The 115,343-nt window shown below is 50.8% G+C and carries 98 protein-coding genes, 4 tRNA genes and 1 other RNA gene (1 of these 103 only partly in view); 56 read left to right on the top strand and 47 right to left on the bottom strand.

Annotated elements, in window-relative coordinates:
* The first annotated feature begins 94 nt into the window (after window positions 1-94).
* The 4 genes from LPB67_RS07240 to LPB67_RS07225 all read left to right on the top strand — a co-directional run bounded on the left by LPB67_RS07240 (window position 95) and on the right by LPB67_RS07225 (window position 5,825).
* The gene (locus tag LPB67_RS07240; RefSeq protein WP_262836451.1) at window positions 95-2,365 is read left to right on the top strand and encodes an ABC transporter ATP-binding protein; all 2,271 of its coding nucleotides are present in this window, start codon (window positions 95-97) and stop codon (window positions 2,363-2,365) included.
* Window position 2,366: 1 nt separating this feature from the next.
* Complete coding sequence (locus LPB67_RS07235; protein ID WP_262836450.1) at window positions 2,367-2,834, top strand: DUF1854 domain-containing protein; 468 nt, start codon at window positions 2,367-2,369, stop codon at window positions 2,832-2,834.
* Window positions 2,835-3,090: 256 nt separating this feature from the next.
* Window positions 3,091-5,601 (top strand): putative bifunctional diguanylate cyclase/phosphodiesterase, encoded by a 2,511-nt coding sequence (locus tag LPB67_RS07230; RefSeq protein ID WP_262836449.1) that lies wholly within the window; start codon window positions 3,091-3,093, stop codon window positions 5,599-5,601.
* The gene (locus LPB67_RS07225) at window positions 5,598-5,825 is read left to right on the top strand and encodes a hypothetical protein (protein WP_262836448.1); all 228 of its coding nucleotides are present in this window, start codon (window positions 5,598-5,600) and stop codon (window positions 5,823-5,825) included. Before LPB67_RS07230 ends, LPB67_RS07225 begins: the two co-directional genes overlap by 4 nt.
* A 54-nt stretch (window positions 5,826-5,879) precedes the next feature.
* Here LPB67_RS07225 and LPB67_RS07220 read toward each other — a convergent pair whose 3' ends face one another.
* Complete coding sequence (locus LPB67_RS07220; RefSeq protein WP_262836447.1) at window positions 5,880-6,398, bottom strand: GNAT family N-acetyltransferase; 519 nt, start codon at window positions 6,396-6,398, stop codon at window positions 5,880-5,882.
* 144 nt (window positions 6,399-6,542) lie between these two features.
* Between LPB67_RS07220 and pcaF the strand changes: the two genes are divergently transcribed.
* Entirely contained in the window at window positions 6,543-7,742 is a 1,200-nt protein-coding gene (pcaF, locus tag LPB67_RS07215; RefSeq protein WP_262836439.1) for a 3-oxoadipyl-CoA thiolase, read from the top strand.
* 298 nt (window positions 7,743-8,040) lie between these two features.
* Complete coding sequence (locus LPB67_RS19095; RefSeq protein ID WP_316685140.1) at window positions 8,041-9,921, top strand: methyl-accepting chemotaxis protein; 1,881 nt, start codon at window positions 8,041-8,043, stop codon at window positions 9,919-9,921.
* Window positions 9,922-10,035: 114 nt separating this feature from the next.
* Here the strand turns inward: LPB67_RS19095 and LPB67_RS07200 are convergent, their stop codons facing one another.
* The 4 genes from LPB67_RS07200 to LPB67_RS07185 all read right to left on the bottom strand — a co-directional run bounded on the left by LPB67_RS07200 (window position 10,036) and on the right by LPB67_RS07185 (window position 16,562).
* Entirely contained in the window at window positions 10,036-11,232 is a 1,197-nt protein-coding gene (locus LPB67_RS07200) for a PepSY-associated TM helix domain-containing protein (RefSeq protein ID WP_262836438.1), read from the bottom strand.
* Between the two features lie 72 nt (window positions 11,233-11,304).
* Window positions 11,305-13,428, bottom strand: coding sequence for a TonB-dependent receptor (locus LPB67_RS07195; RefSeq protein WP_262836437.1), 2,124 nt, complete (start codon window positions 13,426-13,428; stop codon window positions 11,305-11,307).
* A gap of 27 nt (window positions 13,429-13,455) precedes the next feature.
* Entirely contained in the window at window positions 13,456-14,691 is a 1,236-nt protein-coding gene (locus LPB67_RS07190; protein ID WP_262836436.1) for an MFS transporter, read from the bottom strand.
* Window positions 14,688-16,562 carry an IucA/IucC family protein gene (locus LPB67_RS07185; protein ID WP_262836435.1) on the bottom strand — a complete coding sequence of 625 codons (1,875 nt, stop codon included), beginning with the start codon at window positions 16,560-16,562 and terminating at the stop codon, window positions 14,688-14,690. Before LPB67_RS07185 ends, LPB67_RS07190 begins: the two co-directional genes overlap by 4 nt.
* 438 nt (window positions 16,563-17,000) lie before the next feature.
* On the opposite strand from LPB67_RS07185, the gene LPB67_RS07180 reads away from it, so the two are divergent.
* The gene (locus LPB67_RS07180) at window positions 17,001-17,987 is read left to right on the top strand and encodes a fumarylacetoacetate hydrolase family protein (protein WP_262836434.1); all 987 of its coding nucleotides are present in this window, start codon (window positions 17,001-17,003) and stop codon (window positions 17,985-17,987) included.
* A gap of 193 nt (window positions 17,988-18,180) precedes the next feature.
* On the opposite strand, the gene LPB67_RS07175 is transcribed toward LPB67_RS07180, so the two are convergent.
* Entirely contained in the window at window positions 18,181-20,445 is a 2,265-nt protein-coding gene (locus tag LPB67_RS07175) for a patatin-like phospholipase family protein (protein ID WP_262836433.1), read from the bottom strand.
* Window positions 20,446-20,744: 299 nt separating this feature from the next.
* Here LPB67_RS07175 and LPB67_RS07170 point away from each other — a divergent pair, with 299 nt between their 5' ends.
* The 4 genes from LPB67_RS07170 (at window position 20,745) to LPB67_RS07155 (ending at window position 23,562) form a co-directional block, all read left to right on the top strand.
* Window positions 20,745-21,686 (top strand): CysB family HTH-type transcriptional regulator, encoded by a 942-nt coding sequence (locus LPB67_RS07170; RefSeq protein ID WP_262836432.1) that lies wholly within the window; start codon window positions 20,745-20,747, stop codon window positions 21,684-21,686.
* Window positions 21,683-22,483, top strand: coding sequence for an HAD family hydrolase (locus tag LPB67_RS07165; protein ID WP_262836431.1), 801 nt, complete (start codon window positions 21,683-21,685; stop codon window positions 22,481-22,483). The genes LPB67_RS07170 and LPB67_RS07165 overlap by 4 nt, the downstream gene beginning before the upstream one ends.
* A gap of 52 nt (window positions 22,484-22,535) precedes the next feature.
* Complete coding sequence (locus LPB67_RS07160) at window positions 22,536-23,165, top strand: class I SAM-dependent methyltransferase (protein ID WP_262836430.1); 630 nt, start codon at window positions 22,536-22,538, stop codon at window positions 23,163-23,165.
* Between the two features lie 100 nt (window positions 23,166-23,265).
* Complete coding sequence (locus LPB67_RS07155) at window positions 23,266-23,562, top strand: SCP2 sterol-binding domain-containing protein (RefSeq protein ID WP_262836429.1); 297 nt, start codon at window positions 23,266-23,268, stop codon at window positions 23,560-23,562.
* Window positions 23,563-23,665: 103 nt separating this feature from the next.
* Here LPB67_RS07155 and LPB67_RS07150 read toward each other — a convergent pair whose 3' ends face one another.
* Entirely contained in the window at window positions 23,666-23,974 is a 309-nt protein-coding gene (locus LPB67_RS07150) for a 2Fe-2S iron-sulfur cluster-binding protein (protein WP_410482714.1), read from the bottom strand.
* Window positions 23,975-24,194: 220 nt separating this feature from the next.
* On the opposite strand from LPB67_RS07150, the gene LPB67_RS07145 reads away from it, so the two are divergent.
* Window positions 24,195-24,533 carry a hypothetical protein gene (locus LPB67_RS07145; RefSeq protein WP_262836427.1) on the top strand — a complete coding sequence of 113 codons (339 nt, stop codon included), beginning with the start codon at window positions 24,195-24,197 and terminating at the stop codon, window positions 24,531-24,533.
* 263 nt (window positions 24,534-24,796) lie between these two features.
* On the opposite strand, the gene LPB67_RS07140 is transcribed toward LPB67_RS07145, so the two are convergent.
* The 4 genes from LPB67_RS07140 to LPB67_RS07125 form a co-directional block, all read right to left on the bottom strand.
* Window positions 24,797-25,381, bottom strand: coding sequence for a LysE family translocator (locus tag LPB67_RS07140; RefSeq protein WP_262836834.1), 585 nt, complete (start codon window positions 25,379-25,381; stop codon window positions 24,797-24,799).
* 198 nt (window positions 25,382-25,579) lie between these two features.
* Window positions 25,580-26,500, bottom strand: a complete 921-nt coding sequence (locus LPB67_RS07135) for a M1 family aminopeptidase (RefSeq protein WP_262836833.1) — start codon at window positions 26,498-26,500, stop codon at window positions 25,580-25,582.
* 761 nt (window positions 26,501-27,261) lie between these two features.
* Window positions 27,262-29,148 carry an ABC transporter permease gene (locus tag LPB67_RS07130; protein WP_262836426.1) on the bottom strand — a complete coding sequence of 629 codons (1,887 nt, stop codon included), beginning with the start codon at window positions 29,146-29,148 and terminating at the stop codon, window positions 27,262-27,264.
* A gap of 9 nt (window positions 29,149-29,157) precedes the next feature.
* A complete protein-coding gene (locus tag LPB67_RS07125; RefSeq protein WP_262836425.1) occupies window positions 29,158-30,063 on the bottom strand; it encodes an ABC transporter ATP-binding protein in 906 nt (301 codons plus the stop codon).
* Between the two features lie 344 nt (window positions 30,064-30,407).
* Here LPB67_RS07125 and ffs point away from each other — a divergent pair.
* Together ffs and LPB67_RS07115 are read left to right on the top strand one after the other, a co-directional pair.
* Window positions 30,408-30,506, top strand: an RNA gene (gene ffs / locus LPB67_RS07120) — signal recognition particle sRNA small type.
* 210 nt (window positions 30,507-30,716) lie between these two features.
* Window positions 30,717-31,178, top strand: a complete 462-nt coding sequence (locus LPB67_RS07115; protein ID WP_262836424.1) for a cache domain-containing protein — start codon at window positions 30,717-30,719, stop codon at window positions 31,176-31,178.
* A gap of 128 nt (window positions 31,179-31,306) precedes the next feature.
* On the opposite strand, the gene LPB67_RS07110 is transcribed toward LPB67_RS07115, so the two are convergent.
* The 5 genes from LPB67_RS07110 to LPB67_RS07090 form a co-directional block, all read right to left on the bottom strand.
* Complete coding sequence (locus LPB67_RS07110; protein ID WP_262836423.1) at window positions 31,307-31,942, bottom strand: MarC family protein; 636 nt, start codon at window positions 31,940-31,942, stop codon at window positions 31,307-31,309.
* Between the two features lie 358 nt (window positions 31,943-32,300).
* Entirely contained in the window at window positions 32,301-33,281 is a 981-nt protein-coding gene (locus LPB67_RS07105) for a YfdX family protein (RefSeq protein ID WP_262836422.1), read from the bottom strand.
* 248 nt (window positions 33,282-33,529) lie between these two features.
* Complete coding sequence (locus LPB67_RS07100) at window positions 33,530-34,051, bottom strand: Hsp20/alpha crystallin family protein (protein ID WP_262836421.1); 522 nt, start codon at window positions 34,049-34,051, stop codon at window positions 33,530-33,532.
* Between the two features lie 30 nt (window positions 34,052-34,081).
* Window positions 34,082-34,462, bottom strand: a complete 381-nt coding sequence (locus LPB67_RS07095) for an Hsp20/alpha crystallin family protein (RefSeq protein ID WP_262836420.1) — start codon at window positions 34,460-34,462, stop codon at window positions 34,082-34,084.
* Between the two features lie 28 nt (window positions 34,463-34,490).
* The gene (locus LPB67_RS07090) at window positions 34,491-34,943 is read right to left on the bottom strand and encodes an Hsp20/alpha crystallin family protein (RefSeq protein ID WP_262836419.1); all 453 of its coding nucleotides are present in this window, start codon (window positions 34,941-34,943) and stop codon (window positions 34,491-34,493) included.
* A gap of 481 nt (window positions 34,944-35,424) precedes the next feature.
* Here LPB67_RS07090 and LPB67_RS07085 point away from each other — a divergent pair, with 481 nt between their 5' ends.
* From LPB67_RS07085 to LPB67_RS07075, 3 genes are all read left to right on the top strand, one after another.
* Entirely contained in the window at window positions 35,425-35,904 is a 480-nt protein-coding gene (locus tag LPB67_RS07085) for a thioesterase family protein (protein WP_262836417.1), read from the top strand.
* A 92-nt stretch (window positions 35,905-35,996) separates the two neighbouring features.
* Entirely contained in the window at window positions 35,997-36,608 is a 612-nt protein-coding gene (locus LPB67_RS07080) for a TetR/AcrR family transcriptional regulator (RefSeq protein ID WP_262836416.1), read from the top strand.
* Window positions 36,609-36,803: 195 nt separating this feature from the next.
* Complete coding sequence (locus tag LPB67_RS07075) at window positions 36,804-37,007, top strand: cold-shock protein (protein ID WP_262836415.1); 204 nt, start codon at window positions 36,804-36,806, stop codon at window positions 37,005-37,007.
* Between the two features lie 93 nt (window positions 37,008-37,100).
* On the opposite strand, the gene LPB67_RS07070 is transcribed toward LPB67_RS07075, so the two are convergent.
* A complete protein-coding gene (locus tag LPB67_RS07070) occupies window positions 37,101-38,006 on the bottom strand; it encodes a LysR family transcriptional regulator (protein WP_262836414.1) in 906 nt (301 codons plus the stop codon).
* Between the two features lie 232 nt (window positions 38,007-38,238).
* On the opposite strand from LPB67_RS07070, the gene LPB67_RS07065 reads away from it, so the two are divergent.
* From LPB67_RS07065 to LPB67_RS07005, 13 genes are all read left to right on the top strand, one after another.
* Complete coding sequence (locus LPB67_RS07065; RefSeq protein ID WP_262836413.1) at window positions 38,239-38,916, top strand: haloacid dehalogenase type II; 678 nt, start codon at window positions 38,239-38,241, stop codon at window positions 38,914-38,916.
* Between the two features lie 34 nt (window positions 38,917-38,950).
* Window positions 38,951-40,537 carry a malate synthase A gene (gene aceB, locus LPB67_RS07060; protein WP_262836412.1) on the top strand — a complete coding sequence of 529 codons (1,587 nt, stop codon included), beginning with the start codon at window positions 38,951-38,953 and terminating at the stop codon, window positions 40,535-40,537.
* A 311-nt stretch (window positions 40,538-40,848) separates the two neighbouring features.
* Window positions 40,849-41,538: an aquaporin Z gene (gene aqpZ, locus LPB67_RS07055; protein ID WP_262836410.1), complete on the top strand. Its 690-nt coding sequence runs from the start codon at window positions 40,849-40,851 to the stop codon at window positions 41,536-41,538.
* 216 nt (window positions 41,539-41,754) lie between these two features.
* Window positions 41,755-42,321, top strand: coding sequence for a DUF1415 domain-containing protein (locus LPB67_RS07050; RefSeq protein ID WP_262836409.1), 567 nt, complete (start codon window positions 41,755-41,757; stop codon window positions 42,319-42,321).
* A 474-nt stretch (window positions 42,322-42,795) separates the two neighbouring features.
* Window positions 42,796-44,055, top strand: a complete 1,260-nt coding sequence (locus tag LPB67_RS07045; protein WP_262836408.1) for an aspartate kinase — start codon at window positions 42,796-42,798, stop codon at window positions 44,053-44,055.
* Between the two features lie 91 nt (window positions 44,056-44,146).
* A tRNA-Ser gene (locus LPB67_RS07040) sits at window positions 44,147-44,240 on the top strand.
* A 430-nt stretch (window positions 44,241-44,670) separates the two neighbouring features.
* A complete protein-coding gene (gene kdpF, locus LPB67_RS07035; protein WP_262836407.1) occupies window positions 44,671-44,760 on the top strand; it encodes a K(+)-transporting ATPase subunit F in 90 nt (29 codons plus the stop codon).
* Entirely contained in the window at window positions 44,760-46,541 is a 1,782-nt protein-coding gene (gene kdpA / locus LPB67_RS07030) for a potassium-transporting ATPase subunit KdpA (protein WP_262836405.1), read from the top strand. The genes kdpF and kdpA overlap by 1 nt, the downstream gene beginning before the upstream one ends.
* 68 nt (window positions 46,542-46,609) lie before the next feature.
* Window positions 46,610-48,784, top strand: a complete 2,175-nt coding sequence (gene kdpB / locus LPB67_RS07025; RefSeq protein ID WP_262836404.1) for a potassium-transporting ATPase subunit KdpB — start codon at window positions 46,610-46,612, stop codon at window positions 48,782-48,784.
* A gap of 18 nt (window positions 48,785-48,802) precedes the next feature.
* Complete coding sequence (gene kdpC / locus LPB67_RS07020) at window positions 48,803-49,372, top strand: potassium-transporting ATPase subunit KdpC (protein ID WP_410482718.1); 570 nt, start codon at window positions 48,803-48,805, stop codon at window positions 49,370-49,372.
* Window positions 49,373-49,688: 316 nt separating this feature from the next.
* Window positions 49,689-52,463 carry a two-component system sensor histidine kinase KdpD gene (kdpD, locus tag LPB67_RS07015; protein WP_262836402.1) on the top strand — a complete coding sequence of 925 codons (2,775 nt, stop codon included), beginning with the start codon at window positions 49,689-49,691 and terminating at the stop codon, window positions 52,461-52,463.
* Between the two features lie 55 nt (window positions 52,464-52,518).
* The gene (gene kdpE, locus LPB67_RS07010; protein ID WP_262836401.1) at window positions 52,519-53,220 is read left to right on the top strand and encodes a two-component system response regulator KdpE; all 702 of its coding nucleotides are present in this window, start codon (window positions 52,519-52,521) and stop codon (window positions 53,218-53,220) included.
* A 230-nt stretch (window positions 53,221-53,450) separates the two neighbouring features.
* The gene (locus LPB67_RS07005; protein WP_262836400.1) at window positions 53,451-54,197 is read left to right on the top strand and encodes a TorF family putative porin; all 747 of its coding nucleotides are present in this window, start codon (window positions 53,451-53,453) and stop codon (window positions 54,195-54,197) included.
* A 157-nt stretch (window positions 54,198-54,354) separates the two neighbouring features.
* On the opposite strand, the gene LPB67_RS07000 is transcribed toward LPB67_RS07005, so the two are convergent.
* From LPB67_RS07000 to LPB67_RS06970, 7 genes are all read right to left on the bottom strand, one after another.
* Window positions 54,355-54,909: a response regulator gene (locus LPB67_RS07000; protein WP_262836399.1), complete on the bottom strand. Its 555-nt coding sequence runs from the start codon at window positions 54,907-54,909 to the stop codon at window positions 54,355-54,357.
* A complete protein-coding gene (locus tag LPB67_RS06995) occupies window positions 54,909-56,312 on the bottom strand; it encodes an HD domain-containing phosphohydrolase (RefSeq protein WP_262836398.1) in 1,404 nt (467 codons plus the stop codon). The genes LPB67_RS07000 and LPB67_RS06995 overlap by 1 nt, the downstream gene beginning before the upstream one ends.
* Entirely contained in the window at window positions 56,309-57,880 is a 1,572-nt protein-coding gene (locus LPB67_RS06990; protein WP_262836397.1) for an ATP-binding protein, read from the bottom strand. Before LPB67_RS06990 ends, LPB67_RS06995 begins: the two co-directional genes overlap by 4 nt.
* Before the next feature lie 12 nt (window positions 57,881-57,892).
* Complete coding sequence (locus LPB67_RS06985) at window positions 57,893-58,744, bottom strand: HDOD domain-containing protein (RefSeq protein WP_262836396.1); 852 nt, start codon at window positions 58,742-58,744, stop codon at window positions 57,893-57,895.
* A complete protein-coding gene (locus tag LPB67_RS06980; RefSeq protein ID WP_262836395.1) occupies window positions 58,737-59,051 on the bottom strand; it encodes a hypothetical protein in 315 nt (104 codons plus the stop codon). The genes LPB67_RS06985 and LPB67_RS06980 overlap by 8 nt, the downstream gene beginning before the upstream one ends.
* A gap of 1 nt (window position 59,052) precedes the next feature.
* Window positions 59,053-61,752: an EAL domain-containing protein gene (locus LPB67_RS06975; RefSeq protein WP_262836394.1), complete on the bottom strand. Its 2,700-nt coding sequence runs from the start codon at window positions 61,750-61,752 to the stop codon at window positions 59,053-59,055.
* A gap of 139 nt (window positions 61,753-61,891) precedes the next feature.
* The gene (locus tag LPB67_RS06970) at window positions 61,892-63,229 is read right to left on the bottom strand and encodes an ATP-binding protein (RefSeq protein ID WP_262836393.1); all 1,338 of its coding nucleotides are present in this window, start codon (window positions 63,227-63,229) and stop codon (window positions 61,892-61,894) included.
* A gap of 426 nt (window positions 63,230-63,655) precedes the next feature.
* On the opposite strand from LPB67_RS06970, the gene LPB67_RS06965 reads away from it, so the two are divergent.
* The 3 genes from LPB67_RS06965 to LPB67_RS06955 all read left to right on the top strand — a co-directional run bounded on the left by LPB67_RS06965 (window position 63,656) and on the right by LPB67_RS06955 (window position 65,896).
* A complete protein-coding gene (locus LPB67_RS06965) occupies window positions 63,656-65,533 on the top strand; it encodes a potassium transporter Kup (protein WP_262836392.1) in 1,878 nt (625 codons plus the stop codon).
* A gap of 66 nt (window positions 65,534-65,599) precedes the next feature.
* Window positions 65,600-65,676: transfer RNA gene (locus LPB67_RS06960), tRNA-Arg, on the top strand.
* A gap of 143 nt (window positions 65,677-65,819) precedes the next feature.
* A tRNA-Arg gene (locus LPB67_RS06955) sits at window positions 65,820-65,896 on the top strand.
* A 105-nt stretch (window positions 65,897-66,001) separates the two neighbouring features.
* On the opposite strand, the gene LPB67_RS06950 is transcribed toward LPB67_RS06955, so the two are convergent.
* Window positions 66,002-66,430 carry a thioredoxin family protein gene (locus tag LPB67_RS06950; RefSeq protein WP_262836391.1) on the bottom strand — a complete coding sequence of 143 codons (429 nt, stop codon included), beginning with the start codon at window positions 66,428-66,430 and terminating at the stop codon, window positions 66,002-66,004.
* 88 nt (window positions 66,431-66,518) lie between these two features.
* Here LPB67_RS06950 and tsaB point away from each other — a divergent pair, with 88 nt between their 5' ends.
* Genes tsaB through LPB67_RS06930 form a run of 4 tightly spaced genes read left to right on the top strand, consistent with a single transcriptional unit; the run spans window position 66,519 to window position 69,395 of the window.
* Entirely contained in the window at window positions 66,519-67,208 is a 690-nt protein-coding gene (tsaB, locus tag LPB67_RS06945) for a tRNA (adenosine(37)-N6)-threonylcarbamoyltransferase complex dimerization subunit type 1 TsaB (protein ID WP_262836390.1), read from the top strand.
* Window positions 67,208-67,663, top strand: a complete 456-nt coding sequence (gene rimI, locus LPB67_RS06940; RefSeq protein ID WP_262836389.1) for a ribosomal protein S18-alanine N-acetyltransferase — start codon at window positions 67,208-67,210, stop codon at window positions 67,661-67,663. Before tsaB ends, rimI begins: the two co-directional genes overlap by 1 nt.
* 15 nt (window positions 67,664-67,678) lie before the next feature.
* Window positions 67,679-68,428 carry a uracil-DNA glycosylase family protein gene (locus tag LPB67_RS06935; protein ID WP_410482713.1) on the top strand — a complete coding sequence of 250 codons (750 nt, stop codon included), beginning with the start codon at window positions 67,679-67,681 and terminating at the stop codon, window positions 68,426-68,428.
* Window positions 68,429-68,432: 4 nt separating this feature from the next.
* Window positions 68,433-69,395, top strand: coding sequence for a DUF1853 family protein (locus tag LPB67_RS06930; RefSeq protein WP_262836387.1), 963 nt, complete (start codon window positions 68,433-68,435; stop codon window positions 69,393-69,395).
* 17 nt (window positions 69,396-69,412) lie between these two features.
* Here LPB67_RS06930 and lplT read toward each other — a convergent pair whose 3' ends face one another.
* On the bottom strand, window positions 69,413-70,675 hold the full coding sequence (gene lplT / locus LPB67_RS06925; protein ID WP_262836386.1) for a lysophospholipid transporter LplT: 1,263 nt from the start codon (window positions 70,673-70,675) through the stop codon (window positions 69,413-69,415).
* A 496-nt stretch (window positions 70,676-71,171) separates the two neighbouring features.
* Here lplT and radA point away from each other — a divergent pair, with 496 nt between their 5' ends.
* Window positions 71,172-72,557, top strand: a complete 1,386-nt coding sequence (radA, locus tag LPB67_RS06920) for a DNA repair protein RadA (RefSeq protein WP_262836385.1) — start codon at window positions 71,172-71,174, stop codon at window positions 72,555-72,557.
* A gap of 248 nt (window positions 72,558-72,805) precedes the next feature.
* On the opposite strand, the gene hpnE is transcribed toward radA, so the two are convergent.
* Window positions 72,806-74,167 carry a hydroxysqualene dehydroxylase HpnE gene (gene hpnE / locus LPB67_RS06915; RefSeq protein WP_262836384.1) on the bottom strand — a complete coding sequence of 454 codons (1,362 nt, stop codon included), beginning with the start codon at window positions 74,165-74,167 and terminating at the stop codon, window positions 72,806-72,808.
* The gene (gene hpnD / locus LPB67_RS06910) at window positions 74,160-74,993 is read right to left on the bottom strand and encodes a presqualene diphosphate synthase HpnD (RefSeq protein ID WP_262836383.1); all 834 of its coding nucleotides are present in this window, start codon (window positions 74,991-74,993) and stop codon (window positions 74,160-74,162) included. The genes hpnE and hpnD overlap by 8 nt, the downstream gene beginning before the upstream one ends.
* A 407-nt stretch (window positions 74,994-75,400) precedes the next feature.
* Here hpnD and LPB67_RS06905 point away from each other — a divergent pair, with 407 nt between their 5' ends.
* Window positions 75,401-76,273: a hypothetical protein gene (locus LPB67_RS06905; protein WP_262836382.1), complete on the top strand. Its 873-nt coding sequence runs from the start codon at window positions 75,401-75,403 to the stop codon at window positions 76,271-76,273.
* A 107-nt stretch (window positions 76,274-76,380) separates the two neighbouring features.
* On the opposite strand, the gene LPB67_RS06900 is transcribed toward LPB67_RS06905, so the two are convergent.
* The 4 genes from LPB67_RS06900 to LPB67_RS06885 all read right to left on the bottom strand — a co-directional run bounded on the left by LPB67_RS06900 (window position 76,381) and on the right by LPB67_RS06885 (window position 78,766).
* Entirely contained in the window at window positions 76,381-77,085 is a 705-nt protein-coding gene (locus LPB67_RS06900; protein WP_262836381.1) for a M24 family metallopeptidase, read from the bottom strand.
* A 61-nt stretch (window positions 77,086-77,146) separates the two neighbouring features.
* Complete coding sequence (locus LPB67_RS06895) at window positions 77,147-77,335, bottom strand: hypothetical protein (RefSeq protein ID WP_262836380.1); 189 nt, start codon at window positions 77,333-77,335, stop codon at window positions 77,147-77,149.
* Window positions 77,336-77,523: 188 nt separating this feature from the next.
* Window positions 77,524-78,333: a squalene synthase HpnC gene (hpnC, locus tag LPB67_RS06890; protein WP_262836379.1), complete on the bottom strand. Its 810-nt coding sequence runs from the start codon at window positions 78,331-78,333 to the stop codon at window positions 77,524-77,526.
* A gap of 100 nt (window positions 78,334-78,433) precedes the next feature.
* Entirely contained in the window at window positions 78,434-78,766 is a 333-nt protein-coding gene (locus LPB67_RS06885) for a hypothetical protein (RefSeq protein ID WP_262836378.1), read from the bottom strand.
* On the opposite strand from LPB67_RS06885, the gene LPB67_RS06880 reads away from it, so the two are divergent.
* The 7 genes from LPB67_RS06880 (at window position 78,753) to lon (ending at window position 89,314) form a co-directional block, all read left to right on the top strand.
* Window positions 78,753-79,817, top strand: coding sequence for an efflux RND transporter periplasmic adaptor subunit (locus tag LPB67_RS06880; protein ID WP_262836377.1), 1,065 nt, complete (start codon window positions 78,753-78,755; stop codon window positions 79,815-79,817). The genes LPB67_RS06885 and LPB67_RS06880 overlap by 14 nt on opposite strands.
* Entirely contained in the window at window positions 79,814-82,906 is a 3,093-nt protein-coding gene (locus LPB67_RS06875; RefSeq protein WP_262836376.1) for an efflux RND transporter permease subunit, read from the top strand. The genes LPB67_RS06880 and LPB67_RS06875 overlap by 4 nt, the downstream gene beginning before the upstream one ends.
* A 224-nt stretch (window positions 82,907-83,130) precedes the next feature.
* Window positions 83,131-83,217, top strand: a tRNA-Leu gene (locus tag LPB67_RS06870).
* Between the two features lie 29 nt (window positions 83,218-83,246).
* Entirely contained in the window at window positions 83,247-84,590 is a 1,344-nt protein-coding gene (tig, locus tag LPB67_RS06865) for a trigger factor (protein ID WP_262836375.1), read from the top strand.
* A gap of 14 nt (window positions 84,591-84,604) precedes the next feature.
* Window positions 84,605-85,231 (top strand): ATP-dependent Clp endopeptidase proteolytic subunit ClpP, encoded by a 627-nt coding sequence (gene clpP / locus LPB67_RS06860; RefSeq protein ID WP_316685129.1) that lies wholly within the window; start codon window positions 84,605-84,607, stop codon window positions 85,229-85,231.
* A gap of 196 nt (window positions 85,232-85,427) precedes the next feature.
* The gene (gene clpX / locus LPB67_RS06855) at window positions 85,428-86,699 is read left to right on the top strand and encodes an ATP-dependent Clp protease ATP-binding subunit ClpX (protein ID WP_262836374.1); all 1,272 of its coding nucleotides are present in this window, start codon (window positions 85,428-85,430) and stop codon (window positions 86,697-86,699) included.
* 206 nt (window positions 86,700-86,905) lie between these two features.
* A complete protein-coding gene (gene lon / locus LPB67_RS06850; protein WP_262836373.1) occupies window positions 86,906-89,314 on the top strand; it encodes an endopeptidase La in 2,409 nt (802 codons plus the stop codon).
* Window positions 89,315-89,677: 363 nt separating this feature from the next.
* Here the strand turns inward: lon and LPB67_RS06845 are convergent, their stop codons facing one another.
* The 9 genes from LPB67_RS06845 to LPB67_RS06800 all read right to left on the bottom strand — a co-directional run bounded on the left by LPB67_RS06845 (window position 89,678) and on the right by LPB67_RS06800 (window position 99,786).
* Window positions 89,678-92,734: a pilus assembly protein gene (locus tag LPB67_RS06845; protein ID WP_262836372.1), complete on the bottom strand. Its 3,057-nt coding sequence runs from the start codon at window positions 92,732-92,734 to the stop codon at window positions 89,678-89,680.
* A gap of 19 nt (window positions 92,735-92,753) precedes the next feature.
* On the bottom strand, window positions 92,754-93,317 hold the full coding sequence (locus LPB67_RS06840) for a PilX N-terminal domain-containing pilus assembly protein (RefSeq protein ID WP_262836371.1): 564 nt from the start codon (window positions 93,315-93,317) through the stop codon (window positions 92,754-92,756).
* A complete protein-coding gene (locus tag LPB67_RS06835) occupies window positions 93,314-94,438 on the bottom strand; it encodes a PilW family protein (RefSeq protein WP_262836370.1) in 1,125 nt (374 codons plus the stop codon). Before LPB67_RS06835 ends, LPB67_RS06840 begins: the two co-directional genes overlap by 4 nt.
* Window positions 94,429-95,013, bottom strand: a complete 585-nt coding sequence (pilV, locus tag LPB67_RS06830) for a type IV pilus modification protein PilV (protein ID WP_262836369.1) — start codon at window positions 95,011-95,013, stop codon at window positions 94,429-94,431. The genes LPB67_RS06835 and pilV overlap by 10 nt, the downstream gene beginning before the upstream one ends.
* Window positions 95,007-95,498 carry a GspH/FimT family pseudopilin gene (locus tag LPB67_RS06825; protein ID WP_262836368.1) on the bottom strand — a complete coding sequence of 164 codons (492 nt, stop codon included), beginning with the start codon at window positions 95,496-95,498 and terminating at the stop codon, window positions 95,007-95,009. The genes pilV and LPB67_RS06825 overlap by 7 nt, the downstream gene beginning before the upstream one ends.
* 8 nt (window positions 95,499-95,506) lie before the next feature.
* Window positions 95,507-95,950 carry a type IV pilin protein gene (locus tag LPB67_RS06820; protein ID WP_316685126.1) on the bottom strand — a complete coding sequence of 148 codons (444 nt, stop codon included), beginning with the start codon at window positions 95,948-95,950 and terminating at the stop codon, window positions 95,507-95,509.
* 613 nt (window positions 95,951-96,563) lie between these two features.
* Entirely contained in the window at window positions 96,564-98,369 is a 1,806-nt protein-coding gene (locus LPB67_RS06810; RefSeq protein ID WP_262836367.1) for a chemotaxis protein CheA, read from the bottom strand.
* Window positions 98,369-99,118, bottom strand: coding sequence for a protein phosphatase CheZ (locus LPB67_RS06805; protein WP_262836366.1), 750 nt, complete (start codon window positions 99,116-99,118; stop codon window positions 98,369-98,371). Before LPB67_RS06805 ends, LPB67_RS06810 begins: the two co-directional genes overlap by 1 nt.
* A gap of 221 nt (window positions 99,119-99,339) precedes the next feature.
* On the bottom strand, window positions 99,340-99,786 hold the full coding sequence (locus tag LPB67_RS06800; RefSeq protein ID WP_262836365.1) for a putative toxin-antitoxin system toxin component, PIN family: 447 nt from the start codon (window positions 99,784-99,786) through the stop codon (window positions 99,340-99,342).
* 28 nt (window positions 99,787-99,814) lie between these two features.
* Between LPB67_RS06800 and yaaA the strand changes: the two genes are divergently transcribed.
* The gene (yaaA, locus tag LPB67_RS06795) at window positions 99,815-100,591 is read left to right on the top strand and encodes a peroxide stress protein YaaA (RefSeq protein ID WP_262836363.1); all 777 of its coding nucleotides are present in this window, start codon (window positions 99,815-99,817) and stop codon (window positions 100,589-100,591) included.
* Window positions 100,592-100,663: 72 nt separating this feature from the next.
* Here the strand turns inward: yaaA and LPB67_RS06790 are convergent, their stop codons facing one another.
* Window positions 100,664-101,461, bottom strand: a complete 798-nt coding sequence (locus LPB67_RS06790) for an outer membrane protein assembly factor BamD (RefSeq protein WP_262836362.1) — start codon at window positions 101,459-101,461, stop codon at window positions 100,664-100,666.
* A 43-nt stretch (window positions 101,462-101,504) separates the two neighbouring features.
* Here LPB67_RS06790 and LPB67_RS06785 point away from each other — a divergent pair, with 43 nt between their 5' ends.
* Both LPB67_RS06785 and pgeF read left to right on the top strand, forming a co-directional pair.
* Window positions 101,505-102,551: an RluA family pseudouridine synthase gene (locus tag LPB67_RS06785; RefSeq protein ID WP_410482712.1), complete on the top strand. Its 1,047-nt coding sequence runs from the start codon at window positions 101,505-101,507 to the stop codon at window positions 102,549-102,551.
* On the top strand, window positions 102,548-103,339 hold the full coding sequence (gene pgeF / locus LPB67_RS06780; protein WP_262836360.1) for a peptidoglycan editing factor PgeF: 792 nt from the start codon (window positions 102,548-102,550) through the stop codon (window positions 103,337-103,339). The genes LPB67_RS06785 and pgeF overlap by 4 nt, the downstream gene beginning before the upstream one ends.
* 11 nt (window positions 103,340-103,350) lie before the next feature.
* Here the strand turns inward: pgeF and LPB67_RS06775 are convergent, their stop codons facing one another.
* Window positions 103,351-103,602, bottom strand: a complete 252-nt coding sequence (locus LPB67_RS06775) for a hypothetical protein (RefSeq protein ID WP_262836358.1) — start codon at window positions 103,600-103,602, stop codon at window positions 103,351-103,353.
* 133 nt (window positions 103,603-103,735) lie between these two features.
* Here LPB67_RS06775 and phaC point away from each other — a divergent pair, with 133 nt between their 5' ends.
* The 7 genes from phaC (at window position 103,736) to LPB67_RS06740 (ending at window position 111,049) form a co-directional block, all read left to right on the top strand.
* Window positions 103,736-105,454 carry a class I poly(R)-hydroxyalkanoic acid synthase gene (gene phaC, locus LPB67_RS06770; protein ID WP_262836357.1) on the top strand — a complete coding sequence of 573 codons (1,719 nt, stop codon included), beginning with the start codon at window positions 103,736-103,738 and terminating at the stop codon, window positions 105,452-105,454.
* Window positions 105,455-105,491: 37 nt separating this feature from the next.
* Window positions 105,492-106,232 (top strand): 3-ketoacyl-ACP reductase, encoded by a 741-nt coding sequence (locus tag LPB67_RS06765; protein ID WP_262836356.1) that lies wholly within the window; start codon window positions 105,492-105,494, stop codon window positions 106,230-106,232.
* 242 nt (window positions 106,233-106,474) lie between these two features.
* Entirely contained in the window at window positions 106,475-107,029 is a 555-nt protein-coding gene (gene phaR, locus LPB67_RS06760) for a polyhydroxyalkanoate synthesis repressor PhaR (protein ID WP_262836355.1), read from the top strand.
* 70 nt (window positions 107,030-107,099) lie between these two features.
* Window positions 107,100-108,488 carry a 30S ribosomal protein S12 methylthiotransferase RimO gene (gene rimO / locus LPB67_RS06755; protein WP_262836354.1) on the top strand — a complete coding sequence of 463 codons (1,389 nt, stop codon included), beginning with the start codon at window positions 107,100-107,102 and terminating at the stop codon, window positions 108,486-108,488.
* A gap of 4 nt (window positions 108,489-108,492) precedes the next feature.
* Complete coding sequence (locus LPB67_RS06750) at window positions 108,493-108,969, top strand: hypothetical protein (protein ID WP_262836353.1); 477 nt, start codon at window positions 108,493-108,495, stop codon at window positions 108,967-108,969.
* A gap of 364 nt (window positions 108,970-109,333) precedes the next feature.
* Window positions 109,334-110,512, top strand: coding sequence for a cystathionine beta-lyase (locus LPB67_RS06745; protein WP_262836352.1), 1,179 nt, complete (start codon window positions 109,334-109,336; stop codon window positions 110,510-110,512).
* A 51-nt stretch (window positions 110,513-110,563) separates the two neighbouring features.
* Window positions 110,564-111,049, top strand: coding sequence for a TonB C-terminal domain-containing protein (locus LPB67_RS06740; protein WP_262836350.1), 486 nt, complete (start codon window positions 110,564-110,566; stop codon window positions 111,047-111,049).
* 237 nt (window positions 111,050-111,286) lie between these two features.
* On the opposite strand, the gene LPB67_RS06735 is transcribed toward LPB67_RS06740, so the two are convergent.
* From LPB67_RS06735 to LPB67_RS06720, 4 genes are all read right to left on the bottom strand, one after another.
* Entirely contained in the window at window positions 111,287-111,523 is a 237-nt protein-coding gene (locus LPB67_RS06735; RefSeq protein WP_262836348.1) for a hypothetical protein, read from the bottom strand.
* A gap of 237 nt (window positions 111,524-111,760) precedes the next feature.
* Window positions 111,761-114,496, bottom strand: a complete 2,736-nt coding sequence (gene acnA / locus LPB67_RS06730; RefSeq protein WP_262836346.1) for an aconitate hydratase AcnA — start codon at window positions 114,494-114,496, stop codon at window positions 111,761-111,763.
* A gap of 122 nt (window positions 114,497-114,618) precedes the next feature.
* The gene (locus LPB67_RS06725; RefSeq protein WP_262836345.1) at window positions 114,619-115,116 is read right to left on the bottom strand and encodes a hypothetical protein; all 498 of its coding nucleotides are present in this window, start codon (window positions 115,114-115,116) and stop codon (window positions 114,619-114,621) included.
* Between the two features lie 37 nt (window positions 115,117-115,153).
* On the bottom strand, window positions 115,154-115,343 hold the final stretch of the coding sequence (locus LPB67_RS06720; protein WP_262836344.1) for an HpcH/HpaI aldolase/citrate lyase family protein. 782 nt of this gene lie beyond the right edge of the window; only the last 190 of its 972 coding nucleotides appear in the window; its start codon lies off the right edge, out of view; its stop codon occupies window positions 115,154-115,156.

Raw genomic sequence — 115,343 nt, 5'->3', positions numbered from 1 at the left:
GGCCTATGAACGGTCGCATGAAGACTGCATCACGATGCCAACGATTTATTTTTTAACACTCCATTTCTTGCCATGAATCCGGGCCAGTCAAACGATGACAACACAACAATTAAGCTCTGATCCGCAAGTCGAAAATTCGCTTGCTTTGCTACCAAATTACTGGCGATCAGAGATCAAGCAGCAAGTTTCCACAGACGAGAACGTTTTAAGTGCAGTCGAGGTTGACCTTGATGCACGCCTGCATTTCGTTAAAGGGATTCTGGTCGTCACCAGTCAGCGTTTATTGGCGCGCGCGCCCGGCGCGACTGCCTGGCAAGCCTGGCATTATCAAAAGGGCTTAAAACTCCAGCATCATGATCATGCCGGCGTCGGTCATTTGGAGTTGTTCGACGACAGCGGGCGGCTGGCGAGCTGGTGTTTCACCCTCGGACAAAATCTGCTGATGATCCGCTTGATGGATCAGTTTAAAGAGCAATTGCATAGCCACGTAACAGGCATGCCGGTAGAGAAGGCCGAACAACATATTTGCCCGACCTGCAAAGCGCCGCTGGAGCCGGATCAGGACGAGTGTCCGATCTGCACCAAGGTGATTTATACCCCGCCATCGACCTGGACCTTGTTCCGCCTGTGGCGTTTTGCCCATCCGTACCGCTGGCAATTGCTGGCTGGCTTTAGTCTGATGTTGCTCGGCACGGGCGCACATATGATTCCGCGCTACCTGACCAAGCCGCTGACGGATGAAGTGCTGATCCCGTATCAAAACGGCCAGCATGTCGATCCGCATCTGGTGACTTTGTATATCGGTGGTTTGCTGGGGTCTGCGGTGCTCGCCTGGCTGCTGAGCTGGGGCAAGACGTATATCCTGGCCCTGGTGTCCGAACGTATCGGTGCCGATCTGCGCACTACGACCTATCAGCATTTGCTAAAACTATCGCTGGAGTATTTTGGTGGTAAACGCACCGGCGATCTGATGTCGCGCATCGGTAGCGAGAGCGACCGGATTTGCGTGTATCTGTCCTTGCATTTACTTGACTTCGCCACCGACGTATTGATGTTCGTGATGACCGTGGTCGCCTTATTGCAAATCAATACCAAGCTGGCCTTGGTAACGCTGCTGCCGCTGCCGATTATTGCCTGGATGATTCATCTGGTACGCGACAAGTTGCGTACCGGTTTCGAAAAAATCGACCGGGTCTGGGGCGAGGTCACGAATGTGCTGGCCGACACGATCCCCGGCATCCGCGTGGTCAAAGCCTTTGCGCAGGAAAAACGTGAAGCGCTGCGTTTCCGCGAAGCGAATAAACATAATCTGGCCGTCAACGATAAGCTGAATAAGATCTGGTCCCTGTTTTCGCCAACCGTCTCATTCTTGACCGATCTCGGGATTCTGGTGGTCTGGGCCTTCGGTATCTGGCAGGTCTCGCATAACGAAATTACGGTCGGTGCACTGGTGGCTGCAGTTGCTTTCATCAGTAATTTTTACGGTCGCATCGATTCCATGAGTCGTATCGTCTCGGTAACGCAAAAATCGGCGTCTGCAGCGAAACGTATTTTCGATATTCTCGATCATGTATCCAGCGTGCCTGATCCGCAGCAGCCGGTCAAAGTCAAGGAAGTCAAAGGTCAGATCGAATTGCGCGAAGTCGGTTTCCGTTACGGTAATCGCGCGGTGAATCGCGGCATTAATCTGTCGATACAACCTGGAGAAATGATCGGCCTGGTTGGCCATAGCGGGTCCGGCAAAAGTACGCTGGTGAATCTGATTTGCCGTTTTTATGATGTATCAGAGGGTGCGATTTTGCTCGATGGCGTGGATATCCGGTCGTTTGCGGTTTCCGATTATCGTCAGAATATTGGACTGGTATTGCAAGAGCCTTTTCTGTTTTTTGGCACGATTGCGGACAATATCGCGTATGGCAAGCCAAATGCGAGTCGGGAAGATATCGTGGCCGCCGCGCGTGCTGCCCATGCGCATGAATTCATTTTACGTTTGCCGCAAGGCTATGATTCTATGGTCGGCGAACGCGGGCAAGGACTCTCCGGTGGTGAGCGTCAGCGTATCTCGATTGCCCGTGCCTTGCTGATCGATCCGCGCATCCTGATCATGGATGAGGCCACGTCGTCGGTTGACTCCGAGACCGAAAAAGAAATCCAGAAAGCGCTCGATAACCTGGTCAAAGGCCGCACCACGATTGCGATTGCGCATCGCTTGTCGACCTTGCACAAAGCCGACAGATTGGTGGTGCTGGATCGCGGTGTGGTGGTCGAAGTCGGCAGCCATGATGATCTGATGGCGCGCGAAGGAGCGTATTTCCGTTTGTATCAGGCACAGGCCCGCAATGCCAATCTCGGTGGTGGAGAATAAGATGAGTGATCATTTTCAACTGAGCCGTAACAACTTCGGCCATCTGGTATTGGTTACCGCAACTGGCGACATCCATGACCACGTCAGTCCGGTACGTGCCTTCCCGATCCAGACGCCGCACGAAGGTATTTCCATGGTCTTGCAGGATGGACAGGAAGTCGCATGGATCGCCAGGCTCAGCGATTTGCCGGAGTCAGTGCGGATGCTGGTGAACGAGGAGCTTGAAGGGCGTGAATTCATGCCGGAGATACGGCAAATTCTCAGTGTCACGAGCTATGCCACTCCATGTACCTGGAGCGTCAAGACCGATCGCGGCGATACTGCTTTTGTATTGAAAGGGGAGGAGGATATTCGCCGTATTGGCAGAAGCTCTTTGCTGATTGCCGATAATCACGGTATTCATTTCCTGATACGAGACATGTTTGAGATAGATAAGCATAGCCGCAAAATCCTGGATCGTTTTTTGTAAATTCGTTCAAGCCAAAGCAGCAGTAGTCTCCATGAAAATTCCGCTTTCATTGAGACCACATCATTTTGGGGACAGGCAATCCCCTGCAGGAATTGCTTGAGCCATGCGATTTATTGCTATTTCCGGTATCAGTCGTTTTTATGCGGCATCGGCTCTGTCCATCTCATATTTGGTTGCTTAAATAGTCTTAGCGGAGTATAAAAACAATCACGACAAATCCTGACGAGATTCATTTTCCATCTTTAGGAAGCTCATTGTGGCTCAAGAACGCTCAATAACACTGGATGCCGAATCACAGCGCCTCGAGCGATGGTTCTTGTTGTTGGGCGAATTATCCGATTGCTTGTGGCATGCGCAGGACGTGCAATCGATACTGCACGGTTTTTGTCAGTTACTAGTCGATAAAGCCGCCTATCTTTCGGCCGATGTAACAGTCAATTTCAGTGGCGTGAACGAACAATTTTCTGCCTCCTTGGCACAAATCCCTTCTACCCAAGCGCCTTCAGCACCGGTGAGCGAACTGACGGTGGCGCTGCAATATGCCGATCAGGCAATCGGTGAATTACGCGTGCGCTCGTTCCATGACCTGACCATCGGTAGCGAGGCTTTTTCAATACTGATCCGACTGGCGGAAGAGTTATCTATCGCACTCGCCGAATTTACTCATGCAGAAGATCATCAGAATTTGCAAGAGAGCGTCGATGTATTCGCGCTGGCATTGGAGCAAAGTCCGTTCGGCGTCGTCATCACCGATGCCGCTGGCCTGTTTGAATACTGCAACGCGAGTTTTACCGCGATGTCCGGCTATACCCGGCAAGAGTTAATGCATCTTCCCGTGCTTTGGGCCAATCCAGATATCGGCGGCGCAGCAAACAAGGACGAATTGCTCGCATTACAAATCGGCCAGCACTGGCAGGGCGAAATTCTGTCTCATCATAAAGACGGTAAACCCTATTGGGAGCGGCAGATTGTCTCGCCTTTGCATGACCCTGAAGGCAGGATCACGCATCTGATCGCCGTCAAACAAGACATCAGCGACTATCGATTGCAACTGGAAAATGTAGAGCAGGCCTTGTTGCTGCGTGAGCAGGCGCTGGTATCGAGTAGCAACGGCATCATGATCACCCGCAGCGATGTCTATGATCATTCTATTGTGTATGTGAATCCGGCATTTGAACGCATCACGGGGTATGCATCCGAAGAAGTGATCGGCCGCGAAGGACGCTTCCTGGTGCGTGATGATTTGGCGCAGCCCGATCTGGAAGAAATTCGTACGGCCTTGAGAGAAAAGCGTGCAGGTAAAGCTTTACTGCGTAATTATCGTAAAAACGGTTCTCTGTTCTGGAACGAATTGCACATCGCGCCGGTGCATGATGCGGGCGGTGCGGCGACCACCCATTTTGTCAGCGTGATCAATGATGTCAGCGACCGGGTAACCTATCAGAACGAACTCGAGTATCAGGCTACCCATGACAGCCTGACCGGATTGGCGAATCGTAATTTGCTGAACGACCGGATCCAGCATGCGATCGCCTGGGCCAATCGCGAGAATCAGATAATCGCCGTCATGCTGCTCGATCTCGATCACTTTAAACTGATTAATGATGCCTCGGGCCACGGGGCGGGCGATGCCATGCTGAAAGAGGTGGCCAGGCGTCTCATGCAATGCGTGCGCGATACGGACACGGTCGCTCGTTTGGGCGGTGATGAGTTTGTCCTGATTCTGACGGACTTGCGAGAACCCGGCGACGTCGATCTGGTGGCCGAGAAAGTACTTGCCGCCCTATCTAAACCCTTCGACGTGATCGGTCAGGATGTCGTTGTTACTGCCAGTATCGGTATTTCTTTTTATCCCAGGGATGGTGATCACGGCGAAATTCTATTACGCTACGCCGACATCGCCATGTACCGGGTTAAAGAACATGGACGCAATAGCGTGCGGCAGTTTGTACCCGAAATGGGCGTCACCGCGATCAGTCGCCTGAATATGGAGGCGGCATTGCGCCGTGGCCTGGAGCGCAATGAGTTTGTCCTGCATTACCAGCCAAAAATATCCCTGGCCGAGCAAAAAATCATCGGCGCTGAAGCACTGGTACGCTGGCAGCACCCGCAAATTGGCATGATACATCCGGTCGAATTTATTCCCCTGGCGGAGCAATCCGGTTTGATTCTGCCTTTGGGGGAATGGGTGCTGGCGGAAGCCTGCCGGCAGCAGGTGCTATGGGCAAAACAAGGGCTGGCAGGCTTAAAGATCGCGATCAATATGTCCTCGCGCCAATTCAGGCAAGAGGAGCTGGCGACGAGAGTCGCATCGATATTCACCGCAACCGGTGCCGACCCGCAATTGCTGATACTGGAGCTGACCGAGAGCATGGTGATGCAGGATGTAGAGAGTACTTTGCGGACCCTGCGGGCCTTAAAAAAATTAGGCGTTTCAATTTCACTGGATGATTTTGGCACGGGTTATTCGAGCCTGTCTTATTTACGCCGTTTTCCCATCGATGAACTCAAAATCGATAAATCCTTTATTAACGATATTCACACTAACCCCGATGACGCTGCAATCGCCAGTGCGATTATTGCGATGGCGGTCAGTCTGGGATTGAACGTCGTGGCAGAAGGCGTGGAGAGAAAGGAACAGTCAGTGATGCTGACCAATATGGGATGTCATCAGGTGCAGGGTTATTATTTTGGCCGGCCAGTCGATGCCGCCAGCTTTACTAAACGCTGCCGCGAACCACTACCTCACATCGGTTCTGCATCATGAGCAAGCTTCATTGGCAGACCTGTTCTGCAACAGAATTGGCGGCATTACTGCAACAGTCGACCATGGAAAAATCCAGCGCAGTTGGTAAAACAACGGTGTATCAGGTCACGCACGAAGGCAATGAAAAATTGATTCTTTCCCTGGTCGACGGACATGTCTTGGTGGTCAAGCTAAACCAGATCAAACATCCCGGACGGCGGCTTATCGACAACGCCAAAAAATAATCTGGCGGCGCCTTTTCCCGATTTGGATAGCCTGATCGTCGCGGTCAACGCAGATTATTCAAATTCATGGATGTAAAATTTATTGACTTCCTCTTTGCCGTTTCGCATCAAGCGGATAATTTTCTCAAAACGGAAGCCGATTTTTTCCAGCAAACGAGAGGACCGTGCATTCTCCGGCGCGGTAATGGCAACCAGACGTTGCATCCCTAAAGTATGGCGTGCGTACTGCAGCACGGCGCCGGCGGCTTCGCTAGCCAAACCCTGTCCGGTATAGGTCGGTAAAAATCCGTAGCCGAGATCCACATTCGCCAAGCCGTCTCGTTTGATCAAGCCACAAATGCCGATCGGTCGTGCGTCCGGTTTCAATTCCACCAGATACAAACTAAAACCCAGACGCTCCTGCATATCCACAGGGCCCTGCACAATCGATTCTTTTGCCGCATCGATTGTGCGTATGCCTTTATCGCCAATGTTCTCGATATACGAGGGATCGTTGATCAGTTCGAGATAGAATTGGGCGTCATCGGTAGTGATGGTCCGTAAATTGAGTCGTGCGCTGGAAAGAATATGCATAGCTTGGTGCGATATCAAGTTGTTCAGTTAGCGGCATTATTTCATGCGGCGTAAATAGTAGTGAAATATTTTCGATTGTAGCAATCAATTTGATCCGGCATGATGTTGTCGAAGCCTCTCTTATTTTTATTTGGAAGATAGTCAATGAATGCCTATATTTGCGATGCAATCCGGACGCCGATCGGTCGTTATGCCGGTATCTTCAAAGAGATACGCGCCGATGATTTGGGTGCGATCCCACTGCGCGCATTGATGCAAAGACAGCCGCAGCTCGATTGGTCAAGCCTGGATGAAATCATTTTTGGATGTGCGAATCAGGCCGGCGAAGATAATCGGAATGTTGCACGTATGTCGGCTTTATTGGCCGGGCTGCCAATTACCGCCGCTGCGGCGACCATCAATCGTCTTTGCGGTTCCGGCATGGACGCGGTCGGCAGCGCTGCACGGGCGATCAAGGCTGGCGAGATTGACCTGGCGATTGCGGGCGGTGTCGAGTCGATGACGCGCGCCCCTTTCGTGATGGGTAAATCGGAGTCCGCCTTTTCCCGCACCGCGAACATCTTTGATACCACCATAGGCTGGCGGTTTATTAATCCGCATATGCGTAGCTTGTATGGCGTCGATGCGATGCCGGAGACGGCAGAAAACGTGGCGACCGATTATCGGATCAGCCGCGCCGATCAGGATGCCTTTGCCCTGGCCAGCCAGAATAAAGCGATGATCGCGCAAGCGAATGGCGTACTCGCAGAAGAAATTACTGCAGTCAGCTTGCCGCAGAAAAAAGGCGACCCGATTGTATTGACCCAAGACGAACATCCGCGTGCTACCAGCATGGAATCCTTGAGCAAACTCAAGGGCGTTGTGCGACCCGACGGCAGCGTCACGGCAGGTAATGCGTCTGGTATCAACGACGGCGCATGCGCCTTGCTGCTGGCATCCGGACGTGCCGTGCAGCAGCATGGATTGACGCCCAAAGCCCGCATCCTGGGTATGGCAACCGCCGGTGTTGCGCCGCGTGTCATGGGTATCGGTCCGGTTCCCGCGGTGCAGAAAGTATTAGCCCTGACCGGGCTGGGCCTGCCACAAATGGACTGGATAGAGCTCAATGAAGCCTTTGCGGCGCAAGGCTTGGCGGTATTGCGTCAGCTAGGCTTGCAGGACAACGATGCGCGGGTTAATCCGAATGGCGGTGCGATTGCTCTGGGGCACCCGCTGGGCATGAGCGGTGCGCGTCTGGTCACTACCGCCATGCATCAATTGCAGCGTTCAGGCGGCCGATATGCCCTGTGCACCATGTGTATTGGCGTTGGTCAAGGGATTGCCATCGTCATCGAGCGGGTGTGACGGCGACTGGCTGTGCCAGATGACGTAGTTCTCGTCCTGATTGTCTTATTTTTGCACGGATATCCCAGTTTGAATCGCGAAACAGAGAACGAATTTGTCAGAAGATGCTGACGAAATACCGGTAGCGGCGTAGTATAAAATGAAATTTCCAGAATCATTCCGCCTCGCCCCGGATAATCGTAGTTGATCGACATAGGTTCAAATTTACAATGAGTTTGCTTGCCCTGACAGAGCTGATTTTTGCAGTCATTACTTTCATTGCCGCTATCACTACCCCTAACGCATTAAGGAATCCAAGATGAACTCTTTGAAGAGCAGATTAATCGTCGTGATCGGTGTGCTGGTCACCGTGTGCACGATCCTGTTGACGATCGGCAGTTACGTCAAGATGAAGGCGCAGATCGAGAACGATCTGAATAATGAAATCCGTGGCGTAGCTTCAGGTTATAACGCGGTCTTGAGCAACTGGATACAAACTAATCTGGCGATGGTCGATAGTCTGGCGCAGGGCCTGGGCAATGGCGCTGACTTGCAGGCCAGCCTGACCATGATGCGTGCTGGCGGCAGCTTCCTGAGCGTCTATCAGGGCAAGCCCGACAAAGAATTTACCAATATTCCGCCCGACCCACCGCCAGCTGGCTACGATCCTACAGTGCGTCCCTGGTATAAAGGTGCCTTAGACGCCAAGAAGCCGATTGTTACTTCACCGTACATGGGTGTCGCGCCGCCGGGTCTGATGATCACCTTCGCTGCGCCGGTCAAAGGCGGCGAGGGCGGTGTGGTCGGTGCCGATGTGTTCCTGACTAAGATCGTTGAACAAATCCTGACCATCAAACTTGCAGGCGGCGGCTATGCGTTTTTACTCGATAAGAGCGGTCAGGTGCTGGCGCACGCAGATCAGACCAAGGTCATGAAGCCTGCCAAAGATATTTCGCCTGACCTGGCGCTTGATAATCTCGGCAACCTGAGCAAGCAAAAAGATCCTATCGTCACCCAGATCGGCGGCAAAGCCCACTTCCTGTTTTTGCAGCAAATTACCGGTTCGGATATTTATCTGGCTCTGGTGATCGATAAAAACAAGGCGCTCGAAGCACTCGATCAATTGTTCTTGATTTCAGGCATTGTGCTGTTGGTGATTTTGGCCGTGGTGTTGCCGTTATCAACCTGGCTGGTCGGTCATATGCTGAGTGGGCTGCGGCGGGTGCGCGACGCGATGTCCGAGATTGCTGCCGGCGGCGGCGACCTGAGCCGCAAGATTGAAGTCGACGGCCAGGATGAAGTCGCCCAGACGGCGCAAGCGTTTAATCAATTCATTGAGCAATTGCGGGTCATGGTGGTCGATGTGCGCAGGGCGACGGATTCTATCAGTGTCGGCGCATCGGAGATTGCGACCGGCAATATGGATTTGTCCGGACGCACCGAGCAGCAAGCCTCGTCATTGGAAGAAACTGCAGCCAGCATGGAGGAACTGACCAGTGCGGTCAGGAACAATGCCGACAATGCCCGCGAAGCGAATAAGATGGCACTGAATGCCTCGGATGTCGCGACCCAGGGCGGCGATGTGGTGGGCAAAGTGGTGAATACCATGCAGGGTATTACCGATAGCTCGAAGAAGATCGTGGACATCATCAGCGTGATTGAAGGGATCGCGTTCCAGACCAATATTCTGGCCTTGAATGCGGCGGTAGAAGCTGCCCGTGCGGGTGAGCAGGGACGCGGTTTTGCGGTGGTGGCGAGCGAGGTGCGCACGCTGGCGCAGCGCAGTGCAGCGGCTGCGCAGGAGATCAAAACCCTGATTGAGGATTCGGTCAGCAAGGTCACCGAAGGCTCGATCCTGGTGGATAAAGCCGGTACTTCGATGACGAATATCGTGGATGCGGTCAAGCAGGTTGCCGCCGTCATCAATGAAATCACGTCGGCATCGGCAGAGCAGAGCGATGGCATTCAGCAAGTCAATCTTGCGCTTGCCCATATGGACGAGGCAACCCAGCAGAATGCCGCTTTGGTCGAAGAGGCGGCGGCAGCGGCGGGTTCATTGGAGGAGCAGGTAAATCTGCTGAAAACCGCGATGTCGGCTTTCCGCATGGAGCAAGATGCTGCACCTGTTCGTAAGACACCCAGTCCTGTGAAAAAGGCCGCGAGCAAGAGCAATAAAGCGATTGCGTACGAAGAGGAATGAGTTGTCGATATTGGCGATGGCTTATGCAGTATTTAATCAAACCCGGGCTGGTCCCGGGTTTTTTATGGTCGTTATGCTTTCGGTTATGACTGATTGAGCTTCATCTTCTCTGCATTAGCGTGCGAAATATCTAAAATCGCGCTTAATCCAGATTGCCAGTCCCGTCACAAAAAACAGCAAAGGCAAGATGCCAAAACAAGTGATGAAAATGCGTCCTGCCAAACCGAAGGCTGCGCCGCTATGAAGCGGGAACAGCCAGTTCAACAGCGTGTCTCCGGCCTGCGCCCGCAGCGGATCTTGGACCCGCAAGACTCTGCCGTCGCCGGAATCGATGCTGATACGCGTCGCGCCGTCTCCGTCACGAATTTCACCAAACTGGCGCAATCTCACTTCATAGGGCGCAGATGGCAGGGTGGGCAATGCAAGACGCGATACCCGCGCCTGCGGAAATATAGACAGGGCTGACGATACCGCTTGTGCCGGAGAAATCTGTGATTGCTGTACGCTGCTGCGGTTAAGTGTTTTAACTGCAGGTGTAACGCTGGCCACTGCATTGACTGCAGGAACTATCCATGTCGGCAGGTTAAAGTAACATCCGGAAAAACCCAGCACCAACAGCACCGGTGCGGCAAAAAAACCGGCGGCCCTGTGCAGGCGAAAATGAAAGCGCGGCCAGGAGCCGCCATGCGAGACGGTAATCGCCTGCCAGATGGCTTTTCGACGCATTTTGGGCCACCACAAGATAATTCCGCTCATCGCCGTCAATACCAAGATCAGGCCCGACACACCGATGACAGTCTTGCCGACTTCGCCTGCAACCAGATAACGGTGCAAGTGGAATATGGTCGGCATCAACAGCCGCCGCGACAGGCCAAGTTCACCCCAGTTGCGCTCTCCGGTCACGGCCAGCGTGACCGGATCAAGCATCACCTGGCGCATGACTTCCTGCGTCAACGGAGCAGTGGTCGACGCCGTCTTGGGCCGGTACCAGGCGACAACGACGCTGCCTGCATGTTCGGGAAAAACCAGCATGGATGGTCGGCCATAACGAGGATTGGCGCTTAACGTATCCGACATAGTCTGAATGTCGGTGGGGCTGAATCTGATTGGCGCGCCAACAGCCAGACCCGATGGCGACGACGCCTGCAACAGATCGGGGTTTAGCATATGGTCCAGTTCGTGCCGCCAGGCGATGGCGCTGCCGGTCAGGCCGAGTATGACAAACACCATCCCGAACAGCAAACCTATCCATAGATGCAGCTTGCGACTAATAAATTTGATACGTGGTATGCGAGCGAGATGTTTGATCATTAGAAAGCAGGAAGGTGAATGGTGGGGGCAGCGACAACACTGCGCCCACCACTAATTAGCCAGATGCGGTGATTAGAAACGGTAGCGCGCCGTCACCAGTACCGAACGCGGTTCTCCCGGCATGTTGTAGTCGTTGGCGCCGCTATGGGCGGCCACATAGTATTTCCGGTTCAGCAGGTTTTTCAGCATCACGCTGACGTCGAATTTTTTCGCGGCATAACCGGCGCCGACGTGGATCACGCCGTAACCGGGCAGTACCGTCAAGTCATCCGGCGAGGCAAAACGCGCCGATTCGGCCCGTCCGCCGGCGGCGACATAATAGCCGTCGTAAGCGCCGCTGAACTTGCGCTTGAGCCACAGATTGAAACTATGCTTGGGCGTCAGCGCCGCGGTTTTCCCACGGAAGGGCGAGCCGGTAGACGTGCGTTCGGTCGATTCGACGATCTTGCCGTCCATGTAGGCGTAACCGCTGATCAGTTCCCACTGCGGCGCGATTTCGCCGGTAAAGCTCAGTTCCACGCCGCGGGTGCGCTGCTTGCCGACCGGCAGCGAGTAGCTGCTATTGGCCGGATCGGCTACCTGGATGTTAGTTTGCGACATCTCGAATAGGGCAGCCGTCAGGCTGGCCTTGGCGGCAACATCCAGCTTGACGCCGACTTCATGATTGACGGTCTGGGTCGGCTTCATCTGGTCGCTGTTGGCGCGGAAGCTGAAAGAATCGGCCAGCGGCTGGAAGGACTTGCTGTACGCCGCATACAGCGAAAACTGCTCGGTGGGCTGGTAGATCAGGCCGACCCGCGGCGCCAGGGTATTGTCGGTGCGCTGCAGATCCAGGTTGCGCGCGGTCCTGTCGTCCCTTTGCTGCTTCAGGTGGTCGTAGCGCAGGCCGCCCAATACTTTCCAGTTAGAATCGAGGGTGGCCAGGTCTTGCAGATACACTGCGGCGATGTCGACCCGGTTCTTGTTGTCGTTGCCGGCCGTCAGGCTGGCCGGCAACGGCGGCAGCTTGACCAGGACCGGGTTGAGCAGATTGTAGGTGGCGACATTGCTGCGCGACCACAGCAATTCGCTCTTGTCCTGCTGACCGAGTTCCACGCCGTACAGTATCTGGTGGCGGGTAGCGCCCCACTGCAGTTTCTGGCTCAACTCGTTTTGCAGGTAGACGCCGCGCTCGTCACGCAAGCGGCGCGCCTGGGCGATGCTGACCGTCGGTATCGCGCCGCTGGAGACGCTGCCTATGGTCGTATAGTTTCGGTCCAGCGAATAGTCGTAGGCACGCAGCACGCTGTGCAGGCTCAGCGTATCGCTGAACGCATGGTCCAGCGTGGCGGTGCCGCTGCTGACTTCAGACTGCACATAGGCACGGTCGCGTCCGTTGGCGGCGCCGAAATAGGTTTCTATGGGCACGTCGACCGGACGTCCCTTGTAGCTGGGCACACCCTGATCGGCCAGCCGTTTGTCTTTCAGGTAATCCGCCTGCACGGTCAGCCTGGTTCCCGGCTGCAGCAGGAATGAGGCGGACGGTGCAACAGCTTGTCTTTCCAGGAAATACTGGTTGCGGAAGTTGCGGGAGTCTTCCAGCGCGCCGGTCAGGCGGAACTGCATCTGCTTATCCTGGCTGGCTGTGCCGATATCGAACTCACCGCGTTTCTGGCCTTCGGAACCGAGTGTGGCGGCTACTTCCGCCACCGGGTTGGCGTTCGGTTTCTTGCTGACGCGATTAATCAGGCCGCCGGCAGAACCGCGTCCGTACAGCACCGAACCCGGCCCCTTCAACACCTCGATACGGTCGATATTGGACAGGTCGCGGAAATACAAGGCGTCGTCGCGGACGCCGTCGATAAATTGATCGCTGATCGCGGTAAAGCCGCGGATGGCGACCTGGTCGCGCTGGCCGTCGCCCACGCTGAAACTCAGGCCCGCAACGTTTTGCAGCACATCCTGAACCGACAGCGCATTCTGGTCGCGCATCACCACCTTCGGCACCACGTTGACGATCTGCGGCACATTGCGCAATTGCGTCGCCACCTTGGTCGCGGTAGCCGATTCCGTCACCTCATACTTGTCTGCCGGCTGGGCGCTCTCTTTGATCACGACTTCCGGCAAGGCGGTCTGGGCTTGCACACTGTGCGCCAGCAGTGCAGTAGCGGCGGCGCCACCCGCCAGGCAGGCCATTTTCTTCAGTTTCAACTTCATGATTTCTCTCTTTTGGTTTTAAAATTTTTATGACATTGGATTCAGCATGGAATCCAACACCAAGTTGCGACGTAATTTGCGACGTATTAAGCGCAGCGCAATTGCCGTGACGGCATACGCCGCGACCACCGGCCAGAACAGGTAAGGCGCAGGCAGGCAGGCAAGCGCCAGAGCGCCTGCGGCTATGCCAAGCAAGGCGCCGGCTTTGGCTGCGCTATTGCCGGCGGCCAGCACCAAGCCCTGATGCCGGGCGTCGGCCTGGCGCGACAGCAGTCCATAGAAGACCGGCAGCAGGGCGGCAAGGCAAACGCCCCATAGCAGCCGGGCCAGCACAAACAAGACGACATCCCGACTGATCGCCTGTATCGCAACGACGCCGACACACAGCCAGCAAATCCACTCCACTTCGCGCAATATGTCGTTGCGGGTCCGGTCCCCAAAGCGCTTGGCCCATAGCGGAGCAGCCATGCATAAACCCAGCGCCGTGGCGCCATAGCACAGACCGGTCATCCAGGAAGGCGCCGACAACACTTGCTCGGCGAACAAGCCGAAGAAAGCCTGCGGCATCATCTTGCCGGTCTGGATCAGCACGATCGCAAGCAGCAGCCCGTACAGCGGCGACAACACCGGGGGAACCCGATTGCCTTCTTGCCGTTGCAGCGTTCGAGGCACCGCCGTGATCGTAGGCAACCCCAGCCAGGCAACAAACGCGCAGGCGACACAAATCGCAGCAGCAATCAAATTGACCACGCTAAAACCCTGCGTGTCATACCACCAGCCCCCGAGCATGGGGCCGAGCACCGAGCCAATCGCCGTAGCAACCTGCAGGCGCGCCATTAAAGCGCCGCGTTGCGGAGCAGCGACCAGGTTGGCACCGTAAGCCTGGGCGCTGGCAATGAAACCGGCCAGTGCTCCCTGCGTCAGCCGCGCCGCCAGAATGGCGGCGGTATCTTCGGTACAGCCTATCCAAAGCTGGGTCAGCGCCAGCGCCACCAAGGCGCGCAGCAGCATGGGCTTGTGGCCGACCCGATCGCCGAGCCGGCCCCACAGCGGCGTAAAAATCATTGCCATTACCACAGGGCCGGCATATGCGACGCTACTGGCCCAGGCCAGCGTTGTGGGCGTGAGCTGCCCCAACTGGCGCAAATGCAGCGGCCAGAACGGTGCGCTCATTTCCATTGCGCCCATGGACAACAGCTGGATCAGGAACAGCCTGTGCAAGGCTCCGTCATTCCGACGATGGGCAGCGGAACCGTCACTCACTTTGCCGGATCTGCCAGCGGATTAGGCATGCAGCCGTGCACGTCATCGGACGTATCCGATAAACGCATCTTCAGGAAAGCCTTTGCCGGCCAGGCAGATTCCAGCACAGCCCGGCGTTCCGTTTCCCAACGCTGTGCGTCGGTACGGTCGCGGAGGAGTTCAAAAACCTTGACTGTGGACTGTCGCAGCACGTCCCAGAAACCGGCCTCGGGACAGCGGTAACTGCATGCCAGCAGTAAGCCAAGTTCGGCAAGATGACATAGCATGGTTGCATGCAATAGCTTGTCGCGAACCGGTTCATCGGCTTCAAATACACTGTGGCCGGGCCGATAGGCATCCAAAGTTAAGCCCGCTCGGCGCAGGCTGGGACCGTGGATACGCAAGTCGCCAAAATCGCGCACCAACAGTTTTACAGGTTCATAGCTGGAGTTCAGCATGATGAAACTATTTTGCTGGTGTGCTTCAAACGCGATGCCGTACAAAAGATAGGCGCTCAGGGCGGCGGTCAGCACCGTGTCTACATAACACTGATAAAACTGCAATGCGCCGTGGCCATGGTCACCGTAGCGCAGCGCAACCAGTTCCGTTACCAGGGCGCGCCCATCGACAGGCGAGTCGGCAAACAGAGATCCTGCAGGTATCGGAAAGAGCGTGGCGCTGCGCTTCTGCATCGGATTGCTGCGAAACAGCACGGATAAGTGCCGGGCGCGATCATCGTCCGGGTCGGCATAGTAGAGGCCGATATCTTCACCCACGATATCCAGCGTACTATCGAATCCGCCCTCGGCGGCGATGATGCTGTTTAACATGCTGGTCAGGCGCGGCCCCATCACGGCCGACTTGGGCGATACGGTGCGCTGTACGCTGGTCAGCCGCAACGATACCGGCAATTTAAAATGCGGCAATAGCGGTGAGCCGTCCGGCACGACGGTTCGGAAGGACATGGTGGGCGAAGCGCTGAGCGCGACTTCAGCCAACAGAAATAGATCGCCTTGGACGATTTCTGCGGCGAATTTTTCCGGAATCAGACGGGATGCCTGGTAAGGGTGGACCGGCAGCGGCAGCCAGTCTTCCGGGTCCTGTTGGCGCTGGCGCAGCGCATGCTCCCAAGCCTGCATTGCTTGCGGAAAGATGGCTGCAAACCAGGAACGATAGTCGCAGCCTTCCTGCGCCACGGCAATATGCGCCTTGCTAGCCCGGATCGCCGCTAACGACACTGCTACTACCGGCTTGAATTCGGGCGACATTGCCATCACTTCCTGGGTGCTCAAGCCCAGTTTGGTTTTGTAACCGGGGTGCCAGGGATGGCCAAGCGTGCCCCATTGCTCCAGCAACAGCGCAGGATTGGCATATTGCTCCGGCGATGCATGCATCAGCATCGCAATCAGGCCGGACTGGCCGCTGGCTTTGATGGACTCGCTGAGTTCCTGCGCCCATTGATCGCGATAGCTCAGGCAAAGCGCGTCATTCTCAGTGCTGTTGTCCAGTTCACGTATCAGGCGCTGAATAGCATCGGGGGAGGCGGCGCATGGCAGCGCATCGGCCACGAACGCGATCAGTGCGGAAGAGGTCGAGAGCGCGCGCGGGCGTTCGCCGCTTTTGTGACATGAGACTGGCCCAGCCAAATCGCAATTGCCGATTCGGCCCAGATGCAAGCCCTCAAAGCGCAACATCGATTGCTGCGACCATAACGGCAGCCAGGAAATTGCCCCTTCGCTGATCAAATGTTCCGCGTTCAACAGCTTTTCCCGGAACAGTGCTTGTAGCGTTCTCTGCAAGCCGCGTTTGCGCGCTGCCGTTGTGCAAAATGCCGCAGCCAAGGGAGGTTGTGGGTAATCCGTCGCTTCCAGAGATTTCAAGATCGCATTCATGTTTTACCTTTTCAACAATGGGAATTAATTTTACTGTAAACGATAATGATTCGCAATACGATTTGCGAATAAAAATTTACAAATAGTTGATGCCAATACTGGAGTTGATGAGCGGGAGAAAGAAATTGGTATCAAGACACAGGTCTTGTGGGCGACCTGTCGGGTGTGCAAGTGGCTCTCTATGGCGAGCAAGGATTGGTCGGCAACTCACTGGCAACCATTTGGCAGTTGCAGCGATTGGTACTCCTCCCAATTTTACAAATCTTGATAGCGATGATCGATATCTACTTGTTGATGGCGGAACGTTTCCTTCGATTAGCTGGTTGTATTTATTGACAACCGCTGGCATGAAGAATTCAAACTAATTTCCCAAGTGTAATCAGCCATGACTACAAGGTAAAATGCTCACAAATTAACAAACCCTAAGTAAAACACCCTATGAAACTCGCTACCCTGAAAGATGGTTCCCGTGACGGTCAACTGATGATCGTTTCGCGCGATTTAAAAACCGCCATGATGGCCGACGCGATGGCGCCGACTTTGCAGCGCGCACTGGATGACTGGAATTTTATCGGACCGCAATTGCAACAGGCGTATGAGCGCCTGAATACAGGCAGGGCAAGCAATGCCTTTGACTTCGACCCGGCCAAATGCATGGCGCCGTTGCCCCGGGCTTTTCAATGGGCCGACGGTTCCTCGTATGTGAATCATGTGGAACTGGTGCGCAAGGCGCGCAATGCCGATATGCCGGACAGTTTCTGGCATGATCCGCTGATGTATCAGGGTGGCAGCGATGATTTTATCGGGCCGCGAGACGATATCGAATTGGGCTCGGAAGAGTGGGGCATCGACTTCGAAAGCGAGATCGCCGTCATCACCGGCGACGTGCCGATGGGCGTCAAGGTACAGCATGCCGCTGAGTATATTCGCCTGTTGATGCTGGTGAATGATGTGTCCTTGCGCAATCTGATCCCGGCGGAGCTGGCTAAAGGCTTTGGCTTTTTTCAATCCAAACCGGCATCGAGTTTTTCGCCGGTTGCAGTGACGCCGGATGAACTGGGCGATGCCTGGAAGGATGGCAAAGTCCATCTGCCGTTGCGCTCGACCTGGAACGGCAATCTGGTCGGCCAGCCCAATGCGGGTGTCGATATGGTGTTCTCATTCCCGCAATTGATCACGCATTTATGCAAGACCCGCAACGCCCGCGCCGGCACGATTATCGGTTCGGGTACGGTGTCGAACAAGGATGCGGCCAAAGGCTATAGCTGCATCGCTGAACAACGTGCGCTGGAGATGATCGCACATGGCGAAGCGACCACTTCCTTCATGAAATTCGGCGATAACATCAAGATCGAGATGCTGGATAAAAACGGCAAATCGATTTTTGGCGCGATTGACCAGAGCGTGGTTGAGATTGCCAGATAGTCGTTTTGGGCGAATGCGCAGCGCGTGTTATTGAGGTGATGAAGTGATGCAACGATGAAGTGGAATAATACGCTGAAACAGATAAGGGGAAATATACTCCCCTTATTTTTTTATAAAACAGGCTTTATCCGCGCTTTTCTGTTGTGTAGCAAAAATATACTGCGTCCCAGTATATAAATTGCTCAAGATAATTCTATTGTCGTCCCAGCTGGAAGAACACGTTTCTGGCACCTGCCGGTCCGGCTGCAACACCTAAATAAATCGGTCCCAGGAAACTATTGAATCCGGCAAACAAACTGGCACTCTTGCGCAGGGATGACAGCGAGATTTCATTCTTGGTGTTCCAGACATTGCCTGCTTCCAGCGAAGTGCCGAGGAACAGACTTTGTCCCGCCAGATCGAATTTCACTGCACGCAGCAGATAGGTCGCGCTGCCGTACAGCATGTAATTGCCGGCAAACTGATCTGGCTGATAGGCCGATAGCTGTTGAAATCCGCCCAGAGTGGCGCCTATGCCACGGATCTCGGTGTCATTTTGAAACAGACCGGAACCGCTGAATTTCAAGTTGATACTGTGATTGTCGATACTTTGCGCCCACACGCTGTTGAACGACAATTCTTGAAAATTGGTACGCGTCTTATCGACGCCGGCAAACAGGTTGCTGCCCAATTTATAGCCGTAACGGGGGAAGGCCGGATCGCTTAACTGATCGATGACGAAGGAGGTTTTAAGCCCGACCTGCTGCAGATCCGCACTTGGCAAGGCGGTCGGGATAAGCGTGCCATTGTCGCCTGCCAGCAATAAACCGCCGAGTTTCGGTCGCACGCGATAATGATTGACAGCCAGCCCCACCCGCGCTTCTCCCAAGCTACTTTGCTCGCCTAAGGGGAACGCCAGATCGATGCCGGCCTGGTCGGAGCGGAAATTATATTCGGCAATCCGGGTATCGCCATTGTAAAAATTCCGGGTATTTTGCCCCAGTTCCAGATACGGCGCGACGAACATGCCTTCGCGTTCGAACAAGGGCTGGCGCAGCTCAGTGCGCAGGCGAATCACATTGCCGAATTCGACATCGTTACGCCATTCCAGGCCGCTGTCAGTCAACCAGGGACGGCGATGACCCACCTGCAGGCGGAATCCGCCGGTACCTTCAAAGCCACTGGATAAAGCCAGTCCAAAGCGTAAAAAATGCGGTCCCCAATTTCGCCCTTTGGCATTGATGCGCACGCCGTATTCGCCATCGCGCTGGATCAGTTCATGATTGATGCTGTCGTACTCGCGTGAGATATTCATGACGGCGAGTTTGCGATTGATTTCTTCAGCATCGTATTTACTGCCTTTTTGTATCGAAATCTGGCGTCGGATATCGCTCTCAGGAATCAGGCCATTGCTTTCTATATCGATAAAACCGATGTCAATACTCGGCAGTTGCGGACGCAGGCGGGCTTGCTGTCTGGCGACATACAGATGCGGCGGCAGGCTGAGCGCGATCAATTTGTCTTGTATGCCTTGCGCTGCTACCTGGCCGATCGCCGATGCTTCAGAGGCGCGTCCAAAATCCATAAAACTGATGGTGCCGAGATCCGGTTCGATCAGAATATCGGGCGGATGCAACGACGCTTTTTGCGCTTCGACGTTTTGTTCGGTGAGAATATTCACCATTTGCTGACTGACATTAAACAGCGATTGCAATTTGTCGCGCGGTAGCAGCGGCGTGCCGATATTCACGGCAATCACGATGTCGGCACCCATGCTGCGCGCGATATCGACGGGCAGGTTGCGCACCAGGCCGCCATCGGTCAACAGACGGCCATTCACCTCGATTGGTGCAAACACTCCCGGCGCCGCCATGCTGGCACGGATCGCAGTATGCAAAGGGCCTTGATCGAACACCACCATTTTGCCATTCTCCAGATCGGTGGCGACCGCACGGAACGGAATCGGCAGACGGTCGAATTTGATGTCGGGCTGAATATGAATCGTCCAGTTTTGCAGCAGTTCCAGAAATTGCGTGGCCTGCACCGCGCCGGTGGGAAGCCGCACCCCGCTGGCGCTCAGCCCCAGGGTTGCGCCCAGCGGATACTGGGTATCCTCCTCGCGTATCGCTTGCGGCAGCATGCGGCGCTCGACCCGATCCAGCGCGACGTCATTGAGTTTGAGAGCTTCTAATTTTTGCTCAATTTCTGTGGCCGATAAACCCGCCGCGTATAAGCCGCCAACTACCGCACCCATGCTAGTGCCGGCGATGCAGTCAACCGGCACATTCAGTGCTTCCAGGGTTTTTAAAATACCGACATGGGCAAAGCCGCGCGCGCCGCCGCCGGACAAGGCCAGGCAAATCTTAGGTGCTCTGCCGTCGGGCTTGTGCACCGTCAGGCGTTCCGCCTGGGCGCTGCCCGTGAATACAGCAGAGAGACCGACGAAGAGGCTGAGCAGCAGAGGGGAATATTGGTGCATTAGACGCATAACGATAAGGGGATCTATCTAAGAATGAGACTGAATTCTGGAAAGTGGTCGCGGTGGCCGTTATAACACGATATGCACGATAAACATGATAAGCGAGCTTCGCAGGTCTTTCCTCAGGGGGAAATCTGCATTAATGCCGAACCGCCGTGATTAGAATGTATACTAGGGGCAGTTGGCAAGTTTGTAAAAATCAAAGCAAGCTGTTGTCTGCAAAATGATTCAACCGACCCAAGTACCAGGATTTTTGCCAGATTGCGCAAAAAATTAATCCGATACACCAAGGCTAATCCATGAACCTACACCAATTGCGCTTTGTTCGCGAAGCTGTGCGGCAAAATTTTAACCTCACCGAGGCTGCCAAAGCGCTGTTCACTTCTCAACCCGGCGTGTCTAAAGCGATTATCGAGCTGGAAGAAGAATTGGGCGTCGATATCTTCACTCGCCACGGCAAGCGCATACGCGGCCTGACCGAACCGGGCCGTGCGGTGTTGAAATCGGTCGAACTGATTATGCAAGAGATCGAGGGACTCAAACGCATAGGCAAAGAATATGCCGCCCAGGATACCGGCAGTTTCACCATTGCGACTACCCACACGCAAGCGCGTTATGCCTTGCCAAAAGTGGTGCAGGCTTTCATGCAAAAATATCCGAAAGTCAGGCTTTCGCTATTGCAAGGCAATCCGAAACAAATCGCCGAGATGGTGATGCGCGATCAGGCCGATCTGGCGATTGCGACCGAGGCGATTGCCGGCATCGATGGCTTGATTTCCCTGCCATGCTATCAATGGGAGCATGTGGTCGTGGTACCGCCCGATCATCCTCTGCTGAAGAGCAAGAGCATTACTCTCGAAGAGATTGCGCATTATCCGCTGATCACTTACGACAGCGCATTTGCCGGGCGTACCAAGATCGACCATGCATTTGAGATCCGTAATTTAAAGCCGGATATATTGCTGGAAGCGATCGACGCCGACGTGATTAAAACCTATGTGGAGCTGGGCATGGGCGTCGGCATCATTGCAGGCATGGCGTTTGATGCCGAGCGCGATAAGGATTTACGCTCTATTCCGGTCGGTCATTTATTCGGTATGAATGTATCGCGCGTGGCAGTCAAGCAGGGCGCCTATTTGCGCAGCTATATTTACACTTTCATAGAGTTGATGACGCCGACGCTGAACCGCAAGCTCATCGATCAGGTCATGCAGGGCGGTAAGGATACCTACGATTTATGAGCATGCAGCCGCTGGCAGATTGGCCGCTGGCAGAGCGTCGCCAGATAGGCGGCATATTGACCGATATCGACGATACTTTGACGACGCATGGCAGGCTCAGTGCTGAAGTGCTCGATGCAGTGCAGCGGGCACAGCAGAACGGATTGAAGATCATTGCAGTGACCGGCAGGCCGACTTACTGGACTTTGCCTTTGCTGCGCTTGTGCGGCTTTGATGCAGTCATTGCGGAGAACGGCGCGAGTGCATTTTGGCTGGATCAACAAGGACAATTACAGTCGATGTGGTATGCCGATGCCACAACTCGCCAGGAACATCGACAGCAGTTGCAGGCATTTGCCGGCGTGATGAGCGAGCATTTTCCGCAGGTACAAGTGGCAGACGATGCAGCTATGCGGGTCGGCGATCTGGCATTCGATATCGCTGAACATATTCCCCCTTTGTCGGCCGGAGAATTGGCTCAGGTGGCTGATCTGATCCGGGATTATGGATTCTTTGCCACGACCAGCAGTATCCACGCACATGCATCGGTGACTTACTTTTCCAAACAAAGTATGAGTCAGCGCGTATTGCAAGAGGTGTTCGGGATTGCGGATGAACAGGCGCGCCGGAGCTATGTCTTTGTCGGCGACTCTGCTAACGACGCGAGCATGTTTGCGCATTATCCTTATTCAGTCGGCGTGGCGAATATACGCTTATTTCTGGATCGCTTTGATGCGCATCCCCGATATGTTACCCGGCAGAGTTACGGAGCCGGTTTTGTAGAATTAGTGGCTACGCTGATCGCGTATCCTGGTTAAAAACGCAGCGAATCATCAGCTTCGCTGCGATAGATTGAAAAGAAAGAACATCATGCGCGACTATTACGCACAAAGAGCGAAAACTTACGAAAGCATTTATGCCAAACCGGAACGTCAGGGCGATCTGGCAGAATTGAGCGAACGCATCAGCGAAGCATTGACAGGTCGCAAGGTACTGGAGGTCGCCTGCGGCACCGCTTATTGGACCGAGCGCTTTGCTGAGGATGCCGAGTCGGTTTTGGCAACCGATATCAATCAAAACATGCTGGACATCGCGAACGCCAAACGGATCGCGCCAGGTAAAGTGAGTTTTGCGATTGCCGATGCCTTTGATTTGCCGAAAGGCGATTACAACGCCTGCTTCGCTGGCTTCTGGTGGTCGCATGTCAAGAAAGAAGAGCAAGCCGATTTTTTAAAAAAACTACAGTCGCGCGTCGGTAAGGATTGCGTGCTGGTGTTGATCGACAATAATCATGTCGAAGGCAGCAGCCTGCCGATTGCCCGTACCGATAGCGAGGGCAACACCTACCAGTTGCGTTTGCAAGAAGACGGCAGTCGTGTCGAGATCGTGAAAAATTTTCCAACCGATAGTTTTATGCGTAAAAAATTCGCCACGTTTGCACGCGATATCCGCATCCACAGAAACGAGTATTTTTGGATGTTGACTTGCGTATTACGCTGATCATTCACTTAGCGGATTTATTCTAAAGCGTAGATAACGGCGATTGAACATGATAAATTGCGGCTGGTTTTTTATACTCAATAACGACAGGAGATGATTGATGGATTTGCAAGCATGCACAACTGCAATACGCGCCAAGGTGGGGGAAGACAGCGGTCTCAACGCTTCATTGAAATTTGATTGCGGCGATGATGGCGTAGTCTTCGTCAATGCGCTGGCAGTGCCGAATACCGTGAGCAATGAGCAACTCGACGCAGCTTGCACGGTGACTCTGGCATTGACTGATCTGGGCGCCTTACTGTCAGGTCAATTGAATCCGGTCAATGGCTTTATGATGGGTAAGCTCAAAGTCGCAGGCGACATGAGCGTCGCGATGCGTTTGCAAAAAGTGGTTTAAGCCTGGTCCAGGTTGATCGTGCGGGATGACGCTTGAAAAGCGGCTTGATGTGCTGACAGCATAGTTCATGACATATGCGGGATGTTCCAGCCAGGCAAGCAGATCAGGCAATCCGTTCGTCGTTGGCATAAAGTAAATTCAACACCAAATCAGAGCGCGCCTGCGCCACACAAGGCAAGATCGCGCCTTCTGCCTTTTCTTCCAAAGACAAGCCTGGCCACTCGACGATGTAGTCCACTACGCCGCTCTCCATCTGGCACAGGCAGGTTCTGCAAGTACCATTTCTGCAAGAGCTTGGCAACTGGAGTCCGGCCAATTGCGCGGCTTCCAGGATGGTAATCGAGGCCGTGGTCGGAAACGACCAGCCCTGCCTGACTAAAGTCACCTGGAAATACGTCTCTGTTTTATTCATCGTCATCTGCTTAGTCTTGAGCTGGCATGCTGCTGATCTTAAATGGTGCTATAGCAATGCCCTCACGATGGGATTTATTGCTGTTTAATGTTATTGAGCTTGAGTTATGCATCAGTTTTGACTAGATTAAAAGTCCCATCAGAATCTTTTGCTATACAGTTGGGATGCTCCGCTTAAGTTTAGCAGTGGATTCACAGTTTTGTTGGTACAGGAGTAAAAAATGACCAGCGCAACATCGTCTAATTACTATGAAAATGACTCAGCCTATAGTGAACGTCGCGGCACCAGAGCCCCCCAATTTACCCTCATCGAACTCGACCCGCGCGACGTGATCGACGGTGTGATGCTGGAGCAAGGATATCTTTCTGATGATGCGCAATCTTCAGGAAAAATGCGCGAAATTTGTCCGCATTGTAGTGGAGTGCAGTTGCAATTAATTCTGCGATTCCGGCATGTTAAACGCGCCCACCTATTTTGCGATTGTTGCACACGATGCTATGACGCGCTTTATCCCGATGGCAGTTCGGCGCTCGCCCTAGGTGCGGTTTCCCTAGTATGATTACATTCCTGTGAATAAGGAATTTCAAAAAAGAACACACAGCATTGATGCGCCTTTCAGCACCGAATTGTCACGAAAGGCCGACCAATCAAGCGGATTCACTTGTGGTAGCTTCTAAAAAACCCTACCCGAGCGCATCGCGTCGTTTTGTTGCAAAATCTAAAACCTCGCAATGCCGACGTAGTGCTGCGTCGGTAGTTGGTAACTCTCCTGGCACTGCACCTCGATTAAAGGGTTTTTAGAAGTTACCTTTTAAGTTCATCTCAACGACTTATTATCAACCGCAATCCCAAAGCCACAAAAATCGTGCCGGCGGTGCGATCCAGCCACAGGCCTGCGCGTGGATTGCGGTTCAGCCATAAGCCTGCCGCGCCGGAGAAATAACCGAGTAAGCCGAATAGCAGGGCGGCCTGGGCGGTAAAGACCAGGCCGAGTTGGGTGGTTTGCCAACTGACCATCCCGCGTTCGGCGATCACGAATTGCGGTAAAAACGAGAGGAAGAACAGCACGACTTTGGGATTGATGCTGTTCGCGAACAAGCCTTTGGCGAACAACTTGCCCAGCGATTCATCCGGTACCCCAGTACTCGCGACTTGCGCACCGCCGCGGCTGCGCAACGCCTGGATGCCGAGATAAATCAGGTAGAGTCCGCCAACGATTTTGAGTGCGCTGAAAGCGGGCGGGGAGGCAGCGATCAGGGCACTGATGCCTAGGCTGGCGAGAATGGTGTGGCTGATGCAGCCGAGTGCGCAGCCCAGGCCGAATACCATGCCTTGCTTGCGGCCGCGTGAGATGCCGACGCCGAGCACCATCAGATTGTCGGGGCCGGGCGATGCAGTGATCAGCATCGCCGCTAACAAAAAGCCAAAAAATTGTTCAGGACTGAGTAACACAGGGCACCTTGATTGTTCAGACGGAGGCTATATGTTACCCCAGCAGTGCGGCGGCATAAATAAAAAATGAGGCCCGACTTTGCGCCGTGGCCTCATTTCCTATTTTGCTGCGCGTCTTGCTGAGCGACGCGACTTGAGTGACACAAGACGTTGCTATTTGATTGGCATCTCAACCTTGATCAAATTATCTTCCGGCTTGCGGTCGATATATTTGTTATCGGGATCGATCCCGGCTTTGGCGGGTTCGCCTTTGACTAGCATTGTGAACGTCAAATCCTTGCGGTCGATGAGTTTACGCTCTCTGAACAAAGGTTTGCCGTCTTTGTCATCGACGCCGATATCGATCCAGTCATGCAGCGGCAATTCTTTTTCTGCACCGAGTTCATCGGCCTTGAGTTTGTTGCTGCTCGCGGTCAGGGTGACTTCATATTGACCGTTGCCGACGGATTTGGCATTCGCGCTCAAGGCACGATTCTCGAACAGGACAATCGATTCAAACAGGTCGGCGATCAGCGCCTGCTTGTCTTTAGGCGTCACTTTGCGCAAGGCATCGACCAGCACTTTGCTGCTCGGATACGGCGCGCCCTGATTCGCATGCTGCGCGATGACAGCGCGCAGGGCTTGATTGACTTTGTCCTGACCAATCTGATCCTGCAACAAGTACATTACTAGGCTGCCCTTGGCATAATGGATGTAACCCTGATTTTCATTGAAGGCGATCGGCAATTCCTTCTTGCGCTCCTGACCACGCCCCATCAGATATCGATCCAGTTCGTACTTGAGGAACTTGCGCATCTTATCTTTGCCGTAGGTTTTTTCCATGACCATCAGCGCTGAATATTGCGCCAGGGTTTCGACCAGGATCGTTGCGCCTTTGGTATCGCCAGAGACCACCTGATGCCCCCACCATTGATGCGCAACCTCATGTGCCGTCACATAAAACGGATAGTCCAGATCTTTGGGATCCTGATCATCAACCCTGGCAATGAAGCCGATGCTTTCGGAAAACGGAATCGTATTTGGGAACGCTTGCGCAAAACTCGCATAGCGTGGGAACTCGATGATGCGTACCATTTTGTGCTGATAAGGGCCGAAATTTTGGGTGTAGTAGGTGAGTGACTCCTGTACCCCTTTGATCATGCGATCCAGATTGTATTCATGACCTTTTTGGTAGTCGATCTCGATCGCGACATCATTCCATTGTGCTTTCTTCACACTGTAACGCGCCGATAGGAAAGCGAAGAAATTCAGGATAGGTTTATCCATTGTGTAGTGGAAATAACGTCTACCCTTATCTGTCCATTCCTTGTCAAGCAGGCCAGGGGCAATACCGATCTGATCTGCGCTGGTGGAGACGGTCGCATCAAAGCGTATCCAGTCGGCGTCATGGGCGATATAACTGTTTGACAGACCTTTAGGATCATCGCGTTCTGCCATTCGCTCTTTATCGGCTAAACCGTGTTTCTTGCGCTCTTTTTCATCGCTCAGCTCCATAATGGGTTGGTAGCCGATGTGCGGAAAGCTGCCGCTATTGAGAAAGGTGCCGTTGTACAGGATATGACTATCGCTGCCCATGCCTGCGACACCTTTCGGTGCAAACTCGAGTTCAAAATCGAGAGCGATTTTGTCGCCCGCTTCGAGGACAGGACTGAGCTTGTAACTGTAAAAGCCCTTTTTGTCCTGAATCGCCGGCGTTGCAATCCTGTTGAAATGCACTTGCTTCATGCCGACATTTTCTTCCTGCGAGATAAAGATTTCGCTGATCGGTGCCACTCCATTGTTGACTAACTGATAACTTGTTTTTGCATGTGCGGTTCTCTGATCCGGGAAAATGTCTATCGCAACCTTGATATCGGTAATGCGCGGTTGTGGTACGGCTTCATATTTTTTGTATTGCTTCTCATAATTCGCTTTAATTTCCTGGAGGTCAAAACTGCTTTGATAGTGATTGACGATATTGGTGTAGTAGAACAACAGGCTGCCGACGCCGGCAAATAGCAGCGAGCCAACGCCAGCGTTGATGTGATCGCCGGCGTGATGGCGCGCCGCGCTAGCCGAATGCGATTGCGCCACTCGATCGTCGTGCCGCGCACCCACATCAGCATCGCCAGGCTTAGCAAAATCAACGCCGCGCCAGTCCAGTACATCTGGTACCAAAATACTTGCGGCAAGTTGTAGCCAAAGCCATCCATGTCGGAATAATGTGGAGTGGGGCCGCCACCGTACATGACCATAGGATGTTCGATCCCCAGGGCGGGCAAGGCAATTGTTGCGATGTAATACGCGATCATCAAAAAATAACCGACATACTTATTATTCAGTATCACCTGTATCGAGATTGCCAGTACCGCGATCAGTGCATAGGCGGGCCATTGCATCAGGAACAGATGTTGCAGGTATTGGCCTAGCTCGTAATGAGTATACCCCTTGAAAGTCTGGATCACGAGTCCGCACAGCATCAGCACGAATAACAGGATGCCTTGCAAGCTGATCAGTGCGACCAGTTTAGACATCAATGGCAGCCAGTTAGGGACCGGTAAGGTATCGAGCAATTGTGCAATCCGCGCATCGCGTTCGCGCCAGACCAGTTCGCCCGCATAAAAAGTCGTGATGATCAGCATGAACAAACTGAAGCTACCGCCGAGCAAATCCAGCACCGCATAAGTGACAGGATAGGTGGTAGTACCGTACATTTTGCCGAGTGCATTGGACAGCGAAAACATGAACATCACGCCGGTCAGGGCGATCACGACGAAGTACACGTTTTTGACGGTCTCGCGCAGGTTCAGCCAGCATTGGCTGACAAACAGCGACAGTAAGTTGGAACTGCCGTAATTCGGAGTAACGGCCGGAATCTGGATGGTTGTTGGTGCGATCTCTTTGGCGACTTCTTTCTTTTGCTTGCCACTGGCACTGATCGTCGCGAAATCGAAACGCCAATAGCACAACACCATGGCGATGATGCCGACCGTACCCCAGATCAGGCGGTTGTACAGCAGCAGACCCTGCATAGGTACGATCCGGCTATTTTTATCGACAACGCTCCAATATTCGGTAATCCGGCTGATCGCACGCGAGCCAAACGGATCAAGCAGGGCTGCCAGGGTTCGGTCATCGACATCACGCGCTAAGGTGCTAGCCACCATATAACCGATCAATAAGACTACGCTTGATACATACACCGGCAACATGCGGCGATACAAGGCCCCCAGCGTGAAGAATAGTGCACCGAAGATCATCAGGTTCGGTATCAGCGATGTAAGGTAGGGTGCAACATAGGCCGCCGGGATCATCGTTCCGAGAAAGTTTTTGCCCACCCCCGGCAAGTAGCAGCCTAGCCATGCACCCAGGCTGATGCTGGAAAAAATCAGGATCAAGGTCAGCAGCGCACCAAGATAACGGCCACCCAGATACTGGAACTTACTGATCGGTGAGCTGTAAAAGAAATGCCAGATATTGTGTTCAGTATCTTGCTGGATCGCCCGGCCCATCATCGCCGCGACAATCACGACACCGAGATAGCCGAGGAAGGTCACGGTCTGCGAAATCGCCATCGGTGAATTGATATGCACCTTGCCGCCGAAATCGATGACAGCACCATCGAACACGCCACCCGCCGCCGCGATCCACAACATCGCCAACGAGAAGAACATCAGGAAATACACGTAAGTGGAAATGCTGCGGGATTTTTGCCGCAGCTCAAACAGGATGATTGGGAGCATGATTGTTCCTTATGCCGCGCGCGCAGTCGTTGCGGTTTGCTGCGATAGCAGTGTCGCCATCGCGGAGAAATACACATCTTCCAGATTAGCTTGGGCTTGGGTGAAGCCATCGCCAGGATGGCTGTCGGCATACACGTTGATCAGTGTGCGACCGGAGGTCAGGCGACTCGAGATCACTTGATATTGCGTCTGGAATATTGCGAGATCGCTCTTTTCAATAAAGCGCTTCCAGATTTTGCCTTGTATCTGGTCGATGAGCTGCAATGGCTGTCCGGTCAGGATGACGGAGCCTTGATTAATGACCGCCATGTGATTGCACAGATCAGCAACATCCTCAACGATGTGCGTAGACAGGATCACGATCTTGTCGTTGCCGATGTCGGACAGCAGATTATGAAAGCGTACGCGCTCCTCCGGATCGAGACCGGCAGTCGGTTCATCGACGATGATCAACTTAGGATCGCCTAACAAGGCTTGCGCAATCCCGAAGCGCTGACGCATACCGCCGGAGAAACCGCCGACGTGTTTGCTTTTGACATTGAATAAATTGGTCTGGTGCAGCAAGCCTTCAACGATTTCTTTGCGTTGTTTACGATTGTCCAGACCTTTCAGTAGCGCGAAATGATCGAGCAGATCATAGGCGCTGACTTTAGGATATAAGCCAAAATCCTGTGGCAGATAACCAAGCATGCGACGCACGTCATCTTTATGTGTCTTGATGTCAATCGCATCCAGATGAGCAGTGCCGGAATCGGCATCCTGCAAGGTAGCCAGAGTACGCATCAGCGTCGATTTGCCGGCACCATTCGGTCCAAGCAAGCCGAACATGCCGGCCGGTATCGTCAGCGTAATATTATTCAGGGCTTGTACACCGTTGCTGTACTGCTTGGATAAATTCTGTATGCGTAATTCCATGACGATTCCTTATGGGAGTGTGGTTACTTCAAAAGTTAAATAAGCGCGATCGCTTTTAGTGTGCTGAGCATAATAGCAATAATGTTCAAATAGGCAATGTATTTCGTTGTTGCAATGATATTCTGACTACAGGATGGGAGAGCGACCTATATTGCCCGATGGTGACAATAGCCTTCAGGATTTGCTTGTCTCATTGTCAAATGACGAGACCGTATTTATTGAGGATGAAATGCAAAAACCAGAGGATGAAGTTTGATACCCGCCGGTTTGATTTCCAGCTTCTTGGACGGCAGGGCGCAGAAAATGCCAGCACGAACCGGGCTTGATCAGTTATAATGCGATCTGGCGGGCCCCTGCGCATTGCGGCATGGCCAATCTGGTCAGGTCGGGAACGAAGCAGCCACAGTCATTTCCCGCAAGTGCCGCAGACCAGGCTCGCCTCTTTCTTTCAGGTCTTGTACTTTCTTGTTTCTCCTTGTCGTTGTTCTGACAATTTCTCCTCCCCCCAAAAAAACGTCGTAATGCAATAGCCCGTCGTCGTGGCTTTGTATCCACAGATAGCGTATCTGCTTGCATTAGGGATTCTTTGTATCTACTCTGAATTGGCAGGTCGAATTCACGATTTTTTATAAAAACGATTAGAGGAGATACAGATGAAAATTTTAAACAGATTTGTCATGTGCTGCGCTTTAAGTTTGGGTCTGTTGTCCGGTACTTCTGCTGCGGAGGATCGCGGCACGACCGATCAAGCCATCGCAATGGTAAAAAAAGCGATAGCAACCATTAAATCGCAGGGCAAAGACAAAGCATTTGCCGAATTCGCGAATACTTCGAATAAAGAGTTTCATGATCGCGATCTCTACATCATCGTTTATGACTTGAATGGACTCAATTTATCTCATGGCAATAATCCTAAGATGATGGGCAAAAATTTGATCGATTTAAAAGCCGGCGACAAATTTGTCATCAGAGAAATGATCGCAATTATCAAAACTAAGGGGAGCGGCTGGGTCGATTATCAATGGCCAAATCCGATGACCAAGGTGTTGGAGAATAAATCGACTTATGTAGAAAAAGTAGATGATTATTTTGTCGGCTGCGGCATCTATAAATGAGCGTGAAATAAGATCTTTGTTCAGTCGTAGGCCAGTCCTTTCAGACTGTATTTCAGTGTGTTTCTTCACTTATCTTTGCACCAAGAGGGCGCTTGGTGCAAATGATTTTTTTTACCTTTGACGAATGGTCAGGAAATAAGGCCAGGTAGCTGATTACGCAGTCCCGTCATGATGAAGTGAATTCCGATGGCGGCCACGAACAGCGCCATCACGCGCGTCGCCACATTGATTCCTGTTCTACCAAGCAACCGGTTGATTGGCAAGGCCAGACACAAGGTAGCCCCCACGAGGGCGGAGGTCGTGATCGCGGAGCCGACCAGTGCGGCTTTTCCCTGCCAATTCGCTGTGTCGTTCGCCAAGGTGATCATTACGCCGATTTCTGCCGGGCCGACCAGAAGCGGGAAAGCCAGAGGCGTAATAGCAATAGCTCGAATGTCGGACTGGGCTTCGCGGCGCTCATCTGAGGTTTGCATAAAACCACCATAGTGCGCCTGAAACATTTCAAACGCGATGAAAAGTGCGAACAGGCCGCCAGCGATACGGAAATCGTCGAGCCCGACATAAAAGAATGCCAAAATATCACGGCCGAACAGCGCCGAAGCCGACAAGAAAGCTGCTACAGCAAGGCTGGCTATAACAATGGTTTTTTGTCGTGCGCGCGCCATCACGCCGCGAGTCAGGCTCAGAAAGATTGGAATCACTCCGATCGGATTCGCCAGTGCGTAAAGCAGCGTTGTAGTACCAATGAATTCGTTCTGATGCATATTATGGTTCTCCGTTGAAGTTGGTTCGGTAAGCCGCCCGCCGACCTTAGCTGCCAGACTCTTACTTGAAAGGTCCGGCTGTTTTCAGACGATTTTTCGTGTGGGGCCGGGCCTCAATATCACCGCTTCTTTGATCAATGCGGGGGCAAGACAGGCCGCCGAGGTAGTGCTTGCTGGTTGCCTGCGCCATCATTTGGAACATTAATGGGCGCCCATCCGTGAAGAAATACGTTACCAACAACCAATTCTGAATTAGAAAATGTACCCAGTAACAGATGTGTGTGCTGAAAAGCTCGACGCCGAGGGCCGTAGAAGTGCCCATCAAGTAGCACGGCAGCCGCTGCTGCCATGCTGCAGATCAGAACGCCTCAGAGATTTGCTTGCGTATCTTGTCAAACCAGTTGGTGCCACTCTTACCACCTGCAGAGGATTTCTCGATGGATTCCAATTGAGCGTACATCGGTTGGAAGTCACGCTTCTTTCCGTAACCCAGCAACTCGGCCATCTGCAACTGCTCGCGTATAGTCTTGAGTTCGTTTGCAAGTTTGTCGTTGTCGTCTTTGCTGCGATCTTTTTTCTCGGTCAAAGCCTGTGCGTCCTTTAGCAGGTTCTCTACACGCAGTTTAGGCAGCGGTATCACGTCCGTGGTAACGACCAGAGTATTCAGTGCTGTTTGCAGCTGTGTCTTAGCCTCGTCTATCTTTCCCGCATCGATCAGGGGCGTGATGGCCTTGATTGCCGTCGGGTAAGTTGCCAGCGGAATGTTCGTGGTTCGGATCTGAGTTTCACTCGCGAGCGCTTCAACAAGAGATCGCGCTCTGGGAATGTCACCGTCCGAGAGCGCCTTTTTCGCGTCGGCGATCGCAAGTTTGACCGTCTCCGGGTCGGCGAACAAGTCGAAAGTCACAACCTGAGTGGCAACAGGCGCCATCTTCAGAGAAGGATCCCGCGCCACAATAAGTTCAAGTTTGCCGGTGGCTTCGGTAAGCGCTTTGAGCGCGACATCGGTCTTCTTATCTTCCAGTGCCTTGAGTGCCTGCTGCGTCTGGGCGATCGCTGCCGCAGCATCGCTCAAGAGCTGCTTGCGCTTTTCCGCAGCCGCATCCGCAGTCTGCTTGTCGACCTGAGACTGAACCGCCTTGCTGGATGCGGACTGCAACTGTGGCTTGCTCGCTGGCGACGAAGTCGCGGCAAGGCCCGGCGTCGCCGTCGTCATCCCGATGCTCAGCAGCGCTACCGTCAGCCCTTTTAGCGCCAACGCGCGTGGTTGATCTGCACGATCAGTATCTTTCGATGAACCGAACCCAATGTTCGGATGGTTCAGCATGAATGTCTTCATAATGATTCGTCCTTTCGATTCAGTAGATTCGTGTCGGTCAGCACCTCCGCTGCCGACTCAGTAAGTGACGTAGCTCTTGGCCTGACACTTTCAATTGGCGATGCAGTCAGCGAACCCAAGCTCGCGAGTTCGCTATGAGGCCCCAATGAAGCCGGCAAGAGAACATCATTCCGTTCATGGCCGGGTGTTCCTGCCCGGCCGTGATGCAACCCGCTGTAACCCGGGTAGCATCACGCCCTTTTTAAAGCTCAGACTGCCTTGACAGCAATATGGATAGCGCGGGCTCCGTCAGCCTTGGGAAGTTCGACGCGCAGCACCCCGTCGCGGTAGTTGGCTTTGGTTTCTTCGGCCTTGACTGGCGCAGGTAATGCCACATCGCGGCGGAAGCTGCCATAAGCACATTGCACGACACTGTAGCGGCCACGGCTGACTTCGCGATCGGACCGCTTTTCTCCCCAAACGGTGAGAGTATTTCCTTGCAATTCGATATTGAAGTCTTCGCGCCGCATGCCGGGTGCTTCAATGCGTACAATCACTTTGTCGTCGTCATCGAACACGTCGGATGCCATAAAGGCCCACCCGCCGAACGGCAGCGGGTCTTCGTTTCGAGGGGGCGGCGTATCCGAATGTGACACTGGTCCCGATGAGGGTGCCGGCCAGAAACGGGTCAGCGCACCGCTGGCGCGGGCGCTGAGCTCACGCCAGCCCTCTGCCAGCGACTCCCAGGCCTGATCCGCGCCTTGCTTGAGTTGTTCTGCAAGCTTGGTCATGGTTCATTCCTCCCACAGTTGGTATCAGGTTTAACTTGCCGACACGGCGATCCGGCGAGGCTGAGCCTGCGGCTGCTTGGGGATGCGCAGACTCAGAACACCGTCTTTCAGGTTGGCCTCGATGTGCGCCGTGTCGAGTTCGCGACTCAACGTGAAGCTGCGGCGGTAACGCGGCACACGTACTTCGGCGTACACCGCCTCCAGACCTTCTGGCGTGAGCGGCTGCGCACTGCCTTCGATCAGGAGAGCATCGCCCTCGATCTTCAGCTCCAGTTGGTCCTTATGTACGCCGGGCATGTCGGCGATCAACGTGATGCCGCTTGCATCCTCAAATACGTCAACAGCGGGCAGCACGGCGCGTTGCTGCTCTTGATCGGCGTCGTGGCGCGCCACTTGATTGTTATCGCTCATGATGAATTCTCCTTGGTTGTCAGACGCGTCACTGCACGGTGATGCGCTTAGGTTGGGCCGATTCGTGACGTGCGATGCTCACATGCAACACCCCGTCGCGGTAATTTGCATTGACCTGCGAGGAATCGACGTCCTCCGGCAATGAAATGGCACGCGTGAAGCTGCCTGTTGCGCGTTCGCGGGTGTACACCTGAACTTTGGGATCATTCGCAGGAATGCCGGAAGCGCGTTCGCCAGAAATACGCAACACGCCGCGATCAAGCGTCACCCCGATCTTAGAGGCGTCCAGGCCAGGAGCGAACGCATAGATTTCCACACTGGAAGGTGTGCGGCCGACATTGACCGCAGGCACCGTTCCCGGCGCGACAGAGCGGATGCTGCTAGGCAAACCAGAGACGCCAAACAAATCATCGATTTCACGACGCAGGCGCTCGAACTGACCGAACAGGCTATTTGGATGGTTCAAAATCGATTCGTACATGGTGTGTGTCCTCCGATTCAAAGGTTGACACCGGCAGGAGACCAGGACCAGCCGGCTCGATTTCTAATATAGGGATAGTAAAAAACGATTTCAAGTGGTCGAATAATGACTACAGATGGTTCGTGTGATCAACCCGAAAATCAATCCGAACCGATCGCGTTTATTGGTGGTTTTTTATTTGTATCCGTAAATGTAGTCGTGGGCGCACATCAAATTGGTGTCTGCAACCCAGCTTGAGGATTCGTTTTTATACCGACACTCTATAGAGTCGGTTCCTCCTGCTTTTTCTCTGTGTCTCTGTGTCTCAGTGGTGAGATGTTTGGGTTTTTGCGTAAGCCCTATGATTAATAGGTGACTGATGGCGAAGAAATAGATTCGAATTGGACATTATCTTTACAAAGCAATTGCTTGCTTAGTAAAATGAACAAATCATTATAAATATCGCTTCTCGGATTTGATGCATCGATATCAATAGGCATATATGACACAACACATTATCGATAATCCCGAATTTCAACAATTACTGCGCATGGTGATGGAGGAGAAAATCCCGTTTTGCCAACTGCTGGGAGTGAAGCTTGGCAACTTTGACCCCGAGCATCCCATGGTGCATTTTGATATGCGTGAAGAATTGCTGGGCAATTTTGCCCAGGGCATGCTACATGGCGGAGTGATTGCCTCAGTGCTGGATAGCGTGGCAGGTTTTGCGATTCTTCTGAAAATGGCGAAACAAAGTCCCAAAGACGATCCGCTATCGCAATTAAAAGAGTTTGGCAATATGAGTACGATCGATTTGCGGATTGATTATCTACAGCCCGGCAAAGGCAAGAGGTTCACTGCGACAGCGGAGGTGACCCGGTTAGGCAGACGTGTTGCCAATGTCTTGATGGATTTGCGCAATGAGAAAAATGAACGCATTGCGACTGGTGCTGCTGCATTCATGCTGCATGGCCGGGCTTGAAAATAAACGTTCGTGCGTATTGTTGAGCGGCTTTTATAATTTGTGCCTGTGTATTCAACAGACAATCTTCAGCAGACTATCCTCGATTCAATATGATTAAACATCGCCCGCTCGCAACAGTTGTTGATGAGGAGAAAAATCGTCGCGCCGATCTGGTCCGGGTTTCGGCCCGGCTATTTCGCGAGAAAGGCTATGACGCAACTACGGTACGCGACATTGCCAATGCCGTAGGCATGCGATCCGGCAGTCCCTTTTATCACTTTAAAAGCAAACAAGAGATCCTGGCTGCCGTGATGGAGGAGGGGCTGGTTGCAGGGCTGGAAGAAGTCGAGCGCATCGTTGCCAGCGATATGTCTGCTTTAGATAAATTCGGGAAATTATTGCGCGCGCACTTAGAAACGGTGCTTGGCGAAGGGCATGATTTTATTCCGGTTTTATTGTATGACTGGCATGCACTCAGCCCGGAATTGCAGGGAAAAATTATCGATCTCAAGGATCGCTATGATCAGCTTTGGCAAAAATCGCTTTCTGAATTAAAGCAAGCGGGATTGATTAAGTCGGATAGCAAGATCGTCCGTTTGCTGCTGCTTGGTGCGATTAATTACAGTGTCCAATGGTATAAGCCGGGCAAGGGGCTGAATCTCGATCAGTTGGCCGAGCAGATTTTGGAATTCTTCCTGACAGGTGTTGCACCATCTGAATGAAAAATCTGAGTTTTGTCGTGGAAAATGAAACGAAATACACAAGACTTCTTTTTATTTTACTTTGTCTTGGATTTATGAGTATAATCGAACAATCGTTGAGATTCTAGGTGGTAGTGCAGTATCAGTCTGTCATTTCTTCTTGGTTGAAACGATCTATCGGGCACTTGCCCACATTAACTGAAATAGGAAATAGTAATGGCAACAGGTATTGTTAAGTGGTTCAATGATTCTAAAGGTTTTGGTTTCATTACTCCAGATGAAGGCGGCGAAGATTTGTTTGCTCACTTCTCTGCAATCGTATCCTCCGGCTTCAAATCTTTGAAAGAAAACCAACGCGTTTCTTTCGACGTAACAACTGGCCCAAAAGGCAAGCAAGCTTCTAACATTCAAGCGATCTAATTCTCATATTGAGACGCAGAATGTGACTTGTTTAAGTTGCTAAGCAAAAATCCCTGACATGTCAGGGATTTTTTTTGTCTGTCTATGGCAGATTTAAGACTTATGCCAGTAGTTTGGCTTGCTATACGCGTGGCGTAAAAAATCCACGAAGGCGCGTATCCTTAAAGGCAAATGGCGGCGCTGTGCAAAAATCGCATAAATATCATTGCCCGGTGCGGTAAAGTCATCGAGCACGGTGACCAGCTTGCCTGATTCGATTTCTGTGCCGACTTCCCACATCGATCGCCAGGCGAGACCTTTGCCTGCAATCGCCCAATCATGCAACACCTCGCCATCATTGCAGACCATATTGCCTTCAACCTTCAGTACGACATTCTTGCCGTTCTGGCGGAAGGTCCAGCCGCGCTGACTGCCGTCGCTGCTAAATGCCAGGCAATTATGATTGCTTAATTCATCGAGAGTCGCAGGCGCACCGTGACGTTTGATATACGCAGGGGAGGCGACGACCACGCGTTTGTTATCTGCCAGTTTCACGCCGATCAGATTGGAGTCGCTCAGCGAGGCGATACGGATTGCCACATCAACCCCCTCGCCAATCAGGTCAACCACGCGATCATTCAGGCTGAGCGTGAGTTTGACGTCCCGGTGTTCGCTTAAAAAAGACGGTACCAGTGGCGCTACATGCTGACGACCAAAACCCGCCGGCGCCGAGATCGTCAATTGACCGCTGGCACGCGCACTGCGTTCTGAAACTGAAGTCTCCGCTTCTTCAAGTTCCGCCAGGATGCGCTGGCAGTCTTCCAGAAATGCAGCGCCTTCGTTGGTAAGGGCGATTTTACGTGTGGTTCTCTGTAATAATTTCACGCTCAATCGTTCTTCAAGCGCATCTAGCCGACGGCCTATCATGGCCGGTGCAACGCCTTCAGCGCGGGCCGCGGCAGACAGGCTGCCGCGGGCGGCGACTTCGGCAAAAGTAGAAATTTGTTTGAATTGATCCATATTATTGTCGTAAGTTAAAACAGGAAAAATGGCGTTACATTTGATAAATATAAATGATATTGGTCAAGCATACGATTTATCTTTAACTAAAACGCAAAGATAAAGTGATAAAACGTCGTATTTATAATTATTTCTAGTGAATATACTGCGTATCACTCACTTGATGTTTTCTTTATCAATGGCGGATTTTTTGATTATTTAAAAATACCGTCCTATTTTGATTGTTTCACTCATGTCCATTCAGGCAATTGCTTTTGATGCTTACGGTACGCTGTTTGATGTGTACTCGATAGGCGAACTGGGGGAGAAAATTTTCCCGGGTAATGGTCTGGCTTTAGCTGGGCTGTGGCGCGACAAGCAAATCGAATATACGCGTTTGCGCACCATGTGCAGTATGTATAAACCGTTTTGGGAAGTAACCCAGGATGCGTTGGTTTATGCATGTAATAAATTGCGCTTGCAGTTGAGTCTGGATGCGCAAAATGCCCTCATGGGGCAGTACGCACGCTTGCAAGCTTTTCCAGAAAATCTCGCCGTGCTGAAGCAATTGCGCGAGCGCGGATTGAAGCTGGCGATCCTCTCGAATGGCAATCAGCATATGCTGCAGTCGGCTGTTGATGCTGCCGATATGCAAGGTATTTTTCATCACTTGTTGTCGGTCGATGCAGTAAAAAAATTTAAGACCGCGCCTGAGGCTTATCAAATGGCACCGGATATGTTTGACCTGCCCGTCAAAAATATTTTATTCGTGTCGAGTAATTGCTGGGATGCCTGTTGTGCGACCTGGTTTGGCTATACGACTTTTTGGGTCAACCGAAACGATGCGCCTTTGGAGGAGCTCGGCGTGGTGCCGCACGGTCAGGGTAAGTCGCTCACAGACGTCATTCAGTTTTTAGATACACAGGTTTAATTTTTATATTTTTATTTTAATAGCGGAGAATCTTATGACACACATCACTTTGCCAGCAGGCATGCAAATTACGGGTGAAATCAAACCGGGCTTTGAACAAATCCTGACTCCGGAAGCACTCGAATTAGTCGCTAAACTGAGCCGCGCTTTTGAGCCGCGTCGTCAGGAATTATTGGCTGCCCGGGTAGCCCGCGCAGCACGTCTGGATGCGGGTGAATTGCCAGATTTTTTGCCGGAGACTAAACATATCCGCGAAGGCGATTGGAAAATCGCGCCGATTCCCAAAGCACTCGAATGCCGTCGCGTCGAGATTACCGGTCCGGTAGAGCGCAAGATGGTGATCAATGCCCTGAACTCCGGTGCCGATAGTTACATGACCGATTTTGAAGATTCCAACACGCCAAATTGGGATAATCAATTGACAGGTCAGCTGAATATGCGCGATGCCGTGCGTCGCACGATCAGCCTGGAACAAAACGGTAAAAGCTATCAACTCAATGATACGGTTGCGACGCTGGTAGTGCGTCCGCGCGGCTGGCATCTTGATGAAAAACATGTACTGGTCGATGGCAAGCGTATCTCCGGCGGTATTTTTGATTTTGCGCTGTTCCTGTTCCATAACGCCAAAGAGCAACTGGCGCGCGGCGCCGGTCCTTATTTCTATCTGCCAAAGATGGAGTCGCATCTGGAAGCGCGTCTGTGGAATGATATCTTCGTGATGGCGCAAAATGAAATCGGCTTGCCGCAAGGCACCGTCAAAGCCACCGTGCTGATTGAAACGATCGTCGCCGCATTTGAAATGGATGAAATCCTGTATGAATTGCGTGAACACAGCTCAGGCTTGAATGCGGGGCGCTGGGATTATATTTTCTCTTGCATCAAAAAATTCAAGAACAATAAAGACTTCTGCCTGGCAGACCGTGCCAAGGTCACGATGACGGCGCCTTTCATGCGTTCGTATGCCTTATTGCTGTTGAAAACCTGCCACAAGCGTAATGCGCCGGCGATCGGCGGTATGGCCGCCCTGATCCCGATCAAAAACGATCCGGCAAAGAATGATGTCGCAATGGGGGGCGTGCGTGTTGATAAAGCGCGCGATGCGACCGACGGCTACGATGGCGGCTGGGTGGCGCATCCGGGCTTGGTAGAACTGGCGATGACGGAATTCAAAAAAGTATTGGGCGACGCGCCGAATCAAATTTCCAAGCAACGTCCCGATGTCGAAGTTACTGCAAAAGATTTGCTGAACTTCCAACCGGAAACACCGATTACCGAAGCCGGTCTGCGTTACAACATCAACGTCGGCATCCATTACCTGGGCGCATGGCTGGCCGGTAATGGCTGTGTGCCGATTCACAATTTGATGGAAGATGCAGCGACGGCAGAAATCAGCCGTTCCCAGGTATGGCAATGGATACGTTCGAGCAAAGGCTTGCTGGAAGACGGCACTAAGATCACCGCAGATTTAGTGCGCGCCATGATCCCGCAGGAACTTGCCAAGGTGAAAGAATTGGTCGGTTCAGGTGCGACTTATGATCGTGCTGCTGTGATTTTTGAAGAGATGTCGACTTCGGATTCCTTCGCTGAATTCTTGACTTTGCCTTTATATGAAGAAATTTAATTTATTCGACGCATATCGTTAAGATAGGTAATGAATTGATAAAAAGCGATCTGGCAACGGATCGCTTTTTTTATGGATAAGCGCTCAGGAACGCCTGACGCATATCCGCATTCTGTGGGCGAATTTGATCAAGATATTCAAATCATAGACTGCAATTTGCTATTTGCATCAACGTCACCATTTTCATAAATTTTTCAATATGGCAATATTAATTTGTTATATTAATGCTCATCGGTGCGACAGCTACATCAGGGCAATTATCGTATCGTAAAAAATGAATCTATCCTTCTTTCAGGAAAGTGAGTGAGCAAATGAAACAATACGGCGCTGAATTTTTTGGGACTTTTTGGTTGGTTCTGGGCGGTTGCGGCAGTGCCGTGCTGGCCGCCGCTTTTCCCGGTGTGGGGATTGGTTTGCACGGCGTCTCTCTGGCTTTTGGCCTGACGGTATTGACGATGGCATATGCCATTGGCCACATTTCCGGTTGTCATTTAAATCCAGCGGTATCTATCGGTTTGTGGGTCGGCGGACGCTTTCCTGCGAATCAATTATTACCTTATATCGTGGCGCAAGTTCTGGGCGGGATTGTGGCCGGCGGTATTTTGTTCATGATCGCCAGCGGCAAGCCGGGCTTTGATGTAGCGGCAGGTTTTGCTTCAAATGGGTATGGCGAACATTCGCCCGGCGGTTATTCCTTGCAGGCGGCATGGCTGACTGAGGCTGTGATGACGATGTTTTTTCTGGTGATTATTCTCGGCGCTACCGATGCCAGAGCGCCGAAAGGTTTTGCACCCATTGCAATTGGCCTGGGTCTGACCTTGATCCACCTGATCAGCATTCCTGTGACTAACACCTCGGTAAATCCGGCACGCAGCACCGGTGTTGCTTTATACGTCGGTGGTTGGGCGGTGCAGCAGCTATGGTTGTTCTGGGCTGCACCGATTGCCGGTGCAGCAATCGGTGCAGTTACCTACAAAATGATTGCCGGTGACGGCAAATAAGTCATTGATCAGGATGCCGGTATGTCGTCATCCAGGCTCTTGCTCAGCTCCTTATACTGGTTCCCGGTCGGATTGTTACCATGATGTCGAAGTGATGTAATGGAACCAAGGCTGAGCTTGTAAGGCGCAAGAGGGGGTAATTTATTTTTGCCGCACTGCGGTATGAAATAATTGCATGCTATTCTTGCGTCTTCTTTTCATTGGAAGACTGTTGTTATGCCCGCCAATTTGATCAATGCTACCGAAGCGATTGCCGCGACCGAACTTTGGCTGGAAAAAGCCGTGATCGGTTTGAATTTATGTCCGTTCGCTAAAGCCGTTCAGGTCAAGCAGCAGATTCGGTTTACTGTCAGTGAAGCGAAAACACCGGATGAGCTGCTGCAGGACCTGGTAAAAGAGCTGGAACTATTAGCCGAAGCCAATCCCGAGAAAATCGAAACCAGTATCCTGATTCACCCTTATGTACTGAGGGATTTTTTGGATTACAACGATTTTCTGGATGTGGCAGATGCGGCTTTGCAAGAACTCGATCTGGAGGGAATTTTACAAATTGCCAGTTTTCACCCGGATTACCAATTTGCCGGTACCGATCCTGACGATATCGAAAACTTTACCAATCGTTCACCCTACCCATGTCTGCATTTGATCCGCGAAGAAAGCATCGACAAGGCAATTGCGGCTTTTCCAGATGCCGATATGATCTATGAAAAAAACATCCAGACCATGCGCGACCTGGGGTTGGATGGCTGGCGTAAATTATTCCCATCAGCACGTAAAAAGTAATTTGTTATTTTCATCCGGTCTTCATTCAAGACAAAATGATGTAGTGCCTGCAATCATTTTTTTATATCCTTATGCAAATAAGTAATTTACCGATTTTCATTTTTAGCACTCCCGTATTTAATTCTGGGATCTGATTGATTTTAGATACTGGGTAGATGTATCAATGTATTACTCAAGGAAACGTATGCTGGATAAGCGGAAATATGATGATTTATCCTATACTCCCTTTATTTTTCTTAATTCTTAGATTCCGGCTGCAACTTGGTGCTGGTAGCCATCAGCTGGTAGCCGTGCAAACCTGGCAATTCCATAAGCAAACTGTTCAGACTTCTGACGGCGAACTCGCTATAAGTGATTTTTTTCAAGCAAGGTCTGCCTAAAAAACAGGCAGGCTTCACTTGTTATTTTGCGTAGCAGCATGTAGAGTAAAGGGTTGATTTTCCGCATTTTTTACCCTTTAGGTTTTCTACATCTATGGCTCTAATCGTCCACAAATACGGCGGCACTTCGATGGGTTCGACTGAACGCATCAAGAACGTCGCAAAGCGCGTTGCCAAATGGCATGATGCAGGTCACCAGATTGTTGTGGTGCCGTCCGCCATGTCCGGCGAAACCAATCGTCTGCTCGGTCTGGCCAAAGAAATTATGGCGCAGCCTGATCCTCGCGAACTAGACATGATTGCCTCTACCGGCGAACAGGTTTCCTCCGCGCTATTGTCGATGGCGCTGCATGCGGTCGGCAAGGAAGCCGTGTCTTACGCCGGCTGGCAGGTTGCAATTAAAACCGATTCCGCACATACCAAGGCAAGGATCGCCTCGATTGATGATGCTAAAGTCCGTGCCGACCTGGATGCCGGCAAGATCGTGATTATTACGGGCTTCCAGGGGGTTGACGAGCTGGGCAATATCACGACCCTGGGTCGTGGCGGTTCTGATACCTCAGCCGTGGCCGTGGCCGCTGCAATGAAGGCGCAAGAATGCCTGATCTACACTGACGTTGATGGCGTCTATACAACCGATCCGCGCGTGGTGTCCGATGCCCGTCGCCTGAAGACGGTGACCTTTGAAGAGATGCTGGAAATGGCTTCGCTGGGCTCAAAAGTCCTGCAGATCCGCTCGGTCGAATTTGCCGGCAACTACCGCATGCCGACCCGTGTCTTGTCCTCGTTGACAGACCCATTAATTCCGCTGGAAGAAGAAATGAATTCCGGCACCCTGATTTCGTTTGAGGAAGATACACATATGGAACAAGCTACCATCACCGGCATCGCGTTTAACCGTGATGAAGCAAAAATCACCGTCTTCGGCGTCCCGGACAAGCCAGGCATTGCCTACCAGATCCTGGGTCCTATTGCCGATGCGAATATCGAAGTCGACATGATCATCCAGAACCAGTCTGTGGACGGCAAAACCGACTTCACGTTTACGGTACCGCGCGGCGAGTACGCTAAGGCCATGCAAGTGCTGGAAGGCAGCGTCAAGGAACACATCAGCACCGGCAGCATCATTGGCGACCCCAAGGTCTCCAAGGTTTCCGTGGTCGGTGTCGGCATGCGCAGCCACGTCGGTATCGCATCGCAGATGTTCCGTACCCTGTCGGAAGAGAGCATTAATATCCAGATGATCTCGACCTCAGAAATCAAGATCTCAGTGCTGATCGATGAGAAATACATGGAATTAGCCGTACGTTCCCTGCACAAAGCCTTCGGCCTGGAATCCACCGAAGGAAATTAGCAGATTGTTCTGGCTTGGTTGTTGACCAATTCCGAACAAGCAGCTATTATCTCGGTCTCGATTGTGATTGAGTAATCAGTCGCAAACGTGTGGAGGCGTGGCCGAGTGGCCGAAGGCACTTCCCTGCTAAGGAAGCATATGGGCTTAAACCTGTATCGTGAGTTCGAATCTCACCGCCTCCGCCAAAGAATATCTGCCCGCTTAACGAAAGTTAAGCGGGCATTTTTCTTTGGTGGACGATATTAATTCCTGTGCCTGTTCTGTGCGCATGAATGATCTGGTGCGACTGCTGCGCGTATGCCTCAGCTCCTTGCCGGTTTTGACGCTTGGCGTCACTCTATTCTTGTATTGTTCAAGCTTTCCAATCATGTTCAATCCGGTTCGATCGTCGCCGCCCGATTTTTACATTCCGATTTTTACATTCTGTTTACACCCATCCCCCCAGTCTTTACAAAATCTTTAGATACATCCCGCTATTCTTATCCTCGTTAAAACAACACCCCTGAGGGCAGTGATGACGGATTTTATGGATCTGGTTTTTGTTGGAGGAATCATTGGATTCTTCCTGTTGGTTTGGGCGTTTACGCTGGTTTGTCATGCATTGGGAGAAGCGCAATGACGATCGTTCATCTGGTTGCCGCGATAGTGGCGGCGGGTTTGCTGATCTACCTGGTGGTAGCTCTATTGAAAGCGGAGGAATTGTGATGACAACGCAAGCGATTGTTTTACTGCTGGTTTTTTTTGCGCTGTTATTGGCGATGGCGTATCCGCTAGGTCATTTTATTGCCAGACTCGCAGCCGCCGGACGTGTGCCGGGTTGGGGCTGGCTGGGTCGTGTTGAAAACATGTTATACCGCACGGCGGGTGTCGATGCGCAGCAGGGTATGGGCTGGAAAGTCTATGCAATTGCCTTGCTGGTTTTTAATACCCTCGGTGCTTTAGTCGTCTATGTGCTGCAACGGGTGCAGCAATGGCTGCCGCTGAATCCGCAAGGCATGGCGAATGTCAGTCCCGATTCCGCTTTTAACACGGCCGTGAGTTTTGTCAGTAACACCAACTGGCAGGGTTACTCTGGCGAGTCCACCATGAGTTATCTGACCCAAATGCTGGCACTGGTCGGGCAAAATTTCTTTTCCGCCGCGACCGGCATCGCAGTGGTGTTCGCGCTGATCCGTGGTTTCTCCCGTCATTCTTCTCAGTCGCTCGGCAATTTTTGGGTCGATATCACGCGCGCCACTTTGTACTTGCTATTGCCTTTGTCGCTGATCTTTGCGGTGTTTTTGATGGGGCAAGGCGTGATCCAGAATTTCGATGGTTATAAAGAAGTGTCCTTGCTCGACCCGATTACCTATAGTCAGCCAATCAAAGATGCGCAAGGCAATCCCATTACCGAGACCTTGACTGCCAAGACCCAAACTATTGCGATGGGCCCTGTGGCTTCGCAAGAGGCGATCAAGATGATCGGTACCAACGGCGGCGGCTTCTTCAATGCGAACTCTGCGCATCCTTATGAAAATCCGAATTATCTGACGAACTTTGCACAGATGCTGAGTATTTTCCTGATCCCCGCGGCCTTATGTTTTGCCTTTGGTCGCATGGTTGGTGATATTCGTCAGGGTTGGGCTGTGCTCGGTGCCATGACCATTTTATTTATCGTGCTGACACTGGGCGTGTTTGCGGCAGAACAGCAGGCGCATCCTGTGCTGCATTCCTTGGGAGTGGATCAGGTTACCAGCGCGTTGCAATCCGGCGGCAACATGGAAGGTAAAGAGACCCGCTTCGGTATCAGTGCCTCGGCGCTGTTTGCCGCGATCACGACGGCAGCGTCCTGCGGCGCCGTCAATGCGATGCACGATTCGCTGATGCCCCTGGGCGGCCTGGTGCCTATTGTTTTCATGCAGTTTGGCGAAGTGGTGTTTGGCGGTGTCGGTTCCGGGTTGTACGGCATGCTGATTTTCGCCATTCTTGCCGTGTTTATCGCGGGCCTGATGATAGGCCGCACACCGGAATACCTGGGTAAAAAAATCCAGGCTTACGAAATGAAAATGACCGCCATCGTGATCCTGGTCACGCCTGCACTGGTGCTGATCGGTACCGCGATTGCGGTGATGGCAGCCGATGGTAAAGCCGGGATTGCCAATCCGGGTGCGCATGGCTTTTCTGAGATTTTGTATGCCTTCACATCGGCGGCCAATAACAATGGCAGCGCCTTTGCCGGTTTGTCTGCGAACACGCCGTTCTACAACGTGCTGCTGGCGATTGCGATGTGGTTCGGCCGCTTTGCCACGATCGTTCCTATCCTCGCGATCGCAGGTTCCCTGGCAGCCAAGAAGCGACTGGAAGCCAACGCCGGCACCATGCCGACACATGGCTGGATGTTCATCTCTTTGCTGGTTGGTACCGTGGTCCTGATCAGCGTATTGAACTACATCCCGGCACTGGCTCTGGGTCCTGTCGTCGAACACCTGCAATTGTTTGCTCACTAAACTTGATTTGTCGACTCATTTGCAATCAAGTTTGCTGATTATCCAGTACCTCATTAAGGAACAAGCACATGTCACATGCTCATTCACCAGTAACTTCAAAGGTAAGTTTACAAAGCCATTCCGGTAGGACGCCAGGCAGCGCAACGCCTTTGCAAGACGAGTTACGTAGTGCCAAATCACTGAGTTTGTTCGATAGCAAATTAATCGTGCCGGCGATCATTGACTCGCTTAAAAAGCTCAGTCCGGCAACGCAATTGCGCAGCCCCGTCATGTTCGTCGTGTATGTCGGTAGTATTTTGACGACGCTGTTATGGTTGCAAGCCTTATTTGCTCAAGGCGAAGCGAAGCCCGGCTTTATTTTGACGATTGCAGTCTGGCTCTGGTTCACCGTGTTATTTGCCAATTTTGCCGAGGCACTGGCCGAGGGCAGGAGCAAGGCCCAGGCCGCATCCCTGCGTGCGCTGAAGCAAACCGTGATCGCCAAAAAACTCGCCACGCCAAAGCATGGCACGAGCTGGTTGCCAGCCAATGCCGGCGATTTGCGCAAAGGCGACGTCGTCCTGCTTGAAGCGGGCGATGTGATCCCGATTGACGGTGAGGTCATTGAAGGTGTGGCGACCGTCGATGAAAGCGCAATCACAGGTGAATCGGCGCCGGTGATCCGCGAATCCGGCGGTGATTTTTCGGCAGTGACAGGCGGCACCCGCGTGCTGTCGGACTGGCTGGTCATGCGTGTGACCTCGAATCCCGGAGAAGCATTTATTGATCGCATGATTGCAATGGTGGAAGGGGCCAAGCGACAAAAGACGCCGAATGAAATCGCCTTGACGATCTTGCTGGTCGCGCTGACGATCATCTTCTTGCTGGTCACTGTCACCTTGCTGCCATATTCCTTGTTCAGCGTAGAGGCCGCGCAGGCAGCGGGTCTGGCTTCGACGCCGATTACGATCACCGTACTGATTGCTTTGCTGGTCTGCCTGATCCCGACCACGATTGGCGGCCTGTTGTCGGCAATTGGGGTGGCCGGTATGAGCCGCATGATGCAAGCGAATGTGATCGCGACCTCGGGGCGCGCGGTAGAGGCGGCAGGGGATGTCGATGTGTTGATGCTGGACAAAACCGGCACCATCACTTTGGGCAATCGCCAGGCCTCGGAATTTTATCCGGCACCCGGCGTGATTCTTGCGCAATTGGCCGATGCCGCGCAGCTGGCATCACTCGCCGATGAAACGCCGGAAGGCCGCAGCATCGTCGTCTTGTCCAAGCAAAAATGCAATTTACGTGAACGCGAGATGGCCGGCCTGAATGCGCATTTTGTCCAGTTCACCGCACAGACCAGGATGAGCGGTGTCGATATCGGCGCCCGCGCGATACGTAAGGGGGCGGCAGAGTCGGTGAAGAAATTTGTCGAAGAATTGGGACGTCCCTTCCCGGCGGAAGTCAGCGCCATTGTCGATGATATTTCACGGCGCGGCAGCACGCCCCTAGTGGTGGTCGATGATGGCAAAGTGATGGGGGCAATCGAACTCAAAGACATCGTCAAGGGCGGCATCAAAGAGCGCTTCGCAGAACTGCGTCGCATGGGCATCAAGACCATCATGATCACCGGCGACAATAAGCTGACGGCGGCCGCGATCGCGGCAGAGGCGGGCGTCGATGACTTTTTGGCGGAAGCGACGCCGGAGGATAAATTGAAACTGATCCGTAGCCACCAATCGGAAGGTCGCCTGGTGGCGATGACCGGTGATGGCACCAACGACGCCCCGGCACTGGCGCAGGCGGATGTGGCTGTGGCGATGAGCTCCGGCACGCAGGCGGCGAAAGAGGCTGGCAATATGGTCGATCTGGATTCCAATCCGACCAAGTTATTGGAGATCGTCGAGATCGGCAAGCAAATGCTGATGACACGCGGCTCGTTGACGACGTTTTCGATTGCGAATGACGTGGCGAAATACTTTGCGATTATTCCAGCGGCATTCGTAGGTACTTATCCGCAACTCAAGGCATTGGACATCATGCATCTCACCAGCCCTGCGTCGGCGATCATGGCGGCGGTGATCTTCAATGCGCTGATTATCGTGTTCCTGATTCCGCTGGCGTTAAAGGGCGTGAAGTACCGTGCGATTGGTGCTGCCCGTTTATTGCGGCGTAATTTATTGATCTACGGTGTCGGTGGTTTGTTGTTACCGTTTGCCGGTATCAAACTGATCGACATGGTGTTGGCATTATTTAATTTCATTTGAGGACGCATCATGACATCTATTTTTTCTCAATTACGTCCGGCAGTCGTCGTGTTCGCGGGTTTAAGTTTGCTGGTCGGCGTGGTTTATCCGTTTGCCGTGACGGGAATAGGCAAACTGGCATTTTCACAGCAGGCTGAGGGTAGCCTCGTCAAGCTCGGAGACAAAACCGTAGGATCGAGTCTGATCGGTCAGTCCTTCAGTTCGCCGCAATATTTCTGGGGCCGCCCATCGGCAACGGCACCGATGCCGAATAATGCCGTTGGTTCCAGCGGATCGAATCTTGGTCCGGTAAATCCGGCGCAGATCGATGCGGTCAAAACACGCATCGCCAGCTTGCAGGCTGCCGACCCGGGTAACACGGCAAACATCCCGGTCGATCTGGTAACGGCATCGGCGAGTGGACTCGACCCTGAAATCAGCATCGCTGCAGCCCAATACCAGGCGCCCCGAATTGCCCGCGAGCGTAAAATGAGTGTCGAACAGGTGAATCAATTGATCGAACGAGCCGCGCAGCGACCCGTGTTCGGCGTATTCGGTGAGCCGCGCGTGAATGTATTGGCGTTGAATCTGGCATTGATCAGACATTAAGTCAGGCTTTAACTGTGACGAAATAAATTGGTGAAATAAGTAGCGACCTAAGCCAAATGACAACAAGATGGGTGCGCATTCCTGATGCCCGATTTCAGCGGATGACTCAGTTGATACTGCTTGCGTAGTAGGATGGGCTGGATAGTGATACTCCTATAGGTATTTTTATTCGACGCATATAAATAAAGCGGAGAATGTATTGTTTTTAGGCATACTCCCTTGTTTTTTTAATTTGACTACTAACCGGTGATAATTTGACTGGCTTTGCCGGTCATCAGGCGAGCCTACCATATGTCTCAAAAATATCTTTTAAAAAATGGCTAATCTGAACGACCAACGCCCTGATCCTGATGTATTGCTCGCACATGTGCAAATGCAGGAGCGTCGCGCCTCGCGTGGCAAGTTGCGTATCTATTTCGGCGCCTCCGCCGGTGTGGGCAAAACCTACGCCATGCTCAGCGCTGCACGCAAATTGCAATCGGAAGGGCAGCAGGTATTGATCGGCGTGGCCGAGACCCATGGTCGTCGCGAGACTTTGGCTTTGCTCGATGGTTTGCTGGTATTGCCGCCAAAGGCGATCGAGTATCGCGGCAAAACCTTGAACGAATTCGACATCGATAGCGCATTGGCGCGCAAGCCGCCTTTGATATTGATGGACGAGTTGGCGCATTCGAATGCGCCCGGCTCACGCCACCCTAAGCGCTGGCAGGATATTGAGGAATTACTCGATGCCGGGATTGATGTGTACACCACGGTCAATGTGCAGCATCTTGATAGTCTGAACGACGTCGTGGGCGGTATCACTGGCATCCGCGTCGCTGAGACGGTGCCGGATACGGTATTTGATGATGCCGATGAGGTGGTGCTGGTCGATGTGCCTGCCGATGAATTATTGGCGCGCTTGCAAACCGGACGGGTTTATCAGGCGCAGCAGGCCGAGCGGGCGGCGAAGAATTTTTTTCGCAAAGGAAATCTGATCGCATTGCGCGAACTCGCATTGCGCCGCACCGCCGATCGGGTCGAAGAAGATGTGCAAGCCTATCGTATCGAAAAGTCGATAGGCAAAGTCTGGAAGACCGATGCCGCTTTGCTGGCTTGTGTCGGCAGCGAACCCGGTGCCGATCATTTGATACGCAGCGCTGCACGCCTGGCGAGCCAGCTCAGTGCCGAATGGCATGCGGTCTATGTCGAAACGCCGCAACTGCAACGTTTGCCTGCCAGCCAGCGCGAGCGGATTTTAAAAAGCCTGAAGTTGGCCCAGGATCTCGGTGCCAAGACCGCCGTGCTGAGCGGTCAGGATGTCGCGCATGAAGTCGTGGAATACGCGCATAGCCATAATTTTTCCAAGATCATACTGGGCCGTCATCGTCCGCGATGGATGCAGACATCCTTGCACAGAAAAATGGCGGAGCTGGCACCGGATCTGGATTTGATCGAGATGGGACGTGCGAGCACGGATGATGCCAGCGGCCAGTCGGATCAGCAATATCGCCGCAGCCGCAATCAGGCCTTCGACACCACTGCCGAAAATATCGCATGGAGCGCTGCGGAGCAATCGATCAATCCAACCCGCTGGGCGGCCAAACGCTTACGTTATCTGTATGCCCTGCTGGCGATTGTCGGTGCGGCGGTCGTCTGCACACCGCTGCTGGGCGTTTTGCATCTGGTGAATATCGCGATGCTGTTCATGCTGGTGGTGGTGCTGGTGGCGTTTCGTCTGGGGCGTGGGCCATCGGTATTGGCAACGGTAGTCGGCGTTGCGGTATTCGATTTTTTCTTTGTGCCGCCGCGTTTTACTTTTGCCGTCAGTGATTTGCAATATCTGGTGACATTTGCAGTGATGCTGGCGGTGGGATTGTTGACCGGGTATTTGACGGCGGGTTTGCGCTATCAGGCAAGAGTTGCCTCTCACCGCGAATCGCGGGCGCGGGCCTTGTATGAGTTTGCCCGCGACCTGTCTGGCGTCTTGCAAGATGAACAGATTTCTGAGAGTACGCAGGTAATTATTCAGCGGGCTTTTCGCGCCAGGGCGATTTTGTTATTGCCCGATGCCGCGGGCAAATTGCAAGCGCCTGCCACGCGGACAGAGGGACTGGATTTGGGTATAGCGCAATGGGCTTTTGATAAAGTCGAAGCCGCGGGAATAGGTACGGATACGCTGCCCGGAAGTAATTTCTTTTATCTGCCTCTGGTGGCACCGATGCGAACCCGCGGCTTATTGGCGATACAGCCGGATAACCGGCGCTGGATATTAATACCGGAGCAGCGCCAGCAACTCGATACATTTGCCGCACTCGCTGCCATTGCGCTGGAGCGCGTGCATTACATCGAGGTGGCGCAAGAGGCTTTGATTCATATGGAGTCGGAGCGCTTGCGCAATTCCTTGCTGGCCGCCTTGTCGCATGATCTGAGAACGCCGTTGACATCCTTGGTAGGCATATCCGAATCCCTGACCATGTCCAAACCGGCGCTGAGCGATTTGCAGCAGCAGATGGCGCACAATCTGCATGCCGAATCCTTGCGCATGAGTGCGCTGGTCGCGAATCTGCTGGATATGGCGCGCATACAAAGTGGCGAAGTGAAATTGAATTTGCAATGGCAAACTTTGGAAGAGGTCGTTGGCAGTGCCTTGCGCGCCAGCACGGCGGCGCTGGCACGGGTCAAGGTGCAGACCAATTTACCGGCAAATCTGCCTTTGCTGCATTTCGATGCGGTGCTGATAGAACGGGTGCTCTGCAATTTGATGGAGAATGCGGCGAAATATTCGAGCGGTAATGCGGCCATCTCGATAGGGGCAGAAATCGACGATATCCATCAAACGATCAAGGTCATGGTCGATGATAATGGCCCCGGATTGCCGCCTGGACGAGAAGATATTATTTTTGAAAAATTTACCCGCGGCGAACGCGAGTCGGCAACGCCCGGCGTCGGCTTGGGGCTGGCGATTTGCCGTGCGATTGTAGAGGCGCATAACGGTCGTATTGCCCCTGCCAAATCGCTACTGGGTGGCGCTTGCATTTGCTTTACCTTGCCGCTCGGCACGCCGCCGGCATTGCCGGATTTTGATGCCGGCATTGAGACTGATCTGTAAATGCTGTAATAAACTCAATAAAATTCAATACAACTCAATAAATACTGATTGACTGATGAAAACAGAATCTACGCCTACCGCGCTATTGGTTGAGGACGAGCCGCAAATCCGTCGTTTTGTGCGCAGCGCCCTGGAGGACGAGGGCTGGCAGGTCGAAGAGGCGGGCGGATTTCAGCGCGGTTTAATTGATGCCGGCACCCGCCAGCCTGACTTGATTATTCTCGACCTTGGTTTGCCGGATGGCGATGGCATCGCCTTCATTAAAGATTTACGCAAGTGGTCCGGCGTGCCTGTCATCGTGTTATCCGCGCGGGTAAATGAGGCCGATAAAATCAAGGCGCTCGATGCCGGTGCCGATGATTTTCTGGGTAAGCCGTTCGGCGTCGGCGAATTGTTGGCACGCGTACGGGCAACCTTGCGACGCCAGCGCCAGCCAGGCGCTGCGGCCGACGGCATCGTTCAATTCGGCGATATCCGGGTCGATCAGCAAGCGCGCCTGGTCACCAAGGCAGGCAATATGGTGCATCTGACGCCTACGGAATTTCGTCTGCTCAGTATCCTGGTCAAGAATGCGGGGCGGGTCGTGACCAATCTGCAATTGCTGCGCGAGGTATGGGGTCCATCTCATGCAGAGGATGGACATTATCTGCGAATTTACATGGGACATTTGCGGCAGAAACTCGAAGATGATCCGACTCAACCGCGTTATCTGTTGACCGAAACAGCGGTGGGTTATCGACTGCTGCTACCGGCCTGACGCTCCACAATCCCTAGTTCGCTGGCACGCAGCTAAGTTCAGCGAACTCCATTAAATTCATCAATTACTCTCAGCTCGCCAGGCTGAGAGGCAGGTTTCTGCACGCCTGTTTTTTGTACATTGGCAGTTAGTGGCGCTGTTGGCATTGCTCTGGTGTTGTGGATTTGCCGGATGTCAATCTCGGCAGTTTTATTTTGTCCGTAGTCTCTTCATTCGAATGTGAAAATACTGTGAAAAACAATCTCCAAAAAACTCTCCTGATTAGCGCGCTTTCCAGCTTATTTTGCGGCACCTTAGCTCATGCGGAAGATGCCAGGCCAGATAATGAATTCAGCTTTAACGCGGCAGCGACATCCGATTATCGCTATCGCGGCATTTCGCAAACCCGCTTACAGCCTGCCTTGCAGGGCGGTGTCGATTACACGCATAATCCTGACGGTCTTTACGCAGGTGCGTGGGCATCGACGATTAAATGGATAAAAGACGCAGGTGGCAGCAGCGACCTTGAGCTGGATTTATATGCGGGAAAGCGTGGTGAGATCGTCAAAAATATCTCCTATGATGTCGGCGTTTTGACTTATGTTTATCCATCGAATGGCTTGGCGGTGAATGCCAATACAACCGAGATCTACGGACAAATCGGTTATGGCCCTGGCTACGCAAAGTACTCACATGCCGTGACGAATTTATTTGCTTATGCCGACAGTAAAAATAGCGGCTATCTGGATCTCGGCGCAAACCTGGATATCGATACAGGGTTGGTGCTGAATTTGCATGTGGGTCGGCAAAATGTGAAGAGCAATCCTGCCGCGACTTACACCGACTGGAAAGTCGGCGCAACGAAAGAGATCTGGGCAGTCAATTGGGCCATTGCCATCATTGGCACTAATGCCGATCGGCTCACCTATGCCTCGCCTGTGAATGCTAAATTCATGGGTAAAACTGCGGTGGTTGTGTCAATTAGTAAAATTTTTTAAGCCGGTTATTCAGATTGGCAAGGAGCTGGCGAGCGAATCAGGGGGCGGCGTAAGCTTGCATCATTAAAGGCCTGTTGATCTGACAGCCTCTCCGGAGATTGGGTTGTTGTCAGATCGGCAGAGTGCCATGAAATTCATGATCTTGACTATGCCAGTATTATTTGCCGGAAAGATCATCCGTGTTATCGAGAAGCACGCCACCGCGTGCGTCCCAGATGACATTGGTAATGCCCGGCTCGCTTTCTTCCAGGCGTTTTTTTTCCAGTTCTTCGGGGGTAAGTCGTTCACGTTCCGCTTGTGCCTGATCAAGCACTTGTTTGTCGTATTGCAATTGCTCTCTGAGTTCCAGGGCCAGGCGAACGTTTTCTTCCAGGTCGGCGGTTTCCCAGGGTTTAGTGATGTACCGGAACACCTCCGCTTCATTGACGGCACCCATGATGGTCTTAAAGTCAGCCGAGGCACTCAGCATCATGCGGATGGCATCTCCCTGAATTTCTTTCGCAATCCTGAAAAAATCGACGCCATTCATCGACGGCATATGGTAGTCCGAAATAATAAAATCGTATTGAGCGGCCGCCAGTTTTTGAATGGCAAGCCTGGGGTCATTGCATAGCTCAATATCAAAATTCAATTTTTGTGCGATGGGGCGAAGGCTGCGCTGTAAGGCATGCAGTACATTGATTTCATCATCCACTAGTAAAGCGCGACGCATTATGTTCTCCTTATGATGCTGGCGTATGAGTTTCCCTGCAGGCTTGCCGCGGCACTCAGCGGGGCGGTACGGACTCTGACGGTCATTTTTCCACCGTTAGACGCATCATACAGACGTATTTTTTCAATAATACGATCAGTCAATATATGATCTGCCGGTAACAGCATGACGCCATCACGCGATATCATTTCTGTCGATAAGATCATGCCGGCTTGCAGATCGCGGATAGCGATCTCTTTATCGGCGACTGGCTCACCCAGATGGCCGCTCATGACTTGATTGAATGCATTGACGACGTTTTCGTCATAGCGACTTTTTAAGCCACGCTGCACCACCCTTTGTGCTTCATCTGCGGGTAAGCGGCGTTGTACTAAGCTACCCGTTTGCAGACTATCGTAATCGCTGGCCAGAGCCAGTATGCGTGCGCCTAACGGGATAGCATCCCCTGGTAGTCCATCCGGGAAGCCGGTGCCGTCAAATCGTTCGTGTTGTGACCTGAGTATTTTGGCCGTTCCTTGCAAATCCTCTAGCGGTAATAGCAATTGTTCCGCCCTTACCGTATGTTTATGGTATTCCCCCAGTTCATCTCCGCTCATATTATTCACAGGTGTATTCAGCATCTCGTCCGAGAAACCGATTTTGCCAATATCGACCAATAAACCTGCGACAAAAATTTCTTGAGAGTCTTTGTTGTTGCAACCCATTCTGACGGCGATTTTTCGGGCCAGATCTGCGACTCGCCGGGAGCGGCCAGCCAGTTTGCCGCCTCGCATTTCTATCAAATTGGAAAAAACTTTTATCGAAGTCAAAAAGCTGGATTTAAGTTTGTCGTTGACCTGGACCAGGGAATCATGCGCTGTTTTGAGTTCAGCCGTCCTGGCTTCGACTTTTGCTTCCAGGCTATGATTTAATTCTTTGAGCTCATCATTCTGGCGTAGAGTCAATGCTTCCAATCTTCGTTTTTCGCTCTCCAGCGCCTTGCGTTCCAATGCCTGCCTTACCACCAGCATGATGTCGTTATCATCCCATGGCTTGGTAATATAACGATAAATTTCACCGCGATTGATCGCATCGATGATGGCTTGAACATCCGCATATCCAGTCAATAAGAGGCGCAGGGTATCGGGCCAACGACTTCTGACTTTTTCTAAAAATTGAGCGCCATCCATTTCTGGCATGCGCATGTCGGAGATGACCAGATCAACCGCTTCGGTTTCCATCACTGCCAGGCCTTCTTGTCCGCTATTGGCAATTAAAACCTTATAACCTTTGGCACGAAAAAGACGGCGTAACGACGATAGAATATTCGGCTCGTCATCGACACATAAAATTTTTGCAGACTGGACAAACTGCTCCATTCGCTCCGCTTCTGATTGCTGATCGGGGAGGAGGGATTCACTCACGATGCGCTTTCCTCGTCTGGATTAATCGGTTCAACGTGTTTAATCGGTAGCCTGATACGGAAGCAACTACCTTTGCCTACTTCTGAACTAATGCTAATTCGTCCATGATGTTTTTGAATCACACCATAAGCTAGCGAGAGGCCTAATCCAGTCCCTTTGCCTATCGGTTTTGTCGTAAAGAACGGGTCAAAAATTCTTGAGGTAATTTCTTTAGGAATGCCCGATCCGTTGTCTTCAACTTCGATGATCACAAATTCATCTTCGAATTCAGGCTCACGGAAGGTTCGTACCGTAATCTTACCGCGCTCTTCACCTATGGCATGACTGGCATTGACAACCAAATTCATGATGACCTGATTGATTTCTGTTGGCAAGCACTCAACGTCGGGGATATTTCCATATTCCTTAATCACATCTGCTTTATATTTGATCTCATTGTTGACGATATTCAGTGTTGAATCTATCCCTCTGTGCAGGTCAGCCCATTGCCATACATGATTAGTATCGGTTCTGGAAAAGTCCTTGAGGTCTTGGACAATCTTGCGGACGCGCGCAATTCCCTCTTTAGATTGCGCCATTAATTCCGGGATATCGTCCTTCAGAAATTCCAGTTCGATCCGGTTTTTGATTTCTGTAAGTTCCAGGCGAACGGCGGACGTGCTGATGTGCTGCTCCGCCGATTCGTAGGCGCTCAATATCTCGAACAGATCGGTAATGTATTTTTCTAGCGAACTGAAATTTGAAAAAATATATCCTACGGGATTATTGATTTCATGCGCTACGCCTGCGGCCAATTGTCCTATCGACGCTAATTTTTCCGACTGCAGTAATTGTTCCTGCGCTTTGGAAAGCTGGATATTGAGTTGGGTTAATTCGCCATTCCGTCGAATTAACTCAAACTCAATAGTGGCCCGCTGTTCCAGATCTGCTTCCAGTTTCCGGTTGGCTTCTGCCAATTGGACTGTTCTTTTTTTGACCAGCATGTCGAGATCGTCATAGGCTTTACGCAGAGCCTCTTCAGCGTCGTGGCGTTCAGTGATGTCCTCCAGTGTTTCGATTGCACCAATTACTTCAGCGCGATTATTATAGATGGGAGCAGCGGTAAAATGCAGCCAGAGCCCGCTCTGTCCAAGATGAGGAAAAAAATCATCGACTTCATAAGCGCCCTTAATTAAGGTTGAAGCCTTAAATTTTTTGTCGTAGAAGGTATTGATACTTTTTTCTACCTGCTCTGCGATGACGACATCGGCCAAAACAGGCCGTTTATGGCGGTAAAACGGTTGCCATTGTTTTTGAGTGGAAACCATCATGCCGGCAGAGTAACCCAGCAAGCGTTCCGTAGCTTTATTCCAATGGGTAATAACGTGCTCTTTATTGATGACGAAGGTTGGTACCGGATTGCTATCCAAGAATTGAAACAAGTCTAAATCCATCAAATTTAACGCTAATTCGTCGGGTTTTTCTTGTAACAACAGACTTGCTGGTCTGGACCGGACCGTTAAATTGCCTTCCGAGTCTGGACTGGCATCGTTTGTTTGACTTTGTTTATTGGAATGGGGATTTATCACTATATCTCCGGATCAAGCTATAAGTATCTGGCAGATTTCTTCAAACTGCGTCTCGGTATTATTAAATATTTTTTTGCACGCTTCATAGCTTAATCCTAATCGTTCCCATGCCAATACATTGATTTCGGGTACATCATCCTCTTCTATTTTTGTCAGATCCAGAGCATGTGCAATCACGTCCGCAATATGCACTATCATCGCTAACTTGCTATCGTTATCTGGTGGAATTTCGTGATGATAAGCGATGGCTTTTTGTATTTCTTCCGGAAATTGCCAATAGGCTGCCAGCGCATTGCCAACAGCAGCATGGTCAATGCCGAGCATACTTCTTTCCAGCAAGAACAGATAGGTATTAGATTCCTTTTGCGATGCAAGAACCTGAGCATATTGTTCCCGGTAAGTAGTGGCTAATACCAGTTTTCCGATATCGTGCAACAAACTTGCCGTAAATGCCTTATCGGGACTTGCGTTGACAAAATGGGCTATTTCCCGGGCGCAGATTGCGCTGGCGATAGCGTGTCTCCAAAACGAGGTGATATTAAAAACGGCGGATTGGTTTTCTGTAAAGTTACCGATAATAGCGCTGGTAGTAACGAGTGTCTGTACGCTACGAAAACCTAATAAAGTGATGGCTTCCTGGATAGTTTTTATTTTATATTGCATGCCATAAAACGATGAATTGGCGAGACGCAATGCCTTGGCAGTCAAAGTTTGGTCATGTGAAATTTTTGTCGCGATCGAGCCGATATCGACATCATCTGTCTCCATGCTATGCAGTAACTCCATCACGATGGATGATAGGGCAGGAAGTTGCTGAAGTTTTGCGGCAAGTTCCGCCATTGATACTTTATTTGCTTCACTCATTCGTCTTCTCCTCACGATATTGCATGACATAGCTCTTGAGGAGAGAATTGATTGGGAAATGGGATGTCTTATGAAATAGTTGATCGAGACGTTCTCGCTGGCGTAACAAATCGGCGCTATGATCAATTGCCGTTGCCTCAGTCAATTGAATGCAAATTTGAGTAATGCCGCGTTTTATTAAGGACTGGATATGGGTGGAGGTGAGTACGGTACCTTCCGGCAGTAAGACATGCTCATTTTGGTCAACAACATCTTTGGCGATGACCATGTCGGGCAGGGCATTTTGAATCGGAATATAGTCGTCCATACTAATCCGCGATTCGTAAGGTAATTAATTTTCCGCTCGATTGTGATCGTTCTCCCATCATTTTCCAGTTCACGATGAAATCGTGTCCTTCTATCGAGATTTGAAAATCTTCACCGGCAGCATATGTTTTGAGGGAGACACTGAAATCTTCTGATAACAGCCGTATATCCTCACCTAGCATCGGGGGTGATTTTTCCAATAAAACTTCGGCGGCTTGATTGATGAATGCGATCATGTCATTGTCGTCTATGCCGACAAGCGGTACCGGGATATATTGCAGTACTTCCCGGACAATTTCTAAGCTTGTTTCATCGCGTTTAATCTGCAATTGTTTTTGTTTTAATACATCTGCTAAATAACGATTGGCGGTAGCTAACTCTTGATTAGTTGTCTGGATTTGGATATGGAGACGACGATTCTCATCGGCCATTTCTTTGTGGCGAAATGCCTCTGCGATCTGTTCTCTGAGTTGCTCATCTTCCCAAGGTTTAGTCAGGAATTTATAGATGGCTCCTTCGTTGATGGCATCCGTAATTGATTGTAATTCGGTATATCCGGATAAAACGATACGGATCGTGTCCGGGTAAAGTTTTTTTGCGTTCCGTAAAAACTCAACTCCCGTCATTTCTGGCATCCTTTGATCAGATACGATGACGTCTACTTTATTTTCGCTGAGTAATTTGAGTCCTTCTTGACCGCTATTGGCGGTATATATCTGATACCCATCGCGTCTTAAAAGTCGTTTTACCGATGACAAAATATTGGGTTCATCGTCGACTAATAGTAATGATCTTTGCGGTTTTTCTAAACGCAACAGGTGATTTTTCAAGCAGATTTCGCTTTGAAGAAATTCCTTGGCCTGATCTGCTGGCATGGGCCTGGACAGTAAATACCCCTGGATTTGATCGCACATATTCAGGCTTAAGAATTCACATTGCGCTTCCGTCTCAACGCCTTCCGCAATGACTTTAATACCCAGGCTATGCGCCATCGCAATGACTGCTTTTGAAATGGAAGCATCTCCGGTATTTTCAATTACATCTCGAACGAATGATTGATCTATTTTTACGTAATCGAAGGGGAAGTGCTTGAGGTAGCTGAGCGCTGAATAGCCGGTGCCAAAATCGTCTAAGGCTAAGGCAATACCATGTTCTTTGAATCCTTTCAGGGTATTGCCAACTGGGCTGCTGTGATCCATCAGCACGCTTTCTGTAACCTCCAGAGAAATCATATCGTGCCCGATTTGCATGTCTTTCAGGATGTTGAGTAACTTGGTCGTGAAGAATGGATTCTGCAATTGTCTTGGAGAGACATTGATGGCGATGCACGGCGCAATAACGCCATCTTTTGTCCATGCGGCAATGTCGCGACAAACCTGTTTTATGACCCAGTCGCCCAGTTTTTCGATCAGGCCTGATTCTTCTGCAATAGGAATGAAGTAGGTGGGCGGAATCATGCCTCTGTTGGGATGATCCCAGCGCAGTAGCGCTTCCATACCGACGATTTTTCCAGTTTGCAGGTCTGCCTTGGGTTGGTAATGCAGCGAGAGTTCTTCCGCGATAATCGCTTTGTGAAGGTCGTTCGATATTTCAACTCTGTCCTTGGTGATTTCATTCATTTTTGCTGAATAAAATTGGAAATTGCTGCGCCCCAGATGTTTGGCGCGATTAAGCGCCAGATCAGCAAAAGTAAACAGATCATCATCATTGCTGCTGTCTTGCGGGTAAAGTGCAATACCGATACTGCAGGAGAGATGCAATTCTATGTTGTTCGCTAAATAGGGTTCGGCGATGACGCAAGAAATTCTTTCGCAGACATTGATGATATTTTCTGTTTTTTCAAAGTCTTTTAGAATTAATACGAATTCATCGCCGCCATAATAAGAGACGGTATCTGCTTCATGTACGCACTGATGAAGACGCTCCGCAATGTTTTTGAGAAGCTGATCGCCCGTACCATATCCAACCCCATCGTTCACAAGCTTGAAGTGATCCAGACCTAAATGGAGTAGAGCGACGGTAGTCGCTTTTCTGTCGGCTGAGTAAATGGCTTGTTTGGTGCGATCTTTCAGTAAACTGCGGTTCGGAAGCCCCGTGAGTTCATCGTGTTTTTGTTGAAATAAAAATTCTTTCTGTAATTGTTCCTGCGCTTTTTTTGCCTCTTCTAATTTACATTTTTCCGTATAAAAGTAGACGTCGAGAGTCAAGCCGATATCAAAGAAGGCCAGTTTGATTAATGCTTCGATATAACTGCTAAATAGCGAAAAATCATGCTCACTTATTTCCCACGCTAATGATGTCGCTTCGGATAAATATTTTCTGTAGATACCTAAATACCACTCGTGGCTTAGATGTAAATTTTGTTGTTTAACTGCCGAATTCAGTCGGTTATGTAAATAAGTTTTGTCGTAATTTCCTTCAGTTAAAAGAGAAAAATAGAGACGATGACATTCATCTAATTCTTCATAATCAGAGGGTGCAAGTAACTGGTTTAATTGAGGTGCGCTCTTGATGTGTTCTGACAATATACGCAATAGTTTTTCTCTATATGGAGAGATTTTTTTCCCCAAGTCTGCGAGCGACTCGGCATCTCTCTGTTCAAATTCAAGAAAACTTAATCGCTTCAGTAATGTGGTTTCATTACTTTTGTGTGATTCAAGTATGTCCTTTATTTTTGCGTTGTAATCTATTTGGTTTGCCATATAGTTCTTTAAGAATTAAGAGAGTCAAAATTCAGCCAAAAATAGTTAAGCGTATGTTGGGTGATATTTGTAACCGCATCTCCAGGGCGCTGCATAATCTCTAGGTCGCTCGTGATAATTTATTACGTTATTTCTCGCGTTAAGTTTCCGGTGCATTCTCAGGATGTATGGGTAGGCGTATGGTAAAACTGGTTCCTTTGCCTAATTCACTTTCAACTTCGATTTTTCCACGATGCTTCTTAATAATGCCGTAGGCTAAAGAAAGCCCTAAACCGGTGCCGCTGCCTATCGGTTTTGTGGTGAAAAACGGCTCAAAGATATGTTTTAGATTTTCGGGTGAAATACCGGAGCCGGTGTCGCTCACTTTGATCCAAACCCAATCGTTTTGAACCCCCGTGCTGACGTGGATAACACCGCTGTCTTTGATCGCATACGATGCATTGACAAAGAGATTCATGAAAACTTGATTGAGTTGTGAAATGAGGCATTTCACTGGCGGTAATTTTCCGTATTCCTTGACGATATTGGCTTTATATTTGATTTCATTTTTGACGATGTTTAAAGTGCTTTCCAGCCCTTGATGGATATCTGCTTCTTGCCAGTCCGCTTCGCCAACATGGGAAAAATCCTTTAAGGATTGCACAATGTCCTTGACGCGCTTTAAACCATCCATCGACTCCCGTACGAGATCTTCTATATCGTCTTTTAAAAAAACCAGATCAGCCTTTTCCCTAATGGCGGCTAATCGTTGATGAAATTCGGAAGCGGGTGGGATATGTTGAAATAATTTATCGTACTGCTCGATGACGTTAAACAGGGTTCCTACATAATTTTGTAAAGAACCCATATTCGAATTCACAAAGCCAACGGGGTTGTTGATTTCATGCGCGATACCAGCGGCAAGTTGGCCGACGGAGGCCATTTTTTCCGATTGCAGCAACTGCTCTTGAGCTTCTTGTAATTTTTGGATCAGAGCTTGTTGTTCTTCCCCTTTTTTTTGCAAGGCTTCTTCCATCTGTTTGCGTTGCGTGATATCCGTGAGCGACCCCACCACTTCTATCGGATTCCCCTCGGCATCGCGTATCAGACGGAGCATGTCGTGCATCCAGATGTATTGGTCATTACTGCTTTTAAAGCGGTATTCGTAGGTTCTGCTACCCTCGGTAAATAGCATTGCAATACTGGAGAATATTTGCGGTATGTCTTCCGGATGAATATGGTCAAACCAGAAATTAGGATCGGCTACCATTTCTTCCGGATGATAACCAAGCACCCGCAGCGCATTGCTACTCACGAAGGTCATCTTGAAATCGCCTGTTGGTACGCTGCTGTAAATGATTGCGGGGGTATTTTCTATCAGGTATTGGAGGCGGGCTGTTGTAGTTGGTGTAGCAGGCGTTAAACTTCCGTTGCCATGCGAAACCGTCGTTTCGTGGAGCTGTGATAATGAGCTGAATTCGTCAAATTGATCGTTCATCAGTGTAGTTACACCATGAGTAAATCGGAATTGCGCGCTTTATAATTGACAACTGCCAGGCATCTCGTGTTGCACTTATGTTAAACCAAAATAATACGACTGCAATAAGAGAAATATGACATGTTGCTTTCTATCAACTAGGATTTAAATCTTTCATTGAATGATTTTTTACATAATTTAACATTTATTGGATTTTATTATTCATGAAAATTGGATGGAACAATTTTTTGTTGAATAATTGAGTTTTGAGTTGGTATTGCGCTACCTATCCGTCACTTGTTTTTATTGACACCACCCTCAAAACTTTGCAAAGTGTCGATAGTTGTTGCACAAATACATATGCTTAGCTGATTCCTGAATTTCTCTCTTGAAATTCCCTGCGGGATCACCTATTGTGCAATGCACCAATAATAACAAGGTACACAATTGGCTAATCAACACTCAAAAAGCAGCTTGACGGCTCTAACGTTAGCTGCCATCGGCATCGTCTATGGCGATATCGGCACCAGTCCTCTTTACACGATGAAAGAGGTTTTTTCAAAAGAACATGGTCTACCGCTCACGGAAGCAAATATTTTCGGTATTGTTTCACTGATCCTGTGGGGCTTGTTCATTATCGTTGCAGTCAAATATGTCACCTTGATTTTGCGAGCGGACAACCGGGGTGAGGGCGGTATCATGGCGCTGACCGCGATGGCTCTTGAGTCGGTCGGCAAGTCTTCGAAGTGGCATTTTTTATTATTCGTGCTTGGTCTGTTTGGTGCTGCGCTGTTTTATGGCGATGGCGTGATCACGCCAGCGATCTCGGTGTTGTCGGCGATTGAGGGACTCGAGGTCGCGACACCCGCATTTTCTCCGTATGTGGTTCCGATTACTTTGATGGTACTGATTGGCTTGTACTCGGTACAGCATAAAGGCTCGGCAGGTATCGGCAAATGGTTTGGGCCAATTATGGTGGTCTGGTTTATCGCATTGGCGATTATGGGTGTTTACAACATCATTAAAATGCCAATTATTTTAGGTGCTTTGAATCCATGGCATGCAGTCCATTTTTTGACGGAAAACCGCTCGCTGGCTTTCCTTGCTCTGGGTGCAGTTGTGTTGGCGTTCACTGGTGCCGAAGCCTTGTACGCCGATATGGGGCATTTCGGTCGTAAGCCTATCCGCATGGCGTGGTTTATTATTGTATTCCCCGCGCTGGGCTTGAATTATCTGGGGCAGGGCGCGCTGTTGATCTCCAATCCAGAAGCAGTCGCCAATCCTTTTTATTCGCAACTGGGCACCTGGAGTATTTATCCTCTCGTCGCCTTATCGGCGATTGCCACGGTGATTGCGTCTCAGGCGACGATTTCCGGCACCTTCTCAATGACAAAGCAGGCGATCTCGCTGGGATTCTTGCCGCGCATGAAGATTATTCACACCTCGTCTAAAGAGATCGGTCAGATCTATATTCCTGTAGTCAACTGGTTGCAATTGATCGTGGTGGTGGCTGCCGTCGTGGGTTTTGGTTCCTCGTCAAACCTGGCCTCCGCTTACGGTATTGCTGTTACGGGTACGATGCTGGTGACTTCCTTGCTGACGTTCTTCGTGATTCGTTATGGCTGGAAATATAATCCCTTCCTGTGTTTTATGGCGACCGGTTTTTTCCTGGTGATTGATTTCGCTTTCTTCTCTGCGAACGTGTTGAAGTTTTTCCACGGTGGCTGGTTCCCCGTGGTGCTGGGTATCATCATGTTCACGGTCATGGTGACCTGGAAGCGAGGTCGTGAACTGGTATTTGAGAACTTGAAGAAGCACGCGATTCCTCTGGAAGATTTCTTATCTTCTCTGTTCGTCTCGCCACCGATCCGGGTCTACGGTACCGCAATATTTTTGCGTGGTGAGGCGGATGGCGTGCCGCATGCGCTCTTGCATAATTTATCGCATAACAAAATATTGCATGAACGCGTGATCTTCCTGACTCTGCACAATAAGGAAATCCCATGGGTGCCTTATGCCGACCGTATCAAGGTCGTCGATCTGGGACATAACTGTTTTCAGATTGATGTTAACTACGGCTTTAAAAACGAACCGGATATTCCGAAGGCACTTGAACTATGCGAAGCCCACGGTTTGATTTTCGAACCGATGGAAACTTCATATTTCATTGCCCGTCAAACGATTGTTTCTCGTCCGGGCAGCGGCATGGCGTTGTGGCGCGAGTGGCTGTTCGTCGCAATGTCGCGTAATGCCCGCGATGCAGCGGATTACTATCAGGTGCCAACGAATCGGGTGATTGAAGTCGGTTCGCAGGTTGAGATTTGAGATATAAAGAAAAATAAGCGAGGGGCTTATCAACTGAAAATTGCTATGCTATAATCTTGGTCTTTCGCGGCTGTAGCTCAGCTGGATAGAGTACTTGGCTACGAACCAAGGGGTCGTGGGTTCGATTCCTGCCAGCCGCACCAGATTCAAGGGACTAGATGCAAATCTAGTCCCTTTTTTCTTTTCATGGATTGAATTTGCCAGCACTATTTGCCGCGTAGTTCGTCGCTCATTTCAGGCCAGGTATTCCTAATTTAATATTGCTATGCTATAATTTTGTTTTTTCGCGGCTGTAGCTCAGCTGGATAGAGTACTTGGCTACGAACCAAGGGGTCGTGGGTTCGATTCCTGCCAGCCGCACCAGATTCAAGGGACTAGATGCAAATCTAGTCCCTTTTTTCTTTTCTACCCGATATTTTGAGAGGTGATGAGATCAAAAGTCCCATGCCAAAATCGAGGTAACACCGATTAAGTCGCGCAATTAAGTAGGAGTTGACGCAAGCTCCATCCGGCGGGGGCACCCTGATTCATGCCAGAGCTGGTTTTGCTGGGTGGTTCGCTTGAATCCTTGCTGGCGTCGATTAAGGCAGCCAGCAGGCGATCTAGTTGTTTAGTGTCTGGCAGCATAGTGCCAAAAAATTGTATTGTATCTTTGTGCTGAATTAACAGCGTAGGGAAGTTTTCAATCTCTACCTCATCGACCAGATGTGCCTGATCTTCTATGTCTATCCAGGCAAAACACAAGTTAGGGTGTTGCTCTGCCAATTCATCAAATTGACGGCGATAGCTCGTGCAGGTATCGCACCACGCAGCGCACAGGCAGGCGACTAGCCATGGCTTACTCTGCAACTGACTTTTGATGCTGTTCAAATCTTCGGTATTGGTCGCTAATTTCATGCGCTCTATTTTAACCTAAAGCTTTTCTTCTCCATGCTAGTCAAAGATCCGGGTTTTGGTTTATGGCTGCGCCCTGTAAAATACGCGTATGACAACGCTACTTGCAATTGAAACTTCTACCGAGCTGGCTTCGGTCGCCTTGATGACGGGTGACTCTATGATCAGTCGCGAACTATCCGGGGTGCAGACGCATTCCCAGGGAATTTTACCCGCTATCCAGGCATTATTGCTGGATGCAGGCATCACCTTGCAGCAATGTGATGCGATTGCTTTTGGTTGTGGCCCCGGTGCCTTTACCGGCGTCCGTACTGCTTGCGGCATCGTGCAGGGATTGGCATTTGGTGCTGAGCTACCTGTTTTGCCTATCATTAGTCTGTACGCAATGGCGGAGGCCGCCAGACAGTTATCTGACGCGACCGATTTCGTCTGCGTATTAGACGCCCGCATGGAGGAGGTATATTGGGCGCAATACCGCTATGCAGACGGTAAATGGTCAGAGCTCGTGGCACCGGTCTTGTCGAAAGCTGCGGATATTGACGTTGTGCCGCAGACGGATAACTTGGTGTATGCACTGGGTCATGGCGTAGTGCTAGGCCAACTTGATAAAACCCATCGCCAGGTTTTGTGCATGCCGCACGCCAGGCAAGTTGCAACACTGGCGATCAGGAATTTTGATGCAGGATTATGCCTGGATGCCGCGCAAGCGCAGCCACTTTACTTACGCAATAAAATCGCATTGACGACCGCAGAGCGCCAGCAATTGAAAGAAGCGGTTTGATGGTGGCAGGAATGCATTTTTGCCGGCTCGGTTTTGAAGATGTCGATGCTATTCTGGCCATCGAAGAAAGGGTCTATACCCATCCCTGGACACGGGGAAATTTTTTAGATTCTTTATACAGCGCTTATCATTTCACCGGTTTGCGTGACGCCGATCAGGTATTGATCGGTTATTTCATTCTGATGCCAGTGGTTGATGAAATGCATTTGTTGAATCTGGCAGTGGATGCCGCCCATCAAGGAAAAGGCTATGCCAGAATCTTGCTGGAGCGGATGATCGTATTCTGTCGAGAAAAAGAATGCCAGACAATTTTGCTCGAAGTCCGTATCAGTAATCAGCGCGCAGTCGATGTGTACCGGCAATTTGGATTTAAGGAGATCGGTCGTCGCAAGGGATATTACCCGGCGGCCGATCAAACGCGGGAAGATGCCATTGTAATGCGATTCGAATTGTGAACCCATGTGACCCTTATGAATGATGCTGAACAACACGCTGCTTTTTTGACTGAATTGGGCATTGGCCCGGTCTGGAAATTACGCGATAACGCTGAGTCTGTGATCCCGGCTGCCAACCCCAATACTCAGCCTGAGGTTTTATCGGAGATTCCCGTATCCGATGCCGGCCCGGTAATGCAGGTTGCCTCCACCGCAATAGCCGATCTCGACTGGGGTAGTTTGGAAAATACGGTATCGGGGTGTCGCGCTTGCCAGTTGTGCGAAGGCCGCGCGAATACTGTATTCGGCGTCGGTGATCGACATGCGAAATGGTTGTTCGTCGGCGAAGGACCGGGTTATCAGGAAAATCTGCAAGGGAAACCCTTTGTCGGGCCTGCCGGGCATTTGCTGGATAATATTTTGCGTGCCTTGGGCATGCAGCGTGGCGAGAATACCTATATTGCGAATATAGTGAAATGCCGTCCAACGGATGCACAGGGCAAAGACAGGGCGCCATTGCCTGAAGAGGTGGCGGCATGCTTGCCGTATTTAAAGCGACAGATCGCTTTGATACAGCCGGAAGTCATTATTGCACTGGGTAAAACCGCGGCGATTTCTTTGCTCGATTTAAATCCCGAAACGCCAGTAGGTCAATTGCGCGGCAAATTGCACCGTTATCAGAATGTGCCTCTGGTCGTGACTTATCACCCGGCTTACTTGCTGCGCAAGCCAACGGAGAAGAGCAAAACCTGGGAAGATCTCTGTCTCGCATTGCGTTCGATGTGAGGTCATGACGACTTATCAGAACCAGTTTCATCGGCAGTGGCAGCATCTGCATGACCGGCATGTACGTGCCTTGGTATGGTTGCTTACCTCGCCGTCTTTATTGGCCGCGAATCTGCCGCATTGGCAAGACAAGATCGCTGATATTGTGATTGCTGACGAGACTCAATTCGCTGCATGGATCGCCGACCTTGACCGTCATCCTCAACCTTTATATACCGCTTTAGCGCGTCACCAGCAACGCCGCCTGGGGCGTTATGCCGAAAATTTGCTGGCGTTTTATTTGCAGCATCAGCATATTTTGTATGCGCAAAATGTCCAGATACAAAATACTAAACAAACCTTGGGTGAATTCGATTTTCTCTTGCATCACGCAAAGGGATTGCTGCATTGGGAACTGGCGACGAAGTTTTATGTGCATGTGGCCGATCAGGGGGCGAGCACCGATGTGATCCACCTGCGCGATTATCTTGGTCCAAACCTGGTCGATACCTTATCCGGGAAATTGCACAAAGTTTTTGATCAGCAATTGCAGTTATCCCTGAATCCTGCTGCAACATCCGTATTGCCACTGCCGGTAGTCAAGGCGCAAGCCCTCATCAAGGGCTGGCTGTTTTACAGGACTGGATGGCTCTCCTCAATGACGCAGTTTCCGCCCGAAATCGCTCCCGCTCATTGCAATGGCTATTGGTGGACTATAGCTGAGGTAGAGCAACTCGATATAGCTGCCGGATTGCTGCCCGACAGATTGGACTGGTTTGCGCCGGCCCAGGCGGAGGAATCGGCTGTGCTGCACAAAGCCGCACTGTGTGAGCAGATCAGGCAGCGATCGGAACGCGAGAAATCGCCTGTTTTATTGACAATCATGTCTAAAAACGGCGGCTTATGGCAGGAAAGCTGCCGCGGCATGGTAGTGCCGGATCATTGGCTGGCAAGCGCCAGGCAGCGGCGCTCAGAGAATAATGAATAGAGTTCTGGAGACTGGACTTAATGTTTCTGTTCGCCGATTAAAGCCAGCGAGTTGAATTCAAGTTGATTCGCCGCGTGTTTGCGCATTACCAGATAAGTGGTGCCCGACACAAACAGGCCGAACATGATGATCACGACATGAATATTCAAATTGAGGGACACCATCAAGGCGTACAAGGCCAGCATGGTCAGCACGGACAGATTTTCATTAAAATTCTGCACCGCAATCGAGTGCCCGGCACTCATCAGCACATGGCCGCGATGCTGGAGCAAAGCATTCATCGGCACTACAAAAAATCCCGCCAGCGCGCCGATTAATATCAATAAGGGATAAGCGACCCAGACGTTGGTCACCATGGTCATCGTGATCACCACCAAGCCCATCGCGACACCCATAGGCATCACGGACAAAGATTTTTTCAGCGGAACGAAGCGCGCGGCGGCCACCGCACCCAGAGCAATACCGACCGCTGTCACACCTTGCAATGCTGCCGCCTTATCCAGAGGCATTTGCAAAGATTTCTCCGCCCATTTCAATACAATGAATTGCAGGGTCGCACCAGCGCCCCAAAACAAGGTAGTGATCGCGAGTGAAATCTGACCCAGCTTATCTTTCCACAGGATCGTAAAGCAACCAGCAAAATCAGCGATGAGTTTGACGGGATTATGTTGCTGACGTGCATATTTGGCACCGGTGTCGGGTATCCTGAGATTGAATAAGGCAGCTAAAGCATACAAGCTGATGATCACGGACAGAGCAGCCTCATTCGGCGTGTTGATGGCGAAATCCAGGACCGGAAAGTCGAAATTCAGCAACATTGCCGAAATATGCGGATTGACCAGCAAACCGCCCAATACCGTACCCAGAATGATCGAGGTTACTGTCAGACCTTCGATCCAGCCGTTCGCGGCGACCAGTTTTTCAGGCGGCAGCAGCTCTGTGAGGATGCCATATTTTGCGGGTGAATAGGCGGCGGCTCCAAAGCCTACGACGCCATAGGCGATTAAGGGATGCACGCGAAAGAACATCAGGGCGCAGCCGCCTACTTTAATCAAGTTGGTGATAAACATGACCTTGCCTTTAGGCAGAGAGTCAGCAAATGCGCCGACAAAGGCCGCCAGCAATACATAAGATAAAACGAAAAAAAGCTTTAACAGAGGCGTCATCCAGGCGGGCGATTGCATGGAAATGAGCAAAGACATAGAAGCAATCAATAGAGCATTGTCAGCGAGCGAAGAAAAAAACTGCGCCGCCATGATTGTGTAAAAACCGCGTTTCATTCTTTATTGTGCCTGTTACAAAATGTCACCGACTCGCTTTATACCATGAAAAGTAAAGAATATTCGTGATTTAGACCAAGTCATGCGCTCAATACTGAGTAAAATACCAGTAGTTTTTATTTGTAGGGCTTACGCAAAAAACAAAACCACTCACCATCGAGACACCGAGGCCCAGACAAAAGCAAGGGGAATTGCTTCCATGGCATGTGGATGTCAAGGGAACTTCTAAAAACCCCATACTCGAGCGCATCGCGTCGTTACAAAGCCTCGCAATACCGACGTATTGCTGCGTTTTGTGCCTAGCGTTGCATCTCGATTAAAGGGTTTTTAGAAGTTCCCTCAAACGAATCCGCAAGCCGGGTGCGGCTGTTGGCGCGAAATGCCTCGGAAAGCCGCATCCAGCCTGCGGGTTAATGTACATGGTGCTAAGCAATTTGTCGTTTTGCATAAGTCGTAATTACGTATTTTTTAGAAAACCTGTTTTCCCTATCGAGCGATGGCCAAACCAAAAACCAATTACACCTGTACCGAGTGCGGTGGCATAGTCAATAAATGGGCGGGGCAATGTCCTGCATGCCAGCAATGGAATACCCTGGTAGAAACCATTATCGAGACGGCTGGCAATCGCTTCTCCGCCAAACATCAAGGCATTGCGCAAACTGCGCCGGTGCTCAATCTTGCGGAGATCGAGGCGGAAGAGGTGCCGCGCTTCGGTACCGGCATCGATGAGTTTGACCGGGTGTTGGGCGGCGGTCTGGTCGCTGGCGGCGTGGTCTTGATCGGGGGCGATCCGGGAATCGGCAAATCGACCTTGTTGCTGCAAGCCCTGTCGAGCCTGTCGAAGATCAAGAAAGTCCTGTATGTCAGCGGCGAGGAGTCGGGTTCGCAGATTGCCTTGCGGGCAAAGCGCCTGGCGGTGGATGCCAGGGATTTGCAGCTTCAGGCGGAAATCCAGCTTGAAAAAATCCTGAATACCTTGGCCGATCACAAGCCGCAAGTCGTCGTCATTGATTCCATTCAAACCATGTATTCCGATGCGCTGAGTTCTGCACCCGGCTCGGTGGCCCAAGTCCGGGAATGTGCCGCCCAGTTGACGCGTGTCGCCAAGACCATGAATATCACGATGATACTGGTAGGGCATGTGACCAAGGAGGGCGCGCTGGCCGGTCCTCGCGTACTCGAGCATATTGTAGATACGGTGCTGTATTTTGAGGGGGATACCCATTCGAGTTTCCGCCTGGTGCGGGCGATCAAAAATCGTTTTGGCGCGGTCAACGAGCTGGGTGTGTTTGCCATGACCGAGCGTGGCTTGAAAGGCGTCTCCAATCCTTCCGCCCTGTTTTTGTCGCAGCACGATACCCAGGTCGCCGGCTCCTGCGTGATGGTGACGCAAGAGGGCACCCGGCCTTTGCTGGTCGAGATACAGGCCCTGGTGGATAGCTCGCATGCGCCTAATGCCAAACGTCTTTCGGTGGGTTTGGAGCAAAACCGCTTGGCGATGCTGCTGGCGGTCTTGCACCGGCATGCCGGGGTTGCGGCATTTGACCAGGATGTCTTTATCAATGCCGTGGGCGGCGTCAAAATTACCGAACCGGCCGCCGATCTTGCGGTGATGCTGGCAATCAATTCCTCAATGCGCAATAAGCCGCTGCCAAAGGGGCTGGTGGTGTTTGGTGAAGTTGGTCTGGCAGGTGAGATACGACCGGCGCCGCGTGGCCAGGAGCGGCTGCGCGAAGCTGCCAAGCTCGGTTTTTCGATTGCCATGATTCCCAAATCGAATGCGCCCAAGCTAGCGATTGAGGGATTGACGCTGATACCCGTGGACCGGATTGAGGAGGCCTTGAATAAGATCCGGGATGTCGATAGTTATGTGAAAGACTAGAAGACTAGAGCTAAGCGGTGCTCAAGAAGGCGGCGCAGCGCGTTCTTGCTAATCTGCGCAATACCGGCGCATTGCCCCGGTTGGTGCCTGATTGCATCCCGACCGAATAGCTTTAGAATTTTCAAAAGTCATTCCGCAATAACGGTGCGGCTTACAGCCCGAAATGTGCTGGAAAGCCGCGCTGCTATTGCGGGTAGTGATTTAAAACTCAGTCCTTGTAAATTCAGCACAATTTCAGCTCAATTGCTCTAGCTCAGGCAAAGCGTGGCAGCGGCGATGCCGCTGCGGATGGCGGCTTCCAGCGTAGCCGGATAATCACATCTGGTGTAGTCGCCCGCGATGAAGCAATTCTCCAGGCCAAGCTGATTATCCGGTCGTTGCAGTGAGGGCGTGCAGGAAAATGTTGCCCGCTTTTCTGAAATGATTTGCTGCCATACAGGCTGTGCCAGCTCCGGCATCTCAAACATGGCCGCCAGTTGTAAGGCTAGTGCCTTGGCCAGCGCTTCATTGCCCAGATCGGTCGCCTGATGCGATGCGCTGACCACCACGGCCAGCAATCCCGCCTGATCTGGGTTGAGCTGACCCCGATCAAATACAAATTGTCCCCAGTGGCCTTGTTCCGGCTGATCTCTTAATGCAAAAAACGGACGACGCAGGTGCACAGAGGGAGGATATTGCAGATAGCACGTGGTGATCGATTCGTACTCAAACGACGGCAGCGGTGCAGCCTTTTGAGCCGCCACCATGTCATTCAGCAGGCGACTCGCTTGTTCCGCGCCAGTCGCAATAATGATGGCGTCAAATTCTTGCGTGCTGATCGCGTCGTCGACATGGCATTCCAGATGCCATGTATTAAAACCGTTTTGCCGATCTGGTATCAGGCGCTTCACGCTTATCCCCGATTTGACTATTCCCCCCGCGCGCTGAATAAACTGCTGCGCCTGCTCAGGGAAGAGTGCGGATAAATCTTGCCTGGGGATCAGCATGTCGGATGCCGTCCGCCTTGCTCCCAGGCTGTCTCTCAATACATTCAAAAATACCTGGGCCGAGGCGCGCTCCGGCGGCGTATTGAGTGCTGCGATACATAGCGGCACCCACATTAATTGACATAATCGCGGGGTCTGGTCAAAGCGTTCCAGCAATTCGCTGACGCTGCAATCCTGATTCAATTGCCAATCCATCCAGCGCGCGGTACTGGAAAAACGTGCCAGCGCCATTTTGTCTGGCCTGCTCAAGCCTTTGGCACGCAACAGCGCGACCAGCAGGTGCAGCGGTGCAGGGAGCTTAGGCGCAATAAATTCCATGCCCTCATCGATTGAGGGATACACCATCTGCAAAGGCAGGCGTAGAAACGCCTGATCCATTTGAATCCCGAGCTTATGCATCAATGCCAGCGTCGCGCTGTATGCGCCGAGCAGGATATGCTGGCCGTTATCGAGCGTATGCTGTTTGACTGCGACTTTGCGGGCCCGGCCGCCGAGGGTACGCGCCGCCTCCAGCAAGCTCACCTGCGCGCCGCGGCTGCTCAGTTCGACCGCAGCCGCGCAGCCGGCCCAGCCTGCACCGATCACGGCTATCCGCTTGCCGGCAAGCGATTTGGTCTTAACCACGGATATAGGTTATCCACGCCAGCCAGAGTTTGCGGATGGGCGTTAAAGAAATGCGTTGATTCAGGACATGAAAGCCATCGCGTTGGATTTCAACCAGCAAGGCACGGTAAATAGCGGCCATGATGAGGCCGGTACGTTGCGCCTTCCTGTCTTCCTGAGGCAATAAGGCAAACGCATCGTCGTAAAGTTGCTGGGCACGTTGGTACTGGAACTGCATCAGTGCTGCAAATTCGGGACTATGACGCGCATTCAGAATATCTGCCGCAGTGACTTTGAACTGTTGCAACTCATTGACTGGCAAATAAATGCGCCCTTTGCGGGCATCTTCGCCGACATCGCGGATGATATTCGTCATCTGGAATGCCAGTCCCAGTTTCTCGGCAAACTCTTTGGTTTGTGGATTGCTGATGCCAAAAATACTGGCGGATAAAACGCCGACCACGCCTGCGACATGCCAGCAGTATTTTTGCAGGGCGATAAAATCGAGATAGCGGGTCTGGTTTAAATCCATCTCCATACCGTCGATGATGGCCTGCAAATGCGCGCCGTCCAAGGCGAAGCGGGTCATATGCGGCAGCAAGGCTTTCGTCACGGGGTGCGTAGGACTGTTTGCCAGCATGGCTTTGAGTTCACCGCGCCACCAGTTCAATTTGCTGCGCGCGACGGTATCGTCAGTGCTTTCGTCTACCACATCATCGACTTCGCGGCAAAACGCGTATAGCGCCGTAATGGCGAGGCGTCTCTCCTGGGGCAAAAACAAAAAACTGTAATAAAAACTGGAGCCGCTTTGCGCTGCTTTCTGTTGGCAATATTCGTCTGGAGACATACGGGATGCGTAATTAGGCGGTTAGAATGCGGTCAAATTGGATATCTCAGGCAAGACTGGCCTGGGTGCCGTTATCCTTGCATGAAAGCCGCTATGCTAACCGACTGCGGCGGAGACCACAAATGCTGGCGGATAAAATAATTGGCGTATCCGGAAAATTCTATCAGCGGAATGCGGCAAATTTCTTTTGTAAATGCCGATGGATCAGCGTAGTCCCATGCTCGTGACTTGTAATAGTTTGTAAGCGGAATCAGGCTTTTTGTATCAAACATGCACTTTTTGACCCAAGCTCATATACCATTACGAACTTGCTGAACGAACTCGCTGAAATTTTGCGCTTATGTATAAGTCATATTGATAGCTAAGATCAGTTCTCCTGTTTGACCTAGACCAATTTGGAATATCGAATGAATACAATGAAAAAAATGAGCTTCTTCGCCCTGGCGGCAGGCTTGATTCTCGCCTTGGCGGCATGTGGCGGCTTTGTCTATACGACAGTCGGCGGCACGGTGACTGGCCTGGGTTCCGGGACAACATCAGGTGGCCAGTTGGTGTTAATTGATACTGCCGGTTACAAACAGGCACTTACTGTGGATGGCCCATTTTCATTCAAGGTCGCTAGCAACGCGGATTACAATATTACGGTCGGCAGCCAGCCAGCTCAGGTTAACTGTACGGTGGCGAACGGTTCTGGCCATATGAGCAGCGATGCAGCGGTGACCAATATTTCAGTTAAGTGCGTGCCAAAGGTCCCGGTTACGGTCACTTTGTCAGGATTAACTGCAGGAGCGGTTACCCTCTATAACAACTTTAACACTAACGTTAATGTTGACAAATTGATCCTGTCTACGAATGGCGCTGCTACATTTGCCTTCTATATTCCTAGCGGGCAAACCTATGCGGTAACAGTAGGTGCGCAACCCCCGGCACAGACATGCACCGTGCAAAATGGCACGGGTACCGTTGATAACAGCAATTTGACCGGTGCCAATAATGTATTGGTGAAATGTATTGCCAGCGTGCCGGTAGCCGTGACACTGACGGGTTTAGGTTCTGGAAAAACCGTGACGATCGCTGACAATGGAACGGATCTGCTGTATTTGTCTGCGAATGGCAAATTCACCTTTGCCAATTCGATTGTTGACGGACAAACCTACGCAGTCACCGTCACCACGCAACCTGCGGGTCAAACCTGTACTGTCACTGGCGGTGCCGGAACAGCCTTGTTAAGCAATCTGACAGGCGCCAGCAATATTGCGATTAATTGCGTAAATAACTAATTTAAAAACGCTCATTCCTCAGGTTGAATTTCAGGCTGAATGGGTGATAAAAAAGCCGGCATCCATTGACGCCGGCTTTTTCCATTGAGGTGTTAATCTTTAATCAGCTAAAGACTTTGCAATTGCCCGTCTTGGTTAAAGAAGAAGATATCCTCGTGTTTGAAACCCCAGCGACCGCCTTTGAGTCTTACGAAAGGTTCAAAACTAAAGAAGGGGACATCGCCTAATCTGGCGCAATTGCGGGCTTCGATAAATTGGCGATGATCCCGGCTGGCCGCGATGCTATGCCCTACATTGCCGCGGTAATCGAGATTCACAAATCCGCTTTCGCGGATACGCACATTGGCCCATTCAAATAACTGGTCGAACGTCGTGCTTGGTTTTACCAGACGCAGCATTTGCTGATGTAGTTGCTGCAAGAAATGCAGGCCGTTTTTAAACTCAAGTTGTTTAGGTTGCTCAATGACCTTGCCGTCCTCGACAACCAGTGAACGCGCATAATCGCCCCAATACTCGCTCCTGGCGGGGCTGAGATCAATCGTAATCAGGTTGGATGAGCCTACTGTCTCGGTACTGGCCTGATAATCGCGTCCTGAGATTGACACGCAACTTCTGGAACCCAGTAGCACTAAAGCCGGACACTGGTAATACCAGGTTTCCTGATAGCCGGCGTCACATAAAAATTCATGCGCTTTGCGCGCGATACTTTGTTCCGTATCGTCGGCGCTGATTGCGCCGGTAAGATAGACCATTGCCAGTTTCGCAGCTTGCTGCGCTTTGCGATGTTCGGCGATCTGTAATTCGGTTGGCATGTCGTTGAGCTATCGCAGAAAAAATCGTAGGAAGAAAGTTGTGAATTTGCAATGCTGAGGATTATTTTTCTTTATTGCTATTGGTAACAGTTCTTACGCCTGCCGCGGTCACATCCACCGCAGTACCGACGACGGCACTACCGACTTTGACTGTGGTGGAGACTGCGGCATCCGCGACAGCCAAAACGGTACAGCCGTTGATTAGCACTGTAGTACAAACAATTGCTAAAAACAGATAAATACGTTGCATGATCATTTTGTGTGAGTTCGGTAATCGTTGAATTATTCACCACGCATCATAGCGGGATAGTGAGATCCAGTCAGGTTTTTGATCGATTAATTGTGAAACAGGGTGTAATGAACGCATGTCATTAGCCTGGTAGCTAAGTACCTCTGCTATCGCAAACATCGCGGCTGTATCTCTGAGTTTTCAGGCCTTTACATCTTGATGGCCCGCCACAGCATGACAAACCAATCGGCTTTACCTAATTGAGGACGGCGATGAAAGATGTCGCCTTCAACTGCATCGATACGTTCCAATATCCTCAAGCCGCCCTGGACCACCAGGCGCAACTCCCAGCCTATCCGTCCCGGCAACCGTTTGCATAAGGGCATGCCGCTGATGAGCAGGGTTCTTGTTCTGCTTGTTTCAAACTGCATCAAGGCGGCCCATTGCGGACTATTTAGCTGGTTTGCGATCTGCGCTTCATCGATGTTGAACGCGATTAAATCTTGCAGTGGAACATAAACACGTTGCTTTCCCCAGTCGATCGCGATATCTTGCCAAAAATTTATCAATTGCAGCGCCGAGCATATCGCGTCCGAATCACGCTTGTTTTCCGGTGTCGCCGCCGCATACAGATGTAACATCAGCAGGCCGACCGGATTGGCAGATCGCTTGCAATAGTCGAGCAAATCGTCGTAGCTGTTATACCTTGTGGTTGTGACATCTTGTTTAAATGCTGATAGCAAGTCCCGAAATGCCTGCATGGGGAGGGTGTATTGCTGAATCACCTTGTGCAAGCGATCAAATAATGGATTTCCGGATGGTTGACTGGTCTCGATCTGCCGTAATTCTGTTTCATACTGCGACAAGCCCAGCAAGCGCTGTTCCGGCATTGCGTCTCCCTCATCTGCAATATCATCCGCAGTCCTGGCGAATGCATAGATGGCCTCTACCGCAGGGCGTAAGCGTGCCGGGAGTAACAATGATGCGACCGGAAAGTTTTCGTAGTGTTCTACAGACATGTTTATGCTTGAATTTGAGGATATGATGCGGGTATAAAATTAATGACTCAAAAGTCATTGGCAAAAAAAGGACTCGCCACTATAATTACTAACCATTAAGTCAGTAACTGTATTGAATCGGCTGATTCGCGTCCCATTCGTCACCGCGATGGGCCACAATTCGCAGCGCGCTCCAGGTATAGAATCGCAGTAAGTGGCAATTCATACTACGCTTCAACGAATAACCTTGGCTTTTGTAGCCAGCATAGTAAAGGAAAACTCCCGTGCCCACATCGCAAAAAAATGTTTTTAATGACACAGCCAGGCTGGTCAGCGCGCTTTCGTTTAAAGGAAAGCCGGTTGCTTTTTTACCTGTTCTTGCTTTGGTTTTGTTGGCGGGATGTTCAAAGCCAGCCGAAAAAACCGAGGATATACGTCCTGTGAGGGTGGTCAAAGCGAGCACGGACGGGGCCGATCAATCGGCAGAATTCTCCGGGGAAGTGCGTCCGCGGATTGAATCGCGTTTGGGATTTCGGGTGGGCGGCAAGATCGTCGCCCGCAAGGTTGATGTCGGCAGCGTGGTTAAGCGCGGCCAGGTCTTGATGCAGTTAGATCCGCAAGACCTGGCCTTGGCGCAGTCGCAAGCCAAGGCCGGACTTACTGCTGCCGAGAGTAACCGTGATCTGGCAAAGGCTGAGCTGAAACGCTATGAAGATTTAAGAGAGAAAAATTTTGTCGCAGCCGCTGTGCTGGACAGCAAAGTCACTACCTATAAAGCAGCGCAAGCCAGCTACGAACAGGCGCTCGCCTCCTATAGAAATCAGACCAATCAATCGGGTTATACGACTTTAATATCGGATGTCGACGGCGTAGTGACCGGGATCGATGCTGAAGTCGGGCAGGTTGTTGCGACGGGTACCTCCGTAGTGCGTGTGGCGCAGACTGGTGAGACTGATGTAGTTGTCGGTATTCCAGAAGATAAAGTGAATTCGATACGGCAAATCTCCGATATCCGGGTGCGTTTATGGGCGAATCAAGGGGAAGTGCTGACGGCCAAATTGCGTGAGTTGTCGCCCATTGCCGATCCGGTCACACGCACTTTCACGGCAAAACTGGCACTGCCGGCAACTGCTAAAGACGTCAAGTTGGGCATGACCGCTTATGTCACATTTGCCGCCAAGAATCCGAACGCAATGATCCGGTTGCCGATGACGGCGCTGTTCAACGACAAAAATACGACTTCCGTATGGATTGTTGACGGTGGCGCAGTCAAGCTAAGCCCCGTGATCGTTGCGGGATCTGCAGGACAAGATATTTTAGTTGCCAAGGGCGTGACGCCAGGACAAAACGTGGTCACTGCAGGCGTGAATTTGCTGAAAGTCGGGCAAAAAGTGACGATTCTCGGCGTGGATCCGGGCAGTGTGGAGAAGGCTTTAGATAAAAATTCTGAAAAAGTCAGCGCTGCTGCCGGAAATGATGTTGCTACGACAGGAGTCGCCAAATGAGCGAATCCTCAGGAGGTTTCAACCTGTCAAGGTGGGCGCTGGAGCACATTCCGCTGACGCGTTACCTGATGGTCGTCTTGCTATTGGGCGGCATTCTGAGTTATGGCCGTTTGGGGCAGGATGAAGATCCGCCGTTTACTTTCCGTGCGATGGTGGTGCGGGCGATTTGGCCGGGCGCAACTGCATTGCAGATGGCGGATCAGGTCACGGATAAACTTGAGAAAAAGCTTCAGGAAACACCCTACATCGACAAGATTCGCAGTTATTCCAAACCTGGCGAAACTTTAATTATTTTGCAATTGCGCGAATCGACGCCGCCAAAAGAAACAGCGCAATCCTGGTATCAGGTGCGTAAAAAAATCGGCGATATAAAAAACACCCTGCCGTCAGGCGTATTAGGGCCATTTTTTAACGATGAATTCGGCGATACTTACGGCTCTATTTTTGCGTTGTCCGGAGACGGTTTTACCTATGAGCAGGTCAAGGAATATGCCGATTTCGTACGTCAGCAATTCTTGCGTATTCCAACGGTCTCCAAGGTTGAGTTGTTTGGCGTTCAGGACGAGAAAATTAATATTGAATTTTCTCAGAAAAAATTCTCTCAATTAGGCGTTTCCTTTGAGGCGATTGTCGGTCAGATCAATTCCCAAAACACGGTCGAAGCGACTGGCGTATTGACGACGAGCAGTGATAATTTGCAAGTCAGAATTTCCGGCGCATTAATGACTGTCAAGGATTTGGAAAATCTGCAGTTGCGGGCAAATGGTACGACCTTCCGTCTTGGGGATTTTGCAACGGTGAAGCGCGAGTACAAGAACCCTCCGCAGGACAAGATGCGTTTTAACGGCAAAGAAGTGATCGGCCTTGGCATCTCAATGGAAAAAGGCGGCAATATCATTGACTTGGGCAAAAATTTGCAGAAGGTCATGAATGATGTAAAGAGCAAAATGCCTGTCGGTATCCAGATTGAACGTGTTTCAGATCAGCCAAAAATGGTGGCTTCGTCGGTTGGCGAGTTTGTGCATACGCTGATTGAAGCCGTCGTGATTGTGCTGGCGGTGAGCTTTCTGGCGCTGGGGTTGCATACCAAGCCCTTTCGACTGGATATCTGGCCAGGTCTGGTTGTCGGCTTAACTATTCCTTTGGTATTGGCGGTGACTTTCCTGTTTATGCGTATCTTCGACATCGATCTGCATAAAATTTCTCTCGGGGCCTTGATCATTGCCCTTGGTTTGCTGGTTGATGATGCGATTATTGCGGTCGAAATGATGGTGCGCAAAATGGAGGAAGGTTTCTCCCGTTTTGATGCCGCGACTTTCGCCTACACCTCAACCGCGATGCCGATGTTGACTGGCACCTTGATTACCGCAGCAGGATTTTTGCCGATCGGTTTGGCTAAATCCGCTGCCGGTGAATACACGTTTTCTATGTTCTCGGTGAATGCTTTAGCCTTGCTTATTTCCTGGTTGGCTGCGGTTTTATTCACGCCATATTTGGGCTATTTGTTGCTTAAAGTAAAACCTGCGGCGAATGCCGATGGCCATCATGAATTGTTTGATACGCCGTTTTATTCACGTTTCCGCAAATTAGTGAATTGGTGCGTTGAATGGCGTAAAACAACGATCCTGATTACCTTAGGCGTGTTTGGCTTGGGTATCTTCGGATTCAAATTCATTGAGCAGCAATTCTTCCCGGATTCAAGCCGCCCTGAATTGATGGTTGAGTTGTGGTTGCCAGAGGGCAGTGCGTTTGCCGCGACTGAAGCGCAAGCGAAAAAATTTGAAAACTTCATTCAGAAGCAAGACGACGTAGAAAGCGTTACCAGTTATGTTGGCACCGGTAGTCCGCGTTTCTATTTGCCATTGGATCAGATTTTTCCTCAGACTAACGTCGCGCAAATCGTTGTATTGCCTAAAAGTCTGAAGGCGAGGGAAGCACTGCGTTTAAAAATTGTGAGGGCATTCAAAGTTGATTTCCCTGAGGTGCGTGGTCGCGTGAAGATTTTACCGAATGGACCACCCGTGCCATATCCGGTTCAGTTCCGGGTTACAGGCCTGGAAGTGGCCAAGGTCCGTGAAATTGCTGATCGCGTAAAAGACGTCATGCGTACCAATCCGAATGCGATTGGTGTCAACGACAACTGGAACGAGTCTGTAAAAGTAGTCCGTATCGATTTGGATCAGGACAAGTTGCGTGCTTTGGGCGTCACCTCGCAGACAGTGATGCGTGCTGCGAATACAATCTTGACCGGCACAACGGTGGGGCAATTTAGGGACGATAATAAATTGATCGATATCGTCGTTCGCCAGCCTGTTGACGAACGCTCAACCGTTAACGCATTGGGCGACGCTAATATTCCAACGGCTAGCGGTAAGTCCGTACCTTTATCTCAATTGGCGCGGATTAAACTGGTCTGGGAGCCGGGTGTGGTCTGGCGGGAAGGGCGTGAATGGGCAGTTACAGTCCAGTCCGATGTGGTCGACGGTATTCAGGGGCCGACGGTTTCCAGTCAGATTTCACCTAAGCTGGATAAGATACGTTCGGAGCTTTTGCCTGGCTATAAGATTGAACTGGCAGGTGCGGCTGCAGATAGCGGTAAAGCGCAAGAATCGATCGCCGCTAATGTACCTTTGGTCATTTTCATCATCTTCACTTTGCTGATGCTGCAGTTGCATAGTTTCTCGCGTTCTTTGCTGGTGTTCCTGACGGGTCCGCTGGGCGTGGCTGGTGCGGCGATGGCTTTACTGTTATTGCAAAGACCTTTCGGTTTTGTTGCGCAGCTCGGTGTGATTGCCCTGTTCGGTATGATCATTCGCAATTCAGTGATCTTGATTGACCAGATTGAGCAGGATATTCAAGCCGGAGCGCCTGCCTGGGATGCAATCGTTGAATCGGCGGTCAGACGTTTCCGTCCGATTATTCTGACTGCAGCGGCAGCGGTATTGGCGATGATTCCATTATCCAGGTCGGTGTTCTGGGGGCCGATGGCAGTAGCGATCATGGGCGGTTTGATCATCGCAACCGCACTGACTTTATTATTTTTACCCGCCTTGTATGCGGCCTGGTTCCGGGTAAAAAAGCCGGTCTGACCAAGTAATCAGGCAAATGATGCAGACTTGCTCTCGATTTGGGCGTGAGTCTGCATTGAATTAATTGCAAAACCATACGAAAAAAAGAGACACATGGGATTAAAATCCAGTAGAATACGCGGCTGGAGTTGAAATGCCACATACGATAGTTCTGGGCGACACTTGAATTTCGGGTCGCCCTTTGCTTTTGTGCCAGTTTTTAATTTGGTTAGTGTTCTCATCCCGCGAGGATGGCGAAATTGGTAGACGCACCAGGTTTAGGTCCTGACGCCAGCAATGGTGTGGGGGTTCGAGTCCCCCTCCTCGCACCACAGAATTTTTTTATATTTGGACGATTTTCATGGCAACTGCAGTCGAAACTTTAGATAAATTGGAACGCCGCATTACTATTTCCTTCCCGATTTCAGAAGTGCAGTCGGAAGTGGAAAAACGTTTGAAATTGCGCGCACGTACAGCAAAAGCGCCGGGCTTCCGTCCTGGTAAGGTACCTATGAAGATGGTTGCTGCGCAGTACGGTTACCAGGTCGAAAACGAAGTATTGAACGACAAAGTCGGTCAGGCTTTCAGCGTTGCCGCCAACGAAAATAAATTGCGCGTCGCCGGCTATCCGAAGATTGAACCGAAAAATACTGAAGGCGCTGTCGAAGGCAGTTTGACCTTCGATGCGACTTTCGAAATTTATCCTGAATTTGTCGTCGGTGATCTGTCCGCTGCAGAAGTAGAGCAGGTTAAGACGGAAGTGTCCGATGCCGAAATCGATAAAACCATCGATATCCTGCGCAAGCAACGCGTTCACTTTCACACCAAAGGCGAGCAAGGTGCTCATGGCGATGGCGGTGAGCCAGTCGCTCAAAATGGTGACCGTGCCACCTTAGATTTCGTCGGCAAGATCGATGGCGTTGAATTCGCCGGTGGTAAAGCGGATGACTTCGCGTTCGTATTGGGCGAGGGTCGTATGTTGCCAGAATTCGAGGCCGCTACTTTAGGTCTGAAGGCAGGCGAGAGCAAAACTTTCTCATTGGCTTTTCCAGAGGATTATCACGGTAAGGACGTCGCAGGCAAAACGGCTGAATTCACGATCACCTTGAAGAAATTGGAATGGGCGCATTTGCCAGAGGTGGATGCTGAATTCGCGAAAAGCCTGGGCGTGGAAGATGGCGATCTTGCCAAGATGCGTGCCGATATCAAAGAAAACTTAGAACGTGAAGTCAAAGGCCGCGTAAAAGCAAAAACCAAAGACAGCGTGATGGATGCTTTAGTCAAGGCTGTTGAATTTGATGTGCCTAAGGCTTTGGTTGAGCAGGACGGACAGCGTTTGGCAGAAATGACTCGCCAGGATATGGCTCAACGTGGCATGAATGTCAAAGATGTGCCGTTTCCGCCGGAATTATTTGCCACACAAGCCGAGCGCCGTGTTCGCCTCGGGTTGATTTTGGCTGAACTGGTTAAAGCGAATAATTTGCAAGCAACTGCAGCGCAAATCAAGGCTCAGGTGGAAGATTTTGCACAGAGTTACGAAGATCCGCAGCAAGTGGTTAAATACTACTACAGTGACCGTAATCGCCTGGCTGAAGTCGAAGCCCTTGTATTGGAAGAAAACGTCGTTAACTACGTACTAGGTAAGTCGAAAGTCACAGACAAGATGCTGCCTTTCGATGAATTAATGGGTAACAACGCGCAATAATTAAAGGAAATCACATGGCAGGCATCATTCAGAATTCAGCATTAGATACCAACATGCTAGGCATGGTGCCGATGGTCATAGAGCAAAGTGGGCGTGGGGAGCGCGCTTACGATATCTACTCCCGTTTGCTGAAAGAACGTGTGATTTTCCTGGTTGGTCCGGTTAATGATCAGGCCGCCAATCTGATCGTAGCGCAATTGTTGTTTTTGGAAAGTGAAAATCCGGATAAGGATATTTCACTATATATCAACTCTCCAGGCGGTTCAGTTTCTGCTGGTATGGCGATCTATGACACGATGCAGTTCATTAAACCGGATGTCTCTACATTGTGTACCGGTCTGGCAGCATCGATGGGTGCTTTTTTATTAGCAGCCGGAGCTAAAGGTAAGCGTTTTTCCTTGCCTAATTCACGCATTATGATTCATCAGCCTTTGGGCGGTGCGCAAGGACAGGCCTCCGATATAGAAATCCAGGCGCGTGAAATTTTGTATTTGCGTGAACGTCTGAATGGTATTTTGGCTGAGAAAACCGGCCAGACTATCGAACAGATCGGCAAAGATACGGATAGGGATAATTTCATGTCAGCAGATGCTGCAGTTGAGTATGGATTGATCGATAAAGTTTTGACAAACCGCGCTTGATGTACTGAAGAAATATTGAAAATAAAGAAAGCGCCCGCACTTATCAGGTCCGGGCGTTTTTTATTGAGCGCCACAAAATAAATGTGGCAAGAATTTTTAAATCATTTATAACCTAAACATGTTCGATGACTTATATCGAATTTGCAGGTAATATCAAAACCAAATCCGCTAAATTTTCGTTAAGAACCTACGCACTATGCCCGATAAAAAATCCTCCACTGGCGAAAAACTGCTTTATTGCTCTTTTTGCGGCAAGAGTCAGCATGAGGTTAAAAAACTGATTGCCGGGCCTTCCGTTTTCATCTGTGATGAATGCATTGATTTATGCAACGACATTATTCGTGACGAAGTGAGTAACCTGGAGTCTATTTCCAGCGCCAAAACCGATTTACCTACGCCATCTGAAATTACTGCCTTATTAGATCAATATGTTATCGGCCAGGTAACTGCAAAACGCATTTTGGCGGTAGCTGTCTACAACCACTATAAACGTCTGAAGCATCTTGGCAAGAAAGACGATGTCGAACTAGCAAAAAGTAATATTTTACTGGTAGGCCCAACTGGCTCAGGTAAGACTTTACTGGCGCAGACATTGGCGCGTATGTTGAATGTACCGTTCGTTATTGCCGATGCAACGACATTAACCGAGGCAGGTTATGTCGGTGAGGACGTTGAGAACATCATTCAAAAATTATTGCAAAATTGCAATTACGAAGTTGAGCGGGCACAAAAAGGTATCGTCTATATTGATGAAATTGATAAAATTTCACGCAAGTCAGATAATCCTTCGATCACCCGAGATGTATCAGGTGAAGGCGTCCAGCAAGCTTTATTGAAGCTGATTGAAGGAACGATGGCATCGGTACCGCCGCAAGGCGGACGCAAGCATCCTAATCAAGATTTCATTCAGATTGATACAACTAATATCATGTTTATCTGTGGCGGTGCTTTTGATGGCCTTGCCAAGATTATCTCTGATCGTTCTGAGCGTAGCGGTATCGGTTTTGGTGCCAGTGTCAAGAGCCAATCCGAGCGAAGCGCCAGCCAGGTTATGCAGGATGCGGAACCTCAGGATCTGATCCGTTTTGGGCTCATACCTGAGCTGGTCGGCCGTTTGCCAGTCATTGCAACATTGAATGAGTTAGATGAAGCGGCATTGATTCAGATTCTGGTCGAACCAAAAAATGCTTTGATCAAACAATACTCAAAATTGCTTGAAATGGAAGGCGCTGAATTGGAAATTCGCCCGGCAGCGCTGCAATCCATTGCGAAGAAAGCGATTGCCCGTAAGACGGGTGCACGCGGACTGCGCTCTATCCTCGAACACGCTTTACTGGACATTATGTACGACTTGCCGAGTGAGCAAAATGTGTCGAAAGTGGTGATTGATGAAAACACCATCAATAATGGCGCGAAGCCTTTACTGATCTATGATGAACAACCGAAGGTTTCGGGGGCGAAATCTTAATTCCTAGAAACTGTGGGTGAATATCACAATTGATCCACGGCTTTGGGAATACGCAGTACAATTAATTACACAAGAAAATTGAGCTTCAATCGAAAAGCTACCCGGAGTTTCCTCTGTGTGGCTTTTTTATTGTTTTTCGGATGACGGGCTTGAGTTTTAGCCTAGTGCGCCAATCTATCTACTAGAAATTTTGAATAAGGTGCGCCATGACAACTTCCATAATCACTGAACAAACAGAATTACCATTATTGCCTTTGCGCGACGTGGTGGTTTTTCCGCATATGGTTATCCCCTTATTTGTCGGCCGACCAAAGTCCATCAAGGCTTTGGAGGCCGCAATGGAGCAGGGTAAAAGCATTATGCTTGCCGCTCAAAAAGCCGCCGCCAAGGATGAACCATCCGCCGATGATATTTACGAGATAGGCTGTATTGCCAACATTTTACAAATGTTGAAATTACCTGATGGTACGGTCAAGGTGTTGGTAGAAGGGGCTCAGCGAGCACGCATCCATAAAATTACCGAAACAGAGTCGCATTTCACCGCAGACCTGACACCGGTGCCACCAGAAGAGGGCGATGACTCTGAGGTTGAGGCGATGCGCCGTGCGATCGTTCAGCAATTCGACCAGTACGTCAAACTCAATAAGAAAATTCCACCCGAGATTTTGGCATCTTTGTCAGGCATTGATGATGCCGGCCGTCTTGCCGACACAATTGCAGCTCATCTGCCGCTGAAGCTCGAGCAAAAACAAGTCATTTTAGAAATATTCAGCGTGTCCAAACGTCTCGAGCATTTATTGGGACAGTTGGAAGGCGAACTCGATATTTTGCAAGTAGAGAAGCGTATCCGTGGACGTGTTAAGCGCCAGATGGAAAAATCTCAACGCGAGTATTATTTGAATGAGCAAGTCAAAGCGATTCAAAAAGAATTAGGCGAGGGTGATGAAGGCGCCGACATCGATGAGCTTGAAAAGAAAATTGTAGCTGCCAAAATGCCAAAAGAGGCGCGTGATAAGGCGATGGGCGAGTTGAAAAAACTCAAAATGATGTCGCCAATGTCGGCTGAAGCGACGGTCGTGAGAAATTACATCGACACCATCGTGAATTTGCCCTGGAAGAAAAAATCCAAAGTAAATAACGATCTGACCAATGCCGAGAAAGTATTGGAAGACGATCATTACGGTCTGGATAAGGTCAAAGAACGCATTTTGGAATATCTTGCCGTTCAGCAGCGCGTCGATAAGTTAAAAGCCCCAATCTTGTGCCTGGTTGGTCCTCCTGGCGTAGGTAAGACTTCACTGGGTCAATCAATTGCTCGCGCGACAAATCGTAAGTTTGTTCGTATGGCCTTAGGCGGCGTGCGTGATGAGGCTGAAATTCGCGGTCATCGCCGTACTTATATCGGTTCCATGCCGGGCAAGATTTTGCAAAGTTTGTCCAAGGTAGGCGTACGTAATCCTTTATTTTTATTGGATGAAGTCGACAAGATGGGCGCAGATTTCCGTGGCGATCCATCTTCTGCCTTGCTGGAAGTGTTGGATCCTGAGCAGAATCATACGTTTTCCGATCATTACATCGAGGTCGATTTTGATTTGTCGGATGTCATGTTTGTCGCGACATCGAATTCATACAATATTCCGCCTGCTTTGCTGGATCGGATGGAAGTGATTCGTTTGTCCGGTTATACCGAAGATGAAAAAACAAGTATTGCACAACGCTATTTGCTGCCGAAACAAATCAAGAATAATGGTTTGAAGGACGGTGAAATCAATGTATCTGAAAGTGCAATCCGCGACATTATCCGTTATTACACCAGAGAGGCCGGTGTGCGTTCATTAGAGCGTGAAATCTCGAAGATTTGCCGCAAGGTAGTGAAGATGCTTTTACTTAAAAAGAGCGAAAAAAAGGCGACCATTACTGCCAAGAACTTGGATAAATTCCTCGGTGTTCGTCGTTATGATTTTGGTGTGGCAGTCAAAGAAAATCAGGTCGGTCAAGTGGTTGGCTTGGCCTGGACGGAAGTCGGCGGTGATTTGTTGACGATCGAAGCGGTAGCAATGCCGGGTAAGGGCGGTGTGATACGCACGGGTACTTTGGGCGATGTCATGAAGGAGTCGATTGAGGCTGCCCGTACTGTAGTTCGTAGCCGTGCCAAGCGCTTGGGCATCAAAAACGATGTATTTGAAAAAAGTGATATCCACATTCACGTGCCAGAAGGTGCAACGCCGAAGGATGGCCCATCGGCGGGTATCGCAATGACGACGGCATTGGTTTCCGTTTTTACGGGCATTCCTGTGCGCGCGGATGTTGCTATGACGGGAGAAATTACCTTGCGTGGCGAAGTATTGCCTATCGGTGGATTAAAAGAGAAATTATTGGCGGCGCATCGTGGTGGTATTAAGACGGTATTGATACCAGAAGAAAATGCCAAGGATTTAGCTGATATTCCTGATAATGTAAAAAACAAATTGGAAATTATTCCAGTTCGCTGGATCGATAAGGTATTGGAGATTGCTCTTGAACGCATGCCAGTTGCTTTGACCGAGGAAGAGGTGTTACTTGCAGCAGCGGCCAAGCCCGAGGCTGTTGGTGATGCCGGTGTTGTCAAACATTGATGGGTAGTGGTGAAATCGCCAGCTGCCAAGCTTGGCAAAAATCAAGAATTACTTCCACCCAAAGTTGACCTGCTGTCGTAACGTTCTGGCGCACGTTTTGGTTTGATGTCCCGGTGTCTTGGGAATGGTCAGTGCTTTGTCGGCACCCCAATATAGATAAACCCCCATTCTCTTCCGAGCGAACGGGTTTATTTTAAGACCTTTGCAAAAAACGTCTGCAGTAATGCCCCCATGCAGATCTGCATGGGGGCACGATAATCACATTCCTACTGCGACCGAACTATCCGTGAATTTCATCCGATAATTAATCAATGGTAGCTGGATGCATCTCGTAACCAGAAGGGTTACGAGATGGCTCATACATTAATTTTGACCAGAAGATTTCCAATAAATCGTTTTGCGCTTCGGAGAGCTTGGAAACGGCGGTGTCTGTACACACAAGGAACCGCAAGCCGCACCGCTTCGATTTGCAGCACCAATAATGATCGTCGTCGGTTTGCCGTTAATTGGTACCGTAGCTAACACCGGAGATGGAGGCAGACCTCCTCCAACGAATGTGCTTGATCTGGCACCGCCACAAGCACCTAAAACACCAATTGCGCCGGATCCGTTAAATAGATTGACCATATATCCCTCTGCTTTACCGAGAGGGGTTGAGCACGTACCTGCGGCTGTAGGTACCGGGCGGTTTGTGCTGAACATCACTGTACCTCCGACAATCAGAGCGGATGTGACTGTTTGCTCTGCAAATCCCGGCAGGTGTTGGTTTAAATCCATGAACCAGCCTTTCATCGTCGACGAGGGTAAGACGGCGAGATCATTGCAACTGCTTGCGGTGCTGACGGTTCTGTCGTACATGATTTTCGTATCGTCCAGATTGTTCGCCGTGGTCGGAACCACCGCCAAGTCATCCACATACACATAGAAACGATTGGTGATGCCTGGGCTGGGATTGAAAGGGTAGTTGCTTTGCAACGGATGTTCACGATCGCCCGAACCCAGCGCCAGATAGACCTTGGTTGCTGAAGCTCTCAGTAGCGCTGGAGCGAAGAGGAACTTGCGGCCTGCGCCATTGGTGTAAGCCACGCGAGTCATGCTCCAGCTGCTGACGGAGGCCCCAAAATCGATCCGGTAAATATTGCCTCCAGTGTCAGCTGCATAGGCATGATCCACCACTCCTGCTGTGGGGAGTAGCGCCACATCAGCTGCCACGCTGCGCAAAGTGGGAAATGACTTGATGACCACTCCGGTGTCTGCATCAATCACATAAACGAAAGCACCCTTCGGTGTAATGCTGCAGCTTGGCGCGGCCTTGTCGTCATCTTCGCACTTGTCATAGCCAGCACCCATGACCAGCACGGGTCCGGTATATCCCTGGATCTTGGATGTCACTCTAGGTGTTGACCAGGTTTGTCCGATATTTGACATGTCAAATCCTTTTGGATCTTTGATACAAGCGTTGTCGTCGCCCAGATGTGGGCAACCGAGTTTCCACTTGAAGGCTGGCGTTGCTGGGTTGGTGACATCAAAGGCATACAGCATCCGTCCTCCGCGACGCATGGTTGGATAGATCCAGATCTTGGCATTGGCTAAGGATTGATAAAGGCTGATTGAACCGTCAAAATAATAGTCCTTCGGCGTCGGGGTTGGCGTCACTAAGGGTGGCATGGTGGGGTAGCTGATCAGCGGGAGGTTATTCTTCAGACGCGGCAGTTTTGAATAAAACTCCGGTGCGACAAAAGCCCAACGCTCCTGACCGCTTTTCGTATCTACCGCACGTAGCATGCCGTCGTTGGCGCCGTAGTAAGCTGTGACACCGTTTGTACCGTAGTCAATCGGCAGCGGACGCGAATGAATCGCATCGCCGTGTAATGACGGCCGGCTCTCCGTATAATTTTTGTTACCATTTTCGTCGTTGACATCCTGACCAAGCACAAAATTGGCCAGATCAGTCAATGGAGTACCAGTCAAACCTGTTTCAGTAGCCAGACCCGGTGATGTGGCGCTGAAAGTCGCCAAAGAACCGCCGGCCGCAGGCTGGGTATAGATAACGCGTTTGTCGGGAAGCCACGTAGGCGAGGTATCTGTCGCAGGAGGATTGTTCCCTTTACGAATGACTTCGGCGACACCGCCTTTTTCAACAATGGGGCCGTCTGGCGAATCGGAATACGGTGAATAGCTGGTGACGGGGCAGGTTCCCTTAGGTGTTCCGGGAAGATTATTCCAATATGTACCGGAATCCGAAGTCCAGAAACTGGTGGCACATTCGGTCACGAAGCCGGTGACCGGGCTGATCGCCGGAGCGCCAGTGACATCGCCTAAATCGAGATTGCCGCTGCCGATCACTTGGTACTGCTTCAGATTACCCATCCAGCGTGGCGAGGCATCTACGGTGGGACGGAACATCGGGATGAAAACCTGATTCTTGTTTTGATCGCGGTTGGTCGCATTCACAGGCAGGCTGGCCGATGCGAAGGTGGAATTGATACCCTGGATTTGCACCAAAATTTTCATCAACGCGGTGACGATTTCTGCTTCACTGGTCACGTATTGCCAGGTGCCGCCGCCTTGCTTGGCCTCCGCCTGCAAATAGGAAGTGTAGAAAGCATCAGAGTTGCCAGGGGATGCAGCATCAAGTACATACGTGGAGATCTTGTGGCCCGGATAATTGTAGAGATAGTGCGTCCATTCGTCTCCCCAGTAGGTTGCCAGACTGGCCGGTGGAAGTGCCGGTCCGGCGCTGAGACCCTCATAGCTTTGATTGCCCTGGACATCACCGGGTGAAAAACCGTTATTCGCAGCGATATAAATGATGAAGTCGTTGGCGCAGGTGGTACTGACGCTGCTATAGGGGCCGGTGCCGCTATAGGCGAAACCTGAAGTCATACCCTGGCCGAACGCAGTGGCGCCGGCATAACTGCCGGCATTTCCGATGATATCCACATTGGGATTCTTCGGAGGCAATCCGCCAGCATACGGGTTGGTTCCGGTAAAATATTTAAAGATTTCGTAGAACGCTTCAGGCTCGTCCTTCAACCCGTTATATTCGTTCTTGGTCGATATCAGGCTCAATATATTTTTCAGCGCGGTTCGGTTGGTCATGTCGGTGCCAACATTACGCGGTGCAAAGCGGATATAAGCCCCTTTGGGCGAACCGGTGGGACTGTAGAGGGCCAGTCCGATATCCATAGGCACGGTGATTTTATCCAGCACCGTTTTGATGGCCGAGAGCTTTGCGGGAAACAGGTCATTGGTCGTATTGTCCAGCATGATCATAACCTTGGGGGCGGTCGCCGTCCCCCCGGACGAGCCTAGATAGATATCGATATCCTCGGCTATTGCCGATACTGGTGCCACAGCAAGACTGAGACTCAAACTGAGGAATGGTCCCCAGCGTTTTGATAGGAATAAGAAATTCATCATGTTCTCTCTAAATTAATCAAGGGCATGTGGTCGTTACCGGTACCCGTATGGCAGTACCCTGGTTAACGGTATATTGTGCGCTGGTAAAGTTGTCGGTGGCTGCGGCTTGGATGTCCCACATCCGCTCTGCGCAAAAAGAAACATCACTGGAGCCAGGTCCTCCCTCTACACCCAATAAGTCATCGCGCACGCCAACCGTGCAACCCTGGTCATCTGTTTTGCTGATGTCGAGATTGGCGTTAAGAACGGGTTTAACTGAGGTACATGTAAGAGTGACCGCGACGGTGACATCCTTGCCGCCTTTGCCGGTGACATCGAAGCATTTGGTATTCAGCACAGCATTACAGGGTGAGAGCAGGGCGTTGGTAGGCGTATCGGTGAATCGGGTAGTACTGATGATTTCTTCAATGGTGCTCTGGGCGGCGACCTGTAACTGATTGCGTTGTTGCATATTGCCAGCGATCTGCAGATTACCCTTGGAAAGCTTGAAAGCGGTGACGACGAGAATGGTGATCAGGATCAGCATGATCAAGCTCACCAGCAGTGTAGCGCCACGTTGCTGGGATGGCGTCAATATCATGGCGTGTTCCTTCCTGCGGTATTGTTTAAGCGCACTACTGATTTGTACAGGTGACGTCGATAATGATCACCGGTCGGTGGGGTGACAGTGTTGGCCGTAGTGCCGTCAGCCAGGAGACCCAGTGTGTAGGTCTTGTTGTCGCTATAGCCTGTGCTCTGAGTCGTGTTGCGGGCCAGTACATGAACTTTGGCCGCAACGACGTTGCGCCAATTTTCTATGCATGTCGTTCCCGCACAACTGCCGACACTGTCAGGGTCGGCAGTGAATAGGGCCGGGTTGCCGGTGGTTGCCGGCGGCGTGGCGATGGTGTCGATGCCGTATTCGATTTGCAGATTCTCGATCCCTTCTACCAGCGGGACGATAGTAAAGACAGCCACACCACCCGCCACGCCGAGTTCTGCACGTTTCAGGGTCGGAATGCCGTCACCAGGCTTGTCATTGTTGGCGATGAAATAAATATGTGTACGATATTGACGAAGCGGGGCTATAGTTCCCGGTGTGGTGAGTGTGCAATCATTCTTGTGCAGGGCAATTAACTTTGACGTGTCTGTGTCCAGAGCATAGTAATTGGCCGGATTGGTAGCGGCCAGTTCTATTGAACAGGTTGAGGCTTGAAAGTAAGGAGCGCCGCTGATTGCCGCGTCGCAGTCGGTCTCTCCGATCGCGCAGGTGCTGGCGCGACGTACCACGACGATGTCCGTCCCGGTTCGCACATCGCTCACACAGCTTGGGGCACTGACACCGTTATCATAGCCTTGTATCGCTAGTGGCAGTGCGGCCTTGAGGTCGCTCAGGACGATCGAGCAGGGGTCTGGCTTGGTTGCCGGCGAGGCCAGAAGTTTAGGATTGAATTCGCCGAAATAGCCAGCACTTCTCAGATCATCAGTAAGCAACTGCATGGCATAACGACCATTGTCAATCTGCTGATTGACACGCTCTATTTCGCTTCGGGCACGACTATTGTTGACGAATAGCGCACTCAGGCCAGCAACGACAATCAAGCCCAGGGTGATTGCCACCATCAGTTCAACCAGTGTCAAACCATACTGTCGGGTTTTCTTGCTCATAGCCATGACGAATGCATCCTTATTGTGGGTAGCGCAGCATAATGTTATTGGCATGTCGGCAGCCCGACTGAAACCTGCGTCGCAATAGTACGGCGATACGTGTCCGCTCCATATAAATTTTGACCGCAAGTGTAGGTTGGGGCTTGGGTCTGGGTCATGCCTTGCCAGGACACGCTGACAAGATAGATGCCCGGTGTGCAAACACCGGTAGCTGGATTGGGAGCTTGAATCTGCGTGATACAGCCGCGCGCACCCAACATGACTCCTACATTTTTGCCGGCCGACATTTCTCCTGCCCCCTTCAAGGCATTGCTCCATTCACAGATGTCACGGGCTGATCCGGTCGCGATATTGGCACATGACGCAGGCTGACTGTCCGAGGTGCCTATCGTGCCGGTAGTTACATAACTTGCAGCATTTGGCTGATTGGCATTGATTCGTTCCGTAATATCCGACAATAATAAAACTGCCTGAACACGCTGATAGGACTCGAGTTCAGCCGTATGAAGTTTGCTTTGCAAACCTGCGAGGCCGAGCAAGCCAAACGCCAGGATCACAAGGGTGATCAGCACCTCCAGCAAGCTGGTACCGTGCTGATGTCTGGGAATAAAATGTTTGGTTATCAGCATGATGACGCTGCCTTCATATAGGGGCGACCAATCAGGTCAACCGATATGCATTGGTATATGTTGGTTGAGCCGGACGTAGTCGTAATAAGGAAAGATGGGGTAGCGCCCGGCGGGAGTCGTCCCGACGCGCGATAAACGACGTTGGCAGGTCCGGTCACGGTAGCGCCTTTGGCAGCGCCGCGATCATCCAGCAGATTGGGGGGAGTGGCAGAATCACGGATTTGCCAGCCGTTTTGCCATCCACCAGTCTGCGGCGACAAAGTTATGCTGGTGTTGCGGGCAATCGCTTCGCTGCGGGTTCTGGACAGGGCAGCGAAGAGTTCGGACGCAACCGCTTTTGCCCGCTGGCTTGCGATGAGATTAGAAAACGAGGGAGCCGCGAGTGCCAGCAAGATGCTGACAACCGCCACCGTCACCAGTAATTCCACCAAAGTGAAACCTGTCGTATAACGATCAGTTCGCGGCCATGAGGAGGGGATGTTCATCGTCATACCTACCACAAATTGGACGGCGACTTCGCGCCCGTATTAGTAATGCTCAAGATGCCATCGTTCGCCTGTGGAGTGCCTGCTATCGGCGTCGCGATAGCGGCAAAAGCAGGCGGAGTACCACCTGGTGCTACGCAAGGCGACCCGGTCGTTTGACACATCGTCACGGTGTAATAGGTTGCAACATCGTTAGGTACGCTATAAACCAGCGTATTGAAGTCCGACGCATAAGCTCGTGCGTCCAGCAAATACTGTTGTTGCCGTTGGGCGATGTCCATCAGCGCACTTTGTGCGGATGCACGCCTGCCTTTGACCAAGTATTGTTGATATGCGGGGAATGCAATTGCAGCCAGAATACCAATTATGGCAACCACGACCATGAGTTCGATGAGAGTAAAGCCGTAGCCATGCCGATGGTAGCGTGGGTCTTGTTTGCCGATTGGATCCATTGCGTTTCTCCTTGCGAGTAAAAACATGATCCGGAAAAACTATCCGTGTGGCAACTCGAACTGATGAGCGGTTGATTTTCCAGTACGAACGCAATGCCATACAGAAAATAGTTTGGGTATTCGCAATCAGTATAGGCGGTCGACAAATAATGTTTTAGCAGATACTTTGCAAGTTTTTAAATAAGTTTGTCAGATTTAATTTTCAATCATCTGTTCTATATATTGGGTCGTTCATGCTTGTGCAAAAAACGACCATCCGGTAATTTAATCGGCGCTTTCAGGCTTAAACAATGGGGATAGGTTTTGCTTATGGCAAGCAAGGGAATTATGGATGGAACAAGTATACATCGCTTGACCAATGTTCGGTAAAACATGCAAGCCAGCATGCCGCAAGCCTGAATTAGAAATTTGAAGTCGATGTGAAATACAGGTGAAGGCTGTTTAGTTTTTGCATCTATAGGTCAAACTAAGCGCAATAGGCTTGCCTATTTTCTTTGAATATATGAATCTTGAGATGGAAAATTGGTGCTTGAAAGCATTCAGGCATCCATTTCTGATTCTTGCAATATGCATCGACGCAAGAATCAGATGGATGTAGAGATCAGATGCAAAATTATGCGCTGAGTCTTTCAGTGACTTTGCAGCCGTCCAGTAAGAACGATAAGCTGGTAACCAGAACCAGTTCGCCTTCGGCGGAGCGTGCCGTTCCTGTGATGCCAGGAGTCGAGATACAGGTTAACGGTTTAATGACGAGATCGGCTGTACCGTCGACTGAATCGACAGACAGGATGTAAGGATTAGGCGCAGCAATGACGATGCCGACGCGTTCTGAGCTCTTTTCATAGCCCAGAATTTGTCCCAAAGAGCGTACCGGTAATGGCCTGCCTAAATCCCGCAATACCGGGTGACCGCCGACGCTCTCAAAGGTTTCTGGTAGTTCTACAACGCGCTGCACGGTTGCCATTGGCAGTGCCAGCGATGCACCATCGGTACGTACCAGCATAGTCGGCACAATCGATAACTCAATTGGTAAACGGATCAGGAAAGTGGTACCGGTGCCGAGATGCGATGAAATCCGAATGGCGCCACGATGTCGTTCGACTGCAGTCTTGACCACATCCATGCCAACGCCACGACCTGAGACGCTGGAAGCGACTTCCTTGGTAGAGAAACCGGGTAAAAACACCAGTTGGAAAGCTTCGTCATCAGTACGTGCATCATGCGAATTGATCAAGCCTTTGGAGATTGCTTTGTCACGCAGGCGCTGGGCATCCATGCCTTTGCCATCGTCTGTTACTTCGATCATGACGCTGCTGGCTTCCTGCCATGCTTTCAGTGAGATCGTAGCTCTTGGTGACTTTTTAGCAGCAGTACGTTCTTCTGCAGTCTCTATGCCATGGTCAAGGGCATTGCGTAGCATGTGAACCAAAGGATCGTACAAGCTGTCGACAACAACGCGATCGACTTCAGTTTCGGCACCGGATATATTCAGATCAACATCTTTGCCGAGATCGCGTGCCAATTCACGAATCAAGCGCGGGAACTTTTGGAACAAACGACCCACCGGCTGCATGCGGGTTGCCAGTGTTGCACGCTGTAATTCGGTTGAATAACGCGAGGCGCGGGTTAATGTTTCTGTCAGCGCTGACATCAGCGACGCTGCCTGACCGTCGAACTTGAACTGCGACAATTTTTCTAATAAGACCGCTGCCTGATTCGCTGCCTGGACCGATTCGCCAGCAACTTCTAACAAAACATCAAGCTTGACCGCGTCAATACGAATACTTTCTTCTTTGACGGGGGCATTCTGCTTTATGGTGTCGGCTGTGGCCAAGGAGGTCTTGACTGCCTCATGTTCTTCGCTGGCGGTGGCGGACTCTGCCGGTTCGGGTAAGGTTCCTGGAGGGGTGATTGCGCGGAAGTAAGCTTCCCAATTTACCCCATCGTTACCTGGTTCTGTTGCTGCGGCTTCCACTATTTTTTCTGGTGCGGCAACTGCGCCAGGTGAGGCAGTCGTTTTTTTCCTTGATGTGATCTTGCCTTCAATCGCATCGGTCAGCACCTGCTCCAACGATTTGGGCATGGTCGAGAGCTGGTCGGGATGCGTGCCGTTTGATAGTGCCGTCAATTGATCGGCAACGAATCCGCTGGCTTCCAGCGCCGCCTCAATCGCAATCGGCGTCACCGGCGCTTGTCCTGTCCTGAGAGCGTCGAACAGATTTTCTGTCAGATGACATGCCGATACCATGGCAGTCAAATTCATAAATCCGGCACCACCCTTGATTGTATGGAAGGATCGGAACACGGCGTTCAACGTGTTCATATCGCCCGGATTCCGCTCCAGGGTCAGCAAATGTTCTTCCACATTTGTTGCCAGGTCCAGAGCCTCGACGACAAATTCTTTCAGCATGTCATCCATTAGAAGCCCAGACTATCAAGTAGGTTATCTACGTCGTCCTGTTCTAGCGCAGCATTTGGAACGGAAGGACCCTCCATCAGTTCGATGGCTTTTTCTTTCAATTCTAGAGGTGCATTGTCAATAAGAATTTGCGCCAATTCGCGTTCAACTGCCTGGGTAATGATCAGCACTTTCTTGATTAACTGACCAGTCAGATCCTGGAAATCCTGTGCCATCATGATATCCAGCAGGCGGGCTTTTTCAGCATCCGTTGAGGCAACTACGGTATGCGTGAAAGTTTTTGAGTCCGTGGCGAGAGTCTTGAAATCCTCGACACTCATGGTGCCGGCAAACACGCTGCTCCAGCGGCTATCCAAGTCTTTTGCACTTTTCGCTAAGGCATCTTGTTCCGGCATGCCAGCGTCGGTGGCGTTCAATACTTTATTCGCTGCCTGTTCTGTCAGGGAGGCTACATATTCGAGCCTGCCTTGGGCATCGGAGATTTGAGAAGCAACGTCGGATAGCGAACGGTCATAGCCCAGCTCCCGCATCGAATCGTGCATCATACGAACGAGCCCGCCTAAACGGTCATACATCGGCTTGCCAGAGTCGGCTTCGGCGCTATGGAGATTTAATTTGGCAGGCGTCGGTATTTCTGTCGGGGGCGCAGCTGGCTCCATCGCAACTACTGAGGGCGGAACCGCTGCTTCGACGCGCTGATTGGCCATTTCTTCAAATAATGCGTCCAAATCATCTGCTGAATCGGTCATAGTTCTCTATTCTCCATAATCGCTGCGATGTTTGTGAGTTTGTCCACAAGCATCATGGTATTTCATACAGATTAATCTTATTCGATTGCTCTGAGTTTGAGGGTTTTACAATCTCACTCTATGGTAACAGGACTTCCATGCCCTTAGAATAACCCTGGGAAATAAAATTTGTCATCTATTTATTCAAGACTTTGCCAGTTGATGCAGACTTGTGATGCCAGTTACAACACTCCCTGTACTAACTTGAGTATAAATTTGTCTGGAGTCTCAATTTCATACAGACCGAGTTGTCTGGTTTTTCGTGCCAGCTTTAACAATGCCTTATCTTTTGTGACGAGCACATCGACTCGAGCATCTCTTGCGGCCTCTAAAAATTTTTGATCGTCTTTGTCGCTGCATACTGGCAGTTTGATTGCCAGAGCTTCTGGCAAAATTTGTGTTTCGACCAATCGATCGAATTCTTGAATGATGCCATCTCTATGATGTTCTTGAATCGGTAAATGAGGATAGGTGAGCACCACCAGCCATTCTTGACGGCAGTCTTCACACGTGACGGCTTTAATGCTGCCGTCGTTCAATCCATTCATCAGCGGAATCCAGCGTGGATCGTGAAATACAAATAAATCCAGGCATACATTGGTGTCAAGCACCACGCGCTTAGGTATCATTGGGGCTGTCATCTTTCTTAAAAATATTATGCTGATCGTATTATCGCCTGCTAAAAGTCTGGATTACGAAACACCGGTAAAAACAAAATTAGCCAGTCATCCCGAATTAATGGACGATGCCGCTAAATTAATCAAAATCGCAAAAAATTTAAGGGCAGATCAATTATCGGAACTGATGGATATTTCATCCAATCTGGCGGAACTGAACGTGGCACGCTTCCATGCTTGGTCGCGTACTCCGAAAAATGAGAGCGTAAAGCCAGCGGTGCTGGCATTTAATGGCGATGTGTATGAAGGTTTGCAAGCGCCTCAGTTAAGTCTGGCGCAGTCGAATTATCTTCAGGAACATGTGCGCATCTTGTCCGGCTTGTATGGGGTGTTACGACCTTATGATCTGATGCAGGCTTATCGCCTGGAGATGGGAACGCAATTGCAAAATGCACAGGGAAATACCCTGTACTCGTTTTGGGGAGGCAAGGTGACTGAGATTCTGAGTCAGGTTTTGGAAGATCGAAAAAATAAAACGCTGGTCAATCTGGCCTCCGAAGAATATTTCAAGGTAGTGAAAACCAAATTGTTACCTGGGCCAGTGATTACCCCGATTTTCAAAGACTGGAAAAACGGCCAATATAAAATTATTTCATTCTATGCGAAGCGTGCCAGAGGCTTGATGGCGCGCTATTGCGCGCTGCATAAAGTCAAGCATCCTGAAAAATTAAAAAAGTTTGATCTTGAAGGCTATGCCTATTATCCCGAGGAATCGGATCAGCAGCGCTGGATTTTTCGCCGCAAGTTGATGGATTAAATCTGAATACATAAAAAAGCCGTCAGATCTGACGGCTTTTTCCTATTTAGTGGAACCGCCTGGTTTATCGGATTACCAGAGCTTCCACCAAGCGGTTTTTTTTCCGCCCTTACCGTTCAGATAAGGGCTATTCGGGAAATTTTTTACAAATACGCGATTCGCATCATCACGCAGTTCTGTCATGCCCATTGCGTCATAGGAGCGCACCAGAATCGACATCGCCTCTTCCGTTGCCGGTGCATCCGGGTATTCAGTAATCGCCGATTGTGCCCGGTTGGCGGCAGCCAGATAAGCGCCGCGCCGCAGATAATAATTGCCTACGTGCACATCGTATTGAGCCAGGGCATTGACCAGATACTTCATGCGGGAAATCGCATCCGGCGTATATTTACTGTCAGGAAATTGCACTACCAATTGCTTGAAAGCATCGAATGAGTCGCGTGAAGCTTTGGGATCGCGTTCGGTAATGTCCTGATTCGCCAGAAAATTCATGATGCCGAGCTGGTCGTTGAAGTTGATCAGGCCGCGCAGGTAATACATGTAATCGACGCTTTCGTGATTCGGATGCAGCTTGATGAAGCGTTCAACTGCTGCCAGAGCTTGTGCCTGATCGCCTTGCTTATAGTAGGCGTAGGCAATTTCCATCTGCGCCTGTTGGGCATAAGTACCGAAAGGAAAGCGCGATTCCAGGCGCTCAAAGTACTGAACCGCCTTTTCATAACCACCATTGTTCAATTCATCTTTTGCTTCAGCGTATAATTTTGCAGCATTCCATGTTTTGGTTTCATCGTTCTTTTCACCGAATACTCCACAGCCAGCCAGCGACATAGCGAGGATGAGGCCAAACAATTTTATAGATTTAATTTGCATAGATTTTTGCATGTGCATGAAAACAATTTACGGATTATAGCCGATGGCAATTAATGTGATACCAACTGAAGCAACGATTTTCTCCAATACCCAACTTGAGGGAGACTTCGTCGAGCTTGAAGATGGTGAAGAAGCTGACGATTTATCGTCACAAATCGAAACAATTACCTTGAAATTAAGTCCGGCAGATTGCGGCGAACGTTTGGACAAGACTTTATCTAAACTGGTTCCGCAATATTCAAGAAGCCGTATCCAGCAATGGATAGAGGCCGGTTTTGTCAGTATGGATGGTCTCGTGGTGCGAGGCAAGACCACCGTACTCGGCGATGAGGATATCATCATCCAGCCGCAAGCGGCACCGGATGAAGGCGCTTATAAGCCGGAAGCAATGCATCTGGATATAATTTACGAAGATGATTCGATTCTTGTTTTGAATAAACCGGCGGGGCTGGTAGTACATCCAGCCGCAGGCAACTGGTCCGGTACCCTGTTAAACGGCTTATTGCATCGTTTCCCTGCTCTGGCAGGCGTGCCGCGTGCCGGCATTGTGCATAGGCTGGATAAAGATACGTCGGGATTGATGGTGGTCGCCAAGACATTAATCGCGCAGACAGAACTAGTCAGGCAGTTGCAAGCCAGAACGGTCAGTCGCGAATATTATGCGCTGGTTTGGGGAACCCCTAAGCCTTCCGGCACGGTCGATGCGGCCATGGCGCGACACCCGAAAGACAGAATCAAGATGGCGGTGTCCGAGAGCATGCTCGCCAAGCCGGCGGTCACGCATTATCAGAGAATCGCTGCCGGCATGCTGGAGCGCTTTCCGGTGAGTTTGGTGGCCTGCCAGCTGGAAACCGGACGTACGCACCAGATTCGTGTGCATATGCACTCACTGGGCTTCCCTCTGGTTGGCGATACTTTATATGGTAAGCAGCATCTGGCGCGCTTTTTTCCGCGACAGGCTTTGCAGGCGCGCAAATTAGGCTTAATTCACCCGGAAACTCATGAGCATATTGAATGGGAAGTCAACTTGGCAGATGATTTCTCTGAACTGCTATTGCAAGCGGGGATTACGTCGATACGAACATCATGAGTTTTGCCAATCAATCAGCGAGCGATTTAATCAGCCTTCCCATTATCCATCCGGATTGGGAGGGCGTGCCCGCGCATGTGCAGGGATTTAGTACTACCCGTGCAGGCGGCTTTAGCTCCGCACCTTACGATGACGGTCAGGGCGGCGGTGGCAATAATCTTGGCGATCATGTCGGGGATTCATTGGCGTCGGTGGTTCGTAACCGCGAAAGGCTGAATCGATTCTTGCCGAATGATGTCACATTCTTATCACAAGTCCATGGCACAATAGTCTTGGATGCGGCAACGCTGGCTGCCGGTAATGTTGGCGATGCCGTATTCACGACCAGGCAAAATACGGTTTGTGCAATTCTGACGGCGGATTGTTTGCCGGTTCTGTTTTCAGACGGAAAAGCTAGGGTCGTGGCTGCAGCGCATGCCGGTTGGCGCGGCCTCGCTGCCGGTGTATTGCAAAATACAGTAACTAAAATGCGAGCAGCCGGAGCCGCTGACATCATCGCCTGGTTGGGGCCGGCGATTGGCCCTGATGAATTTGAAGTAGGGCAGGATGTCGTCGATGCGTTTCAGTTAAGAACGCGTACTGCGGAAAAATTTTTTAAGAAGAAAACCGAGGAGGGCAAATATCTGGCCGATATCTACGGACTGGCGCGCTATGTTTTAGCCAAAGTCGGTGTTGATCAGGTCTACGGCGGAGATCGCTGCACCGTAACCGAAAAAGGACAATTTTATTCTTATAGACGGGATGGCGTCACTGGTCGGATGGCGAGTCTGATCTGGATCGCATCGTAAATTAATTTAAATCAACCTACCGATTTGTCCGGTCCAGATTGTGGGTTGTCCGCATCGAGTTTATCTCTGGCTAAGGCGGCTTTCATTAACTGGATATCGCGCTCCCTTTGTTTTTTGCGGGCGGGTGTGCGCCAGAGATATAAAAATAATGCTAAAGGCAACACACAATACATTAAAAACGTCATAATTCCAGCAACAAGTGTTGGCTCGGTGATGGACATCATGAGAACAACATAGATCCAGGCAATCGCAATAATATACATACTACGTCAGTCCAATATTCAAGAATGTAAAACCGAATTTAGCAGTCATTTGTCAGTACAAAGTACGCAAATAAGTAAGCCGTTGTAAAGCCATAAAGTAACCGCAACAATACGCGAAAAACAGGAGGCACGCATGAAGACTTATGATCCTCAAGCTATGTACTCCGATTGGATGTCACAGCTAGTGAGTCAAGATAAATGGCAGGAGTGGATGAAGCCTGCTACGGCAATACATCATTTGCCGACGATGGATGCTTTGAAAGAGGTTGGCGTAAAAATTGATCCCGCCGTCATGAGCCAACTTCAAAGTGATTATATGCAAGAATTTGGCAAACTTTGGCAAGATTTCTTTGTCTCTAAAGTGCCGGATTTTAATGATAAACGCTTCTCTTCTCCCGACTGGCACAATCATGCGATGCATGCTTACAGCGCTGCTTCCTATTTGCTGAATGCGCGCTTTTTGATGGCGATGGCTGAATCTGTCGATGCCACAGAAAAAGTAAAACAAAAAATCCGCTTTGCAGTGCAGCAAATGATTGATGCCATGTCGCCGGCGAATTTTTTGGTGACGAATCCCGAAGCGCAAGCAAAACTGATCGAGAGCAAAGGCGAGAGCCTGGCAAAAGGGATCAGTCAAATGCTTGCGGATATGCAAAAAGGCCGGATTTCACAAACTGACGAATCAGCCTTTGAAGTCGGTAAAAACGTTGCCACGACCGAAGGAACAGTCGTCTTTGAAAATCGCCTGTTCCAATTAATTCAATACACGCCTCTTACCAAGACCGTCCATCAGCGCCCACTGTTGATGGTGCCTCCTTGCATTAATAAATTCTATATTCTGGATTTGCAACCGGAGAATTCGGTGGTGCGTTATGCGGTCGAGCAGGGACACACCGTTTTCCTGGTATCTTGGGCAAATCCGCATGAATCTTTATCCCATGTGACCTGGAACGATTACATCGAAGAAGGCGCAATTACTGCAATTCAGGTCGCACAAAACATCAGCAAGCAAGACAAAATTAATGTGTTCGGTTTTTGTGTAGGCGGCACCATCATCTCAACGGCCTTAGCCGCGCTGGCTGATCGCGGTGAGCATCCGGCTAGCAGTCTGACGCTGTTGACGACTTTGCTGGATTTTTCTGACACTGGCATTCTCGATGTATTTGTGGACGAGATGCAGGTAAGCATGCGTGAGCAAACCTTAAGCCAGGGTGGCTTGATGCCTGGGCGCGATCTCGCCAGTACTTTTTCTAGTTTGCGGGCGAATGATCTGGTCTGGAATTACGTGCAGTCGAATTACCTCAAAGGCGAGAGCCCGCCGCCGTTTGACCTCTTGTATTGGAATGCCGATAGTACCAATTTACCTGGTCCGATGTTTTGCTGGTATTTGCGAAATACCTATCTTGAAAATAATCTGAAGCAGCCAAATAAACTGACTGTAGCAGGGAATAAAATTGATCTTGGCAAAATCGATGCGCCGGTATTCGTTTATGGATCACGTGAGGATCACATCGTTCCCTGGCAGGCAGCGTATGCCTCTACTGCCTTGTTGAATCCGAAAAAGAAAACCCGCAATCAATTCATTCTCGGCGCATCCGGGCACATTGCCGGGGTGGTGAACCCGCCGGCGAAACAGAAAAGGAGTTATTGGACCAATAGCAAACTCGATACAGATGCACAAAAATGGTTTGATGGCGCAACCGAACATCCTGGTAGCTGGTGGCCGGAATGGGCGAGTTTCTTGGATGAACACGGTGGCAAGATGGTAAAAGCCCCCGTGAAACCTGGAAATACGAGTTACAAAGCAATAGAGCCTGCACCTGGGCGATATGTCAAAGTAAGAGCAGATTAATCACTAAATTAATTCACCAATAATATCGGAGATAAAAATGTCAAAACGTATAGCGTATGTAACTGGCGGTATGGGTGGTATCGGGACTCCAATTTGCAAGCGCTTATGCCAGGACGGCTACACAGTAGTTGCTGGCTGCGGCCCTAATTCTCCACGTAAAGATAAGTGGCTGGCGGATATGCGTGCTGAAGGCTACGACATCCATGCGTCTGAAGGCAATGTGTCCGATTGGGAATCCACCAGAGCAGCTTTTGAGAAAGTTAAAGCTGAAATCGGTGAGGTGGATGTGCTGGTGAACAATGCCGGTATTACCCGTGACGGTCAGTTCCGCAAGATGAGCAAGGCCGATTGGGATGCTGTGATGGATACCAACCTGAACTCTTTGTTCAACGTCACTAAACAAGTGATCGACGGCATGGCGGATCGTGGCTGGGGGCGTATTATCAATATCTCCTCGGTGAACGGACAAAAAGGTCAGTTCGGTCAAACCAACTATTCGACGGCAAAAGCCGGTATTCATGGCTTCACCATGGCATTGGCACAAGAGGTGGCAACCAAGGGGGTGACGGTGAATACCGTGTCGCCGGGCTATGTCGGTACTGACATGGTACGTGCGATCCGCCCAGATGTTTTGGAGAAAATCGTCTCAGGCATCCCGGTCAAGCGCCTGGCTGAACCAAGCGAAATCGCATCGATCGTCGCCTGGATTGCTTCCGATGATGGCGGATATGCAACAGGTTCCGACTTCTCTATCAATGGTGGCTTGCATATGGGCTAATTTCCTGACGGAGATTTGTCGCATTGCGGTAAAATAATGCCCATCGGAATCAACAGATTTCGGTGGGCTTGTCATTTATAAGAAAAAAAGTTGTACTATTAAAAACAGGGGACAAACAGATCTCGTATTTTTATAAAAAATATAAAAATGCATCATTTGTTTGCTTAGATTGTGCGTTAGCGTGAGCAGGATGACATCATTTCTGCTTGTATAAGCTTAACGATTTATTAATTGAGAATTCAATGAATAGTGCAAAAAAATCGACGCAGCATTTGATTAAAAAATATCCGAATCGTCGTCTTTACGATACGCAAACCAGTAGCTACATCACGCTGGTCGATGTTAAGCAATTTGTTTTGGAAAATGATGATTTCGCGGTTCTCGATGCGAAAACGGGAGAGGATTTAACCCGTAGCATTTTATTACAGATCATTCTTGAGGAAGAGGCTGGCGGTACGCCGATGTTTTCCAGCGTGGCCCTGGCGCAGATCATTCGCTATTATGGTCACGCCATGCAGGGCATGATGGGAAATTATCTGGAAAAGAATATCCAGGCATTTATCGATATCCAGAATAAGCTCGCCGAAAATTCCAAGGGCGTCTATGAGGGCAAGCCCTTTAGTCCAGAGATGTGGGCGCAGTTTATGAACGTACAAGGACCGATGATGCAAGGCATGATGGGGAATTACATCGAGCAAAGCAAAAATCTGTTTGTACAAATGCAAGAGCAAATGCAAAGTCAGACCAAAAATATGTTTGGCGTTTTTCCATTTGGTACTGACGACAAGACGAAATAGGTCAATACTAGAAATAAGAGAGTCCTAGGAAGAGGTACAATAGCGGATTGCTTTGTACCTCTTCTTCATTATGTCTATTACTACTCCCATCCAGACGATTACGCCGTCGGCTATCAATCCCAAAGTTGGTTTTGTCTCCCTCGGTTGCCCAAAAGCGCTGGTCGATTCTGAGCAAATCCTGACGCAATTGCGTGCTGAGGGCTACGATACGGCGAAGTCCTACGAAGGTGCCGACCTGGTGATTGTGAATACCTGCGGCTTTATTGATGCCGCGGTTCAGGAGTCTCTCGATGCGATTGGTGAGGCGCTGGCTGAAAATGGCAAGGTGATCGTAACGGGTTGTCTGGGTGCGAAAAAAGATGCCAATGGTAACGACATGATTATGTCGGTTCATCCCAAAGTACTGGCCGTCACCGGGCCGCATGCATTGGGTGAAGTCATGGACGCCGTGCATATCCATTTACCTAAACCGCATGAGCCTTTCATCGATCTGGTACCTGCGCAGGGCGTCAAGCTGACGCCGAAGCACTTTGCCTATCTGAAAATCTCCGAAGGCTGCAACCATCGCTGCAGTTTTTGCATTATCCCCTCGATGCGCGGCGATCTGGTGTCGCGTCCGATTGCGGATGTCATGCTCGAAGCCGAAAACTTATTCAAAGCCGGCGTCAAAGAATTGCTGGTGATTTCCCAGGACACCAGTGCCTATGGCGTGGATGTGAAGTTCCGCATGGGTTTCTGGAACGGTAAGCCAGTCAAAACCCATATGACGCAATTGGTCGAGGCGCTGGGTGATCTGGCTAAGCAATACAACTCCTGGGTGCGTTTGCATTATGTGTATCCCTACCCGCATGTTGACCAAATCATTCCTTTCATGAACAACGGTCACGTTTTGCCTTATCTGGACGTGCCGCTGCAACATGCGCACCCAGATGTCCTGAAGCGTATGAAGCGTCCGGCCAGTGGCGAAAAAAATATCGAGCGTATTCGCGCATGGCGTGAGATGTGCCCGGAGATTACGATCCGCTCGACCTTCATCGCCGGCTTCCCTGGCGAAACGGAAGAGGAATTCGCGTATTTGCTGGACTTCCTCAAAGAAGCTGAAATTGACCGCCTTGGATGTTTTGCTTATTCCCCGGTCGAAGGCGCGACAGCCAATGCACTGGCGGATCCCGTACCTGATGATATCCGTGAAGATCGCCGCCGCCGTGTCATGGAACTGCAAGAGGGCATTTCTAAAAAACGTCTGCAAGCCAAAATCGGAAAAACCCTGCGTGTCCTGATTGATGAAATCGACCGTAGTGGCGGAGTCGGGCGTTCTGCTGCCGATGCGCCTGAAATCGATGGCGTCGTATATGTGAAACCGCCATTCGAGCCGCATCGCAAATTGAAGGTGGGCGAGTTTGCCGATGTGCTTATCACTGCCGCAGATGCGCATGATTTGTGGGGCGAGGCAGTATAGTCCGATGTCTAAAGTTCAATTGAAAATCTGCGGCATCGTCGCCGTAATGTGTTTGGCTTCCTCATCTGCAGTCTATGCGCAGGCAGCGCCGCCAGCTAAATCCGGCGGCGTTGCTATCCTCAAACAGTTGCATCAGTGGCGCGGCAAGTTGGGCGATGATGTTGTACAGATGCGTCTTCAACCCAAGGTCGAAGATATTGATAGCGTTGAAGGCGATTACTTGGTGATCGGCAGCAGCCGCAATAAGGGCAATAAGATTCTGTTGGCAGGTGAAGTCACCGGAGATGTGCTCAGCATGGAGGAGTCCGAGGATGGTATTGACGTTTCAGGCCAATGGGATGGCAAGCTCGAGGGCAAAATTTTGCGTGGCAAATGGCAATCCGACGATGGCAAAGTGGTGAAGGATTTTGTCTTGGAAATGATGCCGGCAGCGGATTCTTCTGCCACTGTCGTGCCTGCTAAATCAAGCAAAAAACGATAGATATCAAATAATTTGCCGCTGTCTTTGATCATCATGCAATCGGTTTTTTGGGATCCATTTTTAAGTCAGGCTCTCGTTGCGGTTAATGGCGGTGATCCCTGCGAAGACGGCGATCCAGTGTTTCTGGCAGAACGCTGCCGGATGCCGCCCGCGCTGGAAAGATAAATGCCCGATCTCTGTTTGCCTGAACAGAATTATCTTTCCCTGGTGTTTGCCGCACTTTAAGTGAACCGGATAGCGCGCATTCCCTCCGATCGGGAGTGCAATAGTGTTGTCGTATTATTCGTTTTGAAGCAGACCAAATGTCGTAAAATGGCTTGTCGTATTCTTCCTGAAATGCATTCCGTTGACATCGATAATGACTATGACTTCCAGCAAAAAACAAGGTGGCAATACAGCATTGATCCATTCCGATTACGTGGCGCCGGAAGGATTTGCGGCATTTCCAGTGGGGATCCATCATGCCTCAACCGTCCTGTTTAAAAACGTGGCGGCGATGCGTGAACGCAATTGGCAAAATAAGTCCGCTTACACCTATGGCTTGCATGGCACGCCGACCAGTTTTACCTTGGAAGCAAGACTGGCCGAGATAGAGCAGGGTGAATACTGTCTGCTGGCGCCCAGTGGCCTGGCTGCGATTACCCTGGTTGATATGGCGTTCTTGCAAAGTGGCGATGACGTCCTGATCCCGGATAATGTGTATAACCCGAATCGTGAACTCGGTAACTGGCTGGCGCGCAGCTTCGGTATCAGCGCCCGTTATTACGATCCGCTGATCGGCGCCGGTATCTCGGAACTGATCCTGAATAACACTAAATTAATTTGGACTGAAGCACCGGGATCGGTCACGATGGAAGTGCCGGATATTCCGGCGATCTGTGTCGCAGCGCACGCAAAAGGCGTTTTGGTTGCATTGGACAATACCTGGTCGGCCGGTTTTGCTTTTCCCGCGTTTGAGTATGGGGTCGATATCGTCATGCAGGCGCTGACTAAATATCAAAGCGGCGGCTCGGATGTCTTGATGGGCGCGGTGATTACGCGTGACCAGGCATTGAATAGCCGCTTGCAGGCGGCGCATATGCATTTGGGCTTCGGGGTCGGGATGGATGATGCGTATCTGGTGCTGCGCAATTTGCCGACCTTGAAATTGCGTTTCGATGCGCATGATGCCAGTGCGCGTCAGGTCGCAAACTGGTTGACGACCCGACCCGAGATCAGCAAGGTCTTGCATCCCGCCTTGCCGGATTGCCCGGGGCATGCGATATGGAAGCGCGATTTTAAAGGGGCTGGCGGTTTGTTTTCAGTCTTGTTTGACGCCCGTTATACCGAAGCTCAGACAGATCGCTTTGTCGAGGCGCTGACCTTATTTAAAATTGGATTTAGCTGGGGTGGGGCGCATAGTTTGTGTGTGCCTTACCGGATTCAACACATGCGCCGGCATTGGCCGCATCAGGGTATTTTGGTGCGCTTCAATATCGGACTGGAAGACCCGCAAGACTTGATCAGTGATATCGAACATGCCTTGGCGACTCTGCACGCCTGACCAGCGTTGTGTGATTAAATCGATCATCAGTAGCAGTAATTGGAGGTGAAAATGCAGCGTTCAAAACTCAGTCTTTTTCTTTTGTGCCTGCTTGCCGGATGTGCGAGCCGTCCATTGGACGAGGCCGGCAAGCCAGGTGTGCCGCAAGAGGCAAAAAAACCGTCGGCACCGAAATCCACAACGTCGTCCGCCTTTACCTTGAACGGCTATAAAAAAGACCTGGCGCAGCATATCAGTCGTGAGAACGCCAGTGCGACCTATTCGGAACGTCCGCAAGCCTTGCTGCGGGCAGTGATCGTCGTCAAATTTGCCATGAACGCCGATGGCAAGTTGCTGAGTAGCGAATTGATGCGGACCAATCAGGACAGGGCAGCGGAGAAAACGGCCCTGGCAAGCCTGCGTAACAGTGCGCCTTTCCCCAAACCCGCATCGTATCTGGTGAAGAATGGGCGATTGGAGTTGATAGAAACCTGGTTGTTTAATGACGATGGGCGGTTTCAATTGCGTACCATTGCGCTACCGCAGGAAAATGATTAAATTAAACCGGTATTTATATACTGGTACAGGGTATATTTTTTGATCGCAATAAAATAAAGCGCAATCTGGTATATTTTCTTGAAATAACAGGGAGTATATTATTTTATTCCGTATGACCCAGCAATAAACTGAACCCGTCAATAAGGCAGAATAAGCAAAAATCCGATGAGGGATATCGGATTTTTTATTTCATACGTTTGACGTATTTGTGCAAACCTATTCAAAATTTATTCTAGTTTATTTCGATGCAGCAGTCGCCGCAGTTGCGCTGGCTGGTGTCGCTGATGTTGTTGACATGGACGAAGCAGTCGCTTCGACAGAGACAGGCGCAGATGCTGCGGCACTAGCGGCATGCACTTCTGCCATGTCGTGACCGCCCGCTTCACCTTGCATATCGACCTTGTCGCCAGCTTTAAAAATAAAAAATAAAGCGGCTCCCGCAAATACGATAAAGGCAACGGCAATTTTCCACATAAGATCTCCTTGGTTTTAATATGATCGGCGGACTAGCTGAGCGAATGCATGCATCAATTAGCCTAAGTTGAGAGAGGCTACGCCTGAAGACTTACATGATTCTTTCATAATCCGATAATGAAAAAGGGCCGGAATATATCCGGCCCTTTGTGAGTAATGCGCCTCCAAGCCGAAGCTAGCAGAGCAGTCGATCAACAGAGTCCATCAGCGTGAATAGACGCAGCAATCAGAAGCTGATTAGGCCGCCAGCAATTGACGCAAGACGAATGGCAAGATGCCGCCGTGCTTGTAATAGTCCACTTCGATCGGTGTATCGATACGCAGCAAGACCTTGACTTCTTGCTTGTCGCCGTTGGCGCGGTTGATCACCAGCGTCACTTGTTGCTGTGGCTTGATGTCGTCCTCGATACCTTTCAGGTCATACGATTCTGTGCCTGTGATACCTAAAGAATCAACGCTGTCAGTGCCGAGGAATTGCAAAGGCAACACGCCCATACCGACCAGATTCGAACGGTGGATGCGCTCGAATGAGCGCGCGATCACGGCTTTTACGCCGAGTAATTGCGTGCCTTTGGCGGCCCAGTCACGGGATGAGCCGGTACCGTACTCTTCGCCGCCGAAGATCATGGTTGGCGTGCCTTCGGCAACGTACTTCATCGCCGCATCGTAGATCGCCATCGGTTCGCCAGTCGGCTGGAACAGGGTTTCGCCGCCTTCCACGCGGGAACCGTCTTCCTTCGCCGGGATCATCAGGTTCTTGATGCGCACATTCGCAAAGGTGCCGCGCATCATGATCTCGTGGTTGCCGCGACGTGAGCCGTAGGAGTTGAAGTCGGCTTTCAATACGCCGTTTTCTTTCAGCCACTTGCCAGCCGGACTGGATTCTTTGATCGAGCCGGCCGGGGAGATGTGGTCAGTTGTGATCGAGTCGCCGAATACGCCGAGGGCACGTGCGCCTGTGATGCCAGTCGCCGCCGCTTTGGGTTCCATCGTGAAGTCAGCGAAGAATGGTGGTTCAGCGATATAAGTCGATGTCGGCCAGTCGTACACTTGACCTTCTGCCACGCCTTTGATGTTTTCCCACAATTTGCCCGGTGCGCCTTTGACGTCAGCATAATTATCTTTGAAGGTCTTGGAGTTCATCGCGAACTTCATTAACTTCTGGATTTCTGCACTGGTGGGCCAGATGTCGCCCAGGAAAATATCTTTGCCTTTGACGCGGCCGACTGGTTCAGTCATCAGATCTCTGGTCATGTTGCCAGCGATCGCGTAAGCCACGACCAATGGTGGAGATGCCAGGAAATTGGAGCGGATGTTCGGATGAATCCGCGCTTCGAAGTTACGGTTGCCGGACAGGATGGCAGACGCCACGATATCGTTGGCGACAATCGCTTCGTTCATTGCTGGTGTCAGATCGCCGGCATTGCCGATACAGGTGGTGCAACCATACGCTGTCACGCCGAAGCCGAGTTTTTCCAGGTAAGGCAGCAAGCCTGCCGCTTCCAGATACTTGGTCACAACGCGGGAGCCAGGCGCCAGGGATGTTTTAATATGAGGCGCTACTTTCAGGCCGGCTTCCACCGCTTTTTTCGCCAGCAGACCGGCCGCCAGCAAGACGCTAGGATTGGACGTATTGGTGCAAGAGGTGATCGCAGCGATCAGTACGTCGCCGTTTTTGACTTTAACGTTATCTGAGTTGGTGTATACCGCATCCAGATCTTCGGCTTTTTTGTTGAAGCCGTTTTCAGAAGTCGGTTTGGCGAACAGATCGGCGAAAGTCGATTTGACATTGCCGATTTCGATACGGTCTTGTGGACGCTTGGGGCCGGCTAACGATGGAGCAACTGAAGAAAGATCGAGAGAGATTTCAGTGGTGTAGTCGATCTCGCCAGCTTTTGGAATGCCGAACATTTTCTGAGCTTTGAAATAGCCTTCGAAAGCGTCGATCTCAGCCTTGGTGCGGCCTGTACCTTTGAAGTAATCAATCGTTGCTTCATCGACCGGGAAGAAACCCATCGTTGCGCCGTATTCCGGCGCCATATTGGCGATGGTTGCGCGATCTGTCAGCGACAAGGTACGTGTGCCTTCGCCGAAGAACTCAACGAATTTGCCAACGACTTTTGCTTTGCGCAGCAATTCTGTGATGGTCAGTACCAGATCCGTTGCGGTGCAGCCTTCGCGCAATGCGCCGGTCAGGTTGACGCCGACCACGTCCGGGGTCAGGAAGTACACCGGCTGACCGAGCATGCCGGCTTCCGCTTCGATACCGCCCACGCCCCAGCCGACGACGCCGATACCGTTGATCATGGTGGTGTGGGAATCGGTGCCTACCAATGTGTCAGGGTAGTAGATGTCGTTTTTCTTCGCATCTTTGATTTTGTGTACGCCGCGTGCCAGATATTCCAGGTTGACCTGGTGGACGATACCGAAGCCGGGTGGAACCACGCCGAATGTATCGAATGCTTGCATACCCCATTTCATGAACTGATAGCGCTCGTTATTGCGAGCGAATTCGAGTTTCATATTCAGGTCCAGCGCTTTCTTTTCGCGGAAATGATCGATTTGTACAGAGTGGTCGACCACCAAATCCACGGGAACCAATGGTTCGATATTTTTGGGATTTTTGCCTTGTTTGGCGGCGACGTTACGCATTGCAGCTAAGTCAGCCAGCAGTGGGACGCCAGTAAAATCTTGCAATACAACGCGCGAGACCACGAAGGGGATTTCATCGGTGCGATCAGCATTGGCGCTCCAGTTGGCGAGCTGCCTGACGTGCTCTTCCGTTACTTTTTTACCGTCGCAGTTACGCAAGACCGATTCCAATACCACGCGAATCGATACTGGCAAGCGTGAGATTTTCGCCCCCAGATTTTTTTCCAGAGCGGGCAGGGAATAAAACTTACCTTTTTTGGAGTCTGAAATCTTGAAATCTTTCAGGGTTTTGAATGCATCTTTATACGCATTTTGGCTCATGGCTGTTCCTTATTTTTACGAAAATCAATCATCAAAACTAATCGTCTTACTTATTACTGTTCGTACTATTTACAATCTTTACTGCATTTCTAAAACTTAATTTCTAAACTTAATATCAACATTTATTTCGCGTGTGCCGCGGCTTCCGCTTTCAGCTCTGCCTCGGCAATGATTTGATCGGTGGTTTTGCATTCATTCGCCAATTGCTGACCGCGATGCGAATCCAGCAGCAGACCCTTGGCGGGAATGCCGATCCAGAGGAGGCCGGCTTTACGATTTTCAAAACGGTGCGCACCTGTCGTTGTTTCCATGCGCGTCAGTCGATACAGGCGTTTTTTCCAGCGCATCGCCATATGCTTGTCATCGTCGACGTTGGTGTACATCGTCAATACATTGCCGAGTTCGCATTTGTATTCAAAGGTTTTGCTTTCTTGAACATCGGGTTCGCCGTCGTCATCGTCGAGAGCGACCGGGGCTGCGGCCGGTTTTTCCGCTGCTTTGGCGGTCTTCTTTGCCGGTACTTTCGCTTTAGTCGCTGGCGTTGTATCAGCATGGGCTGATAAATGCAGCATTCCGGTGGCCAAAATAATGCAGCTAATGAGGTGTAAAAATTGCTTCATCTGAATCTCCGTAAATCTTATGTTGATTGCTGTTTAATTAAATTAAAGCATGACCCTGTTCCGGGAGCGCGATCTGACTTTGCTGTGCCCGTTTCAGCAGGGTCCAATAGTAGCGGTAACTCGCCCTGTCATGAAGTCGCCCGTTAAACTGTATCGGCCCCCATTCCTTTTGCTGCGCTGCGCTCAGGATGCTGATTGCCTCATTAATCTCGGCACTCCGCGGCGTC

It is taken from the genome of Undibacterium sp. Jales W-56 (assembly GCF_025548535.1).
Taxonomy (GTDB): Bacteria; Pseudomonadota; Gammaproteobacteria; order Burkholderiales; family Burkholderiaceae_D; genus Undibacterium.
Note: the sequence above shows the minus strand (reverse complement) of the source record. Positions and strands in the feature narration are given on the sequence as shown.

Coding starts and splice junctions, on each gene's coding strand:
- LPB67_RS07110 (WP_262836423.1), bottom strand. CDS start 31,942: ATGCATCAGAACGAATTCATTGGTACTACAACGCTGCTTTACGCACTG.
- LPB67_RS07185 (WP_262836435.1), bottom strand. CDS start 16,562: ATGAATGCGATCTTGAAATCTCTGGAAGCGACGGATTACCCACAACCT.
- LPB67_RS06835 (WP_262836370.1), bottom strand. CDS start 94,438: ATGCCAATAACATTATGCTGCGCTACCCACAATAAGGATGCATTCGTC.
- aceB (WP_262836412.1), top strand. CDS start 38,951: ATGACACACATCACTTTGCCAGCAGGCATGCAAATTACGGGTGAAATC.
- LPB67_RS19095 (WP_316685140.1), top strand. CDS start 8,041: ATGAACTCTTTGAAGAGCAGATTAATCGTCGTGATCGGTGTGCTGGTC.
- pcaF (WP_262836439.1), top strand. CDS start 6,543: ATGAATGCCTATATTTGCGATGCAATCCGGACGCCGATCGGTCGTTAT.
- LPB67_RS06845 (WP_262836372.1), bottom strand. CDS start 92,734: ATGAATTTCTTATTCCTATCAAAACGCTGGGGACCATTCCTCAGTTTG.
- LPB67_RS07065 (WP_262836413.1), top strand. CDS start 38,239: ATGTCCATTCAGGCAATTGCTTTTGATGCTTACGGTACGCTGTTTGAT.
- LPB67_RS06775 (WP_262836358.1), bottom strand. CDS start 103,602: ATGTATATTATTGCGATTGCCTGGATCTATGTTGTTCTCATGATGTCC.
- LPB67_RS06950 (WP_262836391.1), bottom strand. CDS start 66,430: ATGAAATTAGCGACCAATACCGAAGATTTGAACAGCATCAAAAGTCAG.
- LPB67_RS06905 (WP_262836382.1), top strand. CDS start 75,401: ATGAATACAATGAAAAAAATGAGCTTCTTCGCCCTGGCGGCAGGCTTG.
- LPB67_RS07195 (WP_262836437.1), bottom strand. CDS start 13,428: ATGAAGTTGAAACTGAAGAAAATGGCCTGCCTGGCGGGTGGCGCCGCC.
- LPB67_RS07130 (WP_262836426.1), bottom strand. CDS start 29,148: ATGCTCCCAATCATCCTGTTTGAGCTGCGGCAAAAATCCCGCAGCATT.
- kdpA (WP_262836405.1), top strand. CDS start 44,760: ATGACAACGCAAGCGATTGTTTTACTGCTGGTTTTTTTTGCGCTGTTA.
- pilV (WP_262836369.1), bottom strand. CDS start 95,013: ATGCTGATAACCAAACATTTTATTCCCAGACATCAGCACGGTACCAGC.
- hpnD (WP_262836383.1), bottom strand. CDS start 74,993: ATGTCTCCAGACGAATATTGCCAACAGAAAGCAGCGCAAAGCGGCTCC.
- LPB67_RS07220 (WP_262836447.1), bottom strand. CDS start 6,398: ATGCATATTCTTTCCAGCGCACGACTCAATTTACGGACCATCACTACC.
- LPB67_RS07175 (WP_262836433.1), bottom strand. CDS start 20,445: ATGCACCAATATTCCCCTCTGCTGCTCAGCCTCTTCGTCGGTCTCTCT.
- LPB67_RS06790 (WP_262836362.1), bottom strand. CDS start 101,461: ATGCAAATTAAATCTATAAAATTGTTTGGCCTCATCCTCGCTATGTCG.
- LPB67_RS07170 (WP_262836432.1), top strand. CDS start 20,745: ATGAACCTACACCAATTGCGCTTTGTTCGCGAAGCTGTGCGGCAAAAT.
- LPB67_RS07150 (WP_410482714.1), bottom strand. CDS start 23,974: ATGAATAAAACAGAGACGTATTTCCAGGTGACTTTAGTCAGGCAGGGC.
- LPB67_RS06930 (WP_262836387.1), top strand. CDS start 68,433: ATGACGACTTATCAGAACCAGTTTCATCGGCAGTGGCAGCATCTGCAT.
- LPB67_RS07135 (WP_262836833.1), bottom strand. CDS start 26,500: ATGGTACGCATCATCGAGTTCCCACGCTATGCGAGTTTTGCGCAAGCG.
- tig (WP_262836375.1), top strand. CDS start 83,247: ATGGCAACTGCAGTCGAAACTTTAGATAAATTGGAACGCCGCATTACT.
- LPB67_RS07140 (WP_262836834.1), bottom strand. CDS start 25,381: ATGCTGATCACTGCATCGCCCGGCCCCGACAATCTGATGGTGCTCGGC.
- clpX (WP_262836374.1), top strand. CDS start 85,428: ATGCCCGATAAAAAATCCTCCACTGGCGAAAAACTGCTTTATTGCTCT.
- LPB67_RS06840 (WP_262836371.1), bottom strand. CDS start 93,317: ATGATATTGACGCCATCCCAGCAACGTGGCGCTACACTGCTGGTGAGC.
- LPB67_RS07000 (WP_262836399.1), bottom strand. CDS start 54,909: ATGCGTCGCGCTTTACTAGTGGATGATGAAATCAATGTACTGCATGCC.
- LPB67_RS07050 (WP_262836409.1), top strand. CDS start 41,755: ATGCCCGCCAATTTGATCAATGCTACCGAAGCGATTGCCGCGACCGAA.
- kdpD (WP_262836402.1), top strand. CDS start 49,689: ATGGCTAATCTGAACGACCAACGCCCTGATCCTGATGTATTGCTCGCA.
- LPB67_RS06935 (WP_410482713.1), top strand. CDS start 67,679: ATGAATGATGCTGAACAACACGCTGCTTTTTTGACTGAATTGGGCATT.
- LPB67_RS07080 (WP_262836416.1), top strand. CDS start 35,997: ATGATTAAACATCGCCCGCTCGCAACAGTTGTTGATGAGGAGAAAAAT.
- lon (WP_262836373.1), top strand. CDS start 86,906: ATGACAACTTCCATAATCACTGAACAAACAGAATTACCATTATTGCCT.
- LPB67_RS07155 (WP_262836429.1), top strand. CDS start 23,266: ATGGATTTGCAAGCATGCACAACTGCAATACGCGCCAAGGTGGGGGAA.
- clpP (WP_316685129.1), top strand. CDS start 84,605: ATGGCAGGCATCATTCAGAATTCAGCATTAGATACCAACATGCTAGGC.
- LPB67_RS06750 (WP_262836353.1), top strand. CDS start 108,493: ATGTCTAAAGTTCAATTGAAAATCTGCGGCATCGTCGCCGTAATGTGT.
- radA (WP_262836385.1), top strand. CDS start 71,172: ATGGCCAAACCAAAAACCAATTACACCTGTACCGAGTGCGGTGGCATA.
- LPB67_RS06805 (WP_262836366.1), bottom strand. CDS start 99,118: ATGACCGATTCAGCAGATGATTTGGACGCATTATTTGAAGAAATGGCC.
- LPB67_RS06895 (WP_262836380.1), bottom strand. CDS start 77,335: ATGCAACGTATTTATCTGTTTTTAGCAATTGTTTGTACTACAGTGCTA.
- kdpB (WP_262836404.1), top strand. CDS start 46,610: ATGTCACATGCTCATTCACCAGTAACTTCAAAGGTAAGTTTACAAAGC.
- LPB67_RS06810 (WP_262836367.1), bottom strand. CDS start 98,369: ATGGATGACATGCTGAAAGAATTTGTCGTCGAGGCTCTGGACCTGGCA.
- kdpE (WP_262836401.1), top strand. CDS start 52,519: ATGAAAACAGAATCTACGCCTACCGCGCTATTGGTTGAGGACGAGCCG.
- LPB67_RS06785 (WP_410482712.1), top strand. CDS start 101,505: ATGGCAATTAATGTGATACCAACTGAAGCAACGATTTTCTCCAATACC.
- LPB67_RS07200 (WP_262836438.1), bottom strand. CDS start 11,232: ATGATCAAACATCTCGCTCGCATACCACGTATCAAATTTATTAGTCGC.
- lplT (WP_262836386.1), bottom strand. CDS start 70,675: ATGAAACGCGGTTTTTACACAATCATGGCGGCGCAGTTTTTTTCTTCG.
- LPB67_RS06765 (WP_262836356.1), top strand. CDS start 105,492: ATGTCAAAACGTATAGCGTATGTAACTGGCGGTATGGGTGGTATCGGG.
- LPB67_RS07085 (WP_262836417.1), top strand. CDS start 35,425: ATGACACAACACATTATCGATAATCCCGAATTTCAACAATTACTGCGC.
- hpnC (WP_262836379.1), bottom strand. CDS start 78,333: ATGTCTGTAGAACACTACGAAAACTTTCCGGTCGCATCATTGTTACTC.
- yaaA (WP_262836363.1), top strand. CDS start 99,815: ATGCTGATCGTATTATCGCCTGCTAAAAGTCTGGATTACGAAACACCG.
- LPB67_RS06970 (WP_262836393.1), bottom strand. CDS start 63,229: ATGAACGATCAATTTGACGAATTCAGCTCATTATCACAGCTCCACGAA.
- LPB67_RS07070 (WP_262836414.1), bottom strand. CDS start 38,006: ATGGATCAATTCAAACAAATTTCTACTTTTGCCGAAGTCGCCGCCCGC.
- LPB67_RS06980 (WP_262836395.1), bottom strand. CDS start 59,051: ATGGACGACTATATTCCGATTCAAAATGCCCTGCCCGACATGGTCATC.
- LPB67_RS07145 (WP_262836427.1), top strand. CDS start 24,195: ATGACCAGCGCAACATCGTCTAATTACTATGAAAATGACTCAGCCTAT.
- LPB67_RS07095 (WP_262836420.1), bottom strand. CDS start 34,462: ATGAGCGATAACAATCAAGTGGCGCGCCACGACGCCGATCAAGAGCAG.
- LPB67_RS07075 (WP_262836415.1), top strand. CDS start 36,804: ATGGCAACAGGTATTGTTAAGTGGTTCAATGATTCTAAAGGTTTTGGT.
- LPB67_RS06875 (WP_262836376.1), top strand. CDS start 79,814: ATGAGCGAATCCTCAGGAGGTTTCAACCTGTCAAGGTGGGCGCTGGAG.
- LPB67_RS07090 (WP_262836419.1), bottom strand. CDS start 34,943: ATGTACGAATCGATTTTGAACCATCCAAATAGCCTGTTCGGTCAGTTC.
- LPB67_RS07240 (WP_262836451.1), top strand. CDS start 95: ATGACAACACAACAATTAAGCTCTGATCCGCAAGTCGAAAATTCGCTT.
- LPB67_RS07045 (WP_262836408.1), top strand. CDS start 42,796: ATGGCTCTAATCGTCCACAAATACGGCGGCACTTCGATGGGTTCGACT.
- phaC (WP_262836357.1), top strand. CDS start 103,736: ATGAAGACTTATGATCCTCAAGCTATGTACTCCGATTGGATGTCACAG.
- LPB67_RS06735 (WP_262836348.1), bottom strand. CDS start 111,523: ATGTGGAAAATTGCCGTTGCCTTTATCGTATTTGCGGGAGCCGCTTTA.
- tsaB (WP_262836390.1), top strand. CDS start 66,519: ATGACAACGCTACTTGCAATTGAAACTTCTACCGAGCTGGCTTCGGTC.
- LPB67_RS07235 (WP_262836450.1), top strand. CDS start 2,367: ATGAGTGATCATTTTCAACTGAGCCGTAACAACTTCGGCCATCTGGTA.
- LPB67_RS07180 (WP_262836434.1), top strand. CDS start 17,001: ATGAAACTCGCTACCCTGAAAGATGGTTCCCGTGACGGTCAACTGATG.
- rimI (WP_262836389.1), top strand. CDS start 67,208: ATGGTGGCAGGAATGCATTTTTGCCGGCTCGGTTTTGAAGATGTCGAT.
- kdpF (WP_262836407.1), top strand. CDS start 44,671: ATGACGATCGTTCATCTGGTTGCCGCGATAGTGGCGGCGGGTTTGCTG.
- LPB67_RS07225 (WP_262836448.1), top strand. CDS start 5,598: ATGAGCAAGCTTCATTGGCAGACCTGTTCTGCAACAGAATTGGCGGCA.
- LPB67_RS06985 (WP_262836396.1), bottom strand. CDS start 58,744: ATGAGTGAAGCAAATAAAGTATCAATGGCGGAACTTGCCGCAAAACTT.
- LPB67_RS07125 (WP_262836425.1), bottom strand. CDS start 30,063: ATGGAATTACGCATACAGAATTTATCCAAGCAGTACAGCAACGGTGTA.
- LPB67_RS06800 (WP_262836365.1), bottom strand. CDS start 99,786: ATGATACCTAAGCGCGTGGTGCTTGACACCAATGTATGCCTGGATTTA.
- LPB67_RS06825 (WP_262836368.1), bottom strand. CDS start 95,498: ATGAACATCCCCTCCTCATGGCCGCGAACTGATCGTTATACGACAGGT.
- LPB67_RS07100 (WP_262836421.1), bottom strand. CDS start 34,051: ATGACCAAGCTTGCAGAACAACTCAAGCAAGGCGCGGATCAGGCCTGG.
- LPB67_RS06745 (WP_262836352.1), top strand. CDS start 109,334: ATGACTTCCAGCAAAAAACAAGGTGGCAATACAGCATTGATCCATTCC.
- LPB67_RS07160 (WP_262836430.1), top strand. CDS start 22,536: ATGCGCGACTATTACGCACAAAGAGCGAAAACTTACGAAAGCATTTAT.
- LPB67_RS06900 (WP_262836381.1), bottom strand. CDS start 77,085: ATGCCAACCGAATTACAGATCGCCGAACATCGCAAAGCGCAGCAAGCT.
- LPB67_RS07105 (WP_262836422.1), bottom strand. CDS start 33,281: ATGAAGACATTCATGCTGAACCATCCGAACATTGGGTTCGGTTCATCG.
- LPB67_RS07165 (WP_262836431.1), top strand. CDS start 21,683: ATGAGCATGCAGCCGCTGGCAGATTGGCCGCTGGCAGAGCGTCGCCAG.
- aqpZ (WP_262836410.1), top strand. CDS start 40,849: ATGAAACAATACGGCGCTGAATTTTTTGGGACTTTTTGGTTGGTTCTG.
- LPB67_RS06740 (WP_262836350.1), top strand. CDS start 110,564: ATGCAGCGTTCAAAACTCAGTCTTTTTCTTTTGTGCCTGCTTGCCGGA.
- acnA (WP_262836346.1), bottom strand. CDS start 114,496: ATGAGCCAAAATGCGTATAAAGATGCATTCAAAACCCTGAAAGATTTC.
- LPB67_RS07115 (WP_262836424.1), top strand. CDS start 30,717: ATGAAAATTTTAAACAGATTTGTCATGTGCTGCGCTTTAAGTTTGGGT.
- rimO (WP_262836354.1), top strand. CDS start 107,100: ATGTCTATTACTACTCCCATCCAGACGATTACGCCGTCGGCTATCAAT.
- phaR (WP_262836355.1), top strand. CDS start 106,475: ATGAATAGTGCAAAAAAATCGACGCAGCATTTGATTAAAAAATATCCG.
- LPB67_RS06975 (WP_262836394.1), bottom strand. CDS start 61,752: ATGGCAAACCAAATAGATTACAACGCAAAAATAAAGGACATACTTGAA.
- pgeF (WP_262836360.1), top strand. CDS start 102,548: ATGAGTTTTGCCAATCAATCAGCGAGCGATTTAATCAGCCTTCCCATT.
- LPB67_RS06725 (WP_262836345.1), bottom strand. CDS start 115,116: ATGAAGCAATTTTTACACCTCATTAGCTGCATTATTTTGGCCACCGGA.
- LPB67_RS06820 (WP_316685126.1), bottom strand. CDS start 95,950: ATGGATCCAATCGGCAAACAAGACCCACGCTACCATCGGCATGGCTAC.